A 115,343-nucleotide genomic window follows, 5' to 3' on the forward strand; every position below is an offset into this window, starting at 1 on the left:
TGGGGGCTCGGGGTTGGGGTGGGAACCGCGCGCGCCTCGAGCTTTGCCGTCGCGCTGCTCGCGAGCGTCGGGGTTCCCGGCGCCCTCTTCTATGCGGTCTTCGTCTTCGAATGCTTCCTGCGCCCGCGCGGCCGGCCGGGCAGCCTGGAGGCGGACATCGCCGTCGCCACGCGCAATGGCTATGTCGGCCTGCTGGTCGGCGACCTGCTCGTCGGCCCGGTCATCGATCAGGGCTTCTTCTTCTGCATGCTGGCTGCGCTCGCGGCCACGATCAGGCCGCGAACCTCCCGCGTTCCAGGACCTGTCCCCTTCGCCACCGGAGCGAGGATATGACCGAGACCTTCGCGGTGAACGGCCGCTTCCTGTCGCAGGCCATGACCGGCGTGCAGCGCTATGCGCGCAACGTCGTCTCGGCCCTCGACGAGGGCCTGGCAGCGGCAAGCCGGAAAGCCATCCTGGTCGCGCCGCGCGGCGCCGACGCCATGGCGCTGCAGGCGATCGACACACTCCAGGGCGGGCGACTGGCAGGGCATGGCTGGGAGCAGCTGGAACTGCCGCGGCTCTGGGGCGGGCGGCTCCTCAATCTCTGCAACACGGCACCGGCGCTCAAGGGCGACCAGATCGTCTGCATCCACGACGCCAATGTCTTCGCCGCGCCCGACAGCTACAGCCGCGGCTTTCGCACCGCATACAGGACGCTGCAGCCATTGCTGGCACGCCGCAGCGCCCGGATCGCCACCGTCTCGCAGGCCTCGGCCCGGCAGCTGGCACGGCACCTGCCGCTGCGTGCCGCCGATATCGCCGTGCTTCCGAACGGCCATGAACATGCGCTGGCCTGGGATCCGGCCAGGGCGGAGCGGGCTCCGACGCTGCTGGCGGCTCGGCCCGATGTCGAGCGCCCGTTCGTCCTGGCGCTCGGCTCGCAGGCGCGCCACAAGAATCTCTCTCTTCTCGTCGAGATCGCGCCGAGCCTGGCGGAGCTCGGCATCGACGTCGTCATCGCCGGGGGCGGCAACGGCATCTTCGCGCCGGATCAGCTGGCGCAAGCCGCCAATGTCAGGCTGCTGGGGCGGGTCAGTGACGATGATCTCGCCTTTCTGCTCGAGCGGGCGCTCTGCCTGGCTTTTCCGTCCTGGACCGAAGGGTTCGGCCTGCCGATCATCGAGGCGATGGCACGGGGCTGCCCGGTCGTCTCCTCGAACTGCGCCAGCATGCCGGAGGTCTGCGGCGATGCCGCGCTGCTCGCATCGCCGGCGGACCCGGCGCTTTGGGTCGAACACATCAGAGCCTTGGCGGGTTCGGCGACGCTGCGGCAGGAGCTGAGCGGGCGCGGCCGCGGGCGCCTGCCGCTGTTTTCCTGGCGCAGCACCGCCGCGGGCTATCTCGAGCTGGCGCAGTCGCCGAAAGCACGGCGCGCCGCGCAGATCGCGCCCCTCCTCAAGCCGCCGCGCATCGCCGTCGTCGTCGCCACCCGTGGCCGGCCGGAGGTGGTGTCACAGACCGTCCTGCACCTTCTCGCCCAGCAGAGCCTGAAACCCGACAGCGTCATCGTCTCCTGTATCGATCCGGCCGATGCCGGCGATCTGCAAGGGCGCAACGATGTCGTGGTGCTGACCGGGCCGCCCGGGCTTGCGGCCCAGCGCAACACGGCGCTCGCGCATCTTCCGCCCGGGACCGAGATCGTCGCCTTCTTCGACGACGATTTCGTCGCCCATGAGGATTGGCTGGCCACCGCTGCCCGAACCTTCCGCGACGAGGCGAGTATCGTCGCCTTCACCGGCCGGGTCCTGGCCGACGGGGTGGGCGGTCCCGGCATCGCGCTTGCAGAGGCGATGAGGCTGGTCGCGGCGCCGCCGGCGAGCGACTGGTCCTGGATCGAGCCCTACAGCCCTTACGGGTGCAACATGGCCTTTCGCCTCGCCAGCATCGGCGACCTGCGCTTCGACGAGCGGCTCGTGCTCTATGGCTGGCTCGAGGATCGCGACTTCGCGGCGGGGCTGGCGCGCCGCGGCGGGCGCCTGGTCAAATCCGCCGATGCGATCGGCGTCCATATGGGCGTCAAGGGCGGCCGCATGGCCGGCGAACGCTTCGGCTACTCGCAGATCGTCAATCCGCTCTACATGCTGCGCAAGGGCACGATGACGCTTGGCCAGGTCGCCGATCATCTCTTCCGCAACATGTCCGCCAATCTCGGTCGCTCGCTCCGGCCCGAGCCGTTCATCGATCGACGCGGCCGCCTCTGGGGCAATCTGCTCGGGATCGCCGATGTTCTGCGCGGGCGCATGCAGCCCGAGCGCGCCGCCGCCTTACAGCCGAGGGGGAAGTTCCGATGATGCTGGGAAAGCCGGACGCATCCGGCGCGCCATTCCGTATCCTGCCGCTGCCCGAGCCGGCCATGGCGCCGGCGAGCGACGGCCCGGTCGCCCTGCTGCGGACGATCGGCGACGCCGGGCTGCGGCACAGGGGCAAGCTGGCCATCTGGGTCGCGATCTGCCTGGCGGCAGCCTTGGCCTATGTCCGAACCACGCCGCCGACCTACAGCGCGGTTGCGACCGTGCTGCTGGAGCCGCGGCGGCAAGCCCCGAGCTCGGCGCGCGAGATCGCGGCGCCGAACTCGCTCGATCTGAATGCCGCCGACAGCGAATTGCAGGTGATCCGTTCCGAGCGGCTGCTCAGCACCATTTTCGACTCCCTGGCCTTGGGCAGCCATCCTGAACTCGGGCCTCAGCCGCCGGGCCTGCTGCAGGCGCTGAGCGGTCGTGTCACCGCCGCGCTACACGGCGCCTTCGCTGCAGTTGGAGCTTCCTATTCGTCGAGCCAGGGCAGCGAGGCTTCGCTTCGCGCCGATCCGCGCCGCAGCGCGTTCGAGAATTTCGTGCGGCGTTTCTCGGCGCGCCGTGTCGGCCAGTCCTATGTCCTGGAGGTCGCCTATTCCTCGACCGATCCGGCCCTGCCGGCGCGGGTCGCGAATGCGGCAGCCTCCGCCTATCTGCTGCAATCCGTCGCTTTCAAGGCCGATGCCGCCCGTAGCGGCGCGGAGTTCCTGCAAGGCAGGGTGGACGCGCTCGCGGCCCAGGTTCGAACCGCGGAGGCGGCTGTCCGCAGCGGCGCGCTGCCCGCACAACCGATCCCGGATGCGGATGCGAGGATCATCGGTGCGGCCCAGACCCCGCTCGGCCCTTCGGCGCCGCGCAGCAGCCTGATCATGGCCTTCGCCGGCGTCTTCAGCCTGCTCAGCGGCCTGTTCGTCGCCGCGCTCGCCGCGGCTTTCGATCGCCGTGTTCGCCTCCCGCAGGACCTCGTACGTGAAACCGGCCTGCCCTGCCTCGCCGTCGTCCCCCAAGTCGGTGGCCGGCGGCAGGCGCCTGCCTCGGACCCGGACAAGTCGATGCTGGTGACGCGCGCGGATGCCGGGTCCTTCGCGTCGGCAATCCGCGACCTGCAGACGGCGATCGAGATCGCCTGGGCCGCGAGCCGTTTCCAGGGCAGCCCGGTCGTCGCGATCGGATCCTGGCGGGCCGGCGCGGGCGCCACGCTGCTGACGATGAATCTCGCGCAACTGATCAACCATCGCGGCCGCCAGGTCAGCGTCATCAGCCAAGATGGCGGGCGCGTGCACGCCGAGCAGGGCAAGGAGGGAGCCTCGCTGACAGATGTGATCGCCTCGGGCGATACGGCGCAGGCGGACTATGTCGATATCGAGGGGGTTCACCTGCTGCCGATCCGCTCGGCGACGCCGCAACTCAACCGGTTCGTCGACTTCAGGGATCCCAGCGCGGCCCTGGTCTTCGCCGAGGCGAGGCAGCGCGGCGAAGTGCTGATCGACCTGCCGCCACTCGGTGAATCCTCCGATGCCGTTGCGCTCGCGACCCATGCCGACATCGTCGTCCTCGTCGCGGCCGAAGGCGTGACCACCCATGACGAGCTCAACGAGGCCCTCGGCGCTCTCCGGCGGGCCGGTGCCACCGTCGTCGGCGCCGTGATCAACCGCAGCAGATCCTGACCGGCTCAGCCGGCGGCGCCGCGCATGTCGCGGCGCCCGATCCGGACCGCCCGCAGACGCCGGCGCAAGCGCCCGAGCAGGCCGAGGAACGGCCGCTCGAGCCAGCGCTCCGCGGCATAGGCGATGGCGACCATCAGCAGCAGGCTCCCGGCGACGAGACAGACAAGCGCCAGCGCATGCTGGTTCGCGCGCAGATACGCTTCCGCCACGACCGTATCGATCAATGGAACGTGGATCAGGTAGAGCGGGAACGAGACCGCACCGAGAAAGCGCCCGGCCCGGCCGGAGAGCCAGGTGACGAGCAGGCCGGACCGCAGGCAGCCATAGACGACGAGCATCGCCCCGAGCGGGTAGAGCAACCCACCCTTTTTCTCCGGATTCAAGGCCTCGGGCAGCCAGTCGAGACCGAGCTGGCGCGCCGCATCGCCGCTCTGCGAGCCGATCAGGAGGCCGAGGAGCAGCGCGGAGATCGGCAGGGCCGACGGCAGCCGCCTCGCCGCCCAGGCCTCGCGCAGGACGATGCCGAGCGGGAAGCAGACATAGTCATAGCGCCGCAGAGCGATGAAGATCACGGCGCCGCCGAGCGCCACTGCCAGCCTGGAGCGGGGCCTTGTGAAAGCGCAGACGGCGAAGCAGAGGACCGAGCCGAGCAGCTCGGGCCGCATCGTCCACAGGACGTTGTTGAAGAACGAGCCGCCGGTGAGGAAGATCCCGGCCATGCCGTTGTAGATCGCGGCCGCCGGATTGGGGATCGGTCCTTGGTAGGTCCAGCCGAGCCAGGGGCTGCCGGTGAGCGCAGCGAGGTCCGTGGCAGAGGTCGGAAACAGGCTCAGCAGCGACCAGGCCGCGAGCGTGCTGGCGGTTGCCGGGATCGCCAGCCGCAAATAGCGGATGACGACGTCGATCCAGATCGGATCGGATTTGCGCAGCGTCGCGTTGGTCACGACGAAGCCGCTCAGCACGAAGAAGACCGAGACCGCGAAGGTCCCGTTCCAGAGCACGGCGAAGGGCGTATAGGCGACCCAGTGCGCGCCTGGCTGCTGTTCCGGTACGAGCCATGGCGTCAGGGCCGACATCAGGTGGAAGATCACGACCGCGACCGCCGCGACACCGCGGAGCCCGTCGAGATGGTCGAGTCTCTCGCTCACCAGCCTTCCCCGGTCCTGGAAGCGCCGATCCGGGGTCGCCACCAGCGATCGGAGAGATCGAGGCGCCCGGCGCCGATGGCGAGCCGCATCCCGCAGGCGAGAAGGCCGAACCCGTAAAGCAGAGCGCCAAGCGCCGCGATCGCGACCAGCTCGGCCAGGGCCGGCAGGTGCCACGCCGCGATGGCGCCACGCAAGCCTAGAACCCCGGCCGTCATGACCGCGCCGGCAACGGCGATCTTCCAGAGATTGGCCAGCTGCTCGGCGATGCCGACCATCAGCAGGTTGCGGAGCCAACGCAGGAAGAAAACCGCCATGATCGCTGCCGCGATCACGCGGCCAGCCGCCATGCCGACGGCGCCCCATTGCAGGAAGCCGACGAGGACGGCAGGGGCACGAACGGCAAGGTCGTAGAGATTGAGCCGGAAGATGACCTCGGGGCGGCCGAGCGCCAGGCTCAGCGAATACAGCGTCTGGAAATAGGGCGTCGCCATCACCGAGAGCGAGAGCAGGCTGAGCAGCCAGTCGGCGCCATGCCATTTCGGGCCGAGCAGGACCTCGACGATCAGGTCCGAGGTCAGGGCGATCCCCAGGCTGCACGGCACCGAGACCAGCATGCTGAAGCGCGCCGCCTTGAGGAAAGCGAGCCGCAGCCGCTGATCCTCTTCCTTTATCCGGGCGAAGGCGGCCATGATCGGCTGCAGCGCCGGCCCGATCAGGCTCTGGGTCGGCATCACCGAAAGATCGGCCGCGACCGCATAGCGCCCGAGCACCTCCTTGCTGCCGCCGAGCCCGAGCAGGATGCGATCGAACTGCCAGTTCACCGCCGAGACCAGCTGCGCGCAGGTGAACCAGCCGACGAAGCCGGCGAAATCCGGCAGGCGGGCCAGCGACAGAGCCGGACGGTAGGGGGCGAGGCGATAGGAGATGGCGCAGCCGAAGATCGGAGCGGCGACGAAATTGACGACGAGTGCCCAGTAGCCGCCGCCGAGCAGCAGGGTCGCGATGGCCAGGCAGAAGGCCGCGAGCTTGCCGCCGGTCTCCAGCAGGAAATTGCGCAGGAAGCCGAGCTCGCGGATGAACAGGACGAGGCCGGGGCTGGCGAGGCCGCGCGCAATCGGCGCGAAGGCGAGCGCGAGGATCACCGGCACGAGCTGCGGATCGCCGTTGAGCCAGGAGAACGGCCAGGCGACGGCGAGCAGCAACAGCCCGATTGCGAGACCGCGCAGGGCGCCGAGAGTGAAGCCGGTATCCAGATGGGTCTTGTCGACCTGCGGCAGGCGGACCAGCGCCTGCGTCACCGGGATCTCGAGCACCATGTCGACGATCGCGACGCAGGACATGGCGAGCGCCGTCAGGCCGAAATCGGCCGGCGTCAGCATCCGCGCCATGATCAGCAGCGTGAAGAAATCGATGAACCGGCCGAGGAAGCGCGAGGCGACCAGCCAGCCGGCGCCCTGGAGGGCTTTCATCGCCAGCATGGCAATCCGTCCCTGCGATCCGTCGGCGCGTGCGGGCGCGAGGCTCGCGCGGTCGCAGCCCTCATCGCCTGGGCCACATCGCCGCGCATCAGCGACGGAAACCGGCCGAGAGCCCACGCAGGGCGTAAGCGGCCTCGAGCGCCGTGAGCAGCGGCAGGCGCGCGTGGGGGAAGGCGCGCGCGATCGCGCCTTCCCGCCAGAGCTGGCTGCGGATCGATGCGAGGCGGGACAGCGCGCTGCCGGACAATGCCTCGGCGTCCCCGACGATGTCGGGCCGACCGAAATCGATGGAACGCCGGCCGATCGCCAGCGCCGACAGATCGGCCTCGACCGGGCGGGTGACGGCCTGCCTCAACCGTGGCCAGGCACGGGCCACATCGGCCATGATCGCCGCTCCGCTGGCGACGTCGTCGATGTAAGCGAGCGCACCCGCCAGCAGCGGATTGCCGATGCTCGGGTCGACGGCGCCGAAGGCGATGTCGCCGGCATTGCAGGAGACCTTGCCGTTCTCGTCTTCCTTGAAGGAGCGCACCGAGGGGATCGCCGGCTCGAACAGGCTTTCGATCAGCTGCCAATAGCGCAGCACCGTCGAGCGGATCGCGAAGGGGCTGTAGCGGTTGCGTTCGACGGCAAGGCCGACGACGCGCGGGAAATGGTCCTCGCTGAAGCCCTTGTAGTTGCAGCGCGCCAGCTGGATGGTCTCGAAGCTCAGATCGGGCAGGCCGGCGGCGAGCAGGCGCTGCGTGCTGCCGTAGAGCCCCGTATCGCACAGGACGATCCGCCTCGCGCCGGCGCTGGCAACGGAAAGATGGCGCCGGAAGAGCGTGTTCTGCCGCTCGATGTCGGCAAGGATGTCTTCGCCCGCCGGCCGCTGGAGCATGGCGAAGAAGCGATCGGGCGCGAACGGCTCGTTCCATGGCTGGGGCAGGTCGTAGCGCCTGCCGCCCAGGGTGGCTGCGACGTCGGAGAAGCTGCTGCCGGGGAATTCGCGGCCGAGCTCGTCGAGTGCCGCTCCGCTGCAGGCCATGATGGCGGTCCTGGCCGCGACCAGCCGCGACACCATCAGGTTCTCGCGCGGCACCGCAAGCGGCAGGTTCAGGCGTTCGGCGAGACGCTCGAACGCCGCCCGGATGCCCAGGCCTCCGCGCGCGCAGAACAGCAGGGCCGTGTCGCCGCACTTGCCCGCTTCGTCGGCGTAAAGCCAGATCGCCAGGCAGAACTCGGCCACGATCGGCCCGAGCACCTCGCGCCCGAAGCCTTGGGGATCTTTGGCCTGTTCCGCCGGCATGCGTCCACGCGCCCGGCTTCGGCTGAGAAGGCGGCCAAGCTCGCTCGCCGCGCCGTGCAGGCGGGACAGGCGGCGGCGCAGCCTGGGGCGTGGGAGATGGAGCGTGCGCAGGCCGAGTTCCGACGGGACGATGTGGTCGGCGAGCCGGTCGTCGCCGACATGCAAGGCTTGACGGGCGTCGATCCCTTCCGCGACGAGGACCGCATGAAAGAGATCGCCGCGCCGCTTGGTCAGGCCGAGATCGGCACTGGAATAGATCCTGTCGAGCAGGCCGGGGCCGTGGAGATGCGTGACCAGCGCATCGAGCGTCGTGGTCGGCAGTCCTATGTCGCTGATCGCGACGACGCGCCGGCCTTCACCGCGGCAGCGGCGCAGCAGCGCCGCGAGCTCATGGTTCGGCCGCAGCGACTCCTTTTCGACCGCGAACTCGATCGCGAGACGCGTCTCGCAGAGTGTCTCCACCCGGGGGCCTGGCAGTCCGAGCATGACGAGCTGGCGTCGGATGACGTCTCGCAGCGCGACCTCGCCGTCCTGCATGGCCATGTCGAGCGCCCGATAGGCGAGGCGCTGCGCCTCCAGGCGCGCCTCGACCAGTGCGCCCTCCGCGAGCTGCAGGCCCTGTTCGGCCAGCTTGCGGGCGAAGCGGCGCTCGCCGGCGATGATACGGGCCCGCTCGGAGCGGAGGGTGCGCAGCAGCAAGGTGTCGAACAGGTCGGTCGAGACCAGCTCGACCCCGTCCAGCAGCGCCGCCTCGTTCGGATGTGGCCAGCCCGGCATCATACGCTCCGTGCTCAGACGCAAAGGTCGGGATCGCCGTTACAACGACGGCGGCATGCGCAAACGCATGCCTTACGCAGATGAAAGCAGGGACCGTGCCAGTCCTGGCCGGGCGTCCCGTCGAATCTTCGGCCGGTTTGCTCATTCGAATCGCAATCGCCGCGCGAATGAGCAGGAAAAGAATGGCTGTGATGACGAGTCTTGCTTTCGGCTGATCTTGCCGGGGACTAGCCTCGTTTCATGTCCGGTCGATGAGGTTCGGGATGGAAGAGACGGTCCAGCGGATCGACGATGCCGTCAGCATGGCCGCCCAGCATTGCGATGCGATCGTCCTCGGCGCGGGCGTATCCGGTCTCGTCTCGGCCTCGGTGCTGGCCGAGCAGGGCTGCAGGCGGATCGTCGTCATCGACGAATACGCGCATCTCGGGGGGAACCATATCGACTGGTCGTCCGGCGACTACACCTTCGACATCGGCAGCCTGATCTTCCAGGACGACTCGCCGCTTCTGCAGCATTTCCCGGAGCTGCTGCCGCTCTACGTGCCGATCCGGCCGCGCTGGGCGAGGCTGAACCCGCAAGGGCTGATCACCGCCTACCCGATCTCGGTGAAGGACGACATCCTGCGCGCCGGGCCGGTGGAGACCGCCCGGATCCTGGCATCGGCGGCCTATGCCCGCCTGTTCAAGCGGCGCATGCGCAACGCCCGCGAATTTGCCCGCCACTGGATCGGGGCCAGGCTGCTGCAGCGCTCGGGCCTCGATGCCTACATGACCCGGTTCTACGGCATCGCTTCGGACCGGATCAGCATCGAACTGGCCCGCAAGCGGATGCAATGGATCAGCGAGCACGCCTCGCTGCGCACCATCCTCGGCCGCCTGCGCCGGACGAAGCCGGCAGGCCCGACCAACCGCCAATTGGCGCGGCCGCGCGAAGGCTTCGCCACGCTCTATGCCACCGCGGCCGCATCGCTCAGCGCGCGGGCCGCCAGCTTCCTCCTGGGCGCAAAGATCGACCGGATCGAGAAACTCGGCAATCGCTTCGTCCTCTTTCGCGAGGGACGGGCGATCGTCGCCGACCGCATCGTTTCGACCATTCCGATCCCGCGCTTGCAGGCGCTCTGCAACCTGCCGGTCTCGCAGGAGCTGGAGACGATCACGCTGCTGGCGCTCTATTTCAGCTTCGACGGCAAACGGGGCTTCGACGAGGAGATCATCTACAATTTCTCCTATGACGGGGCCTGGAAGCGCCTGACGATGTATTCCGATTTCTATGGTCGCGCACAAGGACGCGAATATTTCGGCGTCGAGGTGATCGCCAACCATGTCGGCAAGTCGATCGCCCGGGGCGAAGCGGACTTTCGGGCCCATGTCGCGGCGAATGGGCTCTTCCGTGGCGATCTCAGGCTCGAAGGCAGCCAGTTCCTCGACAACGCCTATCCAATCTATCGCAACGGCGCCGAAGAGAGCGCCGCCGAAGCGGTCAAGGCGCTGAAGGCCTTCGGCATCGAATCCTTCGGGCGCCAGGGCGGTTTCAACTACCAGCCGACGGCGCGGGTCTCGACGATCGAGGCCGAAGCGGCCCTGCGTGACGCCGCCTCGATTCCGGCACGGTAAATGCAAGACGGGTTGCGCCCAGCGGCGTAGAGGCGCGAGCGCAGGCGAGTTGGCGGTCCGAGCATCATGATGGGCCCATGCGTATTCTGCACCTGCTGAATCACACGACGCAGTCGAACGGCCATGTCCACGCCGCCGTCGATCTGGCCTGCGAGCAGAGCCGGCTCGGCCATGTCGTCGCCGTCGCCAGCGGAGGCGGCGATTTCGATCGGTTGCTCGTCGGGAACGGCGTCAAACTCTTCAGGATCGACCATCGCCGAAAGGCCACGACGCTCCTGGGGTCAGCCTGGGCGCTGCGCCAGGTGGTCGGCAGCTTCGGCGCCGACGTCCTCCACGCCCATATGATGACGAGCGCGGTGCTGGCTTGGCCGGTGTGCAAACTCGCCGGCATCCCGCTGGTCACGACGGTTCACAACGAGTTCGAGAAGAGCGCCATTCTGATGGGCCTCGGCACGCGGGTCATCGCGGTCAGCACCGCGGTCGGCGCCTCGATGCGCCGGCGCGGCGTCCCGGCCCGCAAGCTCCGCGTCATCCTCAACGGCACCATCGGTTCGGCCCGCTTCGCGAACCGTGAGACCACGCCGGTCGCGCTGGCGTCACCGAGCCTTCTGTTCGTCGGCGGTCTGCATCCCCGCAAGGGCTTGGTCGATCTCTTCACCGCCTTTGATCTGGTTCACCGCCAGCACCCGCAGGCGCGCCTGCACATCGTCGGCGACGGGCCTTTCGCCCAGACGTATCGCGAGATGGTCGCCGGCCTGTCATGCCGTGAGGCCGTGCGCTTCGAAGGCAGCAAGGCCGACCCCTTTCCTTGGATGCGCGGCGCCGACATCTTCGTGCTGCCCTCCCATGCCGACCCTGCGCCGCTCGTCCTGCCAGAGGCGCGGGAGGCGGGCTGCGCCGTCGTCGCGACCCGTGTCGACGGCATTCCCGAACTGCTCGAAGGCGGCGAGGCCGGCGTGCTCGTCCCGCCCCGCGATCCCGATGCGCTTGCCGCCGCTTTGTCCGGATTGCTCGCAGAGCCCGATGCGATCAGCCATTGGCGGCGGCGGAGCCAGTACCGGGTCGACCATCTCAGGATCGCGCGCGTCGCCCGTGAGACGCTCGATCTCTACGACGAGGCGGCCCTGCAGCTGGGCCGCAAAGTCGGATCGGTTCTGCCCCATACGGGGTGAACAGGTCGCAGTCCCTACCACCAGATGGAGATGAGCGATGCCGATCACGCCATCCCGCCGGGCGCTGCTGCGCGCGGCAGCGGCCTTCGCGACAGCGGCGAGCGCGCGCCCGACATCGGCGAGGGCACAGCAGGATGCGGGAGACCCGACGCTCGGCCGCAGCCTCGTCTTCGACGAATCCTTCGCGACGATCGATCCGGCGATCTGGCAGGCCGGTCCGAAGGCGACGACCCATGAGCCCGGCTTCTACGGCCGCGCGGCCTTCAGCCGCCGCGGCGGCGAAGAGGGCTTCGACCCCTACGCCATCGTCGCTGACCCGCTGGCCTCGGGCGGTCACGCCCTCGAGATATCGGCCCGCTATCTCGGCCGGCAGATGAACGTGCCCGCCTATTACGGCAATGGGCTCCCGGAGTTTCAGTGGATCTCCGGCAATCTCCAGACTGCGCGCCGGGACGGCACGATCCTGAGAGGCTGGCGCAACGGCTATTTCGAGGCGCGGATGCGGTTCCCGGCCCATCCGCTCAGCTTCCCTGCCTTCTGGCTGATGAATGGCCGCAGCATCCTGTTTCCCAAGACCAGCGTCGAGATCGACATCGTCGAGCACAAGGGCTGGGAGCATCGTCTCTACGGCGCATATCTGCATGAATGGGGGCAACCGGGCGAGCGTCACGAAGGTATCGGCGTTCCGACGGAGGTCGACCTGACCAGCGGCTATTTCCGTTATGGCGGGCTGATCGAGGGCGATCGCTGCGTGCTCTATTTCGAGCGCAGGCCGATCCGCGATCCGAAGACCGGCCGCGCGATCGACTGGCGCATCGGCCGCGCCGGCGAACTCGATGCGCAGAACGACGTCTTCTGGCCCCTGATCACGCTCGCCTTGCGGTCCGACGTGCCCTTTCCGCAACCGCTCAGGCCGGAGGACCGTGAGGCGCGGCTAAGGGTCGATTATGTCCGGGTCTACGGCAGCTAGCCGGAAACCCGGATTGTCGGTTGGCGTCGGCTGGCTATGGATATGCCCCGGAGCAAAAATTACTCTCACGCCGTCCTCGGAAAGGGCGTCCACATCCAAAAGACGGAGTATTTGAAGGCCTTTTCCATCTTGCCCGCGATAATTTGGCGCCAATCCTGATATTCGACAGATAGGGCGCTCCTTTCATGGGTATTTCCGGCCTGCTGCGTTGGCCCGCTTTGGCTATTGCGGCTGCATTGAGCTTCTCCGGCCTTCAGGCATCCTCTGCTGAAACGCTGACTATCGCGCAGGGCAACGATATCCTGTCGCTCGACCCGGCAAACCATGGAAACAACAGCACCGAATCGGCGCTGGTGAACATCTACGACTATCTGGTCGACAAGGATTTCAGCCAGGGTCAGCTGCGCTTCACGCCGCGCCTTGCGGTGTCCTGGAGTACCGAAGACAATATCCACTGGACGTTCAAGCTGCGCGACGACGTCTACTGGCACAACGGCGACAAGTTCACGGCGCAGGACGTGAAGTTCACGATCGAGCGGTCCCAGCAGGACAGGAAGCTGATCAGCTCGGCCAAGTTCCGCCGCATCAAGACGGTCGAGGCACCGGACGAGACCACGCTCAAGATCGAAACCGATGGGCCGGACACGCTGCTGCTCCATGCCTTCGTCGGCAACGGAGCCGGCATCCTGCCCAAGGCGGCGTTCGAGAAAGCCGGCGGGCGGGAGGAGTTCTTCAAGCAACCGGTCGGCACTGGCCCCTATGTCTTCAAGCGCTGGGTCAAGTCTGATCGTCTCGTCCTGGCGAAGAATCCGCGCTGGTGGGGCGGCACGCCGAAATGGGACGACGTCGTCATCCGCTCGATCCCCGAGACGACGACGCGCGTCGCCGAGCTCCTGACCGGCGGCGTCGACATCGCCGTCAACATCCCGCCGGAGGACATCGCGCGCCTGAACGACAACAAGGGTACGCGCGCCATCAGCTTCGACATCGCGCGCAACCTTGCCCTACATGTCCGCACCGGCAAGGACCGCGTCACCGGCGATCCGCGGATCCGCGAGGCGATCGACCTCGCGATCGACCGCGATGCGATCGTGAAGCAAGTTCTGGAAGGGCATGGCGCGCCGACGCGCGGCTTCTTCCCGCCGGCCATCCCCGGCTTCGCGCCGGACCTCAGCCGCGCGATCCGCTTCGACCCCGAGCGGGCGAAGGCCCTGCTGCGCGATGCCGGCTTCACCAGCAGCAAGCGTCCCGCGATCAAGATCAGCACGCCGAGCGGCCGCTATGTGAAGGACCGCGAGATCGTCGAGGCCGTGGCCGGCTATCTGGAGGATGTCGGCTTCCGCGCGCAGGTCGAGGTGCTCGACTGGACCGTCTACAACAACAAGCTGGTCGGGGACGGCTTCGGCGAGCTCTATCTCTGGGGCATGGGTTCCTACACGGACGCCTCGACCCTGTTCGTCGACAATTTCAAGCGTCACTACGAGTGGTCGGACCCGGCCTTCGACGCGCTTGCTGCTTCCGTCCGCCAGGCGAAGAGCGAGGCCGAGCGCATCGCGATCTCGCAGAAGGGCCAGGAGATCGTCGCCGAGCAGCGCATCCGCATCGGCCTGCTCTTCCCGCAATCGATCTACGGCGTCAGCGACCGCGTCGTCTATAACGGGCGCTTCGACGAGATGATCGCGGCCGAGGACGTCTCACGTCCATGAACGGTCGCTCTCCCCTGCGCGCGCTGCTGCAGTTCCTGCCGGTTCTCTACATCGTCTCGGTGATCGTCTTCGTCCTGGTCTACCTGACGGGGGACCCGTCCGCCCTGCTGATCCCGGAGGATGCGAGCGAGGAGGATAGGCTCGCGCTCGTCGCGGCATGGGGGCTCGATCAGCCCTGGTACGTCCAGTACCTGCGCTATATGGGCAATATCCTGACCGGGGATTTCGGCGTGTCCTATCGCTACGGGACGGATGCGCTGCCGGTCGTGCTCGAACGGATTCCGGCAACGCTCCAGCTCACGGCCGGCGGCCTCGTCGTCGCGATCCTGATCGCGCTGCCGACCGGGATCTTCGCCGCGCTCAGGCGCAACAGCCTGCCTGATTTCGCGATTTCGGCGGTGACCGTGCTCGGCAAGGCCATGCCGAATTTCTGGGTCGGGATCATGCTGATCCTGGTCTTCGGCGTGTGGCTGCGGCTGGTTCCCGTCTCGGGCAGCGGCGGCTTCTCCCATCTCATCCTGCCGGCGATCACGCTGGGCACCGGCTTCGCCGCGGAACTGACCAAGCTCATCCGCTCCAGCCTGCTCGAAGTCATGGGGCAGGATTATGTCCGCACCGCCCGCGCCAAGGGCTTGCCTGAAGCCCTCGTGGTGCTGCGTCACGGCCTGAGAAACGCCCTGATCCCGGCGGTGACGATGACCTCCCTGCATGCCATCGCGCTGCTCGGCGGCGCGCTCGTCACCGAGACCGTGTTCTCCTGGCCGGGCCTCGGCCAGCTCGTGGTGCAGGCGATCTATACGAAGGACATGGCGGTCATCCAAATCGCCGTCTTCGTCATCACCATCATGGCCCTCACGATCAACCTCGCGACCGATGCCCTCTACCGGCTGATCGATCCGCGCCTTGCTCGATAGGCTCAGCAGCATCGCATGTCCGAAATCTCGCTCATCAGCAGCCCTCCGCCGCAGCGGCGCCGCTTGCTGCCTTCGCTCCTGCGTAACAAGGCTGGTCTCGCCGGCATCGTCATCGTCGCCATGATCGTCTTCACAGCGCTGGCCGCCGACCAGCTCGCGCCGCTCGATCCACTTCGCCGCAACCTTTCGCTGAAGCTGCTGCCGCCGGCCTGGCTGGAAGGCGGAAACCCGCGCTACCTGCTGGGCACCGACAGCCAGGGGCGCGACCTGCTCAGCCGCATCATATTCGGTGCGCGAACCTCGCTCTCTGTCGGCCTTGCGGCCGTCGCCCTGTCCAGCCTGATCGGGCTGGCGCTCGGCCTGCTCGCCGGCATGGCGGGAGGCCGGGTCGACCTGCTGATCATGCGCGTGATCGACGCCATGCTGGCGATCCCGACCATGCTGTTCATGCTGGTCGTCGCCCTCGTCGCCGGCTCCGGCCTGCTGCCGCTCGTCGTCGTCATCGCTGCGACCAACTGGGTCGGCTGCGCCCGGATCGTGCGGGCCGACGTGCTCGGCATCAAGGAGATGGACTATGTCGCGGCTGCGCGAGCCAGCGGCGCAAGCCCGCTCGGTCTCATCCTGCGGCATATCCTGCCGAACATCCTGTCCTCCTTCGTCGTGGTGTCCACCCTGAATGTCGGCACCGTCATCCTCGCCGAATCCTCGCTGAGCTTCCTCGGCTTCGGTATCCAGCCGCCGGAGATTTCATGGGGCCAGATGCTCAGTGAGGGCCGGCAATACCTCGCCACAAGCTGGTGGGTTGCGACCTTCCCCGGCATCGCGATCACGCTGACCGTGCTCGGCGTCATCCTGCTCGGCGACTGGCTGCGCGACCACCTCGATCCGCGACTGGCGTAAACCCTTTACGCCCGCGATCCAACTCCCTGCAGGACAGACCCGATGTCGGCCGTTTCACAGACGCAGAAGTCCCGGACAATCCATCTGGGGCTGTTCCACCAACCACTCGGCCGCCATCCCGCCGCCTGGCGGCAGGAGGCCGCGCAAGGTCATCCGGAAGATATCGACTGGGTCATCCGCGTCGCTCGGAAGGCCGAGGAAGGGCTGTTCGACATGTTCTTCATGGCCGACAACCTCGCCGGCCCAGAGCCCGGCGCGCAGGGCAAGGCCGGCGGGCTGGAGCCGGTGACGCTGCTTTCGGCGCTGGCGGTCGCGACCTCGAAGATCGGGCTCGTCGGCACGATCTCGACCAGCTTCTCCGAGCCGTACAATGTCGCGCGTGCCCTGGCCTCGCTCGACCATATCAGCCGTGGCCGGGCGGGCTGGAACGTGGTCACCACGCAATCCGACCGCGCTGCGGAAAATTTCAGCCTGAGCGCCCTGCCCGATCATGCCGCTCGCTATGCCCGCGCCGACGAGTTCGTCCGGGTCGTGCGCGGCTTGTGGGATAGCTGGGCCGACGACGCACTCGTCATGGACAAGCGATCCGGCAGATTCCTCGATACGGACCGTGTTCGCCTGCTCGACCACAAGGGCGAGCATTTCTCCGTCCGGGGTCCGCTCAACGTCTCCCGGCCGCCGCAGGGCCATCCCGTGATCGTGCAGGCAGGCTCCTCGCGCGACGGCATCGGGCTTGCCGCGACGCAGGCCGATCTCGCCTTCACCGCACAGGACACGATCGAGGATTCGCTCGCCTATCGCGCCGCGCTCAAGGAGGCGGCCGAGGCCGGCGGCCGCTCCAGCTATCTCAAGGTGCTGCCCGGCATCATGCCGATCGTCGGTCGAACCGACGCCGAGGCGCGCGAGAAATTCGCGGCGCTGCAGGAGCACACCGATATCGCAGCCGGCATCCGGCAGCTCTCGGGCCGCTGGGGCTACGACCTCTCGACCCATCCGCTCGACGGGCCGGTGCCGGAGCCGGGCGAGCGCATCCATGGCGAGAGCCGGGTGCGGTTACTTCTGAACAAGGCGCGCGCCGAGAACTACACGCTGGGCGAGCTTGCCGCACTCGCCATCGCCTCCCATGGCCACCGCATCATCATCGGCTCGCCAGAGACGATCGCCGACGACCTGCAATTCTGGTTCGAACAGGGCGCGGCCGACGGCTTCAACCTGATCCCCGCCTCGATGCCGGACGGGCTCGACGATTTCGTCGACCGCGTGATCCCCGTCCTCCAGGATCGTGGCCTGTTCCGCCGGAGTTATGCCGAGACCACCCTGCGCGAGCGCTTTGGCCTCGGCATTCCGCGGCTCGGGGCTTTCGCGAGCTGAGCACCAGGCGGCACCGGCACTGAATTGGAAGCCGCCTATACGGCCTTGGCGACCGGCTGCCAGGCCTCGGGAAGAGCGAGGTTTCCACGCAGGGTGGGCGCGGCATAGTCCTGCCGGAAGACCTTGCGCTCCTGCAGGATCGGGATGACCTTCTCGACGAACTCGTCGAAGCCGCCGGGCGTGAGATGCGGCGCGAAGACGAAACCGTCCGCCGCATCCGACTGGACATAGCGATCGATCTCCTCGGCGACCTGTGCGGGCGTCCCGACGAACTGCTTGCGTCCGGTCACCTTGATGATGAGCTCGCGGATGCTGAGCTTTTCGCGCTCGGCCAGTTCGCGCCAGGCGCGCGCGGTTTCCAGGCGGTTGTCGTAGCGGGCGGCGCGCCCCTGGGCGAGCTGCTCGACGGCGACATCGGGATCGACCTCCGGCAGCGGGCCGTCCGGGTCGTAGGCCGTGAGATCGCGGTTCCAGACCTGCTCGAGAAAGACGATGGCGTTCTTCGGGCTGACCTGCTGCAGGCGGATGGCCCTCTGCTTTTCCAGCGCGTCTTCAAGCGTCTCGCCCAGGACGAAATTGGCTCCCGGAAGGATTTTCAGGGCATCGCGGCTGCGGCCGTATTTGGCAAGACGCTGCTTCACGTCGGCATAGAAGGCCTGTCCCTCCTCCAAGGTCCCATGCCGCGAATAGATCAGGTCGGCATGGCTGGCCGCGAGTTCCCTGCCCTCGTCGGAATCGCCGGCCTGCGCGATGACGGGAGCCCCTTGCGGCAGTGGGCCGGCTCCGGTGCGGCCTGCGATGTCGAAATGGGGAGAGCGGACATGGAAATCGCCGCCCTGCCAGATCGAGCGCGCGGTTTCGAGGAAGTCCCGCGCGCGCTCATAGCGTTCGCGGAACGGCAGATGATCGCCGCGGCGGAAATTCGCTCCGGTGAAGGCACCGGGCGACGTCACCACGTTCCAGCCGGCCCGCCCGCCGGACAGGATATCGAGCGTCGCGAGCTGGCGTGCCAGCGGGTAAGGCTCGTTGAACGTCGTCGTCAGCGTCCCGATCAAACCAACATGGTTGGTGATCGAAGCCAATGCCGTGAGGATAGCCAGAGTGTTCGGGCGGCCGACGACATCCAGCTCGTGGAAGCGTCCCTTCTGCTCCCGGACCCTCAAGCCTTCGGCCAGGAAGATGAAGTCGAACTTGCCGCGTTCGACGGTCTCGGCGAAGTGCCGGAAGGACGGGAATGCGATCTGGCTGCCGGCGGCCGGATCGCTCCAGACCGTGAAATTGTTCACGCCCGGAAACTGCGCCCCGAGGATGATCTGCTTCTTGGACATGATATTCCTCCGAGCTCAGGCGGCCGCGGCGTAGCGATTGCGGGCGGCGGGCAGGCCGAAGCGGCTGCGCAGATCTCCACCCGAGGGCTGTGCGACGAGCCCCGCGGTGCGAAGAGCAGGCACAAGCGTGTCGACAACAGGCGCGATCTGCCGGTGCGGGTCGGTCAAGATCAGGCGGACGCCGTGGGCTCCCTGAGTCTCGGAGGTCTTGGCGGCAGCGATCAGGTCGGCGACATCAGCCACATCGGGCTTCACATGCAGATCGGCGATGACCTTCGGCCCCGTGCCGGGGCCATCGACCCTCAGCTTCGCCGCCGTTCCGGGAAGGTCGCCCTCCGCCGGCACGAAAACCACGTCGGCAGCGCGGGCAAGCGCCAGATCCGCTTCCGCCGTCCAGCTGGTCGCGACCAAAGGCTGGCCCTGAGGAGGTCTTGGCGTGATGGAGGGCCCCAGCACGCGGAAATCGGCGGCCTGGAAGTCGATATAGTGAAGCTTCTCGCCATCGACATAGCGTTGGCTCACGACGTCGCGGATGACCGCATCATCCTCCCAACTGTCCCCGAGCCGCCTCACCACCTCGGCCGCAGCGAGCGCGTCGCGGTCGAGAGACGGCGGATCGACCGCCGGAAAGCCCTCCAGCGCGCCGATGGCACGGCCGGCGTCAAGGCTCCGCTGCTGGTCGAGGCGCTGGGCCAGGAGGCCAGCCCTGCCCCCGCTGACATAGTCCAGGGTGGCGATGGCGGTCGAGACATGGAAGGGCTCGAGGACGTTGAGGGGCGCGCCGGCGATGATGCCGATGTCGCGGCTGCGCGGCGCGAGCCAATTGGCCAGAAGGATCGCGTCGAGCCCGTCCCGGCCGGGATCGGCGAAGCGATCTTCCAGGGTCAGGAATTCGGCCGCGCCGTCGAGCCGGCCGATCAGGCCACTCCAGAAGCCGCGCCAGTCGGGATCGTCTCCATGGGAACCGGCATGCAGCCCAAAGCCTACTAGGAAAGTCGATTTCTGCGTCATCGTTCGATCCGATCGGGTCAGTGCTCAGGCGGCCGAGGCCAGATAGCTCGCCAGCCGGGCGGAGACCTTCGCCTCCTGCTCGACCTTGATCGCGGCGACGCGCTTGGTGGCGTCCTCCAGTGACGCAGCCGGCGCGAAGACCGGATAGGTGCCGACCTGCCCCGCCTTTGCCCCGATATGTTTCTCGAACGGCAAGGAGCGGTAGAGGGTGGGATCGACGCTCGTGTCGAAGAGCGGCCGATAGCCCAGGGCGAGGTACAAGGCCGACGCTTCGGGCTGGCGGAAACCGGTGGTCAGATAAGCCCGGGTATAGCCCAGCTCGGCCGCCGCCTCTTCGAGCGCAAGCACGATTTGCCGGGCAAGCCCCTGTCGGCGCAGATCCGGGCGCGTCCAGATGCGCTTGAACTCCGCCGTCTCATCGTCGTGGTTCATGAATGCCCCGCCCGCGATCGTCTCCCTGTCGCGCTGCAAGAGCAGGAAGATGCCGAGCGGCGGCGTAAACGCTTCAGCCGGATAGCGCATGATCTCGGAGCAGGCCCCGCCGGGGCGGCTCGCCGCGCCGTAGCGCCCGTCATATTCCGAGATCAGCCCCTCAAGCAGCGGCTCCGCCGCCGGGTCGAGAGGCGAAGACCGCACAAAGACGTCAGCCATAACATTCTCCGAAATCGCAGCGGTTTGGCTTGCCCGCGACCGCTTGATCGAGCATTCTATTAATTCTATAGACTATTCGAACAACATTCTCTGTCAATGCCTGGCGAGGCCGAATGCCCTATCGACTGAGCTTCCTCGACAAGAGCCCACTGCAGGCGAACGAGGCCGCCGCCGACGCGCTCGCGCGGACGCTCTCGCTGGCAAAAGCGGCGGAAGAGCTCGGTTTCGCGCGGTTCTGGGTCGCGGAGCACCACAACGCGGCGAAGCTGGCGAGCTCGTCGCCCGAGGTGCTGATCAGCTTCCTGCTGGCGCACACCAGCCGCATCAGAATCGGCTCCGGCGGCGTGATGCTCCAGCACTACAGCGCCTATAAAGTCGCCGAGAACTTCAACCTGCTGGCGGCACTCGCGCCGGGGCGCGTGGATATCGGCATCGGCAAGGCGCCGGGCGGGATGCCGCTGTCGACCCATGCCCTGCAGGGAGCCTATGATCCCGCCCGCAAGCCGAGCTTCGACACGCAGCTCGTGGAGCTCGACGGCTTCCTGCGCGAGCACCATGACGGCAGCGACGCCGGCAATCGGCTCGCGGCCTTCCCGGCGCCGGCGCAGCCTCCTGAACGCTTCCTGCTCGGCGCCAGCATCGAGAGCGCGCGGCTCGCCGCCGGTCTCGGCTGGGGTTTCGTCTATCCCGGCCATATCCATGGCGACGAGGCCGCCATGGGTGAAGCCCTGTCGGCCTATCGTGCCGCCGGCGGCACCTCGGCGCTGCTCGCCTTGGGCGTCGTCACCGCCGAGACCGATGATCTGGCCCGCAGCCTCGCGCCCGACACGCGCCGCTTCCGCGTGGATATCGAGAACGGCCAGGGCGTCAACGTCACCAGCCGCGAGCAGGCCCTCGAATACATCCGGCAGACCGGTTCGCGCGAATACCGCATCGAGGAGCGCAGCTCGCTGCTCCTGCGCGGCACGCCGGCACGGATCCATGCCGAGCTGCAGCGACTGCACCGGGCATTCGGAATCGACGAATTCATCGTCGACTGCCCCGTGAATGAAGGCGCATGGCGCCTGAGGACGATCGAGCTTCTCGCGGCCGAGGCTCGCGCCTCGCTGGCCGCCTGAGCCGGCCAAAGGGGTTCGACATCATGATCACGCGAAGAACACTTCTGGGCGGAGCTCCAGGCGGCCTCCGGCACGGCCCTGCCGTTCATCTCCCGCGATCTCGGCGTCATCCATCACCTCACCGACCGCGTGCTGGTGATGAAGGACGGACGCGTCGTGGAGACCGGCGCGGTCGAGACGGTCTTCGCCGCCCCCACGCATAGCTACACCCGCGCTCTGCTCGATGCCGTGCCCGCCCTGCCCTGAGCAGTGCTGGCTACCGCGTCGGATCGCCACCCTCCGTCGATCAACGATCAGGATAAGGACGCTGAGATGTCGCCACCCACCCGCCGCCGCCTCAAGACCCTGATGGGCGCCTCCAACGTCATCGCGGCATCGAACGATGCCGATCCGGCCACCGGGGCGAAGCGCGCCACCGCATTCGCCCGCAGGGCCGAGGCCGAGAAGATCACCGGCCTCTTCACCGCCGACCTGCTGCAGATCGATCCGGCCGGCCTCGCCGGCACCGCCGGGGTGCAGGATCCGCTGATCGCGCTCGCCGCACTGAGCCAGGTCACCTCGCATATCGGCCTCGTGGCGACGGTCTCGACGACGTTCCACCACCCCTACAATCTGGCGCGCCTGATTGGCACGCTGGACCATGCCAGCGGCGGCCGCGCCGCCTGGAACGCGGTCACCTCCTCGGTCGGCGAGGAGAATTTCGGCTTGGACCTGCTCAGCCCCGAGGAGCGCTATGCCCGCGCCGCCGAATTCATCGAGGTCGTGAACGCTCTGTATGATGCGAACGAGAGCGATGCGGTGACGCGCAAGGCTTCCGGCGGACTTGCTCTCGACCCAGCCAAGTTCCATCGCGTCGATTATCGCGGCCGGCACTTCACCGTTCAGGGGCCGCTCAACGTGCCGCCGCTGCCGCAGGGCCGTCCCGTGCAATTCCAGGCCGGCCAGTCTGAAGCCGGCATCAATGTGGGCGCCCGCTATGCCGAGGTTGTCTACACGTCGCAGCCGAAGCTGGAGGGCGCGCTCGCCTTCGTGACCGAGCTGCGGCGGCGCGCCAAAGGCTTCGGGCGCGGCGACAACCTGCCCTTCGTGATGAACTCGTTCCATTCGGTGATCGGGGAATCCGATGCGGACGTCGCCCGGCGCCTGAAGGAGAAGCATGAGCGCATCGATTACGAGCTCGGGCGCCTCAAGCTCGCCGACATGCTGGGCGGCGACATCGATCTCTCGGGCCTGCCGCTCGACAAGCCCCTGCCCGACAGCCTGCTGCCCGAGGTCACCAGCACCAACCGGCGCCGCGGGCGCGTCGAGATCTTCAGCCGCTACGCGAAGCAGGGCCTGACGCTCCGCGAATTGATCATCGAGGCGCAGGAGACGGGGCACTGGTCCGTCGCAGGCACGCCGGAACAATTGGTCGATGCGATCGAGGAGCGCTTCCGCGCCGGGGTGCTGGACGTCCTCACCCTCCACGGGCTCGGCAATCCCGACCAGGAGGACCTTCTCCTGAACGGCCTCCTGCCGGAGCTGCGCCGGCGCGGGCTGATCGACACCGACTATGTCGGAGACGATTTCCGCTCGAACCTGGAGCTGCCTCCCCTCATGCCGGTTGCGGCGGCCGCCTCGCTGGCCCGGAGCGCCTGATCGCTTCAAAGGGAACGGGCCCTCACCCGTTCCCAACACGCCGTATTCGAGATCGTTTTTCTCCACGCCGCGCCGAGGGCAGAACGATCATATTGATAATATGCTGGAACTTGATAGGAAAACTGTACATTCAACATATGGATAGCGCCGGTGCTGACCAACAAGGGCAAATACGGCCTCAAGGCGATCGTGCATCTGGCCCGACTCGAAGCTGGCGAGACCGCGCAGGTCGCCGACGTGGCACAGCGGAACAACATTCCGAAGAAATTCCTCGACGCCATCCTGCTCGATCTGCGCAATGCCGGCATGCTGCGCAGCAAGAAGGGGCCGGGCGGCGGTTATGCCCTGGCCAAACCGGCGCGATCGATCAAGGTCGGCGCCGTGATCCGGGCCCTGGAAGGCCCGATCGCACCGATCGCCTGCGCCAGCCGCTCCGCCTTTCGAGCCTGCGAGGATTGCGGCGACATCGACACCTGCCCGGTGCGTTCGGTGATGAGCGACGTGCGCGATGCCATTGCAGGGATCGTCGACACCACGACGGTGGCAGATCTTGTTCAGCGCTCGATCGCGCACGCGTCGCTTCATGCGGATTACGCAATCTAATTATCTACTAATTATATAGACAATAAAACTGCCGCCGCCTAAAACGCGGCGGCGGCGTCCGGAGCCGCATGAGGATGCGGTCACGAATGAATCAACAGTCTTCCCTTGCCGTGCGCGACATTCACGCTGACGCGTTCAAGGCGGTGATGAGAAACGTCGCGGGTGCCGTGAGCGTCATCACCGCGACCCATGCACAGCGCCGAGCGGGACTGACTGCGACCTCGCTGACGGCGCTTTCCGCGGATCCGCCGACCGTCATCGTCTGCGTCAACCGCAATGCCTCGGCCTGGCCGACGATCGAGGCCGCGGGCCACTTTGCGATCAACGTCCTCGCCGCCCGGCACCAGAGCATCGCGGATCGCTTCGCCGGTCGCGGCGGCTTCAAGGGCGAAGCACGCTTCGATGAAGGTGACTGGGCGCGCCTGGCGACCGGTGCACCGACGCTCGACGGCGCCCTTGCCGTGCTCGATTGCGAGACCGAGGAGGCGATCGAGCGTCACTCGCACACGATCCTGATCGGCCGCATCAAGGCGATCCGGCACGCGCAGGACGAAGGCGCCCTGCTCTACTGGCGCGGCGTCTACGGCAAGCTGGACGAGAGCCTGCAATACGGCGCCGGCATCTAGATCGGCCGCTTCTGCAAGCGCGCGACATTCGAACCGGGCGAGATAACCGTCCTTGAAGCGGGGAGATGGCAGGCAACCGTCCTCTAAACCGGTCCAAATTTGCCAATCCGTTTCATTGACCGAACGCATCGACCGGGTCGATGATCGACGCAGCACGAGGGAGCTGCGCCATGTCCGTCCTCATCGTCCCCGGCCTCCACGATTCCGAGCCCGCACATTGGCAGAGCCGATGGGCCGCCGAGATCGACCAGGCCGAACGCGTCCAGCAGAAGAACTGGCACCAGCCGGACCTCGAATCTTGGATCGAGGCGCTCCATCGGCACGTGCTGCGACGCCCCGGTGCGGTTCTGGTCGGGCATAGCCTCGGCGCCACGCTCATCGCGCATCTGGCGGCCCGCTTTCCCGAACTGCCGATCGGCGGCGCCCTGCTGGTGGCGCCGGCCGATCCCGAGCTGAGAATTTCGAAAGTTCACGGCATCGCCTCGTTCGGCCCGTTGCCGGACGTGCCCTTCCAGTTCCCTGCGATCGTGGTCGCCAGCCGCACCGACCCGTACATGGCAATCGAGCGCGCGCGGATCATCGCCAACATGTGGGACGCCGCCTTCGTCGACCTCGGCGATGCCGGGCACATCAACGTCGCCAGCGGCCATGGCAGCTGGGCCGAAGGGCTGCGTCTGCTCGACCAGCTCCTCTGGCGGCGGAGCGCCGGGCGAGAGCATCAGGCCGTCCGGCCAAGCGCCCTATCCCGGTTGCATTGAAGTCGCTTGTTCACGTCCGCGTCGGACCGGGTTCTGCCGCAGGCTGCGACCTTCTCCCGAAGGCCGGTTTCGAAGACGGTCCTTCTTCCAACGGCACCCGGTCGATGCGGAATATCGTTTTCTGGGCGCCGGGCATGGCACGCGGCCCTGCCCTTCCCTAGCTGAGCAAGACCTTCCCCAGACTTGCCAGCAGGTCCTCCCATGCCATCGCCCCGACAGCTCCATCTCGGCGCCTTCATGCGCCCGGTCAGCATCCATACCGGCGCCTGGCGCTATCCCGGCGCCTATCCGGACGCCAATTTCAACTTCGCCCATCTCAAGCGGTTCGCGCGGAAGCTGGAAGCCGGGAAATTCGACGCCTTCTTCATGGCCGACCACCTGGCCGTACTGAACATGCCGGTCGAGGCCCTGAAGCGCAGCCATACCGTCACTTCGTTCGAGCCGTTCACGCTTCTGTCGGCCCTGGCCGGCGCGACCGAGCGCATCGGCCTCGTCGCCACGGCCTCGACCACCTTCGACGCGCCCTATCATGTCGCCCGGCGCTTCGCCTCGCTCGACCATATCAGCGGCGGGCGCGCCGGCTGGAACATCGTCACCACCTCGAACCCCGACGCCGCCCTCAATTTCGGCCTGACCGAGCACAAGGAGCATGGCGAGCGTTACGACCGGGCACGCGAATTCTACGATGTCGTCACCGGCCTGTGGGATTCCTTCGCCGACGACGCCTTCACCCGCGATCGCGAAAGCGGGCTCTATTTCGACCCCGACAAGATGCATGTGCTCGACCACAAGGGCGAGCATCTCTCGGTGCGCGGTCCGCTCAACATCGCCCGGCCCGTGCAGGGCTGGCCGGTCATCGTTCAGGCGGGAGCATCGGAGGCCGGTCGCCAGCTCGCAGCCGAGACGGCGGAGGCCGTCTTCGCCGCGCACCGCACGCTTGCCGAGGGCCAGGCCTTCTATGCCGACGTCAAGGGGCGGATGGCGAGGTTCGGCCGCGACCCCGATCACCTCAAGATCCTTCCCGGCGTGCTCGTCGTCGTCGGCGACAGCGTCGAGGAAGCCCGCGAGAAGCGCGCCCTGCTCGATTCCTTCGTCCATTACGACAGCGCCATCGCCTCGCTGTCGATCGCGCTAGGCCATGATGCCTCGGGCTTCGATCCGGACGGGCCGCTGCCCGACATCCCCGACACCAATGCCAGCAAGAGCGGGCGCGAGCGCACCATCGCGCTGGCGCGCGACGAGAACCTGACCGTGCGCCAGCTCGCCCAGCGGCTCGGCGGCTATGGCGGGCTCGCCTTCGTCGGTACGCTCGCGACCATCGCAGACGCCATGGAGCAGTGGCTCGTCGAACGCGGCAGCGACGGCTTCAACGTGATGTTCCCGTACCTGCCGGAAGGGCTCGACGATTTCGTCGACAAGGTCGTGCCGGAACTGCAGCGGCGCGGGCTGTTCCGGACGGAATATGCCGGTACCACGCTGCGCGACCATCTCGGCCTGCCGCGCCCGGCCAATCGCTTCTTCCCTGGGTCTTAAGAGTTCGAAGCTGGCACCATCCTGGGGCGACGCGGCCGGGCCCCAGCGCCGTTCCCAGCACACTGCCAGACCGTGAAGGGCGAATTATCCCTTCAGGCTGGCAGCGAAAGCGAATCCTTGCTCCCAGGCGCATGTATTTGAAAATACATTCGATTGACTGAGGGCATGTAGAAAACAATGATTACTCACATCGCCATGGTTGAAATCATGGCGATCGCGGGATTTGTTGGAGCAGCTTGCACCGCGTCACCAATGCTAAAAGCACCACGCGCATTGCCGTGGGCTCCTTTGCTTGAGGAAGGCCCATGATAATCCCGTTCAACATCGTCATTCACGCCCTGCTACGCCTGTCGGCATTCCTGCACTGGACACGCACCGGCGAGACCCGCCGCCGCAGCAACAAGTAGCCGGTCGTCGCGCAGCGCGACCGAACACCGATTTTCCGACGCCCAAGGAGCTTCAGGTTGCGGCCATCGCTGGCCCGCGCCGACGCTCTCATTGATCCGAAGGCATGACCATGAGCCCGTCCGATTTCCACACACCTCACCATGGATGGCTGCCGCGCCATCGCGGCTCTGCCCCGGCTCGCGGACGTCATCTGCGGGCGGCCGTGACAGCCATCGCCCTTCTGGCTGCCGGCTATTCCGCCTCCGCCGCCGACAACCAGGCGGCCGGGAAGCCCCTAGCCGGAGGAACGCTGACCTTCGGCCTCGCGAGCGACACCGCCATCATCGACCCGTCGGTCACCGGCAATTCGATCACGGCGCTGATCACCCGTAACCTCGTCGATTCCCTCGTCGGCCAGGCGGAGGACAACAGGTTCACGCCATGGCTCGCCGAACGCTGGGAGGTGAATGCCGACAACACGGTCTACACCTTCCACCTGCGCCGAGGCGTGACCTTCAGCGATGGCACGCCGCTCGATGCGGCCGCGGTCAAGTTCAACTTCGATCGGATTCTCGATCCCAAGACGACATCGAGCTATTCCAAGTCCCTGCTCGGTCCGGTCGCGGAGATCGCGGCGCCAGACGCCACGACGGTGGTGATCTCCTACAAGCAATCCTTCGCGCCGCTGCTGCAAGGCCTGAGCCTGCCCTATCTCGGCATTCAGTCGCCGACCTATCTGCGCGAGGCCAAGAGTACCACGAACACCGTCGTCGGCTCCGGCCCCTTCGTGCTCGAAAGCTTCACCAAGGGCAGCGGCAGCCGGCTGACCAAGCGCGCCGATTACAACTGGGGACCGGGCTATGCCGCGCATCAAGGCCCGGCCCATCTCGACTCCATCGTGTTCCGTTATCTGCCGGAATCCTCGGTTCGGCTCGGCGCGCTGAGCAGCGGACAGGTGCAGGCGATCGACGAGGTGCCGCCGGCCAATTTCCGCTCCGTCCAGGCCGATAATCGCCTCCAGGTGGTGACGCGCGAAAACCCCGGCGTGAACCGCTCGCTGTTCCTGAACACGAGCAAGGGCCCCTTCGCCGACGCCCGCGTTCGTCAGGCTTTCCAGAGCGCCGTCGACGCGCCCGGCGCCGTCAAGGCCGCCTTCTTCGGCAGCCTCAAGGCGGCCGACAACATCCTCGGCCCCTCGACGCTGTATTACGACCCGACAATCGCGAAGACTTGGGGCTTCGATCCGCAAAAAGCTGCGAAGCTGCTCGACGAGGCCGGCTGGACCGCCAGGGACGGCGACGGCATTCGTTCGAAGGGCGGCGAGCGCCTGCGTGTCCGCTTCGTCTACGATGCCGCGGCATGGGGGGCGTCGGACCTGACCGTGGCCCAGGCGGTCCAGTTCTCGGTCAAGAAGGCGGGTTTCGATCTGCAGCTCGACCCCGTCGATGCCGGGGGCTACACCGCCCGGACGGCCGCCAACGACTACGACCTCATCTCGCTCTACTATGTCCGCGCTGAGCCGGACATCCTGCGGACCGTCTTCCATTCGGCCTATATCCCGCCGAACGGCGCCAATAATGCGCGGGTGAAGAGCCTCGACGACCTCCTGACCAAGGCGATCGGCGCCTCCGGTGACGAGCGGCAGCGCCTCTACGGCCAGGCCCAGGCCGAGATCATCGGCCAGGCCTATGCCGTGCCGCTCTATGTCGTCGCCTATCAGCTCGGCGCCTCGAAGAAGCTGCAAGGCATCAGCTGGGCGACGAATGCGAAGCCGAATCTCTACGATGCCTGGCTGGCTCGCTAGCGTCTTACCCGCGGGGCTGCGGCGCCTCGGGGTGATCGTGGCCGTGCTCTGGGGCGCGGCCACGATCACCTTCGTTGCGGTCAAGGCGATCCCCGGCGATCCCGTCGCGGTGCTCACCGGGGGCGAGAACATCGTCGACGCCGCCGAGCGCGAGGCGCTCGTCCGGCAGTTCGGTCTCGACCAGCCTTTGCCCGTGCAATATCTGCGCTATATCGGCCAGGCCCTGCTCGGCGATTTCGGCGACAGCTATCAATACCGGCAACCGGTCATCGAGGTCATCGGCGAGGCGGCCGGGCCGACGCTCCAGCTCGCCGGCACCGCGATGGCGCTGGCTCTCAGCCTCGCCTTCGTCAACGCGCTGGCCACGGCCGGGCGGCGCAAGGGTTTGCGAACCGTCCTCGCCGGGCTGGAGCTCGCCGTGCTGAGCACGCCGGTCTACTGGGTCGGGCTCCTGCTCCTGACGGTCTTCAGCTTCTATCTCGGCTGGTTCCCGATCATCGGTGGCGAGGGCCTCCCCGCGCTCGTGCTGCCCGCCATTGCTTTGAGCCTCCCGCTCGCGGCCTTGCTGGGGCAGGTCCTGCGTGACGGGCTCGAAGAGGCGCTGCTTCAGCCCTTCGCCCTGACCGTACGGACGCGCGGCGTCAGCGAGACGCAGCTGCGCCTGCGCCACGCCCTGCGCCATGCCGCGCTCGCGGTTTCGACATTGACCGGCACGCTCTTCGCCGGCGTCCTGGCCGGATCGATCCTGACGGAAACCGTGTTCGGAAGAGCCGGCATCGGTCAGATCACCCTGCAGGCGATCAAGACCCGCGACATGCCGCTGCTGCTCGGGCTGGTGATGCTGTCGGCGCTGGTCTCGGTGAGCATCAACCTCCTCGTCGATGCGCTCTATTTGCTGATCGATCCGCGGCTGCGGAGGACGGCGCGATGAGCCAGGCCCTCGACGTCATCGCGCGTGTCCGCAACGGCAACCGGGCCGGGAATCCATGGCGCGCGCCTGGGCTCATCATCCCGCTCGCCTTCGTCCTGCTCCTCCTGGCCGCGGCCGCGATGCCGCAATGGTTCACGGCGCTGGCGCCCGATGCGGTCGATACCGATGCGATCTTGCTGCCGCCCGGCCCAGGCCACTGGTTCGGAGCCGACCAGCTCGGCCGCGACGTCTTCACGCGCGTCATCTACGGCACCTCGCAATCCCTGGGCATCGGCATCGGCGCGACGCTGATCGGCTGCGCCGGCGGCGTGCTGCTCGGCACAGCAGCCGGACTGGTTACGCCCGTCCTGCAGCGCCTGCTCGTGCGACTGATCGACATCCTGCTGGCGTTCCCCGAAATCCTGCTCGCCCTGTTGATCATCGCCGTGCTCGGCCGGGGGCCGACGAACACGCTGCTCGCCGTCGGGCTTTCCAGCATCGCGGGCTATGCCCGGCTGGTGCGCTCGCAGGTGCTCCGCGTCTGGCAATCCGGCTATGTCGAGCATGCCGTGTCGCTCGGCGAGTCCACGCCAGCAATCATCGCCCGCCATGTCGTGCCCAATGCCGTCCGGCCACTCGTCGTCCTGGCCACGATCGGCGTCGGCAACGCCGTGCTGTCGGCCTCGGCCCTGAGCTTCATCGGACTTGGCGTCGTGCCTCCCGCCGCCGAATGGGGAGCCCTTCTGGCCGATGGGCGCAACTTCCTGGATACCGCGCCCTGGATCAGCTTCCTGCCGGCGACCGTCGTTGCGATCTCGGTCATCGCCATCACCATCCTCGGGCGGCGCCTGCAGCTCCTGCTCTCACAGGGAGGCGAGCCATGAACGTCCAGCTCGTGGGGCGGCATGACGTGGTCTCGGCTGCGCCGGCCGCCCGCCCCGCCATCCTCGAGGTCGAGGATCTGCACATCGCCTTCCCGAGCCGGCTCGGACCACGGGAGGTCGTGCGCGGCATCTCCTTCACCATCGGCGCCGGCGAAATCCTCGCCATCGTCGGCGAATCCGGCTCTGGAAAGTCGGTGACCGCCCGCGCGCTCGTCGGGCTGGCGGGGTCTGGCGCCGAGCTGCGCGCGCGGTCGTTGCGCCTGTCGGGCCACGATGGCGAGGCCCGCTCGCTGACCGAGCTCTCGGAGCGGCAATGGTCGAAGATCCGGGGGCGAGAGATCGGCTTCGTGCTGCAGGACGCTCTCGTCTCGCTCGATCCCTTGCGCAGGATCGGCCGGGAAGTCGGCGAGCCGCTCCTGACCCACGCACTGGTTCCGCGCGCGGAGATCGGCAAGGAGGTCGAAACTCTGCTCGCCCGCGTCGGCATTCCCGATCCGGCGGTCCGGGCCGCACAATACCCCCACGAACTGTCGGGCGGGCTGCGGCAACGGGCGCTCATCGCCTCGGCGCTGGCCGCACGCCCTCGCCTGCTCATCGCCGACGAGCCGACGACGGCGCTCGATGTCACCATCCAGCAGCAGATCCTCAGCGTCTTCCAGGCGCTCGCCAAGGCCGGGCACGGCATCCTGCTGATCACGCATGACCTGGCCGTCGCAGCCCAGCTCGCCGACCGGATCGCCGTCATGCAGAACGGCGAGCTGGTCGAAACAGGCCCGGCGCGGGAGGTCCTGCGGAAACCGCGCCATGCCTATACGCAGCGCCTGCTGTCGGCCGTGCCGAGCGCGGCGACGCGGGGACGCTGGCTGTCCACATCCGGCGCGCGGCCGGTCAAGGCGCAGCCCGAGCGCAGCCAGCCGATCCTCGCACTGCGCGACATCGCGGTGCGCTTTACCAGACCGGATCGCAGCGTGACCCATGCCGCGAACGGCGTCTCGCTCCACGTCTATCCCGGCGAGACCCTCGGCATCGTCGGGGAATCGGGCTCCGGCAAGACCACGATCGGCAAGGTCGCGCTTGCGCTGCGAAACCCCGACGCAGGCGAGGTCCTCTTCCGTGGCCAGGCTTGGAGCCAGCTCTCCGAACGCCAGCGCCGGCCACTGCGCCGGCATGTCCAGACGATCGTTCAGGACCCGCTGAATTCCTTCGATCCGCGCTATGCCGTCGAGCGGATCATCGAACAGCCGCTGCTCCTGCACACCGATCTCGGCAAAGCCGCGCGGTCAGCGCGCGTGCGGGAGCTGATCCAGCTCGTCAATCTGCCGCCGGATGTGCTCGACCGGCGGCCGACCGCCCTGTCGGGAGGCCAGCGGCAGCGCGTCTCGATCGCCCAGGCGCTCGCCAGCGAGCCCGATCTGCTGATCTGCGACGAGCCCGTCTCCGCGCTCGATGTCACCACGCAGGCGCAGGTGCTCGATCTGCTGATCGCGCTTCAGCATCGGCTCGGGCTGGCGATGCTTTTCATCTCCCACGATCTCGGCGTGATCCGCCACATGAGCGACCGGATCGCCGTGATGAAGGATGGCGTGATCGTCGAAACAGGCGCGGCCGAGGAGGTGTTCGACGCTCCGAAACACGACTATACGCGCCGCCTGCTCGAAGCGGTGCCGAAGCTTTAGCGACCTGGCCTGCTGCCCCCGGAGCCGCGCGCCGCTACCACCACAGACAGATGCAATTCCAATCTCAAAGATTTATGATCCGGTCTGAACTATAAAACCGGAATATCCATCCCCATACTTCGCATTATTCGAAATATCGTTTGATTGACCTCAATATACCGACACCACAGACTCACGCGCTTGATGTAACCCCTATCCCGAAGGTGTCGCGATGACGAATTCTCCAGTCCGATGGACGCGCAGGCAAGCAGCGGCTGCGCTTGGCGGGCTTGCGATCTCGATGGCGACCCTGGGGAACGCGCATGCGGCCGAAGGCCAATTGCGCATCGCCAAGCAGTTCGGCGTCGTCTATCTGCTGCTCGACGTCGCCGCCGAGCAGAAGCTGATCGAGAAGCACGGGAAGGCGGCCGGCGTCGATATCAAGGTCGACTTCGTGCAGCTCTCCGGCGGTGCGGCGGTGAACGATGCCCTGCTGTCGGGCAGCATCGAGATCGCCGGGGCCGGCGTCGGCCCGTTGTTCACGCTCTGGGATCGCACCAAGGGCAAGCAGAACGTCAAGGGCGTCGCCTCGCTCGGCAACTTTCCCTATTATCTCGTCACGAACAATCCGAACGTGAAGACGATCGCGGATTTCACGGAGAAGGACCGCATCGCTCTGCCGGCCGTCGGTGTGTCCGTGCAGTCGCGCATCCTGCAATGGGCCTCGGCCAAGCTCTGGGGTGACACCGAATTCGCGAAGCTGGACAAGATCAGCGTCGCGCTGCCGCATCCGGAAGCCGCCGCCGCGATCATCAAGGGCGGCACCGAGATCACCGGGCATTTCGGCAACCCGCCCTTCCAGGAGCAGGAACTGGCCGAGAACCCGAAGGCCCGCATCGTGCTCAATTCCTACGACGTGCAGGGCGGGCCAGCTTCATCGACGGTGCTCTACGCCACCGAGAAGTTCTACGCGGAGGCGCCGAAGACCTACCGCGCCTTCCTCGACGCGCTGGACGAGGCCGCGAAATTCGTCACCGCCCATCCCGAGCAGGCGGCCGACATCTATCTCAAGGCCAATGGCGGCAAGGGCGACCGAAAGCTGGTGCTCGACATCATCAAGAGCCCGCAGGTGACCTTCAAGGTCGAGCCGCAGAATACGCTCGGACTCGGCCAGTTCCTGCAGCGCGTCGGCGCGATCAAGAACCAGCCGAAGGCGCTCTCCGATTATTTCTTCGCCGATCCACGGATCGCGGCGGGCAGCTGACGTTCGATGATTGTCGCTGCGCAGAATGAGCGGCAGCGCGCTGTGTCGCAGCGTTCGGCCGTCGACGCCGTGTCCCGGGCCTCATCCACGCTCGCCGCGCCGCTGCCGCCTCCCCTGCTCCGTGTCGCGGATGTCAGCCTCGAATACCGCAGCGACGACAGGATCGTTCGTGCGACCCATCAGGTCGGCTTCGATGTCTACGAGGCCGATCGCTTCGTGCTGCTCGGGCCCTCCGGCTGCGGCAAGTCCACCTTGCTCAAGGCGATCGCCGGCTTCATCGCACCCGTCGAGGGCGATATTTCCCTCGCCGGCGCGCCGATCCGCGGCCCGGGTCCGGACCGCATCGTCGTCTTCCAGGAGTTCGATCAACTCCCTCCCTGGAAGACGGTGTTGCAGAATGTCGCCTTTCCGCTGATCGCCTCGCGCAGCCTGTCGCGCCGGGAAGCGACGGAGCGGGCGCGTCACTATGTCGAGAAGGTCGGCCTCGCGAAGTTCGCGAGCAGCTATCCGCACGAATTGTCGGGAGGCATGAAGCAGCGGGTCGCCATCGCGCGGGCCCTCGCAATGCAGCCGCGGATCCTGCTGATGGACGAACCCTTCGCCGCACTCGACGCCCTGACGCGGCGCAAGATGCAGGAGGAGCTGCTCGGGCTCTGGGAGGAGGCGCGCTTCACCCTGCTCTTCGTCACGCATTCGATCGAGGAAGCGCTGATCCTCGGCAATCGCATCGCCGTACTCTCGCCCCATCCCGGCCGGCTGCGGGCCGAGTTCAACAGCCATGAATTCGATCTCGGCAGCATCGGCAGCGCGTCTTTCCAGCAAGCGGTCCGGCGGCTCCATGCCCGGCTCTTCGAAGGCGAGCCGACAACGGGCGCAGACGCCCACAGTGCCTCTCAGTCATGAAGCTCGCCGCTCCACCGATCCGGCCGGAATTCGACCGGCCGCTGCCGCCCTTCGTCGCCATCGCGGTCGAGCGTCCACGCCCGCTGCTCGAGCGGCTCGTACGGCAAGGCTGGCTACGAAAGCTCCTGATCCTGCTCGTGCTGGCGGGGCTCTGGGAGGCGGCAGCGCGCTGGCAGGATAACGATCTGCTGCTGCCGAGCTTCACCGCCACGCTGCGAGCCCTTTTGGAGGGGCTGGCCAGTGGCGAACTCGTCGAGCGGGCGAGGCTGTCGCTGATCGTGCTCGCCCAGGGCTATGCGGCTGGCGTCGTGCTCGCCTTCGTGCTGACGACGCTTGCCGTCTCGACCCAGCTCGGCCGCGACCTGCTCTCGACCCTGACGGCGATGTTCAATCCGCTGCCTGCGATCGCCCTGCTGCCGCTCGCGCTCCTCTGGTTCGGGCTGGGTGCGGGCAGCCTGGTCTTCGTGCTGATCCATTCGGTGCTGTGGCCGCTCGCGCTCAACACCTTCGCCGGCTTCCAGGGCGTATCAGAGGCGCTGCGCATGGCCGGGCGCAACTACGGCCTGACCGGGTTGCGCTACGTCTTCGGCATTCTCGTCCCCGCCGCGCTGCCGGCGATCCTGTCGGGCCTCAAGATCGGTTGGGCCTTCGCCTGGCGCACCCTGATCGCCGCGGAGCTCGTCTTCGGCGCATCCTCCGGCCGCGGCGGTCTGGGCTGGTACATCTTCCAGAACCGCAACGAGCTCTACACCGACAAGGTCTTCGCCGGCCTGCTGCTGGTCATCCTGATCGGGCTCGTCGTCGAGAACCTGATCTTCGCCGCGATCGAGCGCGTCACCATCAGGCGCTGGGGCATGGCGCGCTGATGGTTTTCTCGTTCCGGATGGCCTGTGTCCTTTTCGACGGAGCCGACACCGTTCCGCACGCGCTCAAGCCATCCGAGGAGCCTGCATCATGCGCCGGCTCAGTCGCGCGTCTGTGGCTCACCCAGGGTCAGCATCAGCCGGTTCGCCCAGTTGAAGAAGGAGGCGGCGTGGATCAGGTCGGCGATGGCGAGATCGTCGAGGCCGAGGCTGCGTAGCTTGCGGACATGCTCGGGGCCGAAAGCGACCGGCGTCGCGGTCAGCGCGACTGAGGCCTCGACAATGGCGTTCCAGAGCGGATCGAGATCGGCCTGGACACCGTCGTCCAGCAGGCGCTGAACGTCCTCGCGGCGCTTCGAGAAGGTGCTCGCGAAGCGGGCATGGACCGAAGCGCAATAGATGCAGCCATTGCTGCGCGAGACGGCGGCGGCGGCAAGCTCGCGCTCGGCCCGCGGCAGGCCAGCCTTGGTGTTGTAGAAGATATCCTTGTCGGCCAGCGTCCGCGCCTTGAGGATGTCCGGATCATGCGCCAGCAGCCGGAAATACGGGCTCTTGGCGCGGGCGATGTCGACCAGGCCCTGCCTCTGGCGCTCGGTCAGCGCCTCTTCCGGGACCGGATCGACCCAGGCCGTCCAGTCCAGTTCAGCCTGCGTGAAGCGGGTGGGCGCGCCTGTCGCCGGGTGATCGAGAACGGCGGTGCTCATCGGGATGCTCCTCGGTTCAGGCGGCCGCGCCCAGGAAACGCAGACCGTGGGCCGCGCGGATCTGGAAGGCGAGATAGGCGATGATCTGCGAAAGGGTGACGATCGCGGCGGTGCTCCAGCCGGCCTGCTGCAGCGCGGCCAAATGCTGCGCCTGGGCATCGCGCGGATGGAAAACGAGCCGGTGCGCATGGAGGAGCGCGGCCGCAAGACGTTCGCCCAGCGTCTCCCGTTCGGCGGGTTCGAGCGCAAGCTCCGGTCCTGCAAGATCTTCGCTCGAAAGAGGTCCAGGCGGATAGGCGCCATAGGGGCCGGTGGTGCGCGCCCGCTCGGCGATCGCCTGCGTCGCATTCGCCAGAGCCTCTCCGGCCGGCTGCGCCCGCAGCAGCCCGAGGTAATGGTCGGATGACGGCCCATCCTCGTGCAGAAGCGCGACGAAGGCGGCCACCGCCAGTCGCTCGTCGAGGGTGACGCTCGCCGTGTCGCCGGCCTCGAACAAGGCCGCGTAGCTCGCCTGCACATTGTCGCGCGTCTGCGGCCGCTCGCGGCGAAGCGCGTCGAGATGCGTGCCGCCGGAGACCTTGGCGAGCGTGTCGAGGATGTCCGCAGCAGCGGTAGCGTGATCGGTCATGGTCAAAGCCTCATGCGGTCGCAGTGAGCGGTCGCAGCCGGACGGGCTGCTGCGAGGGGGCTTCTTTCCAGCCCAGTGCGGGAGCGACCGCTTCGGCCGTGAGCTCGATGGAGCGCAGCACGAGCGGATGCGGCGGATCGACGGAATGGACCTGGAAGACCACGTCGGTGGCGCGGGGCAGAACCGTATCGGCCTGCAGCGACGCGATCACGTCATCCGGCGCTCCGACATGGGTGTCGAGCGAGCGAATGAGGCCGGCGAGGCTGCGATCGGCGAGTCGGTGGCCGCTGGCAACGAAGCGCTCGAATACGGCGTTCAGGCCGCGTTCCGCCTGTTTCAGCGCCTCGGTGCGGCTGTCGGCGACGAAAAGCGAGCGCGAGGCCATGATCCGAGGTGCGATGCCTGCCGGGAGATTGGCGAGATAGGCGTCGACGATCGGATTCTGGATCTCGGGCAGCGTTGCGTCGGGCCGCTCCGGGCTGCGCGGCTGCGTGCGCGAGAGCATCAGCCCCGCGCCGGCCTTGCCGATCCGCTCGGCGCCGGCAACCGAGAAGGTGGCGTGCCAGGTGCGCTCCTGCAGGTTGTCGGCGGCCGGATAGAGCCGGTTCTGCGGATGGCCGAGTTCCGCCCCGCTCCAGGCGCGGTGCAGCATGTCGAGCTTGCGCGCGAAGACATCGGCACGGGCGTCCTTTTCGATGCCGAAGGCGAGGAAGGTCTCGGGCGTCGTGCCAGTACCGAGCCCGACCTCGAGGCGCCCGCCCGACAGAAGGTCGACCGTGACGGTGTCCTCCGCGATGCGCACGGGGTCCTCCATCGGCAGGATGATGATGCCGGTGCCGAGGCGGATGCGGCTGGTGCGGGCCGCGACGAAGGCCAGGAAGGGCAGCGGCGACGGCAGGCCGCCCTCGTCCCGATGGAAGTGATGCTGAGCGACCCAGGCGCTGTCGAAGCCATGGCGCTCGGCATGGACGATCTGCTCGGCCGCAAGGCGATAGCGTTCGCCGGCAGGCGCGTCATCGAGCAGACGCGTGAAGAAGCCGATGCGTTTGCCGGCCATGGCGAGACCTTTCAAGAGATACCGGCCGAAGCCTTGCTGTAGGAAATGGCTGGATCGGTACCGGCGAAGGAGAGGCCGAACAGACCTTCGCCCCGCCGCGCGAGATGGCTCGCCACGATGCCGCTGCCGGCACGCTCCGGCGCCAGCAGGATCAGCCGGGTCCCGCCGAGCTCGAGGCTCGTGGCCACCGCCTCCAGACCCGGTTGCGGACCGATGGGCTGGGCCGGCTGGCCGATCAGGGCCGACCAGCGCCGCGAAGACCGATCGAGATCGTTCACGGCCAGGCTGATCGTGGCAAGGCCGGTCGCGCCATTGGCGTGACGCGGCGCTGCCGGCACTCTCAGCGCGCGCGGCGTGACGTCCGAGCAGAAGAACGGCAGGTCGGTCCCGGCCGGCCGCGCCGTGCGCCAGACCAGCGTTTCGCCGTCGGGGCGCTTGCGGCCGCCATCCTGCGGGGGCTCGTAACCGAGATCGGCCCCGGCGGCCTGGGCCAATACGGCGTCGAGATCCTCCGGCAGCAGGGCGAGATCGATCGGCCCCTCCCCGTCCTTCTGCAGCACGCGCCACCAGAAGAAGTCCTCCTGCGGGAGCGGGAAGGCGATGATCTCGATATAGGCGCCGTCGGCGAAGGAGATCAGGGCGTTGACGCTGCCGCGCGGATGGGTGCCGCCCGGCTCGACGGTGAAGCCGCGCTCCCGCCACGCGGCGATGGAACGGTCGAGATCGTCGGTGACGATCACCGCATGGTCGACCCTCAGGGTCTGCCGAGTCGTGTCGTTCAAGCTCATGCCGCCTCCGCGCCGCCGAGATAGGCATCCCTGATCCGGGTATCGGTCAGAAGATCGGCGGCCTTGCCTTCGAGAACGATGCGGCCGGTCTGCAGCACATAGCCGCGATGGGCGATCTGCAGCGCCAGGCTGGCATTCTGCTCGACCATGAAGACGGCAACGCCTTGCCTGTTGATGTCGCGGATCAGCTCCAGCACACGCTCGACCCAGAGCGGCGAGAGCCCCATGGTCGGCTCGTCCATGATGATCACGCGCGGCCTGCTCATCAGCGCACGCGCCATCGCCACCATCTGCTGCTCGCCACCCGACAGGGTTCCGGCCTGCTGGTCGAGCCGCTGGGCGACGCGCGGGAACAGCCCAAGCACGTGGTCGAGATCGGCGGCGATGCCGGCCTTGTCGTCGCGCACGAAGGCGCCCATGAGCAGGTTCTCGCGCACGCTCATCGCCCCGAAGAGGCGGCGCGCCTCCGGCACGGTGCCGACGCCGAGGCGCACGATCTCCGGAGTCTTGAGCTTCAGCGTCGAGACGCCGTCGACGAGCACGTCGCCGGCGGCCGGCTTCACCAGCCCGAGGATGATCTTCATCGTCGTCGACTTGCCGCTGGCATTGCCGCCGAGCAGGCAGACCGCCTCGCCCTTCGCGACATGCAGCGAGAGGCCGAAATGGGCTTGCACCGGACCGTAATAGGTATCGATGGCCCTGAGTTCGAGGATCGGGGTTTCGTCGCTCATCGCAGCACCTCAGGCCTGGACAGTGGCGCGTTCGACCGCCGACGCCGGCGAACCGGCCGGTGAGGCCGCCCCGACGCCGCCATGGCCGAGATAGGCCTCGATCACCGCCGGATCGTTCCGCACCGCCTGCGGCAGGCCCTCGGCGATGGTCTTGCCGTCGTCCAGCACCACGACGCGGTCGGACAGCCGCATCACCATGTCGAGCTTGTGCTCGATCAGCAGGATCGTCTGGCCGCGCGCCTTCAGCCCGGCCAGGATCTCCAGCATCTCGGCCGTCTCGGTCTGGTTCATCCCCGCCGTCGGCTCGTCGAGCAGCAGGAGCTTCGGGCGCGCCGCCAAGGCCCGCGCGATCTCGACGCGGCGGCGGTTGGCGTAGGACAGGCTGTAGGCCGGCTGGTCGATGCGCGGCAAAAGCCTGTCACCGAAGATCGCCAGGATCTCGCGAACCTCCTCGCGCAGCGCCTCTTCCTCGCGCCTGACCGAGGCGGGCCGGACCAGCGCCAGCGCCAGTTCGGCCAGCGGGCCGATGACCGGCCAGTCCGGACGCACGGCCTTCAGCCGCCGGTGGGCTCCGACGAGAACGTTGTCGGCGACGCTGAGATTGGCGAAGACCCGGCCGTGCTGGAAGGTGCGCAACAGCCCGGCCCGTGCGATGGCTTCGGGCGGCCGGCCGGCAACGTCCGCACCGTCGAACCGGACCGTTCCCTCGTCCGGCTTGTCGAGGCCGCTGATCAGGTTGAACGCGGTCGTCTTGCCCGCGCCGTTCGGCCCGATGACGCTGACGAACTCGCCTTCCGCCACTTTAAGGTCGAGTCCGGCGACGGCGGTGAGGCCACCGAAGCGGCGCGTCAGCCCGCTTACCTCCAGAAGAGGTTTTGCGGCGGGCAGGCTCGAAACAGGAAAATGAGCGGTCACCGGCATTTCCTCAGACGGTTCCGAGCAGGCCCTGCGGCCGGAAGCGCACCAGCAGCAGCAGCGCGATGCCGTAGAACAGGATGCGGTACTCGGCCGCGACACGGAAGATCTCGGGCAGGCCGATCAGGGCGAGCGAGCCGAGGATCGCGCCACCGACATTGCCCATGCCGCCGAGGATCGCGATGGTCAGTGCCAGCACGGAGATCTGCGTGTTGAAGGTCTCGTGGTTGATGTAGGAATACATATGCGCGGTGAAGGCGCCGCTGATCCCGGCGAAGAAGCCGCCGAAGGCGAAAGCGAGGCCCTTGTAGCGTTCGAGCCCGATGCCGAAGGAGCGCGCCGCGACATCGTCGTCGCGCACGGCCCTGAACGTTCGGCCGAGATGCGAGCGGAGCAGGCGCAGCTGCAGCAGCGCAAGCCCCGCCATCAGGGCGAAGGCGAACCAGTAGATCGCGTTGGTGTCGTAGAGGTCGCGGCCGAAGAGCGAGAGCGGCGGGATGCCGGCAACGCCGATGGGCCCGCGCGTGACGCTCTCCCAGTTCAGGATGACCAGCGCCACGATCTCGCCGATGCCGAGCGTGGCAATCGAGACGTAGTGCCCGCGCAGGCGGAAGGCCGGCGAGACGAGGAGCGTGCCGATGCCGGCGGCAGCGAAACCGCCGATCAGCAGCGTCAGCCAGACCGGCCAGCCGAGATTGGAGGCGAGCAGCGCCGAGGTGTAGCCACCGATCGCCAGCAGAGCGGCATGACCAAGCGAGACCTGCCCGCTCGTGCCGGCCACCAGCGTGATGCTCAGGCCCAGCAGCGCATAGAGCCAGGCATTGGTCAGCGTCTGGATGAGATAGCCGTTGTCGACGATCAGCGGCAGAGCGATCGCCAGCGCGGCCAGCGCCGCGATCAGCAGCGGCGGGAGCCTGACCGGCTTGCTCGGCGCGACGAAGGTGCCGGTCATCGGCTCGGGCGGGAGCTGGCGCCGGCTGGCGAAGAGGCCGTTCGGCCGGATGACGAGGATCGCGATCAACAGGACGAAGGCGAAGAGATTGCGATAGCTGGTGCCGAGCAGCGCCACGCCATAGCTCTCCACCAGCCCGAGCAGCAGCGAGCCAACGATCGCGCCCGGCACATTGCCGACGCCGCCCACGACCTCGGCGACGATGCCTTTCAGCGTCGCCTCGAAGCCCATCGTCGGGGTGATGACGTTGTAATACATGCCGACCAGCACGCCGCCGACGCCGCCCAGAGCCGAGGCGATGGCAAAGACGATGCTGTTGACCCGGTCGACATCGACGCCCATCGCCCGAGCGGCATCCCGGTCCAGCGCCGTCGCCCGCACGGCCCAGCCCCATTTCGACAGCTTCAGGAAGCCGAACAGGGCCGCTGCGGCGCTGATGCCGATGCCGGCGATCAACAGGTCGAGCACGCCGATCGAGCCGCCGCCGATCGCGATGCGCCAGTTCGGCACCTGCATCGGGACCGCACGCGGATCGGGGCTGAACAGGATCTGGACCGTCTGGTCGAGCACGAAGCTGAGCCCGATCGTCGCCAGCAGCGGCGCGATCCGCGGCGCACCCGCCAGCGGGCGGATCCCGAAGCGCTCGATCACCACGCCGAGCGCGGCGGTGACGATCACCACGATCGCCAGCGTCAACGGAAAAGGCGTCTGCAGCACCGAGACCGCGACCCAGCCGACATAGGCGCCGACGACATAGACCGAGCCATGAGCGAAGTTGATCAGCCGGCTGACACCGAAGATCAGGGCAAGACCCACGGCCAGCAGCCCGTAGATATTGCCGATGATCAGGCCGTTGATCGTATGGTCGAACCAGGAGGTCATGGCGATGCTTCAGCGCGGCGGCGAACAGTGAACGGCATCGGCCACGCAGCGCCGCCGCGGCGACGCTGTGCCCCCCGAAGCCGTGCGGTCTCTCAGTTGGTGACTTTCTGGCCGTCCCAGAGCGTGAAGCGGCCATTCTTGACCACGAGTTCGGCGCTCTTGGCACCTGCGACGCGCCGCGTCGCCGGGTCGAAGCTCGCCTTGCCGTAGATCACGCTCGGCACGTCCTTCACCTTGGCCAGCGTGTCGCGGATGGTCTTGCGCTCCAGATCCGGCGCCTCGCGCAGCACCTGTCCGAACAGGATGACGGTGTCATAGGCGTAGGAATTGAACGCGTCCGGCTCCTTGTCGTATTTCGCCTTGAAGGCTTGGACGAAGGTCTGCACCTCCGGCCGCGGATCCTCCGGGAAGAAGCGCGACGAGGTGAACACGCCCTCCGCCGCATCGCCGCCGAGCTCGACGAATTTCGGCGAGTAGATCGAACTCGCCGCCGCCACCGGAACCGTGAGCCCGGTCTGCCTCGCCTGCCGCACGAGCAGCGCGGCGTCGGCGTAATAGGACACCAGGAACAGGCTGTCGGGCTTTGCGTCGCGGACGCGCACCAGGGTCGAGCGGAAATCCTTCTCCTCGGGCAGATAGCCCTCCGTGGCGACGACCTCGGCGCCCAGCGCCTTGGCGGCCGTGACGAGATGGTCCTTGCTCGTGCGGCCCCAGTCCGTGTTGAGGTGCAGCACCGCGATGCGCTTGAAGCCGAGCCGCTTCACCGCGAAGGCGGCGTTGAGCGGCTGCTCCTCGGCCTGGCTGACCGAATTGCTCCAGATAAAGTCGCCCGTCTTGGTGAAGTCGGGATGGGAATTCGTGAAGCCGAACTGCAGAAGGCCCGCCCGCTGATAGATCGGCGAGGCCGCCATCGAAGCCGGGCTGGAGAAATCGCCGAGCTCGGCGACGATGCGCTTGTCGGCAATGAACTTCTGCGCGACCGCGACCGTCTGCTTGGGGTCGCTCTGCGTGTCCTCGAAGAGGTAGCGCAGGGGCCGACCCTTGATGCCACCGGAGCCGTTGATCTGGTCGAGCGCGAGGTCGAAACCCTGCTTCCACTGCGCGCCGTACTGAGCATTGGGACCGGTCAGCGGACCGCTCACGCCAAGATAGATCGGCTCGCCCGCGGCCTCCGCCGCCCCGGCGCTTCCAGCACCAACGGCCACTGCCAAAGCCGAGCCGCCAGCCAGAAAAAGACGACGATTGATCACAATGCGCTCCACAGCATTCAGAAAATCGAACTGCCCGAAAAGCTGCGCCCGATCGGAGCGGCGGTCAAGAAAACGTTCTTTTAAAGGAACAACCTCACGGAGAATAATGATCCAACGCCGGAAGAAGCGACGCTATTTGTTAGCTAATTTCTCTCGAACGGCTTCCGGAATCAAATGCCGGCCAACAGAAAAGTTCGTTAAAACGAACCATCATCACCGTGATCGCCGCGACGAACCATTCCGACCGTATCGACCCCGCTGTGAAGCGCGCGGGGCGGCTCGACGGTGATCGCCCATCTCACCGTGCAGCGGCGTTCTCGCTGAGACGGCGCAAACGAAACCGCCTCCGGCAGGAGTGGCCGGAGGCGGGCTCTTCGTTTGCTTATTCGGCAGCCTGCAAGGCCGGGGCCTCGATATCGTGCCGGGCGAGTGGGCGATTGCCGGCCAGCTTCCGCATCAGCACGTAGAACACCGGCGTCAGGAAGATGCCGAAGGCGGTGACGCCGATCATGCCGGCGAAGACCGCGACGCCCATAGCCTGCCGCATCTCGGCGCCCGCCCCGGTCGAGATCACCAGCGGCACCACGCCCATGACGAAGGCGAGCGAGGTCATCAGGATCGGACGCAGGCGCAGGCGGCTCGCCTCGATCGCGGCCTCGATTGGCGTCTTGCCCTCGAATTCGAGCTCTCGCGCGAATTCGACGATCAGGATGGCGTTCTTGGCGGATAGTCCGACGAGAACCACGAGGCCGATCTGGGTGAAGACGTTGTTGTCTCCGCCCGAGAGCCAGACGCCGGTCAGAGCCGCGAGCAGGCCCATCGGGATGATCAGCAGGATCGCGATCGGCAAGGTCATGCTCTCGTACTGGGCGGCCAGCACCAGGAAGACCAGCAGGATCGCCACCGGGAAGACGATCACCGCCGAATTGCCGGCCAGGATCTCCTGATAGGTCAGCTCGGTCCATTCGAAGGCGAAGCCCTTGGGCAGGGTTTCGTCGGCGATGCGCTGGACCGCGGCCTGCGCCTGTCCTGAGGAGAAGCCCGGCGCCGCGCCGGCATTGATGTCGGCCGAGAGGAAGCCGTTATAGCGCATCGCGCGCTCCGGCCCGGAATCGGCACGCACATTCAGCACGGCGCTGAGCGGGATCATATCGCCGTTGTTCGAGCGCACCTTGAGCTGGCCAACATGCTCCGGCAGGGCGCGGAAGGGCGCATCGGCCTGGACGCGCACTGTGTAAGTGCGGCCGAAACGGTTGAAGTCATTGACATAGGTCGAGCCGAGATAGGTCTGCAGCGTGTCGAACACCTCCGTCACGGGAACGCCGAGCTGGCGGGCCTTGGTGCGGTCGATATCGGCATAGAGCTGCGGAACGTTGACCTGGAAGCTCGAGAACATGCCGGCGATCTCCGGCGCGGTCGCGGCCTTGCCCATGAAGGCCTTGGTCGCCTCGTCCAGCGCGGCATAGCCCAGGCCGGCGCGATCCTCGATCTGCAGCTTGAAGCCGCCGATCGTGCCGAGGCCCTGCACGGGCGGCGGCGGAAACATCGCGATGAAGGCTTCCTTGATCCCTGAGAATTCCTTGTTGAGCTGCATCGCGATGGCGTTGCCGCTCAGGGACGGGTCCTTGCGGTCATGGAAGGGCTTCAGGCCGACGAAGACGATGCCGGAATTCGAGGAGTTGGTGAAGCCGTTGATCGAGAGGCCGGGGAAGGAGATCGCGTTCTCGACGCCCGGATGCTTCAGCGCGATCTCGTCCATGCGGCGGATGACATCCTCCGTCCGGTCGAGGGTCGCGGCATCCGGCAACTGGGCGAAGCCGACGAGATACTGCTTGTCCTGGCCCGGCACGAAGCCGGACGGCACCGCCTTGAACAGCACGCCCGTCGCGCCGAGCATGACGACATAGACCGCGAGCATCACCGCGCGATGCGAGATCACCCGGCGCACGCCGCCGCCATAGGCCTCCGACGAGCGGTTGAAGAAGCGGTTGAAGGCGCGGAAGAACCAGCCGAACAGCTTGTCCATGACCCGCGTCAGCGCGTCCTTCGGGGCATGGTGGCCCTTGAGCAGGAGCGCGGCCAGCGCCGGCGACAGGGTGAGCGAGTTGATCGCCGAGATCACCGTCGAGATCGCGATGGTCAGCGCGAACTGGCGGTAGAATTGCCCGGTCAAGCCCGAGATGAAGGCGAGCGGCACGAAGACCGCGACCAGCACCAGCGCGATCGCGATGATCGGGCCGGAGACCTCGCGCATCGCCTTGTAGGTGGCTTCGCGCGGCGAGAGCCCGTTCTCGATATTGCGCTCGACATTCTCGACCACGACGATCGCGTCGTCGACGACGATGCCGATGGCGAGAACCAGCCCGAACAGGCTGAGCGCATTGATCGAGAAGCCGAGGAGATACATCACCGCGAAGGTGCCGACGACCGAGATCGGCACCGCGACGAGCGGGATGATCGAGGCGCGCCAGGTCTGCAGGAAGACGATGACGACGAGCACGACGAGCGCGACCGCCTCCAGCAGCGTCGAGATCACCGCCTTGATCGAGGCGCGGACGAACTGGGTGGTGTCGTAGACGATCGAATAGTCCACGCCCTCGGGCATGTTCTGCTTGATCTCGCGCATCGTCTCCTGGACGCGGTCGGCGATCGCGATGGCGTTCGAGCCCGGCGCCTGGAAGACCGGCACGGCGACGGCCGACTTGCCGTTGAGCAACGAGCGCAGCGCATAGTCGGCGGCGCCGAGCTCGATGCGGGAGATGTCCTTCAGCCGGACGACCGCGCCGTCGGCGGCGGTCTTGACGATGATCTCGCCGAACTGCTCCTCGTTCTGGAGGCGCCCCTGCGCGTTGACCGAAAGCTGCAGGTCGAGGCCCGGCGCATTCGGCGAGGCGCCGATCACGCCGGCCGCGGCCTGGACGTTCTGGGCGCGGATCTCGCGCACGACATCGCCGGGCGAGAGCCCGTGCTCAGCGACCTTCTGCGGATCGAGCCAGACGCGCATCGAATAGTCGCCCGAGCCGAAGAGCTGGACCTGGCCGACGCCGTCGATGCGAGCGAGCCGGTCCTTGACGTTCAGCACCGCGTAATTGCGCAGATAGGTCATGTCGTAGCGGCCGTTCGGCGAGGTGATGTGCACCACCATCGTCAGGTCCGGCGAGCTCTTGACCGTGGTGACGCCGAGGCGACGCACCTCCTCGGGCAGGCGCGGCTCGGCCTGGCTGACGCGGTTCTGGACGAGTTGCTGGGCCTTGTCCGGGTCGGTGCCGAGGCGGAAGGTGACGTTCAGCGTCATCACGCCGTCCGTCGTCGCCTGGCTCGACATGTAGAGCATGCCTTCGACGCCGTTGATCTGCTCCTCGATCGGCGTCGCCACCGTCTCGGCGATCACGCGCGGGCTGGCGCCGGGATACTGCGCCCGCACGACGACCGTCGGCGGGACGACCTCGGGATATTCCGAGATCGGCAGGGCCCTGATCGAGAGCAACCCTGCCAGGAAGATCAGAACGGAGAGGACCGCCGCGAAGATTGGCCGGTCGATGAAGAATTTCGAGAGGTTCATGGATAGCGCCCCCTTTCGAGCGGCTTATGCTTGCGGCTGCGGGCCCGTCTCGCGGCACCCGCAGCCGATCGTTGATGTCAGCGTTGTGCGAGTTCGGTCGCGGGCTTCCTGAGCTCGGTCTTCTCGGCCATCGAGACGAGCTCGGGGGCGACCGTCGCGCCGGGGCGGACGCGCTGGAGCCCGTTGACGACGATGCGCTCGCCGGGCTTCAGGCCGGCGGTGACGACGCGCAGGCCGTCATGGGCGGCGCCGAGCGAGACTTCGCGCCAACTGGCCTTGGCGTCGTCACCGACCACGAAGACGAACTTCTTGTTCTGGTCGGTGCCGACGGCGCGCTCGTTGATGACGAGCTGCTGCTCGGCCTTGGCCTGGCCGAGCTGGACCCGGACGAACTGGCCGGGCATCAGCTTGCCGTCGGGGTTGTCGAGCCTGGCGCGCACCCTGACCGTGCCGCTGGCGCCGTCGATGCCGTTATCGACGAAGTGCAGCTTGCCGCTGAACTGCGCGGGCTGCGCCGTCGCGGTGGAGAGTCTGACCGGGATCTGCTCCAGCGCGCGCGAACCATCCGGCAGCGAGGCCAATGCATCGAGCACGCTGCGCTCGTCGGCATTGAAGGCGGCATAGATCGGATCGACAGAGAGCAGCGAGGTCAGGACCTGGCCGCCGGCCGCAATCAGGTTGCCGACGGTGACGTCGAGTCGGCCGATGCGGCCGCTGATCGGGGCGCGGATCTGGGTGTAATCGAGATTGAGCTGCGCCGTGCGGCGGGCGGCCTCGGCGACCTGGAGATTGGCCTGAGCCTCCCGCAGATTGTTGATGCGGGTATCGATGTCGCGCTGGGAGAGGTTGCGGGTCGCCAGCAATTGCTGGCCACGCTCGTTCTCGCTCTCGGCCAGCGCGACCCTGGCCTTCGCACCCTGCACCTGCGCCTCGGCCCGCTGCAGATCGGCCAGATAGGGAGCCTGGTCGATGCTGACGAGCAGGTCGCCCTGCTTGACGAGATTGCCCTCGCGGAAATGCACGGCCTCGACGACGCCGGCGACGCGCGAGCGCAGTTCGACGCGCTCGATCGCCTCCAGCCGGCCGGAGAATTCGGCCCAGGGCACGATCTCGCGGGCTTCGACGGTCGCGACGGAGACGGGGATGGCGGGCGGCGCCGCGGGCGCGGTATCGCCCTGTGCGCGGGTGCCGGAGAGGGTGAAGACCGCAACGGCGGTCAGGGCGACGGAGGCGGTGAGGCCGGCCAAAAGGCCACGACGGTTCGTTCCCGGCATCATGGGTTCGGTCCTTCCTTGAAAATGCTGTGAGGGTTCGAAAGAGGAGAGCGCTAGGAGGGCGCGGTCCGTTCATAGAAGGCGGCGATCTCGCCGCAGCTCTTGCAGAGGCAGGAACCTTCCTCGGCCGCATCCGCATAGGCCTGCGGCCAGCGGGTCGGCGCGTTGAACTCGACATGGCGGACGGCGATGCCGGCCTGGCCGAGACGATCGGCGTATTGCGCGGCTTCGTCGCGCATCGGGTCGTCCTGCCCGCTGATCAGCAAGGCCGGCGGCAGGCCGGCGAGGCGCGTCGCTTGGAGCGGGGCGGCATAGGGATGGGCGGCGCGCTCGGGCGTGCCGAGATAATCGGCCCAGCCATCAGCCCAGCGGCAGCCGACCGGGCCCGCCTGCGCGCCGCGCAGCGAAGCGGTTCCCAGGCAGGCGTCGAGCATCGGCGAGAACAGGATCTGGCCGGCGAGCGCCGGGCCGCCGCGATCGCGCGCCATCATGGCCAGCGCCGCGGCAAGATTGCCGCCGGCTTCCTCGCCGGCGATGTAGAGCGGTGCGCCGCTCGTCGCCCAGCGATTGCGCCCCCTGGCGAGAGCCTCGAGCGCTGCATAGATGCGCTCCAGCGTTTCGGGGAAGCGCTGTACGGGCGCGAGCGGATAGGAGAGCGAGAACACGACAGCGCCGGCTTCCGTCAGCGCCGTGGCGACGGCCTGCCCCTCGGCCGGCGAGCCGCTGTTGAAGTGGCCGCCATGCAGATGGAGCACGAGCCCGGCATTCTCCGGGACCTCGGCAGGCACGTAGAGCCGGCCGGTGAAGCTCTCTCCACGGGCGCTCAGGGTTTCCTCCCGCCAGAAGACGGAAAGGACCGGTTGCAGTTTCTGCGCGGCGATCGCGGGCATGGCGCACCCTCGCTGTTGCGTTGCAGCACGAAATAGTGAATCGGCATTTCCGAATAAATACGCTATTTGCTTATTCATTGTTCACGTACGGAAATAATCCGAGGGCGTATGGACCAGCTTGCCGCGATGCGGGCCTTCGTGCGGGTCGTCGAGACCGGGACCTTCACGCGTGCCGCCGATCTTCTGGACATGCCGAAGCCGACCGTCACCAAGCTGATCCAGCAGTTGGAGGGGCATCTGCGCGCCAAGCTGCTCAACCGGACGACGCGGCGCGTGACCGTGACCATGGATGGCGCGGCCTATTACGAACGGGCGCTGCGGCTGCTCGACGAACTCTCGGAGCTCGACGCGAGTCTGACGCTGGCGCAGGCGCGGCCGAGCGGGCGATTGCGAGTCGATTGCAGCTCGTCGCTGGCAGTCTCGGTCATCATCCCCGCGCTGCATGAGTTTCATGCGCGCTATCCCGACATCCAGCTCGATCTCGGCCTGAGCGACCGGCCGGCCGACCTGATCGGCGAGAACCTGGACTGCGCCGTGCGGGCCGGCGAGATCGTCGACCAGAGCCTGATCGCGCGGCGGATCGGCGAGATGCAACTGATCACCTGCGCCACGCCGGACTATCTGGCGCGCTTCGGCACGCCGGTCCATCCGCGCGATATCGAGGATGGCCACCAGATCGTCGCCTATCGGCCGGCGCTCGGCGGCCGGGTGCTGCCGCTGATCTATCAGAACCAGAACGAGACGATCGAGCTCAGCGGGCGCTACACGATCGCGCTCAATGACGGCATGGGCTATCTCGCCGCCGGGCTCGCCAGCCACGGCATCATGCAGTTGCCGACCTTCATGGCCCGCGTGCCAATCGCCGATGGGCGGCTCGTGCCGCTGCTGCTGGACTGGTGCGCAGCGCCGAAGCCGCTGCACATCGTCTATCCGCCGAACCGCCATCTCAGCAACAAGGTGCGCGTCTTCGTCGATTGGCTGGCGGAGCTGTTCGCGCGCGAGGAACTGGTCCTGTCGCGCAACGCCGACTCCCTGCCCGGCTGCCTGCCGGAGATTCTTCCAGCAATACCTACGCCGATGCCGCCGAAGGCCCGTCAGCTCTCTTCGAACAGCAGCGCGTAGCTATCCTCGCCGCCAGCGACCTTGCGGATGCAGTCGCGGAGCGGACCGGCGCCAATCTGACGGCCGATCTCACGGCCAGTCTGCGCGGCCGTCGACACGCCTACGCCATCGCGATCCCAACAATCCTTTGCAGATCCTCGGTCTCCCCGCTGGCGTTCCTCCTTGCAGGACACAGTTTCGCACCCGGTGAGACTACCGAGACGCCGGATGGAACGGCAGAAATGCGCCGTGAGCCCGGCGCTACAGGGCTTCGCACGCACTCACACCACCGATGATCTCAGTAGAAGGATTGGAAATGACCTTCCGCAACGGCCTGAACTCGCTCCTTCGTCCCGAAGACTCGGTTCTCGTTCTGATCGACCATCAACCCTATCAGCTTGCCAACCTGAACAGCCACGACCCTCATATGGTCGTGAACAATACAACGGCTCTTGCGAAGCTCGCGAAAGCCTTCGATGTTCCGACCATTCTCACCAGCGTGATCGCGGCGCGCGGTGGCCTTCTCTTCAAACAGATCACCGACGTATTTCCGGGTCAGGACGTCATCGATCGCACCTGGGTGAACACCTGGGAGGACGAGAATGTCGTGAGCGTCGTCAAGGCGACCGGCCGCAAGCAGCTGATCATCGCCGGCCTGTGGACCGAAGTCTGCGTCGCAATGCCTGTCATCCAGGCCGCCGGCGAAGGCTGGGACGTGACCGTGATCACCGACGCGTCGGGCGGCATTTCGAAAGAATCTCACGAAGTGGCCATTCAGCGAATGATCGCGGCCGGCGCGAACCCGATGACGGTGATGGCGCTCGCCGGCGAATGGCAGCGCGACTGGGCACGCACGGAGCATGTCGAAGAGCTGACACAGATTCTGATCGATCACTTCGGCGGCAGCGGCATCGCCTATCTGTGGGAGCAGCAGCTGCTCAACACGCCGGCGCCGAAGGCCGCCGGCTGATCGAAGCGGGATGACGAGATCCCGCGCGATGCATTCCGCTTCAGTTGAATGCTTGTCGGGATCCGTCATCCCATCTCAACGCTCGGCCGGACGTGGGCACGCCGAGCATCGATCGCGTCGCTCCAGCGGGAGCGGCTGGCGACTGCCGGTGGCGTCGATCCGGGGCTTCGTCGTCGCGATGATCGTCGGTGCGACACAGGTCGAGGCACAGGTCGGGACCGATATCGGCCGCGCCCCGACCTTGACGATCGAGCGTTACCCCGAAAGCTGGTCTTATCTGGCAGACCCCGACCGGCGGACGGGGCGGTGGACGGAGCCGTTCAAATACATCCCTCTGAGCACGGATGGATCGGCCTATCTCACGACAGGCCTCGAAATCCGATCGCGCTACGAAGGCTATGCCAATCCCCGTTGGGGTGAAGCGCCGCACGACGGCTATGTCTGGCATCGCTTCATGCCCTATGCCGATTTCCATGTCGGGAAGCTGCGCCTGTTCGCCCAGCCCATCATCTCCGGGATCTCGGGCGTGCGCCGCACCAAGCGACCCGTCGATACGACCGGTGCGGATATGCTGCAGGCTTTCGTCGAGGTGGAGACGGATGTCGCGGAGGCGACCTCGCTGCGGATGTCGGCAGGTCGCAAGCTGATCTCGCTGGGCGCGGGACGTTTCGTCGACACGCGCTACGGTCCCAATATCCCTCAGGCCTTCGACGGCTTCGATGTGGCTCTGATGGCCCCGACCCGGCAGGTCACGGCTCTCGCCGTTCGTCCGGTCGACAACCGGCTCGACAGTTTCGACGATCGGACGTCGACCCAGAAATCCCTCTGGGGCGTCTATGCGACGCAATGGCTGGGAGATGGTCGAGCGAAAGGCTTCGACGTCTACTACCTGGGGCTGCGAGACCGGAACGCGGTCTACGATCAGGGAACCGGGAAAGAGCTGGTCCACACTTTCGGCACCCGCATATTCGGAGACACCGGCTCCTCATACTGGAACATCGAGGCCGCCGTTCAGAACGGAACGTTCGCAGGCCACCGCAGGGCGGCGTGGGGCATCGGCGGCGAGATCGGCTATCGCTTTGCCCAGGCTCCGCTGCAGCCCGACCTCAGGCTCGCCGCCGACGTGATTTCGGGCGACGACGATCCGGACGATCCGAAACTGGGAACGCTCAATCCCCTCTTTCCAAGGGGCAAGTACTTCGTGTCCCAATCGCCGATCGGGCCGCGCAACCTGATCCAGCTTCGGCCCTCCATCACGATCCATCCGCGCAAGGACGTCGAGCTGTCGCTGTCGGGGTCGGCCTATTGGCGACAGAGCACCGGGGACGGCATCTACGCGATCTCGGGGGCGCTCGTACGAAGCGGCAGGGGCAGCGATGCGCGCTTCATCGGAACGCAGGCCGAGATCGCCGTCGCCTGGCAGGCCACGCCGGAGCTCAACCTGGCAGCCTCGGTCGGCGTCTTCGATCCGGGAACGTTCATTCGGGAGACCGGCCCGGCTCAGCTCATCAAGCTCGTCGGCGTCATGGCGAACTATCGATTCTGACCATGCCGTCCTTCGCTTCTCTCGAACCCATCTCCCCAAGCCGCGCCGGTGAATGAGCCCGAGGATCGACGCCCGGCTGGTCCAAAGGGTCGCGAGTCCGATGCCCGCCGAGCCTTAGCGCCCCGGCTCAGCGAGGCGAGAGTTCCGCCCGGAGATTTCGATCGGCGGTTCGGTTGACATTGCCGCCTCTTCTGCCGGGCGATGTTTCACCGATCGCGACCCCAGATTTCCGGATTCTGCGCGAAGTACTCGAGCAGCATCTCGGTCAGCACCCTGACTTTTCGCGATGGGTGCTGACCCGGCGGGCGGACCACATAGGCGGCCCCCGGAGGGACCGGATAGCGTGTCATGATCGGGACCAGCGCACCGGAGGCCACATGTCCATATGTGATGCAATCGGGGAGCCAGGCGATGCCGAGACCCGCCGCCGCGGCTGCCGCGAGCGCTGTGGCGCTGTCGGCCTTGAACCGGCCCTGCGGCTGAACCGTGACGATCTTGTCGCCATCCATGAACTGCCAGGTTTCCGTTCCCTGCATCAGGGCCGGATGGGTCACGAGTTCGTCCAGAGATTCGGGCGACCCGTGCACCGCGATATAATTCGGGCTCGCGACGAGCTTCCCATGGATCGGTCCGACGCGCTTCGCGATCAGATTGGAGTCCTGAAGGTAGCCGCCCCGGATCGCGCAATCGAAACCTTCGGCGATCAGATCGACGAAGCGATCGCTGTAGGATGTATGGAGGTGGAGCTGCGGGTGCTGGCGTGCCATTTCCGCGAGCACGGGAGCGAAATGGGTCGGGCCGAAAGTCAGCGGCATGGCAACCCGGAGGCGGCCCCGCAGTTCACCGGTGGGGTGGATCGCTTCCCTGGCCGTATCGATCTCGGCGCTGGCTCTGGCCGCGTGATCCCTGAAGGTCGCTCCCGCTTCCGTAAGCGCGGCGCCCCGCGTCGTCCTCGCAAGAAGCTGAACGCCGATTTCTGCCTCGATGCGGAGGAGCCGGCGGCTGACGATCGATTTTGCGATGCCGAGCCGTCGCGCGGCCGCCGATACCCCGCCGGCATCGGCCACTGCGACGAATGTCTGCAGATCTTCGATATCCAATTCAACGTTCCCCATTTCGCGACACAGCGTGCCTGATTATGGCACTATCTCGTCACCGAAAGGAACGGCAGATTACCTCGGACAGCGGCGGGCTCGATCTGCCCGCCATGACAGACCGTTCATGTGCGGCGACGGCGCAAGAGACCGCCGCGCCGCCTTTTTGATGAACTCGCGGAGAACCCTCGATGCCTCCCAACTCCGCTCCGCGCGTGCCGCTCAGCCGCCGCGAAGCCGTGATCTCGGCTTCGGCGCTCGCCGCGAGCTTCACCTTTTCGCCAGGCACTGCGCATGCCGCGGGGCCGATCACCCACGATGTTCACGCAGGAAAACACCCCATGGGCTTTGTCACGACCGACGACGGCGTTCAGATCTTCTACAAGGACTGGGGTCCCAAGGACGCCCAGCCGATCGTTTTCCATCACGGCTGGCCGCTCAGCTCCGATGACTGGGACGCGCAGATGCTGTTCTTCCTGTCGAAGGGATATCGCGTCGTGGCGCATGACCGGCGCGGCCACGGACGCTCGGAGCAGGTCCCCGACGGTCACGACATCGATCACTACGCGGCAGACGCGTTCGCGGTCGCCAAGGCACTGAACTTGAAGAACGCGGTTCACATCGGCCATTCCACCGGTGGTGGCGAAGTCGCGCGGTACGTGGCGCGGCATGGTGGACCGGCAGGTCGGGTGGCCAAGGCCGTTCTCGTCGCCGCCATTCCACCGCTCATGCTGAAAACCGGCGACAACCCCGAAGGCACGCCGATGGCGGTTTTCGATGGCTTTCGGGCGGCGCTGGCCAGCAACCGCGCGCAATTCTTCCGCGACGTCCCGTCAGGCCCGTTCTACGGCTTCAACCGCAAGGGCGCGACAATCCATGAAGGCGTGATCCAGAACTGGTGGCGGCAAGGCATGATGGGAAGCGCCAAGGCGCATTATGACGGCATCAAGGCCTTCTCGGAAACCGACCAGACCGAGGACCTCAAGGCGATCACCGTGCCGACGCTGTTGCTGCACGGCGAAGACGACCAGGTCGTTCCGATCGCAGCCTCGGCTTTGAAGGCGGTCAAGCTGCTGCCGAACGGCTCGTTGAAGACCTATCCCGGTTTCTCGCACGGGATGCTGACGGTGAACGCCGACGTGCTGAACGCCGACCTTCTGAAGTTCGTCGCGGGCTGACCTAGCTGCGGGGCGCGGCTCTACAGGAGGATGATCAAATGAGCAGGCTTGACGGCAAGACGGCGGTCGTAACGGGCGGCGCGACCGGGATCGGCTTCGCATCGGCCAAGCGGTTCATCGAGGAAGGCGCCTTCGTGTTCCTTTTCGGCCGCACCCAGTCGGCACTTGATAAAGCAGTGGCGAAACTCGGACCGAATGCGCGGGCCGTCGCCGGCTCGATCAACGAGACCGCGGATCTCGACCGACTATTCGCAGCCGTCAGAAAGGAGCGCGGCAAGGTCGATATCCTGCTCGCAAACGCCGCCATCTCGGAACCGACGCCGCTTGGGCAGATCGCCAGCGACCAGTTCGATCGAGTCTTCGGCGCGAACGTGAAAGGCTTGCTGCTCACCGTCCAGGGCGCCTTGCCGCTTATGGGCGAAGGCGGATCCATCATTCTGACCGGGTCGAGCGCGTCGGTGAAGGCGTTTCCGAATTTCAGCCTGTATGCCGCAACAAAGGCCGCGGTCCGCAGCTTCGCGCGCAGTTGGACACCGGAACTCGCCGACAGGGGAATCCGCGTGAACGTGCTCTCGCCCGGCGGCACACGGACTGAAAAGGCGCTGGAGCTCATGGGCGACGAAGGCGTCGCGGCACTTGCGAAGGCGACGCCTGTGGGGCGCATCGCTGATCCGGATGAGATCGGCGCGGTCGCGGCATTCCTCGCTTCGAGCGACAGCAGCTTCATCGCCGGGAGCGAGGTTTTCGCCGACGGTGGCATCGCCCAGGTGTAGGCCTCGCTGGCTGTTCGGGACTTCGAGACTTGTGCGGCGGCCTTGCCGATAGGTCTAACCGTTCCTCAGGCGAACGCTCGCGCAGCGGAAGAACCATGAAAGCAGCCATCTATGAACATCCTGGCCCGCCGGATGTCCTTCGTTATGTGGATGTCCCCGATCCGGTCTGCCCAAGCGATGGTGTCCTGATCCGCGTCGAGGCGGCCGCCATCGAGGGCGGCGACCTGATCAATCGCGCGTCCACGCCGCCGCCCCATCCTGCCTTCGTCCTCGGCTATGCGGCCGCCGGCGAAATCGTCGCGGTCGGAGAGAAGGTAAGGGATCGCCATATGGGCCAGAAGGTGACGAGCTTCGATCTCGCCGGGTCGCACGCGGAGCTGCGCGCCGTCGCCGCCAGCCGGACCTGGCCTGTGCCGGAGGGTCTCGACATAGCCGCCGCCGCTGCGCTGCCGATCGCGTTCGGAACCGCCCATCATTGTCTCTTCGCTCGGGGCGGCTTGAAACGCGGCGAGACTGTCCTCATCCAGGCAGGCGCCGGAGGCGTCGGGCTCGCCGCCATCCAGCTCGCGCACCAGGCGGGCGCGACTGTGCTGGCAACGGTCTCCGGGGACAGGCGGGCCGGCCGCCTCGTCGCGCTTGGCCTCGATCATGCGATCGATCATCGCTCGGCCGACGTCGTCGATACCGTCATGCGTCTGACGGAAGGGCGCGGCGTGGACCTCGTGGTGGACCCGGTCGGAACTACCTTGCAAGCTTCCCTGGCGGCGCTCCGCCCCGAGGGACGTTTGGTCTTCGTCGGCAACGCTGGCGGTTCGCAGCTCAGTCTCGATCTATGGCCAGCGCTGCAGGCGAATCGGTCGCTTTTCGGCGTGTTCATGGGAACACAGTTCGAAAAGCCGGATGTCTACAGCACCGTTTCCCGGATGCTGGAGCAGGCGGCGCTCGGTCATCTCAAGGTGATCGTGGACAGGACGTTTCCGCTCGCGGCCGCGGCCGAGGCTCACGCCTATGCCGAAGGCAACTCCATCCTCGGGCGCGTCGTCCTCGTCCCGAACTGACAATGAGTCTCATAGGTCGGATGATGATCGTGCCGACCAAACCAGCGAACTGGCCTGCCCCGATTGAGTGGTCCGGCTTCGATCTCATGCATGCTCGGCTTTGCTGCCATGTTTGACGACGGCACGATAGCTGTCGGCCGGTGGCTTGTAGCCGAGCGAGGAGTGCGGGCGCCTGATGTTGTAGTGCTGGCGCCAACTCTCGATGACGGTCTTCGCTTCGGCGAGGCTGTAGAAGATCTCGCCGTCCAGAAGCTCGTCTCGGAGCTTCGCGTTGAAGCTCTCACAATAGCCGTTCTCCCACGGCGAGCCCGGCTCGATGAAGGCCAACTTCGCTCCGACGACCACGATCCAGTCCGCACCGCTTTGGTGACGAACTCCGGGCCGTTGTCTGAATGCACATGTCCTGGCACGTCGCGCAGGATGAAGTGGTCCGAGAGGACGTTGATGACATCGGTCGACCTGAGCCTGCGATCGATCCGCCATCGACCCGCGCGCCGGAATCGGCGCACCGCACTGCAGCAACCTCGCAGAACGTCTGAACTGCCGAGCTCCCTCCCCTTTTCAGAAGGTTCTGCTGCCTGGCCGGTGCATTTCGGCGCATCCCGATACCGGCGCTTTTGCAAACTCGGAGGCGAGATCGGGCAGTCTCGGCTGGAATGCGGCGCTTCCCTTCACGGGCATTCGGGACGCGCCGGTCGTCAACATCCTTCGTGACTGTCTGCCCGCGATCATTCCGGCTCCTTTCTCGGAACGAGAAGGAGCCGGAATGATCGCATTGGCTCGAAGACGATGGATGATAGGACAAGCCATGCCAATTGAAGTCCAGCGCGTCCAAGACAGTGCCGGGTTCCCAACCAAGGTGGACGTCGTCGTCGTCGGCGCCGGCATCGTCGGATCGTCCACGGCTTACGAGTTGGCGCGCAAAGGCCGGTCCGTCGCCCTTTTCGAGAAAGGCATGGTGGCGGGGGAGCAGTCGGGCCGCAATTGGGGCTGGGTCCGCCAACAAAATCGCGATCTCCATGAACTGCCCCTGGCCGGTTACAGCCTGAAGCGCTGGGGTGAGCTCAACGCCGAGATCGGCACCGATCTCGGCTTCCGTCGCGCCGGCTGCTTCTATCCCACGCGGGACCCGGCCGAACTGGCGCGTTGGGAGACGTGGAGCCAGAAGGCCCGGGAATACGGCTTCACCAACGAGACGCTGTCCGCGAGCCAGACGCGCGAACGCATGAAGGGCAGCACCAGCCCATGGGTCGGGGCGATCTGGTCTCCGACTGACGGCAAGGCCGAGCCCAGCCTGGCGGCTCCCGCCATCGCCACAGGCGCCAAGGCGCTGGGCGCCCATCTGCACCAGAACTGCGCCGTGCGCGGTCTCGACATCGCAAACGGGCAGGTCAAGGGCGTATGGACGGAGCGCGGACTCGTGCAGGCCGACGCCGTCGTCCTGGCCGGCGGAGCCTGGAGCTCGCGCTTCCTGCGTCGTCACGGCGTCGACCTTCCCGTGGCCAATATCGAGGGAACGGCCCTGCGCACGACCCCAGCGCCCGAGATCGTCGAAGCCGGCTGCGTATCGGGAGCGGGATACGCCCTCAGGCGACGTCTCGACGGCGGCTATACCGTCGCCGTGCCCGGCCATGGGATCGTGAATCTCGCGCCGCAAGGCATCCGCTACGCCACGAAATTCCGCGAGATGATGCGGGCCAAGATCGCCAAAAAGCTCAAATACCGAGTCAGCAGCCGTTTCTGGAACGGCCCGGACGCCTGGGGCGGCTGGGACTTCGACAAGATGTCGCCGTTCGAGCGGATCCGGGTCATGGACCCCACCCCCGATCAGAGCCTTGTCGACGAAGCCATCCGCAATCTCGTCGCCGACTTCCCGGCCCTGAAAGGCATCGGCGTCGCTGCGGCCTGGGCGGGCCTGATCGATACATCGCCCGATCTCGTGCCGGTGATCGATACGACGGACGTGATCCGGGGGCTCACGATCGCCACCGGGTTCAGCGGTCACGGTTTTGCCCTCGGCCCGGGAGCGGGCCGTCTGGCAAGCGAGCTTGCGATGAACGAAAAGCCGTTCGTCGACCTCCATGCGTTCCGGATCACGCGCTTCTCCGACGGCTCCGCGATCAGGCGCCCCGAAATGATGTAGGTTGATCCGGAGCAGAACGAGGCAAGCGACGGGCGCGGCGTTGAGTCGGCCATCGGGGGAGGTTATCCCGGCCAGCAGACGCAGCGCCGTCTCATCGACGGTTCCAACCAACGGCTTATCCAAGAAAGCCGAAAGAAGAATGTTACGCGGTCTGGCCTAGGGAGGGGCTGCGAGATGCAACAATCGGTAAGATTGAAATCCTTCGAGCTCTTCGCTCAGGACATCGACGGGATAGACGTGAACCTGCTGCACGCCTTGTCGACCAGTGTCGGCTGGCCGCACCGGCCCAAGGACTGGGAGATGCTGCGCCGCGCCGGCAAGGGCATCGTCGCGGTGGACGGCATCGGTCGCGTCTTCGGCAGCGCGATGTGGTTTCCGCATGGTGACGACTTCGCCACGATCGGCCTCGTGATCACATCGCCGCGCACGCAGGCGCAGGGGAACGGGCGCTGGCTCATGGAGCGGGTTTTCGCCGAATGCGGCGGCCGGCACCTCAGCCTCAACGCCACGCGCGCCGCCTATGCCCTCTATCGTTCGCTCGCCTTCGTCGACGAAGGAATCGTCCACCTCCACCAGGGCAAAGTCTCCGCCGCGCTCCCTTCGCTGCCTCGCTTGAACGGGCATTTCGAGGAGCTCGCACCGGGACGATTGGCGGAGATCGCAGCTCTCGACCTCGCGGCGTTCGGAGTGGACCGACTGCCTCTGCTCGAACTCCTCGCCGAACAGGCATCGATCCGCGTGCTGCGGCGCGACGGGGTCGCCGTCGGCTACTCCATGTGCCGCGCGTTCGGCCAGGGACATGTCATCGGCCCGCTTGTCGCGTCGAACGATGATGACGCGATCCATCTTGCAGCGGTTCATCTCGAGGCGTTCGGAGGCCGATTCATGCGCGTGGACACGCGCTCCACAGGCGCGTTCGCCGCGTTTCTCCGGCGCAACGGACTTTCCGTCACCGATACCGTCACGACCATGTCGAAGGGGCGCCGCTTCCTGAACGAGAAGCCGGGCGAGCCGATGGTCTTCGGCTTGGCCGGCCACGCCCTGGGGTAAGCTCGAGCCGTTGCGCCGCCCGCCGGCCTGGCTCGGCGGACACGACACGCTCCCGCGTCGCGCCGGAAAGGCTTCGGCCGGATCGGCCAGCAGACGCACACACACACAGATCTCGCGGATCGCTTCGCGCGCACGCCGGATGCCGCGGAAGGTCCGCGCCTCCCCCGCCCCTCTCCTCGATCTCGACGTGACCCGGCAGGGCCTGACCCGTGCCCCCTTGGCCGCCTCCATCGGAACCGGGCCGAAAGGGTTGAGGGAACGTTCGGCATTCGTGCCGCAAAGCCGGAAGCTTCAGATGAAGATGCCGGAAAGGCTCCACTTTGCAGCGGGAACTGCGGCGCGCCGCGGACCATCTTCAGCCAGGTGGGAGCGCGGCATCGAAGGGAATGGCTCGCCTGGGAAAGCGAGCGCGCCGGCGATCCCCAACTGGCCGGAAACGTCTTCGAGAAGCTTGCACCCATCATGCCATCGACCATCCCCCAGGGGCTGCGGAACAGAGCCGACGACGCGATCCTGACGGCTTTCTCGTCAGAACATCTCGAAGGAGCGCTCAAGCTGTCGCAGGAAATGTCCTGGCCCTACCGGCTCGAAGACTGGGCCTTTGCCATGACGCTGGGCCAGGGCTTCGCCATGGTGCGCGGCGGCGAGGTGATCGGAACGGCCGCCTGGTTCCCCCATGGCGAGGCCTTCGCGACGATCGGCATGATCATCGTCTCCGGCAAGGCTCAGGGACACGGCTTCGGCGCCCGACTGATGGACGCGCTCCTGGCTGCGGCGGGAACGCGGACCCTTCTCCTGAATTCCACGACGCAGGGGCGGCCGCTCTACGAGCGGCGCAGCTTCCGGCCCGTCGGCATCATCCACCAGCACCAGGGCGTCCCGAAAGGTCGCCACAAGGCGCCGCCGGTCGATCTCGTCCGCCCGTTGCAGCCATCCGACTTCGACGCCGTCGCCCGCCTCGATCGCCAGGCGACCGGTTCCGAGAGGCGGACACTTCTGCGGCTGCTCGTCGAGGCCGGCGAGGCGCAGGTCCTTCTCCGCGACGGCGAGGTGGCCGGCTATGTGATCAGCCGCCGCTTCGGCCGCGGACACGTCGTCGGCCCCGTGGTCGCGCAGACGCCCCCCGAGGCGCGCCTTCTGATCGAAGCGGCGCTGGCCCGTCTCGAAGGGTGTTTCGTTCGCATCGATACCGCCGCAACCGACGAGCTGTCGCCCTGGCTCGAAGAGATCGGCCTCTCGCTGGTCAGCGATGCGCTCACCATGATCCGCGGCACCCTGCCGCCGACCGGGCCGGCGCGTGTCTTCGCCTTGTCCAACCAGTCGTTCAATTAGGAGCATCGGAATGCCGCCATCCGACGCCACCACGCTCGACACTCTGGAAACACCAGCGCTCGTTCTCGACGCATCCCGGCTCGACCGCAATCTCGCCCGCCTCGCGGCGCGCATGGCCGAACAGGGCGTCGCGCTGCGTCCGCACATGAAGACGGCCAAGTCCATCGACGTCGCAAGCCGGGCGTTTCCGAACGGACCCGGCCCGATCACCGTCTCCACCCTGGCTGAAGCGGAGTATTTCGCGGGCCACGGCTATCGCGACATGACCTATGCCGTCGGCGTCTCGCCCCATATGGCCGCACGAGCCATGCGCCTGCGCCAGGCCGGCATCGATATCAAGGTCCTGCTCGACACGCGGGAGCAGGCGGCGATCCTGGGCGAGGCCGGCCGCGCGGCGGGCGTGACGCCATCAGCCTTCATAGAGATCGACTGCGACGGCCATCGTGGCGGGCTGCTGGTCACCGGCCCCAACCTCCTCGGCGTCGCCGCGGCTCTGGATGCGGCGGGCGTCACGCTCGCGGGCGTCCTGACCCATGCCGGCGAATCCTATGCGCTGCATACACCCGAAGCGCTCGAGGCAGCGGCCGAGAACGAGCGGGCCGTCGCCGTCGAGGCCGCGCAGCGGCTGCGGGCCGCCGGGTACGAATGCCCTGTCGTCAGCGTCGGCTCGACGCCCACTGCCCATTTTGCCAAGGCGCTCGACGGCGTCACGGAAATGCGAGCCGGCGTCTACATGTTCTTCGATCTCGTGATGCATGGCGTCGGGGTCTGCACGACCGACGATCTCGCGCTTTCCGTCCTCGCCACCGTGATCGGGAAGCGGCCGGAAAAGGGCTGGATCATGGTCGATGCCGGCTGGATGGCTCTGTCGCGAGACCGCGGCACGGCGGCCCAGCGCGTCGACCAGGGCTATGGGATCGTTTGCGATCTCGACGGCAGACCCTACCCCGATCTGATCGTAGCCCATGCCAGCCAGGAACATGGCACGCTGGTGATCCGCTCCGGCTCCTCGCAGGCGCTGCCTGACCTGCCCGTCGGCGCCAAGGTCCGGATCATGCCCAACCATGCCTGCGCCACCGGTGCACAGCATGAGCGCTATCACGTCGTCTTCGGACCCGCGAGAGCGATCGCTGCCGAGTGGCCGCGGATGCGCGGCTGGTAGGCGCTGCAGCCCGCAACCCGTCTTCCACTTCGAGAGAGACCAGGGTCCGATGAAGCTCACATCCTACTGGTTGGATACGTCGATCCCCTTCTCGGGCGGTGCCGAAGGGCCGGTTCAAGGCCGCTATGACGTCGCCGTGATCGGCGGCGGCCTGACCGGCTCTTCCGCCGCCCTGGCGCTCGCGAAGAAGGGCGCGCGGGTGATCCTGCTGGAAGCCGAGACGATCGGCCATGCCGCCTCGGGGCGCAATGGCGGCATGTGCAACAACGGCTTCGCGCAGGATTACGGCATCATGTCGCAAAGGCTCGGCCATGAAACGGCCGACCGCCTCTACCGTGCCTTCGATGCAGGGGTGGACACTGTCGAGCGCCTCGTTGCCGAGGAGGGCATCGACTGCAGCTTCGCCCGCGTCGGCAAGATCAAGCTCGCGGCCAAGCCAGAGCACTACGACAAGCTGGCGCGGGCCCAGGAACTTCTCGCCGCCCATGTCGATCCCGATACCGAGATGGTGAGCCGCGCGAACCTCGCCTCCGAGGTCGGCTCCGGGCGCTACTATGGCGGCCTGATCTATCGCAAGAGCGCCAGCATCCATATCGGCCGCTTCGTGCGCGGCCTCGCAGAAGCCGCGGCGCGGCGTGGCGTCACGATCCATGAGCGCACGCCGATGATCGGGCTGAAGCCGGCTCCTGGCGGTGGCCACGTCGTCGCGACGTCGAAGGGAGACGTCACCGCCCGGCAGGTGCTGCTGGCCAGCGGCATCTCGCAGGCCGGCCCGCTGGGCTGGGTGCGCCGCCGGATCGTACCCGTCGGGGCGTTCCTGATCGTGACGGAGCCGTTGCCTGTCGACCTTCTCGACAAGCTGACGCCGCGCCGCCGTAACGCGGTCGATACCAGGAACCTCGTCAACTATTTCCGGACGACCCCCGACAACCGCCTGTTGTTCGGCGGCCGGGCGCGCTTCGCCGTATCCAACCCGGCATCCGACGAGAAGAGCGGCGCGATCCTGCGCGCCGCGCTGAACGACGTCTTTCCCGCGCTGCGTGACGCGCGCATCGACTATTGCTGGGGCGGCATGGTCGACATGACGCGTGACCGCCTCCCGCGCGCCGGCGAGCGTGACGGTGTCTACTACTCGATGGGCTACAGCGGCCACGGCACGCAGATGTCGACGCTCATGGGCACCATCATGGCCGAGGTCATGGACGGGCGTGCCGAGCTGAACCCGTGGAAGGACTTCGCCTGGCCGGCCATTCCCGGCCATTTCGGCAAGCCCTGGTTCCTGCCGCTCATCGGTGCCTATTACCGGATCAAGGACCGTTTCCAATGAGCCATGCCGTGCAGCATCTCAGGGAGAGCGGGCATCTCGGCCGCTTCTACATCGACGGCGGCTGGCGCGAGCCCGATGGTCAGGATCGAGCCTGCGTCATCAACCCCGCAACCGAGACGGCGATCGCGGAGATTCCGCTCGGCAGTTCAGGGGACGTCGAGGCCGCGGTCTCCGCGGCCCGCCGCGCTTTTTCCGGCTGGTCCCGGACAGAGCCTGCGACACGCGCCGCGCTTCTCAGCCGCGTCCATGCGCTCCTGCTGGAACGAGCGGAGCTGATCGCGCAGGCGCTCACCGCCGAAATGGGTGCGGCCATCACCTATGCGCGCCGGGCACAGGTTCCCCTCGCCGCCGAGCATCTGCGCGTGGCGCGAGACAATCTGGCGGACTTCGCCTTCGTCTCGCAGCGCGGCAGCACCGCGATCCTGCGCGAGGCGATCGGCGTCTGTTCCCTGATCACGCCGTGGAACTGGCCGCTCTATCAGATCACCGCCAAGGTCGGCCCGGCGCTGGCCGCAGGCTGCACGGTCGTCCTCAAACCCAGCGAGCTGTCGCCCCTGAGCGCGCTCCTCTTCGCCGAACTCATGGACGAGGCCGGCTGCCCGCCCGGTGTGTTCAACCTCGTCAACGGAACGGGACCGGTGGTCGGCGAGGGTCTCGCCTCGCATCTCGAGGTCGACATGGTCTCGATCACCGGCTCGACGCGGGCGGGCGTCCTCGTGGCGCAGGCGGCCGCTCCGACGGTCAAGAGGGTCGCGCAGGAACTCGGCGGCAAGTCGCCCAATATCGTGCTGCCCGATGCCGATCTCGCCCGGTGCGTACCGCTGGGCGTCGCAGCGGCCATGCGCAATCTCGGCCAGTCCTGCAGCGCGCCGACACGGATGCTGGTCCCCCGTGACCGCCTCCGCGATGTCGAGGCGCTGGCCACGGCCGCCGCCGGCGAATTCGTCGTGGGCGATCCCCTGCTGGAGGCGACGACGCACGGGCCCATCGCGAACCGCGCCCAGTTCGAGCGCGTCCAGATGATGATCGAAGCGGGCATCGGCGAAGGCGCGAAACTCGTGACGGGCGGCCCCGGCGGCCCGGCGGGCATCGCCTCGGGCTTCTACGCCCGCCCGACGATCTTTTCCGAAGTCCGCCGCGAGATGCTAATCGCGCAGGAGGAGATCTTCGGACCCGTCCTGGCCATCCTGCCCTATGACACGGTCGAGGAGGCGGTAGAGATCGCGAACGATACGGTCTACGGCCTCGGCGCCCATGTGCAGGGAACCGAGATGGACGCGGTGCGCGAAGTCGCCTCCCGGATTCGCGCCGGACAGGTTCATCTCAACGCGCCGGACTGGGATCCGAACGCCCCTTTCGGCGGCTACAAGCGTTCGGGCAATGGCCGGGAATACGGGCGCGAGGGCATGGAGGAGTATCTGGAAACGAAGGCCGTCCTCGGCTTCTACAGCTAGGACCGGGGAGCGGAGACGGCCGCCCCCCGGCCACCACCGTTTTCGGAATAGCGGACCGCGCCACCCATCTCCCCGACGCCGCGTTCGAGTCCGTGCGCCCCGCCCTGATGGCGCGGCGCACGGGCCGGAAGGTCCGCCCGCTTGCGGCTCGGCGTCGCCGTCAGCCGTGCTCGCCCTTCACGTCGAGCGCGTCACGCAGGCCATCGCCGATGAAGTTGAAGCTCGTCACTGCGATCGTGATGGCGGCGCCTGGGATGATCGCCATCCAGGGCGCGCTGGACAGGTATTGCTGGGCACCGTTCAGCATGTTGCCCCAGCTCGGCAGCGGGGGCTGGATGCCGTAACCCAGGAAACTGATATAGGCCTCCAGCAAGATCGCCCGTGCAACGGTGAGCGACGCCGCGACGGTGATGGGGCCCATCGCGTTCGGAAGGATTTCCCGGAACATGATGTGCACGGAGCTGAGCCCGAGCATGCGGCCGGCCAGCACGAATTCGCGTTCGCGCAGCGACCGGACTTCCGCCTCCACGATACGGGCCACCTCCATCCATTTGGTGACCGCGATGATGACGACGATCATCAGCGGACTGGGCTGAAGGGCGGCCGAGAGCGCAAGCACGAGGAAGATGGACGGAAAGGCGAGGAAGCCGTCCACGGTTCGCATCAGCGCGGCACCGAGCCAGCCGCCGCGGTACCCGGCGATGACGCCGACGACCGTGCCGACGACGACCGACAGAAGCATCGCCGAGAAGCCGACGAGGAGCGAGACCCGGCCGGCGACGAAGAGCCGGGCAGCCAGGTCACGGCCGAGCGGGTCCGTGCCGAGAATGTGCGAGCCCGTCAGGGGCGGCGCGAAGCGCGCCCGCAGGTCGATCTGAAGGATGTCGTAGGGCAGGAGCCACGGCCCCACGACACAGGCCACGGTGAGGGCCGTGATCATCACGAGACCGAGCAACGCCAGGGGATGCTGCGCGAAACGCCGCGCGACGCGGCTTTGCCACCAGCGGCTCGGGCGATCGCGCAGAGCGAGGGTGTTCATTGTCGTTGTTCCTCGACCAGTTGCACGCCGCTCAGGCCAGTCGGATCCGCGGATCGACGAAGGCGATCACGATGTCGGCGATCAGATTTCCGAGAATGACGATGATGGCCGAGAAGATCAGGAGGCCCATCACCACCGGATAGTCGCTGTAGCTCAGGCTATCCAGGAACAGCCGCCCCATGCCCGGCCATGTGAAGACGGTCTCGGTCACGAGCGCGCCGGTCAGGATGCTGGGCAATTGCACGCCCGCCAATGCGATCATCGGCAGCAGGGCGTTTCCGACGACATGCTTCATCAGCACGCGCCGCTCGCTCGCGCCCTTCGCACGCGCCGTCTTTACGAAATCCTGGCTGATCGCATCGAGCGTCGCGGTTCGCATGTAGCGGCTCCAGATCGCGACATGCACGAGCGACAGCACCACGCTCGGCATGATCAGATGATGCGCGTAGTCCAGCACCGAGCCGTCGCCGATCGTGTACATGTTGCCCGCCGGCAGCCAGCCGAGCTTCAGCGTGAAGAAATAGATCCCGATCAGGCCGAACCAGAAGGTCGGAATCGACAGCGCGATCATGGCACCGATCGTCGCGAGATAGTCGAAGACCGAATGGCGGTGCGTGGCACCCCGGATTCCGATCCAGCTCCCGAGCGCGATCGCGATCACCGTCGACGTTCCCATCAACAGGAACGTCGCGAAGATGTGGCGCCCGATGACGGACAGCACCGCGGACCCGTCGCGGAAGGATTTTCCCCAATCGCCCTGCAGAAGCCGCCAGGCCCAGTCGAAATACTGGACCCAGAGCGGCCGATCGAGCCCCAGCTGCTGCTTCAGGCGAGCGAGATCGTCCTGGGTCATCCCGGGATCCAGGCCGTACTGCGCCATCGGCCCACCCGGCATCAGGCTGAGGGTGGCGAAGCCGATCAGCGAGACGATCACGAGCAGCACGGCGCTCTGGAACAGGCGATGAAGCAGGAAACCACGCATCGCGCCCTCCTCAATGTCGTTGGCCGTCAGGGGCGTCGCTCGCCGATGTCAGCGAGCGACGCGGGGGGCAGTTCAGCTCATCCAGTACCAATGCGCCGAATCCCAGGATTCGGTGCGCGTGTTGGGATTGGCCTGAAAGCCCTGGATCTTCTTCTTGCGACCGTAGCCGGCCTCGGTCTGGTAGATCGGCATGAAGGGCAGATCCCGCCGCACGAGTTCCTGGATCTTGTTGTAAATCGGGCGGCGCGCCTCCGGATCGAAGGTGCGGGTGCCCTGTTCGAGGAGCGCGTCCACCTCGGGGTTGACGTATTGGGCATTGTTCGAGCCGCGCCCGCCCTTGGCCGGGATGGCCTTGGAGCTGAAGCGGTTGGTGACGTCGGGATCCGCGCCGATCAGGAAGGTGATGCCGACGATCGCCGTGTCGAATTGCGACTGCTGCCAGAAATCGCCCCAGATCACCGCCGCGGGAAGGTTCGAGATCTTCATCTCGATGCCGATCTCGGCGAGGCTCTGCTTGACGAACTGCTGGAGCTGCTCGCGCAGCTGATCGCCGGCCGTCGTCGAATTCGCGAAGGACAGCTTAACGCCGTCCTTGGCGCGAATTCCGTCCGACCCCTTCTTCCAGCCGGCATCTTCCAGCATCTTGGCCGCCTTCTTGAGGTCGAATTCCTGGACCGGCAGGTTCGGATTGTAATAGGCGGACTGCTTGGGCATGAAGGTCTCGGTCGGAGCCGGCATGCCGTAATAGAGGGCATCGATGATCGACTTGCGATCGATGGCCGTATAGATCGCCTGCCTGACGACGAGTTCCTTGAACTGCGGCCGGTCGAGATTGAAGTAGATCGACTCGATATTCGACCGGAGCACCTTCTCGACGGCGAGGTTGGGAAGTTTCTTGGCCTCCTCGAAATAGTTCGCCGGAATGTACTGCTGGCCGATCATGTCGATATCGCCGCTTTTCAGTTGCGTGTAGAGCACCGTCGAGTCGGGGATGTATTTGAAGATCAGCCGCTCGAGATAGGGCCCCTCGCCGAAATAATCGGGGTTGGCCACCAGCTCGACATGATCGCCGGCGACGCGCTTGCCGAATTTAAAGGCGCCGGTTCCGATCGGAGCACGGTTGAAGGCCGCATTGTTGACGTCCGCCTCTCCGTCGAAGGCGTGCTTCGGGACGATGAAGGTCTCCGTCAGGAAGGACAGATAGGGCGCGAAGGGCTGCTCCATACGCCACTGGATCTCGGTCGGGGACACGATCGTGATGTCGCGGACCAGCGCGTGTCCAAGCGTACGCCAGCTGCGGAACTTCGGATTGACGATCAGTTCGAGCGTGAACTTGACGTCCTCGGCGGTGAACGGCTTGCCGTCATGCCAGCGCACATTGTCCCGCAGCTTCACGCGCCATTGCAGGCCGTCCTGCGAAATCCCGCCATTCTGCTGGCTGGGCACCTCGCGCGCGAGGTTGGGCTGGATCACGCCTTTCGGATCGACCCGGAACAGGGCGTCGAACAGCGAGAAGTGCACGCCGTCGTCAACCTCGATCTTGACCATCAGCGGGTTGAGGACGGTCGGCTCCTGCGACATGCCCACGACGACGCGGCCGGCGGGCTTCTGCGGCGGGGTCTGGCCGAAGGCCGGGCGACCCAGAAGATTCGGAGCCGCGAGGCCGAGGCCGCCGATGGCGGCCAGGCGCATGGCATCGCGACGCGACCATCCGGCCTTGGTATCAATCGGTTTCGTCATCTGTCGTTTCCCTCTTTTGGTTGCTTGGTTGTCAGCCCGCCAAGGCGATCCGGCCGCCCCCGTCTGGCCTTTCGCCGGGGATGGCGGCGACCAGTTCGCGGGTGTAGGCGGAAGTCGGGTCCAGGAAGATCTGCGAGGGCTGCCCCCGCTCGACGATCTTGCCCTTGTGCATGACCACGATCTCGTCGCAGATCTGGCTCGCGACACGCAGGTCATGCGTGATGAAGACCATCGAGACGCCGGTTTCGCGCTGGATGTCATCGAGAAGCTTCAGGATCTGGGCCTGGATCGAGACGTCGAGCGCCGAGACGGCCTCGTCGGCCACGAGCAGCTTCGGCCTGAACATCAAGGCCCGGGCGATGCCGATACGTTGCCGCTGCCCGCCGGAGAATTCGTGCGGATAGCGATCGAACGCTCCACCATCGAGACCGACGCGCTTCAAGAGCGCGCGGGCCTCGTCCCTGGCCTCGGCATAGGGCGTGCCATGCGCGACGGGTCCGACCGTCAGTATCCGGCCGATCGTGGAACGCGGGTTCAGCGAAGCCGAAGGGTCCTGGAACACCATCTGGATCCGGGGCCGCAGCCGCCGGAACTCCGGTTCCGGCATCCTCGCGATGTCGGTCCCCTCGAAGACGATCCGCCCCCCGTCGCTGTCCATCAGCTTGAGCAGCAGCCGGCTGAGCGACGACTTGCCCGAGCCGCTTTCGCCGACGATGCCCAGCGTCTGCCCGGCCGCCAGATCGAAGGACACCTCGTTGACCGCCGCGACCTCGCGCAGGGTCCCCATGAACGCACTGCCGCTGCGGTAGGTTTTGAGCAGGCCCTCGACCTTCAGGACCGGCTCGCTCGCGGCGACATCGAGCGCCGGGCGGTTCTGGCCCGTCAGATGCGGGACCGCGGCGATCAGACGCTGCGTATAGGGATGGCTCGGCGTCTTGAGCACCTTGTCCGCGCTGCCCTGCTCGACGATCTGCCCCTTCTCCATCACGACGACGCTGTCGGCGATCTCCGACACGACGCCGAAATCATGGGTGATGAACATCACGCTCATGTTCTTGCGGCGCTGGATGTCCCGGATCAGCTTGAGGATCTGGGCCTGGGTCGTCACGTCCAAGGCGGTCGTCGGCTCGTCCGCGATCAGGATGGAGGGCTCCAGGGCGAGCGCCATCGCGATCATGACCCGCTGGCGCTGCCCGCCCGACAATCTGAACGGATATTGCTGATAGGTGAGCTCCGGGCTCGGCAGGCCGACTTCGGTCAGGAGTTCGAGCGTGCGTTCGCGCCGCGTCTGCGGCGTTCCGACCCCGTGCACCGCCAGAACCTCGTCAACCTGTTGGCCCACCGTCATCAGCGGATTCAAGGCGGACAACGGATCCTGGAAGATCATCGAGACGACCCTGCCCCGGATCTCGCGGAGCCTGTCGGGCGGCAGGCCGACGATATTCTGTCCTTCGAGCAGGATCTCGCCGGCCGCCACACGGATAGACCGAGGAAGAAGCCCCATGACGGCATTGGCGGAAACCGATTTGCCGGAACCGGATTCCCCGATGATGCAGAGGATTTGACCGCGTCTCAGATCGAACGAAACGTCGCTGACGGCGTGCGCCCGCTCCATATTGCGCGGCAGACTGAGCGTCAGGCCGCGAATCGCAAGCGCGACATCTTGGGCAGCCCCAGTCGTTTTGCCAGCGCTCATGGGGCTGCGGCTCCTTTCAGGACGTTGCGATCGAGACAGCTCGTAATTGCCGATCCCCCATGGTCACCCAACCGCTCCGGCAGAATTTGTCGAAAGGGCCAACCTCAACAGCAGAAAGCATCGCCAGAACGACGACCGGCAGAGTTATGCGACGCGCCCTTATCCGCCGAAGCACGCGCTGGCGGCGGTGCAGGCTCTGCTGTCACGATTTCTCGGGAATCAGTGCGGGCAACGGGCCATCATCGCGCATCGCAGAGGCGCACCCATCTTCAGGCCTGCCCGGTCTCAAGGCGACCACCAAGGCCGGACGCGGCAACAGGCACGGCGGCCCTGCCCCGGACCATGCTGCCGGCTTTATCCGCCGGTCAGCGCCAGCTGCATCTTTCGCGCCTCGAAGGGCTGCCGCAGGACGATCCGGTTCGAGAACTTGATGATGCCGATGTCGAGCTCAAGGAGATTGTCGAGGATCGCACTGAAATCGGCGATGCTCGGGGCGACAATCTTGAGGATGTAGTCGCATCCGCCGGTCACGTTGTAGCACTCGATAATCTCCGGGCAGCGCTCGGCCGCCGCCTCGAACAGCCGGAAACTGTCGCGCCGATGCTCGCTGATGGTGATTTCGGTGAAGGCCGTGATGAAATGACCCAGCCGGGCAAGGTCGATCACGGCATCGAAGCCGCGGATCACGCCGGATTCCTGCAGGCGTTTCATCCGGGCGAGGCAAGGGCTCGGCGTCAGCCCGACCGCCGCGGCCAGCTCGACATTCGAGCAATGGCCATTGCGCTGAAGGTGATCGAGGATCTTAAGGTCGAACCGGTCGAGTGAAACGAGAGATCCCATGGCTCGATGATAGTCCTGGAGCGAGCGGCGTACCAGAAACAGTCCGGCGACGATGGGGCTGGTTCGGAAGACGGCCCCGGTTCAGGCGGGGCAGGAGGCGACCGCAGCCTGGAGCGAAACGAGAAAACGGTCCACGTGCTCCGCCTGGCAGACCAGCGGGGGACGGACCTTGAGCGTGTCCTCGTTTGCCCCGGTGGTGCTGATCAGCACGCCGTCATCGCGCATCGCGTTGACGACATCGAGTGCCATGGCGCGCCGCTGCGATGCAGACATGCCGTCATGGCCGATGTCGATGCCGAAGAACAGACCGGCATGGCGAACCGCCAGAATGCCGCTCGACGCGCCCGCGATCCGCTGCAGACCCTGGCTCAGCCGCTCGCCCATGGCGACGACGCTGTCGAGGATGCGATCGCGCTGCAGGATCGTGAGAACCGCGTCGGCTGTCGCGATGCCGACGGTGTTTCCGGCGAATGTATTGGAATAGCGGGCGGTGGCGCCGAAGCGATCCATGGCCGCATGCCGGCCGACGACCCCGCCGATCGGAAAGCCGTTGCCCATCGGCTTGCCGAGGGTGACCAGATCCGGCACCACGGCGTGCCGCTCGAAGCCCCACATATGATGGCCCGTTCGCCCGAAGCCGGGCTGAACCTCGTCGGCGATGAAGAGCCCGCCCGCCTCTCGCACCGCCGCGATGGCACCCGCAATGAACCCCGGCGGATCGATCCAGACGCCGTCGCTCGAGAAGATGCTGTCGATCAGGATGGCCGCGACGCCGATTCCGCGCCGGTCGAGATCCTTGATCGCGGCTCTCACCTGCGCCTCGAAGAATGCCGGCGCCTCCGCTTCCGCGACGCCGGCAGGCCCGGGCAGCGCGACCATGCGCACCGAGGGGCTGAGCTTGACCGCCTCGCCGAGATTCGGCGAGACCATCGCGGCGGCGGCGCTCGTGCCATGATAGGCGTAGGACGAGACGATGACGCCATCATTGCCGCTGACCAGCCGCGCGATCCTCAAGGCGAGATCGTTGGATTCGCTGCCCGTGCAGGTGAAGACGACGCGGTCGAGCTCCGTCGGGAATGTCGCGACCAGCCGCTCGGCATAATCGACCAGCCTCGGCTCGAGATAGCGGGTATTGGCGCTGATGCGCCCGGCCTGCTCGGCCATCGCCGCATTGACCTCGGGATTGCAGTGCCCGAGCGAGGGGACGTTGTTGTAGAAATCGAGATAGGCGCGGCCGTCGGGGTCGTACAGCCACATTCCCTCGCCCCGGACGAAGTGAACGGGGCGCCGATATTGAAGGCGATAGGACGAGCCGAGCACCTTGTCGCGGCGAGCGATCAGACCCGCCTCGCGCTCTGCGAGATCGGCTTCGCCGGGCATGTAGCGGTTCGGCATGAGATCGACGGACATCCGTTTGGCCTATCACATGGCAAGAGGGTTGGGAGCGGGAAGCAGCGAAACGACTGCGACGACGGCTGACGGCGCGGCCTCCCCGGGTGTCATGAGGAAGCCGCTTCGGCAACGATCGTCCGCGCGGCCTCCCTATCGAGGCGGGACAGGATCGACAGCCCATTCTCGGCTCGAGCGACGTTCTTATTGATATAGGCCGCATGCTCCGGAAAGAGGTGCGAACGCCAGGCGTTGATGAGGATCAGTGCGCTCTGGCGCGCCTTCATCAACCCGACGAGCAGATCGGTCTCGAGCGGCGAGAGCGGGCAGACCGAGGCGTATCCGGCGATCAGGCTCTCCGCGCCGCCGAGCGGCAGCGCAGGGTCGCTCACCATGTGGCTGGCCGCGATGGCGAGATCCTGGATTCGCGGTCCCCGGCAGCCATCGCCGAAATCGATGAAGGCAACACCGTCCTCGGCGAGCAGCATGTTGAACGGACTCGGATCGTTGTGCGTGACCTGCCAGTCGAGGGCGCCGATCCTGGGATCGACCGTGGCGAGATAGTCCCAAAGCGCTGCCTGGACCGCATCCGCCGTCCGGCCCGGCGCCAGATAACGCTGGAACGCGGCAAGCCGGGGCCAGCAGCCGATCTGCCACAGCACGGGCCTGTCGACGGCGGGCAGGCCGTGTGCGTCGCGCAGGGCAATGTCGAGATGAGCCAGCGCCTCTCCCGCATCTCGAGCCGCTTCGGGAGACATCGGCGTCTGGCGGAGGGGCTGGCCCGCGAGCCGGGTCTGAAGATAGCCGGACAACCCGTCCTGCCGGAACATCAAGTCGCCCCGAACGGTCCGGATCACCTGCGGCGAGAGGAAACCATGCGACTTCTCGACCGCGCTGATCGCGGCGGACTGGAAGCGAAAGCTGTCGATCGCCTCGATCCGGGGCGATGCCTTCAGGATCAGCCGACGGGAATCGGGAAGGAGGACCTCGGCGGTGCTCTCGACCTCCGACGACAGCAGCTCGATGCGCCCGCTCAGCCCGTAATGGCGCATCAGAACCTCGGCCAGAAGACCGTCGTCGAGCGCGACGGGAGCCGTGGCGAGAACGGCCGCGGCCGCGTCGAAATAGGCGTCGCGCCCGCCTGCCGGCGCCGAACTGCGTTCTACGGCCGTCTGCCGGTCGGCCTCATCGGAAGCCGGCGAGCCGGGCGCCGTCCTCATGACGGCCTCGCAATCGTGGGCAATGCTCGACCTCGCCTGAAGGATGGTTCGCACATCCATTTTGATAAGGTCGTAACGCTCGCAAGAACTGCCGAAATCGCGGCCTCGCGAGCGCAAAATTCCGCTCCGACCCAGGCTTCGGCAGAATGTTCGGCCCGGCGACGCGCGGCCGGAGGCAACCAAGACACCGACCAGTGGAGTGCGGGACATCGGCCGCCAGCAGCCCCCAATGACAGAGCTGCGGCCTAGTAGCTGATTCGGCCGTCGATGATCCGGGCTTGCATTCCAAACGGTTGTTCTCCCAGCATATTTATGCCGGGCCGGCTGACGGCAGCCATGGGAAGCTTCGTGGCCATTCTGGTCGCGGAGCCGGCGAGATTGACCGATCCGGCGGCGATGGCCTGTACGCGGCTGGCCAGATCGGCGGGATCAGACTGCAACGACTGCCCGGATAGGCGCCGCCCCAGCAGGGCGATGATTTCGGGACTGTCGGCGAACGCATTATGGCCGAGCGCGTCGTTCGAGTTTGAGGCGCTGGTGTCGATCACGGTGATGCCGAGTTGCTTGATCGCATCCGCATAGGGGGCGGGATCGGCGCCTCCAACGCGGTTGACGCCGCCCGAGAGCCAGCGCGAGACTTCGAGAGCCTTGTCACTGGTCGATGTGAAGATGGTGAAGTGCGGGCGCTTCGCCCCCATCTCGATCATCTGGCGCCGGAACACGTCGACGTCGATGTCCGGCGATGCGAGAACGACGTTATCGACCTTGGTGGGAATGCTCCCCTTGCGCATGGCGACGCCTCGCAGCGCTTCCATCGCGAGCCAGGTTCCCATGGAATGCGCGAGGATCGTGATCTCGCCGACATCCGGGCTTTTCGACGCCTCGATGATCAGGTCTTCCAGGGCGCTCCGCGAATAGGTGGTGCTCTCCTTGTCGTAGAGATAGTCGAAGACATTGGCGCGCGAAGGCCAGGTGAACAGGATCGGGGCCGCCGTGATCCCGGCATCATGCTTGAGCTGGGCGAGGCGAAAGACGGCGTCAGCATAGGTGTTGTTGAAGCCGTGGACGAAGATGAGCGCCTGCCGCTTGGCGTTGCGATTCCTGCGAAACCAGTCGAGCATCTGCCGCTCGGACTGCGCCTTGCGGACGCCGAGCACCGCGAACTCCCGCTCCGGATTCGCCTCGGCCTGCGCTGGCCACTGGATCTCCCCGGCCCTGCGGTTGCGATCGGACGGGATCGAAACCTCGATGCTGTCGAAGGAGATCGCGTCGCCGCGCTCGCCGGAATAGAGCAGGCCCGGATCCTGCGCCGCCTGACGAGTCGTCACGGCGAGGATGTCGACCCGGCTGGTGTCTGCCGCAGCCGCCGACACCGGGCGGAGGACGCTTTCCTGCCGCGTCGCGCAGGCTGTGAGCAGCGCGAGGGCGGCGAAGAGCGAGACGGCCCGCACCAGGCGCAACCGGGCGGAAGCCGGGCGGCGCGGAGGACGCGGATCGGCGGCGATGCGATGCTCGATCATCTCGAACCCGGCTCCATGAGGTTGCGGCGCGCGTCGGCTCAGTGCGCCGGCGCAGGCGCGGCAGTCTCCTGCCCGGAGGTCTCGGGCTCGCCCTGCCCCTTCGGCTCCTCGAAGCGGAACCAGGCGACATAGAGCGCCGGCAGGAACAGCAGCGTCAGCACCGTTCCGACGATGATCCCGCCCATCATGGCGTAGGCCATCGGGCCCCAGAACACCTCGCGCGCGATCGGGATCAGCGCCAGGCTCGCGGCCGCTGCCGTCAGCATGATCGGGCGCATGCGGTGCTCCGTCGCCTCGACCACGGCCGACCAGCCATCCCTGCCCTCCTCGCGCAGATGCTCGATCTGGATGACGAGGATGACGGAGTTGCGGATCAGGATGCCGATCAGCGCCAGCACGCCGAGGATGGCGACGAAGCCGAGCGGCGCGCCGCTGGGCACGAGCGCGGCAACCACGCCGATCAATCCCAGAGGCGCGACGACGACCACGAGGAACAGCCGCTGGAAGCTCTGGAGCTGGATCATCAGGATCGTCGCCATCGCAAACAGCATCAGCGGGACGATCGCGACGATCGGGCCCTGGCCCTTGGCGCTCTCCTCGACCGCGCCGCCGGTGACGATCTTGTAGCCGGCGGGCAAGGTCTCGCTGATCCGGGTCAGGGCCGGGGCGAGCTGCTGGACGACGGTCGCCGGCTGCAACGCCGTCGTGACGCTCGCCTTCACCGTGACGGTCGGCAGGCGGCCGCGCCGCCAGACGACCGGCTGCTCGGATTCGTAGCGGAAATTGGCGACCGCAGCGAGCGGCACGGTTTTTCCGGCGCTGGTCTGGATCTGCAGGTTCTGCAGCGTGTCGATCGAGGAGCGCTCGTTGTCGAGCGCCCGGCCGACGACATTGATCAGATAGATGCTGTCGCGCACCTGCGTCACCGTCGCGCCGCCGACGATGCTGTTGAGCGCCGTCGCGATCGTCTCGGAGGTGATGCCGAGCTGGGCCGCCTTGTCCTGCAGCACATCGACCTTCACGACGCGGCCGGGCTCGTTCCAGTCATAGACGATGTCGCCGAGATTGGGGTTCTGCCCGAGCGTGCTCGCGACGTTCTGCGCCAGCGTCCTGACCGTCTGGATGTCGGGTCCGCTGACGCGATACTGCACCGGACGGCCCACGGGCGGGCCGATGTCGAGCAGATGCACGAAGGCGTCGGTGCCGACGAATTCGCGCGCGATGATGTCGTTGAGCTTGGCGCGCAGCCGCTCCCGCGCCGCCAGATCATGGGTCACGATGACGATCTGGCCGAAATTCGGGCTGGCAGGCTGCACATCATAGGACAGCACGAAGCGCATTGCGCCCTGGCCCACATAGGACGACCAGCGCTCGATATCCGGCTCGCCGACGAGCGCGCTCTTCTCGAAGCGGTCCATCTGGGCGCGGGTCTCGGTGATCGAGGCATTCTGCGCCACCGTCCAGTCGACGATCAGCTCGCGCCGGTCCGATGAGGGGAAGAACTGCTGCTGGACGAACCGCATGGCACCGACCGAAAGGGCGAACATCAGCACGGTCGCGGCGATGGTCAGCCATTTCCGGCGCACGCAGAGGCGCAGCAGCGCGTTGAAGGCGCGGGTGAAGCGGCCGGGCCCGTCATGATGCTGCTTCATCGTCTTGGGCAGCAGGGTGACGCCGAGCAGCGGCGCGAACAGCACCGCGACCACCCAGGAGACCAGCAGCGAGACCGCGATCACGACGAAGAGCGTGAAGGTGAATTCGCCGGCCGCGCTGCCGTTGAGGCCGACGGGGATGAAGCTCGCCACCGTCACCAGCGTGCCCGTCAGCATCGGGAAGGCGGTCGAGGTATAGACGTAGGTCGCAGCCTTGGTGAGCGTGTCGCCGACCTCGAGCCGCGCCACCATCATCTCGACCGCGATCATCGCGTCGTCGACCAGCAGGCCGAGCGCGATGATCAGCGCGCCGAGCGAGATGCGCTGCAGCGAGATGCCGAAGATCTCCATGAAGACGAATGTGATGGCGAGCACGAGCGGGATCGTCAGCGCCACGACGAGCCCGGCCCGCATGCCCAGGCTGACGAAGCTGACGATCAGCACGATCGCAACCGCCTCGAACAGCGCCTTGGTGAAGCCGCCGACGGCTTCCTCGACGATGGCAGGCTGGTCGGAGACCAGATGCACGCCGATGCCGATCGGCAATTCGTTCTCGATCTTCGTCATCTCGGCCTTCAGCGCCTCGCCGAAATGCAGGAGATTGGCGTTCGGCTTCATGCCGATGGCCAGCCCGATCGCCGGCTTGCCGTCGACGCGGAAGAGCGAAGTCGGCGGGTCGACATAGCCGCGGCTGATGGTGGCGACGTCGCCCAGGCGAAAGAAGCGGTCGTTGATCCGCAGGTTGATCGCCCGCAGGCTGTCCTCGGAGGTGAATTGCCCGCCGACGCGCACACTGATGCGCTCGCCCTTTGCCTCGATCGTGCCCGACGGCGCGATCGCGTTCTGCGCCCGGATGGTGTCGACCACGAGCTGCTGGGTCAGGCCCAGCGCCGCGATCTGGCGCGTCGAGAATTCGAGATAGATCACCTCGTCCTGCGCGCCGACGAGATCGACCTTGCCGACATTGGGCACGGTCAGAACCTTGGCGCGGACATCCTCGACATAGTCGCGCAATTGCCGCTGGCTGAAGCCGTCTGCGGTGAAGGCGTAGATGTTGCCGTAGACGTCGCCGAAATTGTCGTTGAAGCTCGGACCGACGACCCCATCGGGGAACTGGCTCTTGATGTCCCCGATCATGTTGCGGATCTTGACCCAGATCGCGGGGATGTCCTTGGCCTTGGTCGTGTCCTTGAGGTTGACGAAGATCGTCGTCTGCCCGGGCATGTTGAGGCTCTTGGCGTAGTCGAAGGAGTCGAGCTCCTCGAGCTTCTTCTCGATGCGGTCAGTGACCTGGCCGATCACGTCCTCCACGGTCGCGCCGGGCCAGCGCGCCTGGATGATCATCGTCTTGATGGTGAAATCGGGATCTTCCGCCCGGCCGAGGTTGAAATAGGAGAACAGCCCGGCGAGCGAGGCTACGATCATGAAATACCAGACGAGCGAGCGGTGCTGCAGCGCCCAATCGGAAAGGTTGAAGCGCTTCACCGGGCGGCTCCTTCATCGAACTTGACGCTCTGTCCTTCGGACAGGCTGTTGACGCCGGCGACGACGATGCGCGCGCCAGCCGTCAACTGCCCGACGATCCGGGCCTTGCCGTTGATCCGTTCCGCCACCTCGACGGCGAAGGAGCGGACCGTTCCGGTACCCGGGTCGAGCAGCCAGACGAACGTCTTGCCGTCCCGCTCGAGAAGCGCGGCGGCCGGGATGTCGAACACTGCCTGCGCCGCTGCGGGCATCGTCGGCAGCACGGTGACGGTGGCGCCCAGCCGGAAGGCATCGACGCTCTGGTCGAGCGTGATCTTGACCCGGCGCGTGCGCGTCGCGGCATCGGCCTGCGGGCCGATCTCGCGCAGCTTGCCGGTCGCGGTGACGGACGGATCCGCCTGCAGGCGGATCGCGAAGGGCTCGCCCTGGCGCAGGGAGCGCGCCGTGGCATCGGGAATATCGACGACGGCCTCCCGAATGTCGGTACGAGCGATCGTCATGACCTTCTGGCCGGCCGTGACCATCTGGCCGACCTCGGCGTTGACGCTGGTGACCACGCCGGCCTCGTCCGCCGTCAGGGCCGCATAGCCGCGCTGCTCGCGCGCCTTGTCGAGGCTGGCCTGAGCCTGCTTCACGCCGGCACTTGCAGCCTCCAGGGACTGCTTGGCGGTGTCGAGATCGGCCTGGTTCGCGATCTGCTTGGCAAACAGGGTGCTGATCCTGGCCTCGGCGGCAGAGGCGTTCGCGAGCTGCGCCTGCGCCTTGGCGAGATCAGCCTCGCTGCCGCGCACGGTAAGATCCAGCAACTGGGGATCGATCTGCGCCAGCGCCTGCCCCGGGGCGACGACGTCGCCGATATCGACCTGGCGCGAGATCAGGCGGCCGAGCACGCGAAAGCCGCGATCGGTCTGGAAACGCGGCTGGATCGTGCCCGCAAAGCCGACATCCTGGTCTTCCTGCGGCTTGACCACGACGGAAAGGACCGGGCGCGGCACCGTCTTCGCCTTGGTGGCGTCGCCCTCGGCATTGCAGCCGGCCAGCGCGCAGACGACGGCCGCTGTGGAGAGGAGAACGAGCGCGCGCCTCATTTCTTGGTCTCCTCGCGGGGCTGCGCATCCGGCAGCAGCGGCTTCACGATCTGGCCCGGCCTGAGCAATTGCGTGCCGGCCGTCACGACAATGTCGCCGGCCTCCAGCCCATCGCGGACCAGCAGCTCGCCCGTCCGGTAGCTGTCGACCGTGATCGGCCTGATCGCGGCGGCATGGCTGCGCGGGTCGACCGTCCAGACGGCGGGCTTGCCGTTCTCGGTGAAGAAGGCGCCCGCCGGCAGCGCGAAGACATTGTCGGGCTTGAACCGGCCGATTCCGGTGACGGCCGCGCCCAGGGTCATGGCGGGAGGTGGCGCGTCGATCGAAATCTTGACGCGAACGGTTCCCGTCGCGGGATCGATGGCGGGGGCGACCTCACGGACCTTGCCGGTCGCGCGCACGGCCGGATTGGAGACGAGCGCGAGCTCGATGGTGTCGTCGGCCGGGCGCTGGGCCAGGAGCCCCTCATAGACATCGAAGACCGCATCGCGCTCGCCATCGCGGGCGATGGTGAAAACCGCCTGCGCCGCCTCGACCACCTGCCCGGCCTCGGCGTTGCGCGCGACCACGACGCCCGAGGCGTCCGCGGTCAAGGACGTATAGACGAGCTGCTCCCTGGCCGTTCCCAGATTGGAGCGGGCCGCGTCGAGCGTCGCGCGGGCGGCCTGCATCGCCTGCTGGGCATTGTCGAAATTGGTCTGCGTGGTGAAACCGTTGGCGAGCAGGGATTTCTGACGCTCGAAGGCGGCCGTCGTCTGGCGCAGGGTCGCCTCGGCCGACTGGACGCCGGCCGTCATGGAGGCGAGGTCAGCCGTCTGCTCCTGCGATTCCAGCCGCGCGAGAACCTGCCCCGCCTCGACATGATCGCCGATCTCGACGAAGCGTTCGGCGATGCGGCCGGTGAAGCGGAAGGCGAGATCGCTCTGGACGCGCGCCTTCACCTCGCCCGTCAGTGCGACCGACAGGGCGTGCTGCGATGCGGATACGCGCTCGGCCTTGACGGACACCGGCGCCCGCGCAGAGGGGTTTTTCTCCTCGCCGCAGGCAGCGAGGACCATGGCAAGACCAACCAGAAGGCCGGCGGTGGATCGTCCAGGGAAGCGAAGCGGCCATCGCATCGGCATCGGTCACCCATGTCAAAATTGAACTGAACCGTTCAGTTTTGACATTTGCTTGAGTGGGCGGCCTATGTCAATCATGAACTGAACGGTTCAGTTTAGAGAAAAATCAATGACCACACGCGCCCCGCCGCGAGGCGGTGGAACTCGAGATCCTCGGAGCGCCGGCCTCGCGCCGACCCAGCGCGATCGCAAGGTCGGCTCGATCCTGGCGGCCGCCCGCGCGCTCTTTCTCGACCACGGCTTTGACACGGTCAGCATGGACATGGTCGCTCGGCAGGCGCCGGTGTCGAAAGCGACACTCTATGCGCATTTCGCCAGCAAGGAAGAGCTGTTCACCGCCGTGGTCGTCGACGAGGCCGAGCGGATGACGGATGAGATCGGGCGGATCGTAACCGACAGAAGCGATATTGCCGCTGTGCTCAAGCGCGTCGCCGAGAAGTTCGTCGACATCTTCCTATCGGAGCAGGCCATGTTCCTGCAGCGTGCCGTCATCGGCGTGGTGCCGCGATTTCCGTCGATCGGCGCCGCCATCTTCGAGAGCGGCCCCAAAGCGCTGACGGAGCACCTGGCGGCCTTCCTCGGCGAGGCCCATCGGGCAAGCAAGCTGCATGTTCCGAACCCGACACTGGCGGCGAAGCAGTTCCTGAGCCTCGTCAGAGGCGATCTCGACATCACGCGCCTGCTGCTGCCTGCGGCGGTGCCGAGCCGGGCCGAGCTCGAGACGCAGATCAAGGCCGGGATCGACCTGTTCCTTCACTTTTACGCACCGTTCGAGACGTAGCAGCTGCCCGGCGCGCAGGCGCCTCAACCCGGAACGACGGCCGTCGGAGGAAGCGCTTCGCAGCGGCTTGAAAACAGGCGTTCTCCGATAAAATCGACGAAGACGCGGACCTTCGGCGAGAGATTGCGGCTGGAGGGCCAGATCAGGCTGAAATGGCCGGGAGCGTCGATGTGTTCGTCGAGCAGGGTGTGCAGCTCGCCCTTCGCCAGCGGATCACGCGCCAGGAAATCCGGTATGCAGCCGATACCGAGGCCAGCGATGGTTGAGCCGCGCAGCGCCTCCATGTTGTTGCAGGTCAAGACCGTGCGTGTGCGCAATTCCGGTTCTCCAGCCGGCAGCGTGAGTGGCCATGCTTGAATCTTGCCGCTGTTGGGAAAACGGAAGCGGACCCCGAGATGCCCGTCGAGGTCGCGCGGGCACTCTGGCTTACCGTAGCGCTCCAGATAGGATGGCGCGGCACAGAGCAGCAGCTGGAATGGGCGTAGGCGCCGCGCCATCAGGCGCGAATCCGGGAGATCTCCGCTGCGAATCGCGACATCGACGCCCTCGTCGATCAGATCGACGAGGCGGTCGTTGAAATCGAGATCGACCTCGATCTCGGGATAGCGCGCCATGAACTCCGGCAGAACCGGCAAGAGCAGATGATAGCTCACGATCGGCGTGCTGATCCGCAGGCGTCCACGCGGCACATCCATCGTGTGAGCGAGCATCGCGCGGGCATCGTCGAGATCGTCGAGAATGCGCCGGCAGCGCTCGTGAAAAGCGCGCCCCTCCTCGGTCAGGCGCAGGCTGCGCGTAGAACGCTGGAACAGGCGGATGCCGAGCTGCTGTTCGAGTTTGGTCACGGCCTTGCCGACCGCGGAGGCGGAAAGCCCGAGCACGCGCCCGGCCACGACAAAACTGCCGAAATCGGCGGTCCGGACGAAGGCCGTCAGGCCGGTCAGCGAATCCATCCTTACCCCCTCGATACGTGGTTATTCGAGCGAATTCTTCCGATATGATCGGAATACGAAGCCACTTGGCTCCAATTAGATCGATAATATCCTGTTTCGACCGCAAGGCGAGCGCCAGCTGGGGTCGCTGCGCCGTTGTCGAACAAGGCATCCAATCCATGACGCAAACCATCACGCGGCCGAGCACGGCCAGACAGGCGCTCGTGCTCCTTTCCGTCTGCCTTGCCGCGGCCGCGATGCCACTCACCTTCACGGGGCCGGCTGTGGCGCTTCCTGCCATCGGCAAAACGCTGGGCGGCAGCCCGATCGCACTCAACTGGGTCACCAACGCTTTCATGCTGACCTTCGGATCGAGCCTGATGGCAGCGGGCGGGCTCGCGGATGCCTATGGCCGCAAGCGCCTCTTCCTCATCGGCGTCGGCGCATTCGGGATGATCTCCGCGGCACTCGCCGTTGCACCCGACATCCTCTGGTTCGATCTGGGGCGGGCGGCCCAGGGCATCGCCGCGGCGGCCGCCTTTTCCGGCGGCATGGCGGCACTCGCGCAGGAATTCGAGGGGCGCGCGCGCATCCGTGCCTTCAGCATCGTCGGCACGAGCTTTGGTGTCGGCCTTGCCTTCGGACCGATCGCGTCGGGATTGATGATCGATGCCTTCGGCTGGCGCAGCATCTTTGGGCTCGTGGTCGTTCTGGCCGCGCTCGCCCTGGCGCTCGGGGCGCGCTTCCTGCGCGAAACGCGCGACCCGGACGCCACCGGTCTCGACTGGCCGGGCGCCCTCTCGTTCACCCTGGCCCTGGCGCTCTTCACCTATGGCGTCCTGCTGGCGCCGGAGCGCGGCTGGGCCGAGCCGACCGTGATGACCCTGTTGGCGGGCTCCGCCGCGCTCTTCATCGCCTTCGGCGTGATCGAACGGCGCGTCGCTCGGCCGATGCTCGACCTCACCTTGTTCCGCTACCCCCGCTTCGTCGGGGTGCAGTTACTCGCGGCGGCGCCGGCCTATGCTTTCGTCGTGCTGCTGATCCTGCTGCCGGTGCGTTTCATCGGCATCGAGGGCCTGAGCGAGATCGCTGCCGGCCGGCTGATGATCGCACTCTCCGCACCTTTGCTGGCTCTCCCTTTCGCGGCTGGCCTGCTGACGCGCTGGTTCGCACCGGCGGCGATCTGCGGCGTCGGCTTGTTGATCTGCGCTGTCGGCTTGTTCTGGCTGAGCCGCATGCCGCTCGGAAGCGAGACAATGGGTGTCGCCATGCCGATGGCCCTGATCGGCATCGGCATCAGCCTCCCCTGGGGGCTGATGGACGGGCTTGCCGTCAGCGTCGTGCCCAAGGAGCGCGCCGGCATGGCAACCGGCATTTTCAGCACCACCCGTGTGGCCGGCGAAGGTGTGGCGCTCGCCGTGGTCAGCGCCGTGTTATCCGCCTTGACAGCGGGGCATCTGGCGGTTGGTGCGGCGGCGGCCCATGCCGGCCCGGCGGCCCAGCTGCTCGTTACCGGCGATATCGTGGCCGCGGCCGCCCTGCCGCTGATGAGCCGCGCTGCGCTCATGCAGAGCTACGGCGACGCCTTCGCGACATTGCTCCTGATGCTCTGCGCCATCACCATCCTCACCGCGATCGTTGTCTTCGCTTTCCTCGGCCGGAGGGCGGAAACGGGAACCGAGCCAGTGGTGGAGGGGGAAGAGCGCCTCTGCACATCGCAAGCCTGACCCGGCTCGCCAGCCGCGGCACGCCCAGGACGACAAGGGCGCCGCAAGCCGCGAGTGGCTTGCGGCGCCCTGATCAGCAAGTTCTCGCTCTTGATTCAGCGGTCGCTAGAAATATTGAACAATCATCGACCTCTCCATAGGTCGATATACTTATTTTGCCGAAGGTATTGATTGCCAGCCTGAATTGAACCCGAATGCTGGCCAGCACGATTGATCCGGTCGCCGCGGCTGGGGGCGACGCGGACCAGACCCATCTGCCTTTCGAAGATCGGGCGCGGTCGCACTGTTCCAGCCTGTCCTGAGAGCGCATCATGACATCGAGAAACGAGAATTTCGCGGCCCTGGTCGGCAATACGCCGCTCCTCGAACTGGGCCGCTTCGCAGAAGAGCTGAAGCTCGGCGCCCGTATCCTCGCGAAGATCGAGTATCTGAACCCCGCCGGCAGCATCAAGGACCGGACGGCCTGGGGCCTCATCCGCGAGGCCGAGGAGAGCGGCCGGTTGAAGCCCGGCCAGCAGATCGTCGACCTGACCAGCGGCAATACCGGGATCGGGCTCGCGGCGCTGGCGGCGGCCCGCGGCTATCCTTCGAAATTCTACCTGCGCAACACGATCAGCGAGGACAAGCTCAAGCTGCTCGCTCATTACGGCGCCGAGATCGTCCTGATCGACAACAGCGTCTTCCTCGAACCCGGCGCCATCCACGCGATCATCGATCGGGTGCGCCGCGAGAATCCGGACGCCTATTACACCAATCAGCGCGCCAATCCGGCCAATCCGCGCGTCCATTTCGAGACGACGGGCCCCGAGATCTGGCGGGATACAGCCGGGGAAGTCGATATCTTCGTGGCGGCCGTCGGCACCGGCGGCACGATCTCCGGCACGGGGCGCTTCCTGAAGCGACAGAACCCGGAGGTGCAGATCGTCGTCGTCGAGCCCGGCCCTGCCTCGGTGCCCTCGCTGGACGCTCCCTATCCGGACAGCATCGAGGGCGTCCACAAGGTGACGGAGGTCGAGCCCGGCTACCTGCCGGAGAATTTCGACGCTTCCGTCGTCGACGAGGTGATCGTCACCGAGACGGCGCAGGCGCGGGACTTCGCGCGGATCCTGGCGCAGCGCGAAGGCATCCTGGCCGGGACGTCGTCGGGCGCGGTGCTGTTCGCCGCCACGGCGCTCGCAAGGCGGCCCGAAAATGCCGGCAAGACGATCGTCGCCATCGTCGCCGATAGCGGCGAGCGCTATCTCAGCCCGCCGAAGCTGGGGCCCGCCCTTTCGAGCGAGGTGGGGGCGCCCGCTCTGGAAGCCGCCACGGTCTGACATCCGCTCGATGCGGCGACGATGTCGATCGCCTCGCCGCTTCGCCGGATACAAAACAAATCATCGCTTCCTGTCACGCAAAACGCATATTCTGTTTCATTGCCAACAATAATAACTCGAGCAATAATCTTGAACGCGACGGCGCTTTCAGCGTCTTCGCCGCGGGATTTGCTGGAGCAGCTTGCGCCGCGTCAACAACGCTAAAAGCACCACGATGTCTCGTGGGCTCCTTTTGTTTTGGAGACGCGAATGTCCATGACGTTCAGCACTGCAGAATCGGCGGCAAGCCTGCTCTTCCACCGGCGGCTCTGACCTTCGGCACCCGAAGTCGGGCCGCCTTTCCGCGCCCGCCTCGATCCCATTCACAACCCGGGCAACGCGATCTCGTGCCAGCCGCCATGGCGGCTGCACGACCGGAAAAGCGCGCCTGCCCCGTTTCCCTCATCAAGCCAGACCGGGACGCCGCCATGTCCACTCTCACGGAATATCTCGCCCAGAAGCGCGACGCCCTGCTGCGCCGCAAGGCCCATGCCCGCTCGGGGGACGCCCACCCCTTGCGACTTCAGGCGCAAGCCCATGCCGAGGGGCGCAGCGGCGTCCGACGCATCCGCATCCGCGACTTCCAGGTGATCAGCGACAGTCCGCCGGATTTCGCCGGTTACGATCTCGGGCCGAGCTCGCCCGAACTGCTGCTCGGCGCGCTGTCGAGCTGCCTGACCCATACCTATCTAATCCAGGCCGCCGACCAGCAGATCGCTCTGGAGGATGTCTGGGTCGAGGTTCACGGCCAGCTCGACCCGCGTGCCGGAACGCTCGGCCACGAGACCACACCGATCTATCCGCACGAGCTGTCCTACACCGTCAGGCTCACGACGGACGTGACCGAACTCGACGCCCTGAATGCGGCCGTCGAGCGCTTCTGCCCGATCCTGAACCTGCTCCGGCAGGGCGTGACGGTGCGCGGCACCGTCGAGCGCGTCCCGGCCAGCCGCGCGGCAGCCTGACCCTTCCCCAAACGACCATGCAGCCGCGTGCAGAGCGGCAAGGAGCGACCATGACCCAGCAGACGACCTTCTCCCGCCGCACCTTGTTGCGCGGAGCCGCGGCGCTCGCCGCCGCGCCGCTGGCCGGCCTTGCCGGGCACCATGCCTTCGCCCAGGCCACGCCGCTGAAGCAGCGCCAGACGATCAAGCTCGCCTGGGGGCAGACGGCGGTGTGCCAGTCGCCGATCTCGGTCGCGCTGAAGCAGGGCCTGTTCGAGAAGTACAATCTCGCGGTGGAGCCGGTGAATTTCAGCGGCCCGACCGACGCCCTGCTGCAGGCGATCGCGACCGGCCATGCCGATGGCGGCATCGGCATGGCGCTGCGCTGGCTGAAGCCGCTGGAGCAGGGCTTCGATGTCGGCCTCACCGTCGGCACCCATGGCGGCTGCATGCGGCTGCTGGTGCCTGAGGCCGCCAATATCCGCAGCCTCAAGGACCTCAAGGGCAAGTCGGTCGCCGTCACCGACCCGGCGAGCCCGGTGCGGAATTTCTTCGCCATCCGTCTCGCGGAGGTCGGGCTCGACCCCGAAAAGGATGTGAGCTGGGTGCAGTATCCGCAGGACCTGTTCGGCGAAGCCCTGAAGAAGGGCGAGGTCCAGGCGCTCGCGGGCGACGATCCGCATCTCTACCTGATCCGAGAGCGCGACAAGCTCGTCGAGCTCGCCACCAATCTCGAAGGCCAGTACGCGAAATCGACCTGCTGCGTGCTCGGCCTGCGTGGCGCCCTGATCCGCGACCAGCCGGAGGTGGCCGGCGCGATCTCGCGCGCCATCGTCGAGGCGCAGGCCTGGACGGCGGCCAATCCCGACAAGACGGCCGAGATCTTCGCGCCCTTCGTCCCGGCCAAGGTCACGCCCGAGACGGTGGCCGCGATCCTGCGCAGCCACACCCATGACCATCACTCCACCGGCGCGGCGCTGCGCGACGATGTCGCGCTGTTCACCGAACAGCTCAAGCTCGTCAACGTGATCCGCAAGAACACCGACGCCAAGGCCTTCGCGCAGAAGATCGTGCCCCATGTCCCCGTTTGAACAGACAGGCTCCGCATCGGCCTTCGACCAGCCGCGCCTGCAGGTCGACGGCTCGGTCCTGGCACGCGGCGCATTCGCCACGGCGGCCTGGACCGCAGTGGCGGCCTCCGTCACGCTGCTCGCCAACAAGAAGGTGGGCTTTGCCGACCCGCTCTATGTCGGCGAGACCAATGCCGGCTTCATCGGCTGGGCCGTCCTGCTGGCGCTGGCGACCGCCGTTGGGGCGCTCTGGCCGCCGCTCGGCCGGCGCCTCGGCCGCGCCGCGCCTTGGCTCGTCGTGCTCGCGCTCTTCGTCGGTGTCTGGGACCTGCTGACGGCCAAGCTCGGCCTGCTGCCGGTGCCCTTCTTCGCCCCGCCCTCCGCGCTGGTCGAGGTCTATGCGGAGGACTGGCCTCGGCTCGGCGAGAGCGTGCTGCATTCGCTGCGCCTGCTGGCGCTGGGCTTCCTGTTCGGCACGATCTCCGGCTTCGTCACCGGCGTCGCGATCGGCTGGTCGCGCGGGCTCGGCTACTGGGTGCATCCGGTGCTGCGCTTCCTCGGGCCGATCCCTTCGACCGCGCTCCTGCCGATGGCGTTCTTCTTCTTCCCGTCGAGCTTCTCGGCGGCGATCTTCCTGATCGCGCTTGCCACCTGGTTCCCGGTCACGGTGCTGACCTGGTCCGGCGTCGCCAGCGTCGACAAGGCCTATTACGACGTCGCCCGGACACTGGGCGCCGGCCGCGCCTTCCTGATCTTCAAGGTCGCGATTCCCGCCGCCCTGCCGCATGTCTTCGTCGGCCTGTTCATGGGGCTCGGCGCCTCGTTCTCGGTGCTCGTCGCGGCCGAGATGATGGGGGTCAAATCCGGCCTTGGCTATTACCTGCAATGGGCCCAGGGCTGGGCCGCCTATTCCAACATGTACGGCGCGCTGATCGTGATGGCGCTGATCTTCTCAGGGCTGATCACGCTGCTCTTCTCGGCACGCGACCGGTTGCTCGGCTGGCAGAAGGATGTGGTGAAATGGTAGCCGCACAGCTCGCTGTCTCGCCCTCGACCGGCATTCCCGCGTCCAACGGCGCCGAACTCTCGATCGCCGGCGTCTCGCATGAATTCGATCTCGAAGGCCGCCCGCTGCCGGTGCTCGACGATATCGATCTAGAGATCCGGGCCGGCGAATTCGTCGCCCTGCTCGGGCCGAGCGGCTGCGGCAAGTCGACCTTGCTCAGGCTGGTCGCCGGGCTCGAACAGCCCTCTCAGGGCCGGATCGCGGCGGCGGGCGAGGAGATCACCACGCCCGATCCCTCCCGCGTCGTCGTCTTCCAGGATCCCACGCTCTATCCCTGGCGCACGGTCTGGAAGAACGTGGCGCTCGGGCTGGAGGCGCGCGGCCTGCTCGCCAGCCAGAAGGGCCGCGTCGACGACGCCCTGAAGACGGTCGGCCTCGCCGGTTTCGAACGCGCCTTCCCGCGCCAGCTGTCCGGCGGCATGGCCCAGCGCGCCGCGCTGGCCCGCGCCCTCGTCAACGATCCCAGCGTGCTCATCCTCGACGAGCCGCTCGGCAAGCTCGACTCGCTGACGCGGATTGCCATGCAGACCGAGATCGCCGAGCTCTGGCGCCAGCGCGGTTTCACCACCCTGCTCGTCACCCATGATGTCGAGGAGGCGCTGTTCCTGGCCCAGCGCGTCATCGTGCTGAGCGAGCGCCCGGCCCGGATCAAGGCCGAGATCGTCAACGACCTGCCCTATCCGCGCCATCGCGGCGATCCGCGCCTGGCGGAATTGCGCGGGCAGGCGCTCGCCCATCTCGGGCTCGACGCGAGCTGGTAAGCCCGCAATCTCCCCTTCCCCATCGCAGGATCCTATCGATGTCTCGACGTCTCGGGCTGACGCTCGCCTTTGCCCTGGCCACATCGCAGGCCTTCGCCCATGCCCATCTCAAGACCGCCTCGCCCGCCGAGGGCGCAACCGTCGCCGCGCCGACGGAGATCACCCTCGGCTTCACCGAGGAGCTCGAGGTCAAGCTGAGCAGCATCACCGTCAAGGATGCGCGTGGCGGGGTCGTCAGCGCGGCACCGGCGGAGGCCGTGCCGGGCGACCGCAAGGCGCTGAAGGTCCGGCTCAAGCCGGTCTCGCCCGGAGCCTACAGCGTCGAATGGGCTGCGACTTCGGTCGATACTCACCGGGTCACCGGGCAATACCGGTTCACAGTCAGGCCCTGATGTGGAAGCGCTGATCGGGGCGGCGCTGCCAGCGGTCCGCTGGCTCCATCTCGCCGCCCTGCTGTCCGGCCTCGGCATCGAGGCCTTTCGCCTGCTGTCGCAAGGCCCGCTCGCCACCACGCCGGGCGGCCGGCAACTGCTGCATCGACTGTCCTCCTGCAGCCGGCTCTCGCTCATCCTGGCGCTCGCGGGCGGGGCGGTCTGGTTCTGGCTGCAAGGCAGCGCCATGCTGGGCCGCCCCCTCGACAACCTCGCGAGCGTTGCCGCCCTCGCGGAGACTCGCTTCGGCGAAGTGCTGCTGGCGCGCGCCGGCCTGCTCGTCCTTGCAGGCTTGCTCCTGCGTGGCGAAGGCGTTGCCCGAACGGGTGCGCTGCTTCTCATGACCATCGCGGCCCTGCTGCAGGGCCTGCTCGGGCATGGTGCCGCCACCGGCTTCTGGACAACGGCGGCCCTGGGGCTTCACGTCCTGGCAGCCGGCCTTTGGCTCGGCGCATTGCCTCCCCTTCTGGCGGTATGCTGGCTCCTGCCGGCCCAGGCGCCCCTGCTTGCCCGCCGCTTCACGCCGCTCGGCCTGGCTTGCGTCGCCGTTCTCGCAGCCACATCCGTCCTTCAGCTGCAGGAGCTGGTCGGCACCTTGCCGGGGCTCATGGGCACCGCATACGGCCAGCTTGCGATCGTCAAGATCGCCCTGTTCGGCGGCCTCCTGCTGCTGGCTGCCGCCAACCGCTTTCGCTTCGTACCCGCGGCGGCAACCTCAGGCTCGACGCGTGCCCTCACCCTGTCGATCGCCACCGAAACCGGATTCGGGCTGGCCATCGTGGCCGTTGCGGCGGCACTGGCCAACGAGCCACCTGCGATCCACGAACAGCCGACCTGGCCTTTCGCCCTCAGGCCGGTGCCCGCCTTCTGGGACGATGCCTATCTGCGCGATGGGCTTTTCCGCCTGCTGACTCCTGTGGCGATTGCCCTTGCGCTTTTCGCCACCGCCCTATCGCTTCGCGAACTGCGCTGGCCAGCCCTTCTCGCCGGGGCCATCGCGTTGGCCTTCGTCCAGATTCCGCCATGGCGCCCCTATGTCGTCGCCGCGGTTCCACCGAGCTTCCAACAGTCTCCGACCGGCTATGCAGCGCGCTCCATCGCGACGGGCCGGGGCCTGTTCCAGCGCGATTGCGCGAGCTGCCACGGCGCGGATGCGCGCGGGCGCGGCCCCGTCGCGGTCGCGCAATCCGTCTGGCCGCCAGACCTCTCCGCGCCGCTGATCGCCGGGCGCCCCGGCGGCGAGCTGTTCTGGTCGATCCGTCATGGCAGCGGCCCGATGCCGCCGAGCGCGCAACTGGACGATGCCGCGATCTGGTCGCTGATCGACTTCATCCGCCTGCGCGCCGGAGCCCGCATCTTCTCGCCCCCGGAGATGCGCTGGTCCGGAGCGGTGCGCATGCCGGGCTTCGTCGCCCGCTGCGCTGACGGCACCCTCGTCACGCCCGGCAGCGGAGCGCCACTGCGTGTATGGATCGAACGCGACGCGCGTGGGGCCGGCGCGCGGGTGCAGGTCGACGCCGCGGCCGAGTCCTGCCCCGTCGAGGATCCCGAGCCATTGGCGGCAGCCCTGGCCGAAGTCACCGCCAGCACGACGGCGCCGGCGCTGGTTCTCGTCGATGCGAATGGTTGGCTACGGCGCGCGTTCAAGGCGGAAGACAGCGCCGCGTTGGATATGGTCGCATCCGAGTTCGCCGAGATTCGTCGACGCCCGCTGGATGGAGCCGCTCTCCATCACTGATGGCCGCTCCTGGCGCCGAGTGCCAAGGCCATCTCCGCGGACAATCGACACAGATCGTTCTCTTGCCGATCCGCGCAACGGGCTCGCCGCAAATCGGATCACCCGGCGACACAAAAACAATCTTGACTGTTTGTAAATTGTGTCTCAGCCTCGGATTTCCTTCCGATGGCTTGGATCGATGCCAGAGAGTTCGACGTGAGCGGCAACAGGCGATCACAGAAAGAACGCAGCGCCGAGACTTCAACGCGGTTGCTGACGGCGACGATCGACCTTCTTCACGATCGTGGCCTTGCCCGCACCTCGACACCGGAAATCGCACGTCGAGCCGGGGTTTCGCGCGGCGCGTTGACGCATCACTTCCCCAGCCGCGAGGCGATCATCAGCGCCTCCGTCGCCGATCTGCTCAGCAGGACCGCGCGTGACCTGCATCGCTTCGCCGAAGAGTTCATCGCGCGCGGCGGCTCGAGCGACGAGATCGTCGACTACATCTGGCGGATGATGGACGACCGCCTTTTCTACGTCACGATGGAATTCCTGCCGGAGGCGCGCCACAACGACGATTTCCGGGCGCAGCTCATCCCGACCGTTCGCGAGTTCCATGCCGGTCTGGACGCGATCTGGACGGCGCTCGCCGTCCGCGCCGGAACCGACCCCGACCATACGCGCACGGTGATGAACGCCACGATGTGCCTCGTGCGCGGCATGATCAGCCAGACGGTGCTACGGCCGAACGATCCGACCTACTATGACGGCATGCTTCAGTTCTGGAAGGGCCAGGTACGCCAGCAATTTCCGATCAAGCCCGTCATGACCGGGAAACACAGGGCGGCGTCTTGAACGCAGCGCTGACGATCGCGGGGCTGAAGCTCTCCTTCTACGGCGTACACGTGCTGCGCGGCGTTGATTTCGCCGTTCCCGAAGGGTCGTTCACCGGGCTCATCGGCCCGAACGGAGCGGGCAAATCCACCCTCTTCAACGCGGTGTCGGGGTTATACAGGCCGGATGCCGGCTCGGTTCGGCTGCGAGATGTCGAAACGGCCGGGCTGCCGCCCGAAAAGCTGGTCGCGGTCGGGCTCGTCCGCTCGTTCCAGCTCGCGCGCGGCTTCCCCAAGCTCAGTGTCTTCCAGCACCTGATGCTGTACGGCGCGGCGCAGCCCGGCGAGCATTTGCTGGCGGGGCTGTTCGGCTCGCAGCGGGCACGGCAAAGGGAAGCGGCGCTGGCCGAGCGCGCCTTCGGCATCGCCCGCAGGCTGAAGCTCGACCATGTGCTCGACAATCCCGTCACCGCCCTGTCCGGCGGACAGAAAAAGCTCGTCGAGATCGGTCGGGCGCTGATGGCCGAGCCGACGATCCTGCTGCTCGACGAACCGATGGCCGGTGTCAATCCGAGTCTCACCGAGCAGATCGCGGAGCATCTCGTCGCCCTCAATCGCGGCGGGCTGACCATCTGCCTGATCGAGCACGATATGGGGCTGATCCGCCGGCTCTGCGCGCCGGTCATCGTGATGGCCGAGGGCCGGACGCTGACGCAAGGCAGCTTCGAGGAGGTCGCCTCCGACACACGCGTGCAGGAAGCCTATCTCGGGAGGCGGCATTGAGCGCGGCGGCCGGCGCGGTTCTTCGGGCGACAGGCATCGTTGCCGGCTATGGCGCCGCGGAGCAGATCCTGAAGGGCACGTCGCTTCATGTGGCGCCGGGCGAGATCGTCTCGATCATCGGCCCGAACGGAGCCGGCAAGTCGACGCTGCTGAAGACGCTCGCCGGCCTTGTTCCGGCGCGGGAAGGCGAGATCCATCTCGGCGGGCGCGACGTGACGCGGGCCGACGCGCTTGGCCGTTCACGCGCCGGCATCGGCTTCGTGCCGCAGGAGCGCAATGTCTTCGGCGCCATGACGGTCTCCGACAATCTCGAAATCAGCGGCTTTCAGAATCCAGGCGAGGTCGGCGCGCGAGCCGAGGAGATCTATGCGCGCTATCCGATGCTGGCGGACAAGCGCAAGGCGCTGGCGCGCACGCTCTCAGGCGGCCAGCGGCAGATTCTGGCCATGGCGATGGGGCTGATGAACGCGCCCTCGCTGCTGCTGCTCGACGAGCCGACGGCCGGGCTGTCGCCGAAGGCGGCCGACGAATTGTTTGACGCGATCGTCGCGCTCAATCGCGGCGGCCTGCCGATCCTGATGGTCGAGCAGCATGCGCTGGAAGCTCTCGCGATCTCGACGCGCGGCTATGTGCTCGTCTCCGGTCGCAATAGCCGTGAGGGGGCGGGACCGGCGCTCGCCAGCGACCCGGATATCCGCAAGCTCTTTCTCGGCGGATAGACCGCCTGACACGACGATCCATAACGACAATGCAGGGGATCACCATGACGCCATTCAGCATCGATCGCCGCCGCCTTCTTGCCGGCAGCGCCGCGCTTGCAGGCATTTCCGCGCTTCCGAACCGCGCCCGCGCGCAGGCCGGCCCGATCCGGATCGGCACCTTGACGCCGCTCACCGGCTCGGGCGGTCCGTACGGTCCCGTCATGGTCAAGGCCGTGAAGGCCGTGGTGGACGAAGTCAACGCTGCAGGCGGCGTGCTTGGCCGCAAGGTCGAGCTGATCTCGGAAGACGACCAGACCAATCCGGAAGCCGGCGTGCGCGCCGCGCGCAAGCTGATCGACGTCGACAAGGTCTCCGCGATCCTCGGCACCTGGGCGTCCTCGGTCACCACCGCGGTGGCGCCGCTCTGCTGGGAATCGAAGACCTTCCTCGCCACCGTCTCGGGTGCCGACGCCATCACCCAGTTACCGCATCAGGGCTATCTGATCCGCACCCAGCCGAACACGACGCTTCAGGGCAAGAAGTTCGGCGAGTTCTGCGTCGCCGAGAAGGCGAAGCGTGTCTTCTTCCTCTCGCCGCAGACGCCCTTCGCCAAAAGCCAGTTCGACAACATCACAGCAGCGGTGAAGGCGGCCGGCGGCGAGACCGGCTCGCTGATCTATGACGACAAGAAGCCGTCCTACCGCACCGAGATCGACGAGGCGCTGCGCTTCAAACCCGACGCGATCATCTTCGGCGGCTACACGCCGGACACCGCGGTGATGCTCAAGGATGTCTACCGCGCCGGCTTCGGCGGGCTGAAGGTCGCCTTCGCCTATTCCGTCAACCAGAAGCTGATCGAGAGCGTGCCGGCCGAGGTCGTGGACAAGACCTTCACCATCGCGCCGTCGCCGGCCGAGGGCTCGAAAGCCTATGAGCGGCTGGTGAAGCTGATCGGCGTCGCCTCGCCCGATCCCTACACCACCCAGATCTACGACCAGATCAACCTCGTGCTGATGGCGATCGCCTTTGCCGGCGACTCGTCGGGCACGGCGATCAAGGATGCGGTGCGCAAGGTCAGCCAGGCGCAAGGCGGCGTGAAGGTCGACAATGCCATCGACGGGCTGAAGGCCATCGCCGCCAAGCAGCCGGTCGATTACGACGGCGCCAGCGGCCCCTGCGACTTCGACGCGATCGGTGACATCATCGACTCCAAGTTCCGCTACGAGCAGGTGCAGGGCAGCAAGCTCGTCCTGGTGAAGATCGCGTGACCCAGCTGCTGCAGGCGCTGCTCAACGGCGTGATGACCGGGGCGCTGATCGCCGTCCCGGCCATCGGCTTCTCGGCCATCTTCGCCGTGCTGCGCTATCCGAACTTCGCCATCGCGGCCTATGCCACGATCGGCGCCTTCGCCGCCTGGTGGGCCAATGCCCAGCTCGGCCTGCCGATCGTCGCCTCGCTTTTCGTCGCCTTCGCAGTGACAGGTGTGGTCGGCGTCGCGGCGGAGGAGACCGCTTTGAAGCGCCTGCGCGGCAATGGGGCCCTGATCGTCGCCATCGCCTCGATCGCCCTCAATCTCGTGCTGGAGAACATCGTCCGCTTCGTCTTCGGCAACGAGATGCGCGGCTACGATCTGCCGATCGCGCGCGACCTGCGCTTCGGCGAGCTGCGCATTGGCCCGCAGCAGCTCCAGAGCCTGCTGCTGTCCGTCATCATCATGGCCGCGATGTTCCTGTTCCTGCGCTACACCCGCTTCGGCAAGGCGATGCGGGCGGTGGCCGATAATCCCGATCTCGCGCGGCTCAAGGGCATCGACCCGGCGCGGATCGCCATCGTCACGATCTTTCTCGGCGCCGGTCTGACCGGCGTCGGCGGCGTGCTGATCGGGCTCGACACCTCGATCGACCCGCTCACCGGTTATCGCGTGCTGCTGTCGGTCTTCGCCGCCGCTGTGCTCGGCGGTCTCGGCTCCATTCCCGGCGCGGTCGTCGGCGCATTGATGCTCGGCATCGCCGAGGAACTCGCGCTGCTCGCCGTGCCTGCGACCTATCGCACCGCTGTCGGCTTCGTCGCGATCCTGCTGATGCTGACTTTCCGGCCGCGCGGCATCCTCGGCGAGAGGGCTGCCTGATGCTCTCCTACGTCATCTTCACGCTGACGCTCTGCGCCATCTACGGCCTGCTGGCCTTGAGCCTCAACCTGATCTGGGGCGGGGCCGGGCTGGTCAATCTCGGCCTTGCCGGCTTCTTCGCGGTCGGCGCCTATGCCTCGGCGCTGGCGACGGGGGCGGGAGCGCCCGTCCTGATCGGATGGGGCGCGGCGCTCGTCGTCGGCGCGGGTGTCGGGCTTCTCGTGACCTTCGCGACGCTGCGGTTGCGCGACGATTACCTCGCCATCGTGACGCTCGGATTTGCCGAAGTCATCCGGCTCGTCGCGCTCAACGAACGCTGGCTCACCAAGGGCTCGGACGGCATTTCCGGCATTCGCGCACCGCTCAAGGCCGAACTCGGCACGCAGAATTTCGCGCTGTTCTATCTCGGTGTCGTCACCTTGGTGCTTCTGGTCGTCTGGGCGCTGCTGCGGCGGCTCGACTTCTCGCCCTATGGGCGCGCCTTGAAGGCGATCCGCGAGGACCAGCAGCTCGCCGCCTTCGCGGGCAAGCCGGTGCTGCGCTTCAAGCTGCAGGCCTTCGCGCTCTCGGCCGCGATCGCGGCGCTGGCCGGCGCGCTCTACGCCCATTTCCAGTCCTACATCTCGCCGGATCACTTCCAGCCGCTGATCACGATCTACATCTTCCTCGCGGTGACGGCGGGCGGCGTCGGCCGGCCGAGCGGTGCGGTGCTCGGCGCCTATGCCGTCGTGATCTTCCTGGAGGCGACGCGCTTCATGACGGAGTGGGTGCCCGGTCTGCAGCCGGTCCAGCTCGCCGCCATGCGCGAGATGCTGATCGGACTGGCGCTCATCCTCGTGCTGCATCTGAAGCCGCAGGGCATCCTGCCCGAGACAATCCCCAAGGCGCTGGCCCCGCCCAGCGCTGCCTGAATCCGGAGAGTGCCCATGTCCGACGATCTCGCCACGCTGACGGCGCTCATCGAGAAGCCCGGTCAACCCGAGACGCTGTTCAAGGCCTTTGAGGCGGCAACGCAGCGCCTCGTCGGCCATCAGCTCTTCACGCTGCTCTATGTCGATGGGCAGGAGGTCGCGCGGATCTACTCCAACCGTCCGGGCGAATACCCGCTCTCCGGCCGCAAGACGATGGGGCCGACGCCCTGGGGCAAGCATGTGCTCGAAGAGCGCAAGCCCTATCTCGGCAAGGACAAGGCCGGGATCCGATGGGCCTTCTTCGATCATGAGTTGATCGAAAGCATGGGGCTCGGCTCGGTCATCAACATCCCCGCGATCTATGACGGCAAGGTGGTCGGCACCATCAACCTGCTCGCGCCCGAGCATCATTACCGGGAAGAGCATGTCGCCCCGGTCGCGCAGCTGGCGCCAGTGCTGGTGCCTGCCTTCCTCGCTGCTCGCGCCGCCGCCGGCGCGGCCTGATCCCGCTCCATCGCCTCAAGCCCATTCGTCCGAAGGAACAGCCCCGTGGCCGCAACCCTCTTCACCAATGCCCGCATCGTCGATGGCACGGCGCCCGAGCCGGCTGAGCCGGTCAGCGTCCTCGTCGAGGGCGGAACGATCCGCGAGGTCGGCAAGGCGGTGACATCCGCCAAGGCGAGGACCGTCGATCTCAAGGGCCGCACCCTGATGCCGGGGCTGATCGACGCGCATGTCCATGTCGTCGCCGGCGTCGCCGATCTCGGCGCCAATGCGCGCCTGCCGGACTCGCTCGTGACCGCGCGCTCCTTCGTGATCATGCGCGAGATGCTGCTGCGCGGCTTCACCACGGTGCGCGATGTCGGCGGCGCCGATTTCGGCCTGAAGCAGGCGACGGAAGAGGGACATTTCCCGACGCCGCGCCTCGTCATCTCCGGCAAGGCGCTGAGCCAGACCGGCGGCCATGCCGATTTCCGTGGCCGCTACGACGACCGCCCGAGCGTGATCGAGCGCCATCGCCTGGGCGCGCTCGGGCGCATCTGCGACGGCGTCCCCGATGTTCGCCGTGCGGCGCGCGAGGAGCTGAAGGGCGGCGCCGACTTCATCAAGATCATGGCCAATGGCGGCTGCGCCTCGCCCACCGACCCGATCCATTTCCTCGGCTATTCGGTCAGTGAGCTCGAAGCCATCGTCGAAGAAGCCCGGATGGCGGGAACCTATGTTTCCGCCCATGTCTATACCGACGAGGCGATCCGCCGCTGCGTCGAGGCCGGCGTGCATTCGCTGGAGCACTGCAACCTGATCCAGCCCGAGACGGCCAGGCTCGCGGCCACGAAGGGCGCCGTCGCGGTGCCGACGCTCGTGACCTATGACAAGCTGGTCTCGGACGGGCCGAAGCTCGGCTTCCCGCCGGATTCGGTCGCGAAGGTCGACGTCGTGCGCTCGGCCGGCATGGACTCGCTGCGCATCATGCAGAAGGCGGGGCTGCCCATGGCCTATGGCAGCGACCTGCTCGGCGAGATGCATCGCTACCAGTCGGAGGAGTTCGTCATTCGCGGCCGGGCCTTACCGGCGCAGGAGGTGATCGCCTCCGCGACCTTCATCGCGGCCAGGCTTCTGAAGCTCGAGGGCAAGATCGGGACGGTGGCGCCGGGCGCCCATGCCGACCTCGTCGTCGTCGATGGCGATCCGCTGCAGGATCTGTCGCTCCTCACGCGGCAGGGGCGACACATGCCGCTGATCATGAAGGGCGGCGATTTCATCAAGCGGACGAGCCTGAACTGAGCGGGGTCGTGGCCGGCTCCTCCCGGGAGACCGGCCGTCGACACGCGCTTGAGGGCATGCGCACTATTTCAGAATACCGGCCGCATCGCTCGGCCGGCCTGCGTGACGGGAGGCGGATATGACGGCGCTGCATTTCAAGAACTTCGCCCTGCTCGAACCGGAATTCGGCGAGCTGCGGCGCGGCTACGAGCTCGTCGTCGAGGGCGACACGATCCGCGAACTGTCGGAAAAGCCGCTGAAGGCTGCGAGCGCCGACGTGATCGATTGCGGCGGGCGCACATTGATGCCCGGCCTCATCGACAGCCACGTCCATGTCTTCCTCTCCGAGGTCTATATCCGCAGCATGGAAAGCATGCCGCTGACGCTGATGACGGCGCGCGCCGTCCGGCTGATGAAGGGCATGCTCGATCGCGGCTTTACCACCGTGCGCGACACCGGCGGCGCCGATTGGGGCATCAAGGAAGCGGTCGAGAAAGGCGATGTCGCCGGTCCGCGGCTCTTCATCGCCGGTGCGGCGATCGGCCCGACCGGCGGTCACAGCGACCCGCGTCGGCGCACCGATTTCGGCGGGCGCTGCCATTGCTGCAACGCCATGGCCTATACGATGAACGTGTCGGACGGCGTGTCGTCCGTGCGCAAATCGGCCCGCGAGCAGATGCGGCTCGGTGCCGACCACATCAAGATCATGATGTCGGGTGGTGTCGCCAGCCCCTACGACCCGCTGGATTCGATGCAGTTCAGCGTCGATGAGGTGAAGGCCGCGGTCGAGGAGGCGAAGGCCTTCGGCCGCTATGTCTGTGCCCATGCCTATACGCCGGAGGCGATCACCCGGGCGGCGGAATGCGGCGTGCGCGCGATCGAGCACGGCAATCTGATCGACGACGCTTCGGCCAAGCTGATGGCGCAGAACGGCATGTTCCTGACCGCCAACCTCGTCGCCTATTACGCGATGAAGGAGCGCGCCGCCGAATTCGGTATGACCGGCGACATGCTGGCCAAGAACGACCTCGTCATCGACGGAGGCCTGCGCTCGCTGGAGATCTGCAAGCGCGCCGGCGTGCCGGTCGCCTTCGGCTCGGACCTGCTCGGTCAGCTCCAGGTCGAACAGTCACGCGAGTTCCTGCTGCGGCGGGAAGTGCTCTCGCCGATCGAGATCATCCGCTCGGCGACGACGGTCGGTGCCCAAATCCTGCGCATGGAGGGCAAGCTCGGCACGTTGAAGGCCGGCGCCTATGCCGACCTCATCCTTGTCGACGGCGACCCGCTCAAGGATCTCGGCCTGTTTCAGGAGCAGGGGAAGCATCTGGCCGCGATCATCAAGGGTGGAGTCTTCCACAAGAACACGCTGCACTGAACGACGCCTGCTTGCCTCCCTCTTGGTCACGACATGGATAAGAAACCGGCTTGACTGTTTGTAACTTGTTGCCCAGCTTCGCGGCCTTAGAGATGGATCAGGGGTACTGTCAGTGGTGAAGGCGATCGGGCGGCGCGACGGCGGCCGGCACTGCGGGACGGCCCGGTGACGGGAAGCGGCTCGCTGAAATGGGGCCGCTATGCGCTCAACGGCGCGGCCGCGCTCGCGCTCGGCTTCATCCTGCTGCCGCTGATCTTCGTCACCTGGCTCGCCTTCTTCAGGCAGGAGATCCCCTCCTTTCCGCCGGAGGGCTATTCGCTGCAGTGGTTTACGGCTGCAGCGAACAACAAACCCTTCATCGACGGCTTCATCCTCAGCCTCCAGGTCGCGGTCGCTTCGACGCTGATCGGGCTCGCGCTCGGCGTGCCGGCGAGCCTCGCCCTGGTTCGCCATCGCATTCCGTTCGGGCCGGGCGTCTCGACCTTGCTGCTGCTACCGCTGGTGATGCCGGGCATCGTGCTGGGCACCGCGACCTATGTCTTTCAGATCGAGGTCGAGATCGCGACTGAGATTCCGGTCATGGGCTCGCTCGGCGGCCTGATCGCGGCGCATACGCTCGTCGTCGTCCCCTGGGTGGTCCGGCTGGTGACGGCGAGCCTCGCAGGCTTCGATCGCTCGATCGAGGAGGCGGCGCAGAATCTGGGCGCGGGACCGTTCACGACCTTCTGGCGCGTGACGCTGCCGAGCATCCGGCCAGGCCTCGTCGCCGCCGCGCTGTTCGGCTTCGTCACCTCCTTCGGCAACCTCGAGATGAGCCTGTTCCTGGTCGGGCCGGGCCGCACGACGCTGCCGATCGCGATCCTGCAATATCTCGAATGGAAGATCGATCCGACCGTGGCGGCCGCCTCGCTGATCCAGATCGTCCTGATCGGCACGGCGATGCTCGTGACCGACCGCTATGTCAAACTGAGCCGGGTGGTGTGAACGGATGGCAGATCTTCTGTAATGGCACGCCTCTCGATCTCGCATCTCAAGAAGCGCTATGGCGAGCTGACGGTCGTCGACAATGTCGACATCGCGGTCGCCGACGGCGAATTCCTCGTCCTGCTCGGACCGTCCGGCTGCGGCAAGACCACGACCTTGCGCATGGTCGCGGGCTTCATCCCGCCGAGCGCCGGGCAGATCACCATCGGCGAGCGCGACGTCACGAATCTTCCGCCCTGGAAGCGGCATTGCGGCCTCGTCTTCCAGAGCTACGCGCTCTTTCCGCATATGAGCGTGGCGCAGAACGTCGCCTTCGGGCTGGAGATGCACAAGGTGCCGGCTGCCGAACGCGGCCCGCGCGTCGCGGAGGCGTTGCGGCTGGTTCAGCTCGGCGGCTTCGACGAGCGCTATCCGCGCCAGCTGTCCGGCGGCCAGCAGCAGCGCGTGGCGCTGGCGCGCGCGCTCGCCATGGAGCCGCAGGTGCTGCTGCTTGACGAGCCGCTCTCCAATCTCGATGCGAAGCTGCGGCTGGAAGTGCGCGTCGAGATCCGCGAATTGCAGCGCAAGCTCGGCCTCACCACGATCATGGTGACGCATGACCAGGAGGAGGCGCTGACCATGGCCGATCGCCTCGTGGTGATGGACCGCGGCAAGGTCCGCCAGATCGGCACGCAGCGCGAGCTCTACGAGAAGCCGGCCGACCGCTTCGTCGCAGGCTTCATCGGCCGCAGCGCCTTTCTCGACGGCGAGGTGACGGCGCCGGGCCGCTTCCGCACGGCAGGCGGGCGCGAGATCGCCTGCGCCGCCGCGGGCACAAGCGGGTCGGCCACGCTGGCGCTGCGGCCCGAGCGCATCGCGATCGGCAGCGAGGCGGACGGGTTGCCCAACCGCTTCGCGACGCAGATCGTGCATGCCTCCTATCTCGGCGCGCAGCTCGACGTGCAGGTCGCGCTCGACGGGCAGGAGCGCATGCTGCTGCAGATTCCGAACCGACCGGGCCTGTCCGAGCCGCGACCGGGCGACACGATCACGATAGGCTGGGCCGAAGATGCCGGGCTCGTTTATCCGCGCGAGGCATGAGCTTCGTTCGGGGTTCAAAAAGAAGGGGATAGGACCATGACCGCATTCGACAGGCGCGAACTTCTGAAGGGCGCGGGCGTTGTCGCGCTCGCCGCCGCGGCCGGCACGCCCGCTCTGGCGCAATCGGGCGGACGCGTCGTCGTCGGCACCTGGGGCGGCGACTATGCCCGGCTGCTGACCAAGAACATCGAGGACCCGATCCTCAAGGCCAAGGGCATCGAGGTGATCCAGGACCAGGCCGGCGACGCGCCGCGCCGGGCCAAGATGGTCGCGGAAAAGCGCCTGCCGCGCGGCACGGTCGACATCCAGGGCTTCTCGGCCGCGAACATGTTCGAGATGAGCGAGGCCGGGGTCACCGAGGCACTCGACTATTCCAAGCTGCCGAACGCGAAGAACCTGCTGCCCTCGATGAAATATCCCTACGGCATCGGGCAGATCTATTCCGGCAACGTCGTCATCTACAATCCCAAGCTGATTTCTCCGGCCCCGACCGGCTTCAAGGACTGGCTCGACCCGAAATGGGGTTCGAAGATCGGCTTCATCGACATCCAGTACCAGTCGATCTTCATCGCGGCCTCGCTGGCCGCGACCGGCGGCAAGGACATGAACGACCTCGACAAGGCCAAGGAGGTCCTGATGGCGGTCAAGAAGGCCGGCGGGCGCGTCTATCCGACCAACGAGGCCTTCGCCCAGGCGATGAAGAACGAGGAGGTCGGCATCAGCGCGATCTGGAAGGCGCGCGTGGTGCAGTGGCAGAATGCCGGCATCCCCTGCGAGGCGGTTTCGCCGGTCGAGGGTATCCCGATCTATGTCTCCGGCTTCGTCATCGCCAAGAACGCGCCGAACAAGGAGAACGCCTACGCTTATATGGATGCCATGCTCGCCAAGCCGCCGCAGGAGGCCTTTGCGGTCGACATGGGCTATAACGGCACGGTCTCCGGGCTCACCGTCGATCCGGCCCTGCAGAAGCGCATCGGCTTTACGCCCGAGGAGGAGAAGCGCCTGCGGGACCTCGACTACGCCTTCCTCGCCAAGAACGATTCCGCGATGAAGGAGTGGTGGGACAAGGTCTTCAAGGCCTGACATGGCTTGTCCGCTCGATCATTGCGGCCGCCTGACTCGGGGGCGAAGCCGATGACTTCCGCCCCCGAAGCCGTCGCCGGCGCCCGCAGGAACCTCGCAGGCCTGCTCGTCCTGCCGGCGACGCTTTTCGTGGCCGTCGCGCTGATCGGCCCGCTCACGATCCTGTTGCGCTATTCGCTCAACAAATTCGTGCCCGGCCAGTTCATGGTCGATGCGCTGGTGATCGAGAACTACGTCAAGTTCTTCACCGACGCCTATTACCTCAATGTGCTGGCCCGCACCGTGCGCGTCGCGGTGATCTGCACGCTTGCCTGCCTGGTGATGGGATTTCCGCTGGCCTATGTGCTGGCCCGCACCCAAAGCCGCTTCAAGAACCTGATGGTCATCGCGGTGGTGCTGCCGCTCTTCGTCGGCAATGCGGTGCGTGCCGCCGGCTGGATGACCGCTTTCGGCAGCCGCGGCGCGCTCAACGCCTCGCTGATGGGAATGGGCCTGATCGACCAGCCGCTCGAGATCATGTTCACCGAGACGGCGGTGCTGATCGGCATCGTGGCGGTCAACCTGCCCTTCATGGTGCTGTCACTGCAGAGCGTGATCGAGGGCATTCCGCGCAATGTCGAGGAAGCGGCGTTCAGCCTCGGCGCAGGCCCCGGCGCGATGTTTCGCCGGGTGCTCTGGCCCCTGGCGTTGCCAGGCGTGCTGGCCGGCACGATCCTGACCTTCATCCTGGCGATGAACGCCTATGCCACGCCGGTTCTGCTCGGCGGCCCGAAATTCCAGATGATGGGCCCGCTGGTCTACGGGCAGTTTGCCCAGCAGAACAATTGGCCCTTCGGCGGCGCGATCTCCTTCATCCTGATGACGGCGACGATCCTGCTGACCGCGCTGGCGCATCTGATCGTCCAGGGGCGTTATCGCGCGAACCGACCCGCGGAATGAGCGTTCAGCCCTGCCGCTATGCAGGATTTCTCGCCGACCAGAAGGCCCGCGCTCTCCGAGATGGCAACGACAGCGGGGCAAGCCACTGCGCCGAACGAGCCGGAGCGGCCACGTCTCAACCTGCAGTTGCAACAAGCCAGATCCGCACCGGCCTCCGGTCCGGATCCGAATTCCGGTCGAATCCGGAGGGATAAGCGCCCTGCTCTGCTATCGGGGCGGACGTGCTTCGGCCTTGCGCAGAACCGCTCGATCAGATGGCTCTCTCGGGAGAGCATCCTCCTGAAGCAGGGCTTCCGGCTTCGATTCCTCTCGGGCGGGATCGGGCGAGCCCCTGGCTTTCAGCCATTCGGCAAAGAGCCATTATTTGTAATAATTATAAACTAGACGATAATAATTGACAGTTTTGGCGCATAAGAATCTAACGCCGGCCTCACCTCTTGATCTGCATCGGCAGGAGAAGGCCGCATGACGTCATACTCGTTTCTTGCTCTTCGGGTCGGCGTGCTCGCCATCTCGCTCGCCGCGGCGGCCACGGTGCGCGCCGAGGACGGCATCACGGTCTACAACGCGCAACATGCCAGCCTGACCCAGGCCTGGGCCGACGACTTCACCAAGGAGACCGGCATCAAGGTGACGATCCGCAAGGGGTCGGACACCGAGCTCGCCAACCAGATCGTCCAGGAAGGCGCGTCTTCCCCGGCCGACGTCTTCGTCACCGAGAATTCTCCGGCCATGGTGCTGGTCGAGAAGGCCGGGCTGTTCGAGACCCTGCCCAAGGACATTCTCGATCAGGTTCCGGCCCAGTTCCGTCCCGCGAGCGGGCGCTGGATGGGTGTCGCAGCGCGCAGCACCGTCTTCGCCTATGACAAGCGCAAGCTGAAGGAGGCCGATCTTCCGAAGTCGATGCTGGACCTCGCCGACCCCAAGTGGAAGGGGCGCTGGGCCGCCTCGCCGTCGGGCGCCGACTTCCAGGCGATCGTCGGCGCGCTCCTCGTCCTCAAGGGGGAGAAGGTCACGGCCGACTGGCTCAAGGCGATGAAGGATAACTCCAGCGCCTATCGCGGCAACAGCGTCGCCATGAAGGCGGTCAATGCCGGCGAGGTCGAAGGCGCGGTGATCTATCACTACTACTACTTCGGCGACCAGGCGAAGACGGCCGAGAACAGCAACAACGTCGCGCTGCACTATTTCCGCGGGCAGGATCCTGGCGCCTTCCTGAGCACCTCGGGCGCAGGCGTGCTCGAATCCAGCAAGCACAAGAAGGAGGCGGAAACCTTCGTGAAGTGGATGAGCGGCAAGCATGGCCAGGCCGTCCTGCGCGAGGGCGACTCGTTCGAATACGCCATCGGCAACGGCGAGGCTTCGAATCCGAAGCTGGAGCCGATCGCCAAGCTCGACGCGCCGAAGGTCGAGCCCTCGCAACTCGACAGCAAGAAGGTCACCGAGCTGATGACCGCCGCCGGCCTGCTCTGACCCGGTTGCGTCGGCTCATGGCGCGTGCGAAAGGCCCCGCACGCGCATTTTGCCCATGACCGTTTCACTTTCCATCGCGATGCCGGCCCTGCCGGATTTGCCGCTCAGGCGGCAACGCAATCTCGCGAGCCGGGCCATGCTCCTGCTCGCCGGGGGCGTCTCCCTCTGCGCCCTGCTGCCGCTGGGATTCATCGCCTGGATCGCGATCGAGACGGGTTGGCAGACCGCGTTCTCGCTGATCTGGCGGCCGCGCGTCGGCGAATTGCTCGTCAACACGCTGCTGCTCGAATTGTGCACGCTGCCGCCTGCGATCCTGCTGGCGGTCGCGCTGGCCTGGCTGACCGAGCGCAGCGACATGCCCGGCGCGAAATTCCTCTCCTGGCTTGCGGTCGCGCCGCTCGCCGTGCCCGCCTTCGTCCAGTCCTATGCCTGGGTCAGCCTCCTGCCGCGCTTCCACGGGCTGCCGGCCGCGGTGCTGGTTTCGGTTCTCGCCTATCTGCCTTTCCTCTATCTGCCCGTCGCCGCGCAGATCCGCCGGCTCGACCCCGAGCTCGAGCATGTCGCCGCTTCGCTCGGGCAGACGCCTCCGCGCGTGTTCCTGCGGGTGGTCCTGCCGCAGCTGCGGCTTGCGATCTGCGGCGGCAGCCTGCTGGTCGGGCTGCACCTGCTCGCCGAATACGGCCTCTACGCGATGATCCGCTTCGACACCTTCACCACCGCGATCATCGATCAGTTCCAGTCGAGCTATAACGGCCCGGCGGCGAACATGCTCGCCGGCGTGCTGGTGCTGAGCTGCTTCGGGCTCATCGCACTCGAATGGCTGCTGCGGGGCAGCGCACGCTATGCCCGGCTCGGCTCGGGCGCGCCCCGCCCTGCCCCGCGCCAGCGCCTGGGAAACTGGCGGCTGCCGGCGCTTGCACTGCCGCTCGCCTTCGCAGTTCTCAGCCTCGGCGTGCCCGCGCTGACGCTCACGCATTGGCTCCTGGCCTCGGGAGACGATGTCTGGCGGCAGGGTGCGCTGGCCGCGTCCCTGGCGGAAACGCTGGGCTATGCGGCTGCCGGCGCCCTGGCCACTGCGGCGGTAGCGTTGCCGATGGCGTGGCTGTCGGTGCGCGCGCCCGGCCGGGCAACCCGTTTCCTGGAAAGCTGCCACAGCTATCTCGGCGCGCTCCCGGGCGTCGTGATCGCGCTCGCCCTCGTCACCGTGACGGTGCGCGTCGCCTTGCCGCTCTACCAGACGGTGGCGACCGTGGTCTTCGCCTATGTCCTGATGTTCCTGCCGCGCGCGCTCGTCGGGCTGCGGGCCGGCATCGCGCAGGTCCCGGTCGAGCTGGAACGTGCCGCGGCGGCGCTCGGCCGCAGCCCGGCCCGTGCGCTTCTTGCCGTCACGCTGCCGCTCGCGGCGCCCGGCGTCGCCGCCGCGATGGCGCTTGTCGCGATGGGCGTGGCGACAGAGCTGACCGCGACATTGCTGCTCGCCCCCAACGGCACGCGGACGCTGGCCACCGAGTTCTGGGCGCTCACCAGCGAACTCGACTATGCGAAGGCCGCGCCCTATGCCGTGCTGATGATCCTTCTCTCGTTGCCGATGACCGCGCTGCTGCACGCTCAGGCCCGCAGATCGCTCGGCGCATGACCCAGCTCGTCATTTCGGACGTCTCGAAGCGCTATGGCGCGACAGCGGCGCTGGATCGCGTATCCCTTGCCGTGGAGGCGGGCAGCCGCGTTGCCATCGTCGGCCCGTCCGGCTCGGGAAAGACGACGCTGCTGCGCGTCATCGCCGGCTTCGAAGCTCCCGACTCGGGAACGGTGACGCTCGACGGGCAGGTATTGGCCGACGGGTTGGCGATCGCCCCCGCGCATCGACGCCGGATCGGCTATGTCGCCCAGGACGGGGCGCTGTTCCCGCATCTCGATGTCGCCGGCAATCTCGGTTTCGGCATCCCGCGAAACGAGCCGGACCGCGCTGCCCGCCTGCGCGAGCTGATGGAGCTCGTCGAGCTCGATGCCGCGATGCTGACCCGCAGGCCGCACGAGCTCTCCGGAGGGCAGCAGCAGCGCGTCGCGCTGGCCCGCGCGCTCGCCCGCAAGCCGGCCCTGATGCTGCTCGACGAGCCGTTCTCGGCGCTCGATACCGGGCTGCGCGAGAGTGTCCGGCAAGCTGTCGCGCGCGTGCTGGCCAAGGCCGGCATCACCACCATTCTGGTCACCCACGACCAGGGCGAGGCGCTGTCCTTCGCCGATCAACTCGCGGTGATGCGGGAGGGGCGACTGGTGCAAACGGGCCGGCCAGCCGAGCTTTACTGGCGCCCTGCCGATGTCGAAACGGCTCTGTTCCTTGGCAATGCCGCCCTGTTCAAGGCCGACATCGCGGAGGGGATCGTCTCCTGCGGGCTGGGCGAGTTCGAGGCCGAGACCGGCCGCCGCCGCGGACATGGAACCATCATGCTCAGGCCGGAGCAGTTCCAACTGTCATCGGTGGGGCCTGGCCTGGAGGCGATCGTCGAGGACGTCGCCTTCCGGGGCGGGCAATATGCGGTGACGCTGCGGACAAAGCATGATGGCGCCGAAGCACGCTTCACGGCCCATGTTTCGAGCACCGAGCAGCCACAGCTCGGCAGCACCGTCTTCGTATCGGTCAAAGGCGGCCCGTTCCTGCTGCCCGACATCGTCGCGTGAAGGTCAGCGTCCGGACAGGAAGCAAACGGCGACGGCAAGCGCCGGGCACTGTCCGCCATTCGCTGCTCCGGAAAATCTGCTAGGGCCGCCCCGCCGGACAGAGCATTTCGGCCAAATCGGCCAGGAGGTCGTCGGGATGCTCCAGCCCGACCGAGAGCCGCACCAGACCGGGAGGACAATCGGACCGCTCCCCTTCGGTGCTGCGCCTGTGTTCGATCAGGCTCTCGGGCGATCCAAGCGAGGTCGAGCGGCGGAAGATCCGCGCCCGGGCACAGAGATCGATGGCCTCTGCCGCGTCGCCGAGTTCGAAGGAGAGCATGCCGCCGAAGCCGTCCCGGAATTGTCGGCAGGCCAGTTCATGCTGCGGATGCTGCGGCAACCCCGGATAATGCACCTTGCCGACGCGCGGATGCCGGGCAAGCCAGCCGGCGAGCGTCTGCGCGGTTGCCGACACGCGCTCCATCCTCAGCGCCAGGGAGCGCATGCCACGCAGCAGGAGCCAGGCCTCGAAGGGCGGCAGGATGCTGCCATGCATCTCGCGCGCGGTCAGCATCTCCCGCCACCACGCATCTTCTGCCGCCGCAACGAGCGCGCCGGCGACCACATCGCCATGGCCGTTGAGATATTTCGTCGCCGAGTGCAGCACGAGATCGGCGCCCAGCGTCAGCGGCCGGCAATGGACCGGCGTGGCCGCCGTCGCATCGACCAGCAGACGCGCACCGTGCCGATGAGCCAGCGCCGCCAAGGCGGCGAGATCCGGCACGCGCCAGAGCGGGTTGCTCGGGCATTCGGCCCAAACGAGTCGCGTGGCCGCGACACCCATGCTGCGGGCGACGCCCTCCAGATCGCATAGATCGACCCGCACCATGTCCAGGCCGAAGCGTTCGGCGAAGGCCCAGATCATCCGTCCGAACTCGTAGTAGAGGCCTGTGTCGACCAGCACCCGGTCGCCGGGCTGCAAGCTCGCCAGCACGGCCTGCGCCGCAGCCGCGCCGGCGCCGAAGGCCGCCGCCGCCGCACCCTTCTCCAACTGGCACAGAATGCTCTCGACGAGCGCGGCGCCGCTGTTGCCCGAGCGGGCGTAACCCGCCGCGATCGCGCTGCCCGGCCGGGCATGGGTCACGCCCGGATGGATCGACGGCACCAGCCCGCCAGTTGAGGGATCGGTGACATGATCGAGCTGGGCCAGGATGGTCGCGGCGTGCATGAGAACAACATTCTGAAACGGGCCCGCATTTTAGTAAGCTATTGTCGATTGTCGATCCTCGGTCCGATTGCGACGGCTAAGGATCTGTGCGAGGTTCCGGCGCCGCTTACCGTCCGTCAGAGCTTCTTATGTCTCCCGACCGCCCGAACGACCCCACTCTCGACATCGAGCGCCATGTCGCGGCGATGGAACCGCAATTGATCGCCATCCGCCGCGACATCCATGCCCATCCGGAAATCGGGTTCGAGACCGTCAGGACCGCGGAAATCGTCGCGCAGGAGCTGGAGCGGATCGGGCTCTCGCCGCGACGCGGCGTCGGGCGCACCGGCGTCGTGGCCGAGATCGCAGGCGGCGCTCCGGGCCCCTGCCTGCTGATCCGCGCCGACATGGATGCGCTGCCGATGGAGGAGCTGACGGGGCTGCCCTTCGCCAGCACCATCCCCGGGACGATGCATGCCTGCGGCCATGACATTCACACCGCCACGCTGCTCGGTGTCGGCTCTGTCCTGCAGGCCATGGCGCCCAAGCTGCGCGGCAGCGTCAGGCTGGTGTTCCAGCCGGCCGAGGAAACGGTGGAGAGCGGCGCCGCCGCGATGGTCGCGGACGGCGCTGCCGATGGTGCCGCCATCGCGCTGGCCTTCCACAACCGGCCCGAGATGCCGGTGGGGCGCTTCGGCTATGTCCGGGGGGCCTCCACGGCATCGAGCGACGAATTCGACGTGATCGTGCGTGGAAAATCGGGCCATGCGGCGCGCCCGCATTCCGCGCTCGATCCGATCGTCGCCGCTTCCGCGATGATCATGCAGCTGCAGACGGCGATTTCGCGCGTCATGGACCCGTCGCGATCTGCGGTGCTCACCGTCGGCCACATCCAGGGCGGCTCGACGCACAACATCATCCCCGACAGCTGTCTGTTCCAGGGCACGGTCCGCTGCCGCTCGCCCGAGAGCCGCGACACGATGGAAGCCAGCTTCCGGCGGATCTGCGACGGCGTCGCCGCGGCGATGGGCGTCACCTGCGAGATCGACTACAAGCGCGGGGCGCCCGCCCTGATCAACGATGACGGCGTCGTCGATGCGGTGATCCGGTCGGTGTCCGAGCAATTCGGCGCCGACAAGGTCGAGCAGCTCGAAGGGCGCTTCGGCGCCGAGGATTTCTCCTATTTCTCGGAGCGCATTCCGTCCTGCCAATTGCTGGTCGGCTCGTCGCAGCCCGGCCGCGACGACCGGGTCCACAATTCCGACTACCAGCCGGACGAGCGCAGCATCGGCCTGGGCGTCGCCGCGCTCGCCCGCACCGCTCTCGACATCCTGTCCTGATCCCGCCCGCATTCGCTACGGCACCGGAGATTCGCCATGACGATCACCCGCTCTGACTTCCTGAAGCTCGGCCTCGGCGCCGCAGCCGGCCTCGCTCTGGGCGCAGCGCCCCGTTCCGCCACGGCCAAGGAATGGAAGCTCATCCGCGTCGCCACCGAAGGCGCGTTTCCTCCCTACAACATGCACGCTCCCGACGGCCGCCTGATCGGCTTCGAGCCCGACCTCCTGCAGGAGCTGTCGACCCGCATGGGCGTCAAGTGCGAGATGATCGCGCAGGCCTGGGACGGCATGATCGCCGGGCTCACCGACGGCAAATACGACGCCATCATGGACGCCGTTTCGATCACGCCGAAGCGCGAGGAGGTCATCGCCTTCTCCCGCCCCTACGCCTCGGCCGGCTCGGGCTTCGCGATCATGAAGGAGGGCAGCATCAAGTCGCTGCCCGGAACGGGCGCGCCACGTGTCCCCTTCACGGATGAGGCCGCCGCCAAGACGGCGATCGACGAACTGGCGAAAGCGCTGACCGGCAAGACCGTCGCGGTACAGGTCGCCACGATCCAGAACGACGTCCTCAACCGCTATTTCAAGGACGTGGTGACCGTCCGCACCTATCCGTCCGGGCCGGATACCTTCCTGGACCTGAAGAGCGGCCGCGTCGATGCGGTGATGGCCTCCCAGATCAACATCCAGGCGAGCGCGAAGAAGTCGAATGGCGAGATGATCCAGTCCGGCTATCTTTTCACGGGCGGCCTCCTGGGCGTCGGATCCGCGGTCGGCCTGCGCAAGGGCGATCCGGAGCTGAAGGAGATGTTCGACAAGGCGCTGAAGTCGACCATCGACGACGGCACGCTCAAGAAGCTGGCGCTGAAGTGGTTCGAGATGGACATCACGCCCGCGAGCTGACGCGGGCGAGCCGAACGGGATGGACGACAGCCTGACATTGCTGGGCTTCGGCCCGGAGGGCTGGGGGCACGCGCTGCTGAACGGCGGGCTGATGACGCTCGCCGTATCGGCCTGCGCCTTCGCGCTCGGGCTCGGCCTCGGCACGCTCTGCGCCTGGGCGCGGATCGCGGGCTCAGCGCCCGTCCGGCGCCTCGCGCAGGGCTATGGCGTGGTGATGCGCGGCATTCCCGACCTGCTCGTCATCTACCTGTTCTATTTCGGCGGCCGGCAGATCGCCTCGGTGGTCGCCAAGCAGTTCGGGCATGTCGGCCCCGTCGAGATCAGCGGCTTCGCCGCGGGGTGCCTGGCGATCGGCCTGCTCTCCGGCGCCACGCAGGCGGAAGTCCTGCGCGGCGCCTTCCACGCCATCGCGCCCGGAACGCTCGAGGCGGCGCGCGTCACCGGCATGGGCCGCTGGACGATGTTCCGGCGCATCATCGCGCCGCTGGCCCTGCGTACCGCGCTGCCCGGCCTCGGCAACCAATGGCAGTCGGTCATCAAGGAATCCGCGCTGGTCTCGGTCACCGGGTTGGTCGAGACGTTGCGCGCCGTCACGGTGGCGGCAAACTCGACCGAATTGCCCTTCCTGTTCTTCCTCGCCGGCGGCGCGATCTATCTCGCCATCACGACGATCTCCGGGTTCCTCTTCCGCATCGCCGAATGGCGCTCCATGCGGGGGCAGGCCGCGGCGAGAACCGGGGGCTAGCGATGGATTTCGCCTTTATCGCCCAGATCTTTCCCAAGCTGCTCGCCGGCCTGCCGCTGACATTGCTGCTGGCGGTCCTGTCGTTGCTCGGCGGCGGCCTGATCGCGCTCGGGCTGTCGGGCCTGCGCGCCACCTCCTGGCTCGGGGCGCGGATCGCCGATTTCTACGTCTACATCTTCCGCGGCACGCCGCTGCTGATCCAGATCTTCCTGATCTATTACGGGCTCGCCCAGTTCTCGGCGGTGCGCCACTCGCTGCTCTGGCCGCTGCTGCGCGAACCTTATGTCTGCGCCGTCCTCGCCCTGATGCTGAACGATGCGGCCTACACTTCGGAAATCCTGCGCGGCGGTCTTCGCGCGGTGCCTTCCGGGGCGATCGAGGCGGCTCGCGTTTCCGGCATGACGCGGCTGACCATGCTGCGCCGGATCGTGCTGCCTCTCGCCTTCCGGCAGGCGCTGCCCGCCTATGGCGCGGAGATCACGAGCATGGTCAAGGCGACCTCGCTCGCCAGCGTCGTGACGCTGATGGAGATCACCGGCATCGCGCGTGCGGAGGTCTCCGAAACCTACCGCGCCATCGAGATCTTCCTGTGCGCGGCGGCGATCTATCTCGTCCTGGTGACAGTGATCGCGCGGGCGGTGGATCTGCTCGAGCAGCATCTCTCCCCCTATCGCCGACCGACCGACGCACGGAGCGTGGCATGACGCCGATCACGGTCAAGCTGACCGATATCCGAAAGAGCTTTGGCGGCCAGGAGGTGCTGCGCGGGATCGATCTCGCCGCCCGAGACGGCGACGTGATCGCCATCATCGGTGCCAGCGGCTCGGGCAAGAGCACGCTGCTGCGCTGCATCCCCCTGCTGGAGATCCCGGACCAGGGCGAGGTCAGCGTCGGCGATGCGCAGATCCGCATCAGGGATGCGGGGCATCGCTTCTCCCGTGCGGAGCGGCAGACCGTCCGCAGGCTGCGCGGCCAGCTCGGCTTCGTCTTCCAGAGCTTCAATCTCTGGCCCCATATGACGGCGCTGCAGAACGTCATGGAGGTGCCGCTCCACGTCCAAGGGCGGCCGCGCGCGGAATGCCGCGAGGAGGCTGAGGCGATGCTCGCCAAGGTCGGGCTCGCCGACAAATTCGACGCCTGGCCCGCCCATCTCTCCGGCGGCCAGCAGCAGCGCGTCGCGATTGCGCGCGCGCTTGCGATGCGGCCGCGCGCGCTGCTCTTCGACGAGCCGACCTCGGCGCTCGACCCGGAACTGGTCGGCGAGGTGCTGCGCGTCATCCGCGCGCTGGCCGAGGAAGGCCGCACGATGCTGATCGTGACCCATGAGATGACCTTCGCGCGCGAGGTCTCGAATCACGCCATCTATCTCCAGGATGGTCGCGTCGAGGAACAGGGCCCGCCCGAGCAGGTTTTCCTCGACCCGCAATCCGAGCGCTGCCGCCGCTTCGTCGGCATGCAACGCGGCGGACAATGAGGACCGGACCGTGCCCCTGACGGACGACCAGCAACCGATCGAACGGCTCAGCCTCGCCGACATGGCGATGCGGCGCCTGCGCGACGAAATCGTCCGCGGTCGCCTGGCACCCGGCGAGGTGCTGACGGAAATCGCGCTGGCGGGGCGGCTCGGCGTCGGGCGCGGGACGGTGCGCACCGCGCTGTTCGCGCTGGAGGCCGACGAGCTGGTGGTCCGGGCACCCTATTCGAACTGGCGCGTCCCCAGCCTCAACGCCCAGGTGATCTGGGAGATCTACACCTTGCGCGAGGCGATGGAGGGTCTGGCGGCCCGCATTCTCGCCGAGCGCAGCGAGGCGCAGCCCAAAAGCCTGATTGCCGCCGCCTTCGCGCGGCTGGCGCCGGCGGAAACCGGCTCGGTCGATGACCGCGTCGCGGCCGATCTCGGCTTCCACCGGGCGATTGTCGATGCGACGGGCCATCGCCACCTGATTAAGCGCTACAACGCCCTGTCGACGAAGATGGAGTGGCTCTACCGCTGGTCCGAGACGCATTGGCCCGCGCGTTTTCCGCTCGAAGCCGATCATCGCGGGCTGTTCGAGGGCGTGATGCACGGTAGCCCGGATGAGGCCGAGCGTGCCGTGCGTGCCCATATCGCGCCCAGCCTCGCCGCCGATCTGGAGGGGCAGCATGCCCTGGTTTCGGCGGGCGGCGCAGGGGCCGAAGGCGAATTCAAGAAGAGCGATCTGGCATGACGGACAAGGTGGTCGTCCTCGATGGCGGCATGGGGCGCGAGCTGAAGCGGATGGGTGCGCCCTTCCGGCAGCCGGAATGGTCGGCGCTGGCGCTGATGGAGGCGCCGGAGACCGTGCTGGCAGCGCACCGCGCCTTCATCGAGGCGGGCGCCGAAGTCATCACCACCAACAGCTATGCGGTGGTGCCGTTCCATATCGGCGAGGCGCGCTTCACGCAGGACGGCGCGAGGCTTGCCGCCCTGTCGGGCGAATTGGCGCGCCGCGCCGCGGAGGAGGAAGCGCAGCGCAGCGGCCGCAAGATCACCGTGGCCGGATCGCTGCCGCCACTGTTCGGCTCCTACCGCCCCGATCTGTTCGATCCCGCGCGGGCTCCGGCCATGCTGGCGGTGCTGGTGGATGCCCTGCTGCCATCCGTCGACCATTTCCTTGCCGAAACGCAAAGCTGCATCGCCGAGGCGCTCGCGGCTTGCGCGGCGGTGCGCCCAACCGGCAAGCCGATCTGGGTTTCCTTCACACTGCAGGACGATGGCACTGCCGGAGAGGCCCCCGCCCTCCGTTCGGGCGAAGGCGTCG

The 115,343-nt window shown here is 66.9% G+C and carries 98 protein-coding genes and 2 pseudogenes (1 of these 100 running past the window's edge); 68 read left to right on the forward strand and 32 right to left on the reverse strand.

Translation table 11 applies throughout. The features are described 5' to 3' along the window. The 3 genes and pseudogenes from IED13_RS00005 to IED13_RS00015 all read left to right on the forward strand — a co-directional run. A pseudogene (locus IED13_RS00005) lies at window positions 1-333 on the forward strand (hypothetical protein); the annotation flags it as partial. Continuing rightward, the gene (locus IED13_RS00010; RefSeq protein ID WP_191122941.1) at window positions 330-2,333 is read left to right on the forward strand and encodes a glycosyltransferase; all 2,004 of its coding nucleotides are present in this window, start codon (window positions 330-332) and stop codon (window positions 2,331-2,333) included. The pseudogene IED13_RS00005 and the gene IED13_RS00010, both read left to right, overlap by 4 nt. Next, on the forward strand, window positions 2,330-4,003 hold the full coding sequence (locus IED13_RS00015) for an exopolysaccharide biosynthesis protein (protein ID WP_191122942.1): 1,674 nt from the start codon (window positions 2,330-2,332) through the stop codon (window positions 4,001-4,003). Before IED13_RS00010 ends, IED13_RS00015 begins: the two co-directional genes overlap by 4 nt. 5 nt (window positions 4,004-4,008) lie before the next feature. On the opposite strand, the gene IED13_RS00020 is transcribed toward IED13_RS00015, so the two are convergent. The 3 genes from IED13_RS00020 to IED13_RS00030 all read right to left on the reverse strand — a co-directional run bounded on the left by IED13_RS00020 (window position 4,009) and on the right by IED13_RS00030 (window position 8,694). Further along, on the reverse strand, window positions 4,009-5,151 hold the full coding sequence (locus IED13_RS00020; protein WP_191122943.1) for an acyltransferase family protein: 1,143 nt from the start codon (window positions 5,149-5,151) through the stop codon (window positions 4,009-4,011). Continuing rightward, entirely contained in the window at window positions 5,148-6,629 is a 1,482-nt protein-coding gene (locus IED13_RS00025; RefSeq protein WP_191122944.1) for an oligosaccharide flippase family protein, read from the reverse strand. Before IED13_RS00025 ends, IED13_RS00020 begins: the two co-directional genes overlap by 4 nt. Window positions 6,630-6,717: 88 nt before the next feature. Beyond that, window positions 6,718-8,694 carry a hydrolase gene (locus IED13_RS00030; RefSeq protein WP_191122945.1) on the reverse strand — a complete coding sequence of 659 codons (1,977 nt, stop codon included), beginning with the start codon at window positions 8,692-8,694 and terminating at the stop codon, window positions 6,718-6,720. A gap of 263 nt (window positions 8,695-8,957) precedes the next feature. Between IED13_RS00030 and IED13_RS00035 the strand changes: the two genes are divergently transcribed. The 7 genes from IED13_RS00035 (at window position 8,958) to IED13_RS00065 (ending at window position 17,340) form a co-directional block, all read left to right on the forward strand. Continuing rightward, on the forward strand, window positions 8,958-10,307 hold the full coding sequence (locus tag IED13_RS00035) for an FAD-dependent oxidoreductase (RefSeq protein ID WP_191122946.1): 1,350 nt from the start codon (window positions 8,958-8,960) through the stop codon (window positions 10,305-10,307). A gap of 77 nt (window positions 10,308-10,384) precedes the next feature. Then, window positions 10,385-11,479: a glycosyltransferase family 4 protein gene (locus IED13_RS00040; RefSeq protein WP_142020513.1), complete on the forward strand. Its 1,095-nt coding sequence runs from the start codon at window positions 10,385-10,387 to the stop codon at window positions 11,477-11,479. 37 nt (window positions 11,480-11,516) lie between these two features. Beyond that, window positions 11,517-12,449, forward strand: coding sequence for a LamG domain-containing protein (locus IED13_RS00045; protein ID WP_191122947.1), 933 nt, complete (start codon window positions 11,517-11,519; stop codon window positions 12,447-12,449). 185 nt (window positions 12,450-12,634) lie between these two features. Beyond that, window positions 12,635-14,155 carry an ABC transporter substrate-binding protein gene (locus tag IED13_RS00050; protein WP_191122948.1) on the forward strand — a complete coding sequence of 507 codons (1,521 nt, stop codon included), beginning with the start codon at window positions 12,635-12,637 and terminating at the stop codon, window positions 14,153-14,155. Beyond that, window positions 14,152-15,069 carry an ABC transporter permease gene (locus IED13_RS00055; protein ID WP_112764187.1) on the forward strand — a complete coding sequence of 306 codons (918 nt, stop codon included), beginning with the start codon at window positions 14,152-14,154 and terminating at the stop codon, window positions 15,067-15,069. Before IED13_RS00050 ends, IED13_RS00055 begins: the two co-directional genes overlap by 4 nt. A 15-nt stretch (window positions 15,070-15,084) precedes the next feature. Next, window positions 15,085-15,969 carry an ABC transporter permease gene (locus IED13_RS00060; protein ID WP_191122949.1) on the forward strand — a complete coding sequence of 295 codons (885 nt, stop codon included), beginning with the start codon at window positions 15,085-15,087 and terminating at the stop codon, window positions 15,967-15,969. A 42-nt stretch (window positions 15,970-16,011) separates the two neighbouring features. Next, a complete protein-coding gene (locus IED13_RS00065; RefSeq protein WP_191122950.1) occupies window positions 16,012-17,340 on the forward strand; it encodes an LLM class flavin-dependent oxidoreductase in 1,329 nt (442 codons plus the stop codon). Between the two features lie 35 nt (window positions 17,341-17,375). On the opposite strand, the gene IED13_RS00070 is transcribed toward IED13_RS00065, so the two are convergent. Genes IED13_RS00070 through IED13_RS00080 form a run of 3 tightly spaced genes read right to left on the reverse strand, consistent with a single transcriptional unit; the run spans window position 17,376 to window position 20,330 of the window. Further along, window positions 17,376-18,668, reverse strand: a complete 1,293-nt coding sequence (locus IED13_RS00070) for an LLM class flavin-dependent oxidoreductase (RefSeq protein WP_191122951.1) — start codon at window positions 18,666-18,668, stop codon at window positions 17,376-17,378. 15 nt (window positions 18,669-18,683) lie between these two features. Next, window positions 18,684-19,679: an LLM class flavin-dependent oxidoreductase gene (locus tag IED13_RS00075; RefSeq protein WP_191122952.1), complete on the reverse strand. Its 996-nt coding sequence runs from the start codon at window positions 19,677-19,679 to the stop codon at window positions 18,684-18,686. 24 nt (window positions 19,680-19,703) lie between these two features. Continuing rightward, window positions 19,704-20,330 carry a GNAT family N-acetyltransferase gene (locus IED13_RS00080; protein ID WP_191122953.1) on the reverse strand — a complete coding sequence of 209 codons (627 nt, stop codon included), beginning with the start codon at window positions 20,328-20,330 and terminating at the stop codon, window positions 19,704-19,706. Between the two features lie 113 nt (window positions 20,331-20,443). On the opposite strand from IED13_RS00080, the gene IED13_RS00085 reads away from it, so the two are divergent. From IED13_RS00085 to IED13_RS00150, 14 genes are all read left to right on the forward strand, one after another. Next, entirely contained in the window at window positions 20,444-21,448 is a 1,005-nt protein-coding gene (locus IED13_RS00085; RefSeq protein WP_191122954.1) for an MsnO8 family LLM class oxidoreductase, read from the forward strand. Window positions 21,449-21,586: 138 nt separating this feature from the next. Further along, the gene (locus IED13_RS29400) at window positions 21,587-21,694 is read left to right on the forward strand and encodes an ABC transporter ATP-binding protein (protein ID WP_449727643.1); all 108 of its coding nucleotides are present in this window, start codon (window positions 21,587-21,589) and stop codon (window positions 21,692-21,694) included. A gap of 66 nt (window positions 21,695-21,760) precedes the next feature. Further along, window positions 21,761-23,086, forward strand: coding sequence for an NtaA/DmoA family FMN-dependent monooxygenase (locus IED13_RS00095; protein WP_191122955.1), 1,326 nt, complete (start codon window positions 21,761-21,763; stop codon window positions 23,084-23,086). A gap of 150 nt (window positions 23,087-23,236) precedes the next feature. After that, entirely contained in the window at window positions 23,237-23,689 is a 453-nt protein-coding gene (locus IED13_RS00100) for an RrF2 family transcriptional regulator (RefSeq protein ID WP_112764179.1), read from the forward strand. Between the two features lie 86 nt (window positions 23,690-23,775). After that, entirely contained in the window at window positions 23,776-24,315 is a 540-nt protein-coding gene (locus IED13_RS00105; RefSeq protein WP_038362064.1) for a flavin reductase family protein, read from the forward strand. Window positions 24,316-24,485: 170 nt separating this feature from the next. Next, window positions 24,486-25,073, forward strand: coding sequence for an RBBP9/YdeN family alpha/beta hydrolase (locus IED13_RS00110; protein WP_166652932.1), 588 nt, complete (start codon window positions 24,486-24,488; stop codon window positions 25,071-25,073). A 201-nt stretch (window positions 25,074-25,274) separates the two neighbouring features. After that, on the forward strand, window positions 25,275-26,606 hold the full coding sequence (locus IED13_RS00115) for an LLM class flavin-dependent oxidoreductase (RefSeq protein ID WP_191122956.1): 1,332 nt from the start codon (window positions 25,275-25,277) through the stop codon (window positions 26,604-26,606). 610 nt (window positions 26,607-27,216) lie between these two features. Beyond that, window positions 27,217-28,797: an ABC transporter substrate-binding protein gene (locus tag IED13_RS00120; RefSeq protein ID WP_260368303.1), complete on the forward strand. Its 1,581-nt coding sequence runs from the start codon at window positions 27,217-27,219 to the stop codon at window positions 28,795-28,797. Further along, a complete protein-coding gene (locus IED13_RS00125) occupies window positions 28,778-29,728 on the forward strand; it encodes an ABC transporter permease (protein WP_191122957.1) in 951 nt (316 codons plus the stop codon). Before IED13_RS00120 ends, IED13_RS00125 begins: the two co-directional genes overlap by 20 nt. Next, window positions 29,725-30,591, forward strand: coding sequence for an ABC transporter permease (locus IED13_RS00130; RefSeq protein WP_191122958.1), 867 nt, complete (start codon window positions 29,725-29,727; stop codon window positions 30,589-30,591). The genes IED13_RS00125 and IED13_RS00130 overlap by 4 nt, the downstream gene beginning before the upstream one ends. Continuing rightward, a complete protein-coding gene (locus IED13_RS00135; protein WP_191122959.1) occupies window positions 30,588-32,267 on the forward strand; it encodes a dipeptide ABC transporter ATP-binding protein in 1,680 nt (559 codons plus the stop codon). The genes IED13_RS00130 and IED13_RS00135 overlap by 4 nt, the downstream gene beginning before the upstream one ends. 280 nt (window positions 32,268-32,547) lie before the next feature. Continuing rightward, window positions 32,548-33,510 carry an ABC transporter substrate-binding protein gene (locus IED13_RS00140; protein WP_248312393.1) on the forward strand — a complete coding sequence of 321 codons (963 nt, stop codon included), beginning with the start codon at window positions 32,548-32,550 and terminating at the stop codon, window positions 33,508-33,510. A 42-nt stretch (window positions 33,511-33,552) separates the two neighbouring features. Continuing rightward, complete coding sequence (locus IED13_RS00145; protein ID WP_260368301.1) at window positions 33,553-34,413, forward strand: ABC transporter ATP-binding protein; 861 nt, start codon at window positions 33,553-33,555, stop codon at window positions 34,411-34,413. Continuing rightward, window positions 34,410-35,279 carry an ABC transporter permease gene (locus IED13_RS00150; protein ID WP_191122962.1) on the forward strand — a complete coding sequence of 290 codons (870 nt, stop codon included), beginning with the start codon at window positions 34,410-34,412 and terminating at the stop codon, window positions 35,277-35,279. The genes IED13_RS00145 and IED13_RS00150 overlap by 4 nt, the downstream gene beginning before the upstream one ends. A 98-nt stretch (window positions 35,280-35,377) precedes the next feature. On the opposite strand, the gene IED13_RS00155 is transcribed toward IED13_RS00150, so the two are convergent. The 11 genes from IED13_RS00155 to IED13_RS00205 all read right to left on the reverse strand — a co-directional run bounded on the left by IED13_RS00155 (window position 35,378) and on the right by IED13_RS00205 (window position 48,909). Continuing rightward, the gene (locus tag IED13_RS00155; protein WP_191122963.1) at window positions 35,378-35,980 is read right to left on the reverse strand and encodes an alkylhydroperoxidase domain protein; all 603 of its coding nucleotides are present in this window, start codon (window positions 35,978-35,980) and stop codon (window positions 35,378-35,380) included. 16 nt (window positions 35,981-35,996) lie between these two features. After that, entirely contained in the window at window positions 35,997-36,608 is a 612-nt protein-coding gene (locus IED13_RS00160) for a CMD domain protein (protein ID WP_191122964.1), read from the reverse strand. A 10-nt stretch (window positions 36,609-36,618) separates the two neighbouring features. Continuing rightward, window positions 36,619-37,665: a putative FMN-dependent luciferase-like monooxygenase gene (locus IED13_RS00165; RefSeq protein ID WP_191122965.1), complete on the reverse strand. Its 1,047-nt coding sequence runs from the start codon at window positions 37,663-37,665 to the stop codon at window positions 36,619-36,621. Between the two features lie 11 nt (window positions 37,666-37,676). Beyond that, window positions 37,677-38,453, reverse strand: a complete 777-nt coding sequence (locus IED13_RS00170; protein ID WP_191122966.1) for a VOC family protein — start codon at window positions 38,451-38,453, stop codon at window positions 37,677-37,679. Then, complete coding sequence (locus tag IED13_RS00175; protein ID WP_191122967.1) at window positions 38,450-39,184, reverse strand: ABC transporter ATP-binding protein; 735 nt, start codon at window positions 39,182-39,184, stop codon at window positions 38,450-38,452. The genes IED13_RS00170 and IED13_RS00175 overlap by 4 nt, the downstream gene beginning before the upstream one ends. Before the next feature lie 9 nt (window positions 39,185-39,193). Beyond that, entirely contained in the window at window positions 39,194-40,099 is a 906-nt protein-coding gene (locus IED13_RS00180) for an ABC transporter ATP-binding protein (RefSeq protein ID WP_260368299.1), read from the reverse strand. 10 nt (window positions 40,100-40,109) lie between these two features. Beyond that, a complete protein-coding gene (locus tag IED13_RS00185; protein ID WP_191122968.1) occupies window positions 40,110-41,933 on the reverse strand; it encodes an ABC transporter permease in 1,824 nt (607 codons plus the stop codon). A 92-nt stretch (window positions 41,934-42,025) separates the two neighbouring features. Next, window positions 42,026-43,183, reverse strand: coding sequence for an ABC transporter substrate-binding protein (locus IED13_RS00190; protein ID WP_113253294.1), 1,158 nt, complete (start codon window positions 43,181-43,183; stop codon window positions 42,026-42,028). Window positions 43,184-43,565: 382 nt separating this feature from the next. After that, window positions 43,566-46,745 (reverse strand): efflux RND transporter permease subunit, encoded by a 3,180-nt coding sequence (locus tag IED13_RS00195; protein WP_191122969.1) that lies wholly within the window; start codon window positions 46,743-46,745, stop codon window positions 43,566-43,568. Window positions 46,746-46,822: 77 nt separating this feature from the next. Next, window positions 46,823-48,022: an efflux RND transporter periplasmic adaptor subunit gene (locus IED13_RS00200; RefSeq protein WP_191122970.1), complete on the reverse strand. Its 1,200-nt coding sequence runs from the start codon at window positions 48,020-48,022 to the stop codon at window positions 46,823-46,825. A 50-nt stretch (window positions 48,023-48,072) separates the two neighbouring features. Then, on the reverse strand, window positions 48,073-48,909 hold the full coding sequence (locus tag IED13_RS00205; RefSeq protein ID WP_191122971.1) for an alpha/beta hydrolase fold domain-containing protein: 837 nt from the start codon (window positions 48,907-48,909) through the stop codon (window positions 48,073-48,075). Between the two features lie 108 nt (window positions 48,910-49,017). Between IED13_RS00205 and IED13_RS00210 the strand changes: the two genes are divergently transcribed. From IED13_RS00210 to IED13_RS00220, 3 genes are all read left to right on the forward strand, one after another. After that, window positions 49,018-50,031, forward strand: coding sequence for a LysR family transcriptional regulator (locus tag IED13_RS00210; protein ID WP_081925315.1), 1,014 nt, complete (start codon window positions 49,018-49,020; stop codon window positions 50,029-50,031). 295 nt (window positions 50,032-50,326) lie between these two features. Continuing rightward, the gene (locus IED13_RS00215) at window positions 50,327-50,980 is read left to right on the forward strand and encodes a hydrolase (RefSeq protein WP_038362037.1); all 654 of its coding nucleotides are present in this window, start codon (window positions 50,327-50,329) and stop codon (window positions 50,978-50,980) included. Between the two features lie 148 nt (window positions 50,981-51,128). Then, window positions 51,129-52,526: an alginate export family protein gene (locus tag IED13_RS00220; protein WP_210323443.1), complete on the forward strand. Its 1,398-nt coding sequence runs from the start codon at window positions 51,129-51,131 to the stop codon at window positions 52,524-52,526. 206 nt (window positions 52,527-52,732) lie between these two features. Here IED13_RS00220 and IED13_RS00225 read toward each other — a convergent pair whose 3' ends face one another. Next, on the reverse strand, window positions 52,733-53,626 hold the full coding sequence (locus tag IED13_RS00225) for a LysR family transcriptional regulator (RefSeq protein ID WP_133561574.1): 894 nt from the start codon (window positions 53,624-53,626) through the stop codon (window positions 52,733-52,735). A 335-nt stretch (window positions 53,627-53,961) separates the two neighbouring features. On the opposite strand from IED13_RS00225, the gene IED13_RS00230 reads away from it, so the two are divergent. The 3 genes from IED13_RS00230 to IED13_RS00240 all read left to right on the forward strand — a co-directional run bounded on the left by IED13_RS00230 (window position 53,962) and on the right by IED13_RS00240 (window position 56,629). Then, the gene (locus IED13_RS00230) at window positions 53,962-54,798 is read left to right on the forward strand and encodes an alpha/beta fold hydrolase (RefSeq protein ID WP_191123293.1); all 837 of its coding nucleotides are present in this window, start codon (window positions 53,962-53,964) and stop codon (window positions 54,796-54,798) included. Between the two features lie 38 nt (window positions 54,799-54,836). Next, a complete protein-coding gene (locus tag IED13_RS00235) occupies window positions 54,837-55,571 on the forward strand; it encodes an SDR family NAD(P)-dependent oxidoreductase (RefSeq protein ID WP_191122972.1) in 735 nt (244 codons plus the stop codon). Window positions 55,572-55,666: 95 nt separating this feature from the next. Then, window positions 55,667-56,629 (forward strand): quinone oxidoreductase family protein, encoded by a 963-nt coding sequence (locus tag IED13_RS00240; RefSeq protein ID WP_191122973.1) that lies wholly within the window; start codon window positions 55,667-55,669, stop codon window positions 56,627-56,629. Window positions 56,630-56,713: 84 nt separating this feature from the next. On the opposite strand, the pseudogene IED13_RS00245 reads toward IED13_RS00240, so the two are convergent. Further along, window positions 56,714-57,108: pseudogene (locus tag IED13_RS00245) on the reverse strand (integrase core domain-containing protein); the annotation flags it as partial. Between the two features lie 329 nt (window positions 57,109-57,437). Here IED13_RS00245 and IED13_RS00250 point away from each other — a divergent pair. The 6 genes from IED13_RS00250 to IED13_RS00275 all read left to right on the forward strand — a co-directional run bounded on the left by IED13_RS00250 (window position 57,438) and on the right by IED13_RS00275 (window position 65,097). Continuing rightward, entirely contained in the window at window positions 57,438-58,772 is a 1,335-nt protein-coding gene (locus IED13_RS00250) for an NAD(P)/FAD-dependent oxidoreductase (RefSeq protein WP_191123294.1), read from the forward strand. Window positions 58,773-58,946: 174 nt separating this feature from the next. Then, on the forward strand, window positions 58,947-59,822 hold the full coding sequence (locus tag IED13_RS00255; RefSeq protein WP_191122974.1) for a GNAT family N-acetyltransferase: 876 nt from the start codon (window positions 58,947-58,949) through the stop codon (window positions 59,820-59,822). Window positions 59,823-60,284: 462 nt separating this feature from the next. Next, the gene (locus IED13_RS00260) at window positions 60,285-61,154 is read left to right on the forward strand and encodes a GNAT family N-acetyltransferase (RefSeq protein WP_248312394.1); all 870 of its coding nucleotides are present in this window, start codon (window positions 60,285-60,287) and stop codon (window positions 61,152-61,154) included. A gap of 10 nt (window positions 61,155-61,164) precedes the next feature. After that, entirely contained in the window at window positions 61,165-62,316 is a 1,152-nt protein-coding gene (locus IED13_RS00265) for an alanine racemase (protein WP_191122975.1), read from the forward strand. Window positions 62,317-62,365: 49 nt separating this feature from the next. After that, the gene (locus IED13_RS00270; protein WP_191122976.1) at window positions 62,366-63,643 is read left to right on the forward strand and encodes an NAD(P)/FAD-dependent oxidoreductase; all 1,278 of its coding nucleotides are present in this window, start codon (window positions 62,366-62,368) and stop codon (window positions 63,641-63,643) included. Continuing rightward, window positions 63,640-65,097, forward strand: a complete 1,458-nt coding sequence (locus IED13_RS00275; protein WP_191122977.1) for an aldehyde dehydrogenase family protein — start codon at window positions 63,640-63,642, stop codon at window positions 65,095-65,097. The genes IED13_RS00270 and IED13_RS00275 overlap by 4 nt, the downstream gene beginning before the upstream one ends. A gap of 160 nt (window positions 65,098-65,257) precedes the next feature. Here IED13_RS00275 and IED13_RS00280 read toward each other — a convergent pair whose 3' ends face one another. The 11 genes from IED13_RS00280 to IED13_RS00330 all read right to left on the reverse strand — a co-directional run bounded on the left by IED13_RS00280 (window position 65,258) and on the right by IED13_RS00330 (window position 80,806). After that, entirely contained in the window at window positions 65,258-66,136 is an 879-nt protein-coding gene (locus IED13_RS00280; RefSeq protein ID WP_038362012.1) for an ABC transporter permease, read from the reverse strand. Window positions 66,137-66,167: 31 nt separating this feature from the next. After that, on the reverse strand, window positions 66,168-67,118 hold the full coding sequence (locus tag IED13_RS00285; protein WP_112764150.1) for an ABC transporter permease: 951 nt from the start codon (window positions 67,116-67,118) through the stop codon (window positions 66,168-66,170). A gap of 72 nt (window positions 67,119-67,190) precedes the next feature. Further along, entirely contained in the window at window positions 67,191-68,858 is a 1,668-nt protein-coding gene (locus IED13_RS00290) for a peptide ABC transporter substrate-binding protein (RefSeq protein ID WP_191122978.1), read from the reverse strand. Between the two features lie 31 nt (window positions 68,859-68,889). Further along, window positions 68,890-70,554, reverse strand: a complete 1,665-nt coding sequence (locus IED13_RS00295) for a dipeptide ABC transporter ATP-binding protein (RefSeq protein WP_191122979.1) — start codon at window positions 70,552-70,554, stop codon at window positions 68,890-68,892. Window positions 70,555-70,908: 354 nt separating this feature from the next. Then, window positions 70,909-71,394 (reverse strand): Lrp/AsnC family transcriptional regulator, encoded by a 486-nt coding sequence (locus IED13_RS00300; protein ID WP_038362002.1) that lies wholly within the window; start codon window positions 71,392-71,394, stop codon window positions 70,909-70,911. A gap of 81 nt (window positions 71,395-71,475) precedes the next feature. After that, entirely contained in the window at window positions 71,476-72,804 is a 1,329-nt protein-coding gene (locus tag IED13_RS00305; protein ID WP_191122980.1) for an aspartate aminotransferase family protein, read from the reverse strand. Window positions 72,805-72,893: 89 nt separating this feature from the next. Next, window positions 72,894-74,003, reverse strand: coding sequence for a phosphotransferase enzyme family protein (locus IED13_RS00310; RefSeq protein ID WP_191122981.1), 1,110 nt, complete (start codon window positions 74,001-74,003; stop codon window positions 72,894-72,896). A 245-nt stretch (window positions 74,004-74,248) separates the two neighbouring features. Beyond that, a complete protein-coding gene (locus IED13_RS00315; RefSeq protein WP_191122982.1) occupies window positions 74,249-75,523 on the reverse strand; it encodes an alpha/beta hydrolase in 1,275 nt (424 codons plus the stop codon). Window positions 75,524-75,561: 38 nt separating this feature from the next. After that, complete coding sequence (locus tag IED13_RS00320) at window positions 75,562-78,660, reverse strand: efflux RND transporter permease subunit (RefSeq protein WP_191122983.1); 3,099 nt, start codon at window positions 78,658-78,660, stop codon at window positions 75,562-75,564. Further along, window positions 78,657-79,748 carry an efflux RND transporter periplasmic adaptor subunit gene (locus IED13_RS00325; RefSeq protein WP_191122984.1) on the reverse strand — a complete coding sequence of 364 codons (1,092 nt, stop codon included), beginning with the start codon at window positions 79,746-79,748 and terminating at the stop codon, window positions 78,657-78,659. The genes IED13_RS00320 and IED13_RS00325 overlap by 4 nt, the downstream gene beginning before the upstream one ends. Continuing rightward, window positions 79,745-80,806: an efflux RND transporter periplasmic adaptor subunit gene (locus IED13_RS00330; RefSeq protein ID WP_248312395.1), complete on the reverse strand. Its 1,062-nt coding sequence runs from the start codon at window positions 80,804-80,806 to the stop codon at window positions 79,745-79,747. Before IED13_RS00330 ends, IED13_RS00325 begins: the two co-directional genes overlap by 4 nt. Before the next feature lie 172 nt (window positions 80,807-80,978). Here IED13_RS00330 and IED13_RS00335 point away from each other — a divergent pair, with 172 nt between their 5' ends. After that, entirely contained in the window at window positions 80,979-81,650 is a 672-nt protein-coding gene (locus IED13_RS00335; protein WP_191122986.1) for a TetR/AcrR family transcriptional regulator, read from the forward strand. 23 nt (window positions 81,651-81,673) lie between these two features. On the opposite strand, the gene IED13_RS00340 is transcribed toward IED13_RS00335, so the two are convergent. Next, entirely contained in the window at window positions 81,674-82,603 is a 930-nt protein-coding gene (locus IED13_RS00340) for a LysR family transcriptional regulator (RefSeq protein WP_191122987.1), read from the reverse strand. A gap of 158 nt (window positions 82,604-82,761) precedes the next feature. Between IED13_RS00340 and IED13_RS00345 the strand changes: the two genes are divergently transcribed. The 24 genes from IED13_RS00345 (at window position 82,762) to IED13_RS00460 (ending at window position 108,389) form a co-directional block, all read left to right on the forward strand. Further along, on the forward strand, window positions 82,762-84,309 hold the full coding sequence (locus IED13_RS00345; protein WP_112764139.1) for an MFS transporter: 1,548 nt from the start codon (window positions 82,762-82,764) through the stop codon (window positions 84,307-84,309). A gap of 311 nt (window positions 84,310-84,620) precedes the next feature. Then, window positions 84,621-85,625, forward strand: a complete 1,005-nt coding sequence (locus tag IED13_RS00350; protein ID WP_191122988.1) for a PLP-dependent cysteine synthase family protein — start codon at window positions 84,621-84,623, stop codon at window positions 85,623-85,625. A 467-nt stretch (window positions 85,626-86,092) separates the two neighbouring features. Further along, on the forward strand, window positions 86,093-86,629 hold the full coding sequence (locus IED13_RS00355; RefSeq protein ID WP_191122989.1) for an OsmC family protein: 537 nt from the start codon (window positions 86,093-86,095) through the stop codon (window positions 86,627-86,629). A gap of 50 nt (window positions 86,630-86,679) precedes the next feature. Then, the gene (locus IED13_RS00360; RefSeq protein WP_191122990.1) at window positions 86,680-87,699 is read left to right on the forward strand and encodes an ABC transporter substrate-binding protein; all 1,020 of its coding nucleotides are present in this window, start codon (window positions 86,680-86,682) and stop codon (window positions 87,697-87,699) included. Continuing rightward, window positions 87,686-88,705, forward strand: coding sequence for an ABC transporter permease (locus tag IED13_RS00365; RefSeq protein ID WP_038361986.1), 1,020 nt, complete (start codon window positions 87,686-87,688; stop codon window positions 88,703-88,705). Before IED13_RS00360 ends, IED13_RS00365 begins: the two co-directional genes overlap by 14 nt. Further along, on the forward strand, window positions 88,699-89,505 hold the full coding sequence (locus tag IED13_RS00370; protein WP_191122991.1) for an ABC transporter ATP-binding protein: 807 nt from the start codon (window positions 88,699-88,701) through the stop codon (window positions 89,503-89,505). The genes IED13_RS00365 and IED13_RS00370 overlap by 7 nt, the downstream gene beginning before the upstream one ends. Window positions 89,506-89,543: 38 nt before the next feature. Then, window positions 89,544-89,897, forward strand: coding sequence for a copper homeostasis periplasmic binding protein CopC (copC, locus tag IED13_RS00375; protein WP_191122992.1), 354 nt, complete (start codon window positions 89,544-89,546; stop codon window positions 89,895-89,897). Window position 89,898: 1 nt separating this feature from the next. Further along, window positions 89,899-91,674, forward strand: a complete 1,776-nt coding sequence (locus IED13_RS00380; protein WP_191122993.1) for a CopD family protein — start codon at window positions 89,899-89,901, stop codon at window positions 91,672-91,674. 249 nt (window positions 91,675-91,923) lie between these two features. Next, a complete protein-coding gene (locus IED13_RS00385; protein WP_248312396.1) occupies window positions 91,924-92,511 on the forward strand; it encodes a TetR/AcrR family transcriptional regulator in 588 nt (195 codons plus the stop codon). Next, window positions 92,508-93,272: an ABC transporter ATP-binding protein gene (locus tag IED13_RS00390; protein WP_191122995.1), complete on the forward strand. Its 765-nt coding sequence runs from the start codon at window positions 92,508-92,510 to the stop codon at window positions 93,270-93,272. Before IED13_RS00385 ends, IED13_RS00390 begins: the two co-directional genes overlap by 4 nt. Continuing rightward, on the forward strand, window positions 93,269-93,991 hold the full coding sequence (locus tag IED13_RS00395) for an ABC transporter ATP-binding protein (protein ID WP_191122996.1): 723 nt from the start codon (window positions 93,269-93,271) through the stop codon (window positions 93,989-93,991). Before IED13_RS00390 ends, IED13_RS00395 begins: the two co-directional genes overlap by 4 nt. A gap of 44 nt (window positions 93,992-94,035) precedes the next feature. Then, a complete protein-coding gene (locus IED13_RS00400; protein ID WP_191122997.1) occupies window positions 94,036-95,241 on the forward strand; it encodes an ABC transporter substrate-binding protein in 1,206 nt (401 codons plus the stop codon). Next, window positions 95,238-96,101, forward strand: a complete 864-nt coding sequence (locus tag IED13_RS00405) for a branched-chain amino acid ABC transporter permease (RefSeq protein ID WP_260368277.1) — start codon at window positions 95,238-95,240, stop codon at window positions 96,099-96,101. The genes IED13_RS00400 and IED13_RS00405 overlap by 4 nt, the downstream gene beginning before the upstream one ends. Further along, window positions 96,101-97,012 carry a branched-chain amino acid ABC transporter permease gene (locus IED13_RS00410; RefSeq protein WP_191122998.1) on the forward strand — a complete coding sequence of 304 codons (912 nt, stop codon included), beginning with the start codon at window positions 96,101-96,103 and terminating at the stop codon, window positions 97,010-97,012. The genes IED13_RS00405 and IED13_RS00410 overlap by 1 nt, the downstream gene beginning before the upstream one ends. A 15-nt stretch (window positions 97,013-97,027) precedes the next feature. Then, entirely contained in the window at window positions 97,028-97,516 is a 489-nt protein-coding gene (locus IED13_RS00415; RefSeq protein WP_191122999.1) for a GAF domain-containing protein, read from the forward strand. Window positions 97,517-97,561: 45 nt separating this feature from the next. After that, window positions 97,562-98,797, forward strand: a complete 1,236-nt coding sequence (locus IED13_RS00420; RefSeq protein WP_191123000.1) for a metal-dependent hydrolase family protein — start codon at window positions 97,562-97,564, stop codon at window positions 98,795-98,797. Between the two features lie 118 nt (window positions 98,798-98,915). Further along, on the forward strand, window positions 98,916-100,151 hold the full coding sequence (locus tag IED13_RS00425; protein ID WP_191123001.1) for a metal-dependent hydrolase family protein: 1,236 nt from the start codon (window positions 98,916-98,918) through the stop codon (window positions 100,149-100,151). Between the two features lie 165 nt (window positions 100,152-100,316). Then, window positions 100,317-101,135, forward strand: coding sequence for an ABC transporter permease (locus IED13_RS00430; RefSeq protein WP_142020466.1), 819 nt, complete (start codon window positions 100,317-100,319; stop codon window positions 101,133-101,135). A 21-nt stretch (window positions 101,136-101,156) separates the two neighbouring features. Beyond that, entirely contained in the window at window positions 101,157-102,215 is a 1,059-nt protein-coding gene (locus IED13_RS00435; RefSeq protein WP_191123002.1) for an ABC transporter ATP-binding protein, read from the forward strand. Window positions 102,216-102,251: 36 nt separating this feature from the next. Beyond that, window positions 102,252-103,298, forward strand: coding sequence for an ABC transporter substrate-binding protein (locus tag IED13_RS00440; RefSeq protein ID WP_051987772.1), 1,047 nt, complete (start codon window positions 102,252-102,254; stop codon window positions 103,296-103,298). A gap of 51 nt (window positions 103,299-103,349) precedes the next feature. Then, entirely contained in the window at window positions 103,350-104,237 is an 888-nt protein-coding gene (locus tag IED13_RS00445; protein ID WP_191123003.1) for an ABC transporter permease, read from the forward strand. A gap of 465 nt (window positions 104,238-104,702) precedes the next feature. Beyond that, on the forward strand, window positions 104,703-105,710 hold the full coding sequence (locus IED13_RS00450) for an iron ABC transporter substrate-binding protein (protein WP_112764129.1): 1,008 nt from the start codon (window positions 104,703-104,705) through the stop codon (window positions 105,708-105,710). A gap of 55 nt (window positions 105,711-105,765) precedes the next feature. Further along, the gene (locus IED13_RS00455) at window positions 105,766-107,346 is read left to right on the forward strand and encodes an ABC transporter permease (protein WP_133561622.1); all 1,581 of its coding nucleotides are present in this window, start codon (window positions 105,766-105,768) and stop codon (window positions 107,344-107,346) included. After that, the gene (locus IED13_RS00460) at window positions 107,343-108,389 is read left to right on the forward strand and encodes an ABC transporter ATP-binding protein (protein ID WP_112764127.1); all 1,047 of its coding nucleotides are present in this window, start codon (window positions 107,343-107,345) and stop codon (window positions 108,387-108,389) included. The genes IED13_RS00455 and IED13_RS00460 overlap by 4 nt, the downstream gene beginning before the upstream one ends. A 79-nt stretch (window positions 108,390-108,468) precedes the next feature. Here the strand turns inward: IED13_RS00460 and IED13_RS00465 are convergent, their stop codons facing one another. Beyond that, window positions 108,469-109,596: a trans-sulfuration enzyme family protein gene (locus tag IED13_RS00465; RefSeq protein ID WP_191123004.1), complete on the reverse strand. Its 1,128-nt coding sequence runs from the start codon at window positions 109,594-109,596 to the stop codon at window positions 108,469-108,471. 128 nt (window positions 109,597-109,724) lie between these two features. Between IED13_RS00465 and IED13_RS00470 the strand changes: the two genes are divergently transcribed. The 7 genes in view from IED13_RS00470 to IED13_RS00500 are tightly spaced (at most 36 nt apart) and all read left to right on the forward strand, a layout consistent with a single transcriptional unit that may run on beyond the window. Continuing rightward, window positions 109,725-110,915 carry a M20 metallopeptidase family protein gene (locus IED13_RS00470; RefSeq protein WP_191123005.1) on the forward strand — a complete coding sequence of 397 codons (1,191 nt, stop codon included), beginning with the start codon at window positions 109,725-109,727 and terminating at the stop codon, window positions 110,913-110,915. Window positions 110,916-110,951: 36 nt separating this feature from the next. Next, a complete protein-coding gene (locus tag IED13_RS00475; RefSeq protein ID WP_038361954.1) occupies window positions 110,952-111,818 on the forward strand; it encodes a transporter substrate-binding domain-containing protein in 867 nt (288 codons plus the stop codon). Window positions 111,819-111,837: 19 nt separating this feature from the next. Then, the gene (locus IED13_RS00480) at window positions 111,838-112,563 is read left to right on the forward strand and encodes an ABC transporter permease (protein ID WP_191123006.1); all 726 of its coding nucleotides are present in this window, start codon (window positions 111,838-111,840) and stop codon (window positions 112,561-112,563) included. 2 nt (window positions 112,564-112,565) lie between these two features. Then, window positions 112,566-113,267, forward strand: a complete 702-nt coding sequence (locus tag IED13_RS00485; protein ID WP_038361948.1) for an ABC transporter permease — start codon at window positions 112,566-112,568, stop codon at window positions 113,265-113,267. Then, window positions 113,264-114,037 (forward strand): ABC transporter ATP-binding protein, encoded by a 774-nt coding sequence (locus tag IED13_RS00490; RefSeq protein WP_191123007.1) that lies wholly within the window; start codon window positions 113,264-113,266, stop codon window positions 114,035-114,037. Before IED13_RS00485 ends, IED13_RS00490 begins: the two co-directional genes overlap by 4 nt. A gap of 10 nt (window positions 114,038-114,047) precedes the next feature. Further along, window positions 114,048-114,770, forward strand: a complete 723-nt coding sequence (locus IED13_RS00495) for a GntR family transcriptional regulator (RefSeq protein WP_191123008.1) — start codon at window positions 114,048-114,050, stop codon at window positions 114,768-114,770. Next, a protein-coding gene (locus IED13_RS00500; protein WP_191123009.1) for a homocysteine S-methyltransferase family protein crosses the window boundary here: on the forward strand, window positions 114,767-115,343 show its 5' portion. 335 nt of this gene lie beyond the right edge of the window; the window shows 577 of its 912 coding nt (coding positions 1-577); it begins with the start codon at window positions 114,767-114,769; its stop codon lies off the right edge, out of view. The genes IED13_RS00495 and IED13_RS00500 overlap by 4 nt, the downstream gene beginning before the upstream one ends.

Source organism: Allobosea spartocytisi (genome assembly GCF_014764685.1).
Classification (GTDB): domain Bacteria; phylum Pseudomonadota; class Alphaproteobacteria; order Rhizobiales; family Beijerinckiaceae; genus Allobosea; species Allobosea spartocytisi.

Excerpts from the sequence above, each read along its gene's own strand:
- IED13_RS00275 (WP_191122977.1), top strand. The coding sequence starts at position 63,640 with ATGAGCCATGCCGTGCAGCATCTCAGGGAGAGCGGGCATCTCGGCCGC.
- IED13_RS00175 (WP_191122967.1), bottom strand. The coding sequence starts at position 39,184 with ATGAGCGACGAAACCCCGATCCTCGAACTCAGGGCCATCGATACCTAT.
- IED13_RS00465 (WP_191123004.1), bottom strand. The coding sequence starts at position 109,596 with ATGCACGCCGCGACCATCCTGGCCCAGCTCGATCATGTCACCGATCCC.
- IED13_RS00125 (WP_191122957.1), top strand. The coding sequence starts at position 28,778 with ATGCCTGGCTGGCTCGCTAGCGTCTTACCCGCGGGGCTGCGGCGCCTC.
- IED13_RS00040 (WP_142020513.1), top strand. The coding sequence starts at position 10,385 with ATGCGTATTCTGCACCTGCTGAATCACACGACGCAGTCGAACGGCCAT.
- IED13_RS00290 (WP_191122978.1), bottom strand. The coding sequence starts at position 68,858 with ATGACGAAACCGATTGATACCAAGGCCGGATGGTCGCGTCGCGATGCC.
- IED13_RS00155 (WP_191122963.1), bottom strand. The coding sequence starts at position 35,980 with ATGAGCACCGCCGTTCTCGATCACCCGGCGACAGGCGCGCCCACCCGC.
- IED13_RS00470 (WP_191123005.1), top strand. The coding sequence starts at position 109,725 with ATGTCTCCCGACCGCCCGAACGACCCCACTCTCGACATCGAGCGCCAT.
- IED13_RS00070 (WP_191122951.1), bottom strand. The coding sequence starts at position 18,668 with ATGTCCAAGAAGCAGATCATCCTCGGGGCGCAGTTTCCGGGCGTGAAC.
- IED13_RS00050 (WP_191122948.1), top strand. The coding sequence starts at position 12,635 with ATGGGTATTTCCGGCCTGCTGCGTTGGCCCGCTTTGGCTATTGCGGCT.
- IED13_RS00415 (WP_191122999.1), top strand. The coding sequence starts at position 97,028 with ATGTCCGACGATCTCGCCACGCTGACGGCGCTCATCGAGAAGCCCGGT.
- IED13_RS00210 (WP_081925315.1), top strand. The coding sequence starts at position 49,018 with ATGGACCAGCTTGCCGCGATGCGGGCCTTCGTGCGGGTCGTCGAGACC.
- IED13_RS00010 (WP_191122941.1), top strand. The coding sequence starts at position 330 with ATGACCGAGACCTTCGCGGTGAACGGCCGCTTCCTGTCGCAGGCCATG.
- IED13_RS00355 (WP_191122989.1), top strand. The coding sequence starts at position 86,093 with ATGTCCACTCTCACGGAATATCTCGCCCAGAAGCGCGACGCCCTGCTG.
- IED13_RS00265 (WP_191122975.1), top strand. The coding sequence starts at position 61,165 with ATGCCGCCATCCGACGCCACCACGCTCGACACTCTGGAAACACCAGCG.
- IED13_RS00475 (WP_038361954.1), top strand. The coding sequence starts at position 110,952 with ATGACGATCACCCGCTCTGACTTCCTGAAGCTCGGCCTCGGCGCCGCA.
- IED13_RS00160 (WP_191122964.1), bottom strand. The coding sequence starts at position 36,608 with ATGACCGATCACGCTACCGCTGCTGCGGACATCCTCGACACGCTCGCC.
- IED13_RS00360 (WP_191122990.1), top strand. The coding sequence starts at position 86,680 with ATGACCCAGCAGACGACCTTCTCCCGCCGCACCTTGTTGCGCGGAGCC.
- IED13_RS00170 (WP_191122966.1), bottom strand. The coding sequence starts at position 38,453 with ATGAGCTTGAACGACACGACTCGGCAGACCCTGAGGGTCGACCATGCG.
- IED13_RS29400 (WP_449727643.1), top strand. The coding sequence starts at position 21,587 with ATGAAGGACGGACGCGTCGTGGAGACCGGCGCGGTCGAGACGGTCTTC.
- IED13_RS00445 (WP_191123003.1), top strand. The coding sequence starts at position 103,350 with ATGACTTCCGCCCCCGAAGCCGTCGCCGGCGCCCGCAGGAACCTCGCA.
- IED13_RS00110 (WP_166652932.1), top strand. The coding sequence starts at position 24,486 with ATGTCCGTCCTCATCGTCCCCGGCCTCCACGATTCCGAGCCCGCACAT.
- IED13_RS00300 (WP_038362002.1), bottom strand. The coding sequence starts at position 71,394 with ATGGGATCTCTCGTTTCACTCGACCGGTTCGACCTTAAGATCCTCGAT.
- IED13_RS00440 (WP_051987772.1), top strand. The coding sequence starts at position 102,252 with ATGACCGCATTCGACAGGCGCGAACTTCTGAAGGGCGCGGGCGTTGTC.
- IED13_RS00485 (WP_038361948.1), top strand. The coding sequence starts at position 112,566 with ATGGATTTCGCCTTTATCGCCCAGATCTTTCCCAAGCTGCTCGCCGGC.
- IED13_RS00310 (WP_191122981.1), bottom strand. The coding sequence starts at position 74,003 with ATGAGGACGGCGCCCGGCTCGCCGGCTTCCGATGAGGCCGACCGGCAG.
- IED13_RS00095 (WP_191122955.1), top strand. The coding sequence starts at position 21,761 with ATGTCGCCACCCACCCGCCGCCGCCTCAAGACCCTGATGGGCGCCTCC.
- IED13_RS00340 (WP_191122987.1), bottom strand. The coding sequence starts at position 82,603 with ATGGATTCGCTGACCGGCCTGACGGCCTTCGTCCGGACCGCCGATTTC.
- IED13_RS00490 (WP_191123007.1), top strand. The coding sequence starts at position 113,264 with ATGACGCCGATCACGGTCAAGCTGACCGATATCCGAAAGAGCTTTGGC.
- IED13_RS00250 (WP_191123294.1), top strand. The coding sequence starts at position 57,438 with ATGCCAATTGAAGTCCAGCGCGTCCAAGACAGTGCCGGGTTCCCAACC.
- IED13_RS00065 (WP_191122950.1), top strand. The coding sequence starts at position 16,012 with ATGTCGGCCGTTTCACAGACGCAGAAGTCCCGGACAATCCATCTGGGG.
- IED13_RS00425 (WP_191123001.1), top strand. The coding sequence starts at position 98,916 with ATGACGGCGCTGCATTTCAAGAACTTCGCCCTGCTCGAACCGGAATTC.
- IED13_RS00370 (WP_191122991.1), top strand. The coding sequence starts at position 88,699 with ATGGTAGCCGCACAGCTCGCTGTCTCGCCCTCGACCGGCATTCCCGCG.
- IED13_RS00230 (WP_191123293.1), top strand. The coding sequence starts at position 53,962 with ATGGGCTTTGTCACGACCGACGACGGCGTTCAGATCTTCTACAAGGAC.
- IED13_RS00035 (WP_191122946.1), top strand. The coding sequence starts at position 8,958 with ATGGAAGAGACGGTCCAGCGGATCGACGATGCCGTCAGCATGGCCGCC.
- IED13_RS00130 (WP_191122958.1), top strand. The coding sequence starts at position 29,725 with ATGAGCCAGGCCCTCGACGTCATCGCGCGTGTCCGCAACGGCAACCGG.
- IED13_RS00105 (WP_038362064.1), top strand. The coding sequence starts at position 23,776 with ATGAATCAACAGTCTTCCCTTGCCGTGCGCGACATTCACGCTGACGCG.
- IED13_RS00400 (WP_191122997.1), top strand. The coding sequence starts at position 94,036 with ATGACGCCATTCAGCATCGATCGCCGCCGCCTTCTTGCCGGCAGCGCC.
- IED13_RS00480 (WP_191123006.1), top strand. The coding sequence starts at position 111,838 with ATGGACGACAGCCTGACATTGCTGGGCTTCGGCCCGGAGGGCTGGGGG.
- IED13_RS00235 (WP_191122972.1), top strand. The coding sequence starts at position 54,837 with ATGAGCAGGCTTGACGGCAAGACGGCGGTCGTAACGGGCGGCGCGACC.
- IED13_RS00285 (WP_112764150.1), bottom strand. The coding sequence starts at position 67,118 with ATGCGTGGTTTCCTGCTTCATCGCCTGTTCCAGAGCGCCGTGCTGCTC.
- IED13_RS00325 (WP_191122984.1), bottom strand. The coding sequence starts at position 79,748 with ATGAGGCGCGCGCTCGTTCTCCTCTCCACAGCGGCCGTCGTCTGCGCG.
- IED13_RS00410 (WP_191122998.1), top strand. The coding sequence starts at position 96,101 with ATGCTCTCCTACGTCATCTTCACGCTGACGCTCTGCGCCATCTACGGC.
- IED13_RS00030 (WP_191122945.1), bottom strand. The coding sequence starts at position 8,694 with ATGCCGGGCTGGCCACATCCGAACGAGGCGGCGCTGCTGGACGGGGTC.
- IED13_RS00450 (WP_112764129.1), top strand. The coding sequence starts at position 104,703 with ATGACGTCATACTCGTTTCTTGCTCTTCGGGTCGGCGTGCTCGCCATC.
- IED13_RS00185 (WP_191122968.1), bottom strand. The coding sequence starts at position 41,933 with ATGACCTCCTGGTTCGACCATACGATCAACGGCCTGATCATCGGCAAT.
- IED13_RS00435 (WP_191123002.1), top strand. The coding sequence starts at position 101,157 with ATGGCACGCCTCTCGATCTCGCATCTCAAGAAGCGCTATGGCGAGCTG.
- IED13_RS00195 (WP_191122969.1), bottom strand. The coding sequence starts at position 46,745 with ATGAACCTCTCGAAATTCTTCATCGACCGGCCAATCTTCGCGGCGGTC.
- IED13_RS00200 (WP_191122970.1), bottom strand. The coding sequence starts at position 48,022 with ATGATGCCGGGAACGAACCGTCGTGGCCTTTTGGCCGGCCTCACCGCC.
- IED13_RS00140 (WP_248312393.1), top strand. The coding sequence starts at position 32,548 with ATGGCGACCCTGGGGAACGCGCATGCGGCCGAAGGCCAATTGCGCATC.
- IED13_RS00115 (WP_191122956.1), top strand. The coding sequence starts at position 25,275 with ATGCCATCGCCCCGACAGCTCCATCTCGGCGCCTTCATGCGCCCGGTC.
- IED13_RS00205 (WP_191122971.1), bottom strand. The coding sequence starts at position 48,909 with ATGCCCGCGATCGCCGCGCAGAAACTGCAACCGGTCCTTTCCGTCTTC.
- IED13_RS00060 (WP_191122949.1), top strand. The coding sequence starts at position 15,085 with ATGTCCGAAATCTCGCTCATCAGCAGCCCTCCGCCGCAGCGGCGCCGC.
- IED13_RS00335 (WP_191122986.1), top strand. The coding sequence starts at position 80,979 with ATGACCACACGCGCCCCGCCGCGAGGCGGTGGAACTCGAGATCCTCGG.
- IED13_RS00345 (WP_112764139.1), top strand. The coding sequence starts at position 82,762 with ATGACGCAAACCATCACGCGGCCGAGCACGGCCAGACAGGCGCTCGTG.
- IED13_RS00260 (WP_248312394.1), top strand. The coding sequence starts at position 60,285 with ATGCCATCGACCATCCCCCAGGGGCTGCGGAACAGAGCCGACGACGCG.
- IED13_RS00240 (WP_191122973.1), top strand. The coding sequence starts at position 55,667 with ATGAAAGCAGCCATCTATGAACATCCTGGCCCGCCGGATGTCCTTCGT.
- IED13_RS00075 (WP_191122952.1), bottom strand. The coding sequence starts at position 19,679 with ATGACGCAGAAATCGACTTTCCTAGTAGGCTTTGGGCTGCATGCCGGT.
- IED13_RS00055 (WP_112764187.1), top strand. The coding sequence starts at position 14,152 with ATGAACGGTCGCTCTCCCCTGCGCGCGCTGCTGCAGTTCCTGCCGGTT.
- IED13_RS00045 (WP_191122947.1), top strand. The coding sequence starts at position 11,517 with ATGCCGATCACGCCATCCCGCCGGGCGCTGCTGCGCGCGGCAGCGGCC.
- IED13_RS00135 (WP_191122959.1), top strand. The coding sequence starts at position 30,588 with ATGAACGTCCAGCTCGTGGGGCGGCATGACGTGGTCTCGGCTGCGCCG.
- IED13_RS00295 (WP_191122979.1), bottom strand. The coding sequence starts at position 70,554 with ATGAGCGCTGGCAAAACGACTGGGGCTGCCCAAGATGTCGCGCTTGCG.
- IED13_RS00080 (WP_191122953.1), bottom strand. The coding sequence starts at position 20,330 with ATGGCTGACGTCTTTGTGCGGTCTTCGCCTCTCGACCCGGCGGCGGAG.
- IED13_RS00305 (WP_191122980.1), bottom strand. The coding sequence starts at position 72,804 with ATGTCCGTCGATCTCATGCCGAACCGCTACATGCCCGGCGAAGCCGAT.
- IED13_RS00270 (WP_191122976.1), top strand. The coding sequence starts at position 62,366 with ATGAAGCTCACATCCTACTGGTTGGATACGTCGATCCCCTTCTCGGGC.
- IED13_RS00350 (WP_191122988.1), top strand. The coding sequence starts at position 84,621 with ATGACATCGAGAAACGAGAATTTCGCGGCCCTGGTCGGCAATACGCCG.
- IED13_RS00315 (WP_191122982.1), bottom strand. The coding sequence starts at position 75,523 with ATGATCGAGCATCGCATCGCCGCCGATCCGCGTCCTCCGCGCCGCCCG.
- IED13_RS00460 (WP_112764127.1), top strand. The coding sequence starts at position 107,343 with ATGACCCAGCTCGTCATTTCGGACGTCTCGAAGCGCTATGGCGCGACA.
- IED13_RS00015 (WP_191122942.1), top strand. The coding sequence starts at position 2,330 with ATGATGCTGGGAAAGCCGGACGCATCCGGCGCGCCATTCCGTATCCTG.
- IED13_RS00215 (WP_038362037.1), top strand. The coding sequence starts at position 50,327 with ATGACCTTCCGCAACGGCCTGAACTCGCTCCTTCGTCCCGAAGACTCG.
- IED13_RS00365 (WP_038361986.1), top strand. The coding sequence starts at position 87,686 with ATGTCCCCGTTTGAACAGACAGGCTCCGCATCGGCCTTCGACCAGCCG.
- IED13_RS00085 (WP_191122954.1), top strand. The coding sequence starts at position 20,444 with ATGCCCTATCGACTGAGCTTCCTCGACAAGAGCCCACTGCAGGCGAAC.
- IED13_RS00330 (WP_248312395.1), bottom strand. The coding sequence starts at position 80,806 with ATGGTCCTCGCTGCCTGCGGCGAGGAGAAAAACCCCTCTGCGCGGGCG.
- copC (WP_191122992.1), top strand. The coding sequence starts at position 89,544 with ATGTCTCGACGTCTCGGGCTGACGCTCGCCTTTGCCCTGGCCACATCG.
- IED13_RS00280 (WP_038362012.1), bottom strand. The coding sequence starts at position 66,136 with ATGAACACCCTCGCTCTGCGCGATCGCCCGAGCCGCTGGTGGCAAAGC.
- IED13_RS00255 (WP_191122974.1), top strand. The coding sequence starts at position 58,947 with ATGCAACAATCGGTAAGATTGAAATCCTTCGAGCTCTTCGCTCAGGAC.
- IED13_RS00165 (WP_191122965.1), bottom strand. The coding sequence starts at position 37,665 with ATGGCCGGCAAACGCATCGGCTTCTTCACGCGTCTGCTCGATGACGCG.
- IED13_RS00150 (WP_191122962.1), top strand. The coding sequence starts at position 34,410 with ATGAAGCTCGCCGCTCCACCGATCCGGCCGGAATTCGACCGGCCGCTG.
- IED13_RS00455 (WP_133561622.1), top strand. The coding sequence starts at position 105,766 with ATGACCGTTTCACTTTCCATCGCGATGCCGGCCCTGCCGGATTTGCCG.
- IED13_RS00025 (WP_191122944.1), bottom strand. The coding sequence starts at position 6,629 with ATGCTGGCGATGAAAGCCCTCCAGGGCGCCGGCTGGCTGGTCGCCTCG.